General features: G+C 38.2%; 106 protein-coding genes, 2 tRNA genes and 1 other RNA gene (2 of these 109 running past the window's edge). 60 read left to right on the top strand and 49 right to left on the bottom strand.

Features of this window, described 5'->3' with window-relative positions; translation table 11 throughout:
• A protein-coding gene (locus KIP84_RS13585) for a TonB-dependent siderophore receptor (RefSeq protein ID WP_039757119.1) crosses the window boundary here: on the top strand, nucleotides 1–1849 show its 3' portion. The gene continues 416 nt to the left of window position 1, outside the view; 1849 of the gene's 2265 nt are visible here — the last part of the coding sequence; its start codon lies off the left edge, out of view; the stop codon is at nucleotides 1847–1849.
• Between the two features lie 23 nt (nucleotides 1850–1872).
• Here KIP84_RS13585 and KIP84_RS13580 read toward each other — a convergent pair whose 3' ends face one another.
• Nucleotides 1873–2880: a hypothetical protein gene (locus KIP84_RS13580; RefSeq protein ID WP_213688728.1), complete on the bottom strand. Its 1008-nt coding sequence runs from the start codon at nucleotides 2878–2880 to the stop codon at nucleotides 1873–1875.
• A 26-nt stretch (nucleotides 2881–2906) separates the two neighbouring features.
• On the bottom strand, nucleotides 2907–3932 hold the full coding sequence (locus KIP84_RS13575; protein WP_199984708.1) for an alpha/beta hydrolase: 1026 nt from the start codon (nucleotides 3930–3932) through the stop codon (nucleotides 2907–2909).
• A gap of 284 nt (nucleotides 3933–4216) precedes the next feature.
• Between KIP84_RS13575 and KIP84_RS13570 the strand changes: the two genes are divergently transcribed.
• Entirely contained in the window at nucleotides 4217–4831 is a 615-nt protein-coding gene (locus KIP84_RS13570) for a carbonic anhydrase (protein ID WP_002117769.1), read from the top strand.
• 35 nt (nucleotides 4832–4866) lie between these two features.
• Here the strand turns inward: KIP84_RS13570 and KIP84_RS13565 are convergent, their stop codons facing one another.
• Complete coding sequence (locus KIP84_RS13565; protein ID WP_213688727.1) at nucleotides 4867–5490, bottom strand: arylesterase; 624 nt, start codon at nucleotides 5488–5490, stop codon at nucleotides 4867–4869.
• A 44-nt stretch (nucleotides 5491–5534) separates the two neighbouring features.
• Here KIP84_RS13565 and KIP84_RS13560 point away from each other — a divergent pair, with 44 nt between their 5' ends.
• Together KIP84_RS13560 and KIP84_RS13555 are read left to right on the top strand one after the other, a co-directional pair.
• On the top strand, nucleotides 5535–6227 hold the full coding sequence (locus tag KIP84_RS13560; protein ID WP_005070633.1) for an ABC transporter ATP-binding protein: 693 nt from the start codon (nucleotides 5535–5537) through the stop codon (nucleotides 6225–6227).
• Between the two features lie 3 nt (nucleotides 6228–6230).
• Nucleotides 6231–8690 carry an FtsX-like permease family protein gene (locus KIP84_RS13555; RefSeq protein ID WP_213688726.1) on the top strand — a complete coding sequence of 820 codons (2460 nt, stop codon included), beginning with the start codon at nucleotides 6231–6233 and terminating at the stop codon, nucleotides 8688–8690.
• A gap of 1 nt (nucleotide 8691) precedes the next feature.
• On the opposite strand, the gene KIP84_RS13550 is transcribed toward KIP84_RS13555, so the two are convergent.
• The gene (locus tag KIP84_RS13550; RefSeq protein ID WP_213688725.1) at nucleotides 8692–9501 is read right to left on the bottom strand and encodes a rhomboid family intramembrane serine protease; all 810 of its coding nucleotides are present in this window, start codon (nucleotides 9499–9501) and stop codon (nucleotides 8692–8694) included.
• A 76-nt stretch (nucleotides 9502–9577) separates the two neighbouring features.
• Between KIP84_RS13550 and mtgA the strand changes: the two genes are divergently transcribed.
• Together mtgA and ppk1 are read left to right on the top strand one after the other, a co-directional pair.
• Entirely contained in the window at nucleotides 9578–10255 is a 678-nt protein-coding gene (gene mtgA / locus KIP84_RS13545) for a monofunctional biosynthetic peptidoglycan transglycosylase (protein WP_002117784.1), read from the top strand.
• A 105-nt stretch (nucleotides 10256–10360) separates the two neighbouring features.
• Entirely contained in the window at nucleotides 10361–12439 is a 2079-nt protein-coding gene (gene ppk1, locus KIP84_RS13540) for a polyphosphate kinase 1 (RefSeq protein WP_014206067.1), read from the top strand.
• Between the two features lie 55 nt (nucleotides 12440–12494).
• On the opposite strand, the gene KIP84_RS13535 is transcribed toward ppk1, so the two are convergent.
• Nucleotides 12495–12623 carry a hypothetical protein gene (locus KIP84_RS13535; RefSeq protein WP_213688724.1) on the bottom strand — a complete coding sequence of 43 codons (129 nt, stop codon included), beginning with the start codon at nucleotides 12621–12623 and terminating at the stop codon, nucleotides 12495–12497.
• A 57-nt stretch (nucleotides 12624–12680) separates the two neighbouring features.
• Between KIP84_RS13535 and KIP84_RS13530 the strand changes: the two genes are divergently transcribed.
• Entirely contained in the window at nucleotides 12681–13271 is a 591-nt protein-coding gene (locus tag KIP84_RS13530) for an SPOR domain-containing protein (protein WP_213689844.1), read from the top strand.
• A 29-nt stretch (nucleotides 13272–13300) separates the two neighbouring features.
• On the opposite strand, the gene oxyR is transcribed toward KIP84_RS13530, so the two are convergent.
• The 4 genes from oxyR to rubA form a co-directional block, all read right to left on the bottom strand.
• Complete coding sequence (gene oxyR, locus KIP84_RS13525) at nucleotides 13301–14209, bottom strand: LysR family transcriptional regulator OxyR (protein WP_213688723.1); 909 nt, start codon at nucleotides 14207–14209, stop codon at nucleotides 13301–13303.
• Between the two features lie 6 nt (nucleotides 14210–14215).
• Nucleotides 14216–15160 carry an esterase EstB gene (gene estB, locus KIP84_RS13520; RefSeq protein WP_213688722.1) on the bottom strand — a complete coding sequence of 315 codons (945 nt, stop codon included), beginning with the start codon at nucleotides 15158–15160 and terminating at the stop codon, nucleotides 14216–14218.
• 52 nt (nucleotides 15161–15212) lie between these two features.
• Nucleotides 15213–16394, bottom strand: coding sequence for a rubredoxin reductase RubB (gene rubB / locus KIP84_RS13515; RefSeq protein ID WP_199978078.1), 1182 nt, complete (start codon nucleotides 16392–16394; stop codon nucleotides 15213–15215).
• A 94-nt stretch (nucleotides 16395–16488) separates the two neighbouring features.
• On the bottom strand, nucleotides 16489–16653 hold the full coding sequence (rubA, locus tag KIP84_RS13510; RefSeq protein WP_000760495.1) for a rubredoxin RubA: 165 nt from the start codon (nucleotides 16651–16653) through the stop codon (nucleotides 16489–16491).
• 446 nt (nucleotides 16654–17099) lie between these two features.
• Between rubA and KIP84_RS13505 the strand changes: the two genes are divergently transcribed.
• Entirely contained in the window at nucleotides 17100–17540 is a 441-nt protein-coding gene (locus KIP84_RS13505) for an SRPBCC domain-containing protein (RefSeq protein ID WP_213688721.1), read from the top strand.
• 15 nt (nucleotides 17541–17555) lie between these two features.
• On the opposite strand, the gene KIP84_RS13500 is transcribed toward KIP84_RS13505, so the two are convergent.
• Nucleotides 17556–18044: a YqiA/YcfP family alpha/beta fold hydrolase gene (locus KIP84_RS13500; protein ID WP_032004148.1), complete on the bottom strand. Its 489-nt coding sequence runs from the start codon at nucleotides 18042–18044 to the stop codon at nucleotides 17556–17558.
• A 256-nt stretch (nucleotides 18045–18300) separates the two neighbouring features.
• On the opposite strand from KIP84_RS13500, the gene lysS reads away from it, so the two are divergent.
• From lysS to cysN, 5 genes are all read left to right on the top strand, one after another.
• A complete protein-coding gene (lysS, locus tag KIP84_RS13495; RefSeq protein ID WP_005070604.1) occupies nucleotides 18301–19830 on the top strand; it encodes a lysine--tRNA ligase in 1530 nt (509 codons plus the stop codon).
• A gap of 185 nt (nucleotides 19831–20015) precedes the next feature.
• The gene (locus KIP84_RS13490) at nucleotides 20016–21461 is read left to right on the top strand and encodes a capsule assembly Wzi family protein (protein WP_213688720.1); all 1446 of its coding nucleotides are present in this window, start codon (nucleotides 20016–20018) and stop codon (nucleotides 21459–21461) included.
• Between the two features lie 253 nt (nucleotides 21462–21714).
• Nucleotides 21715–21846: a hypothetical protein gene (locus KIP84_RS13485; protein ID WP_002117520.1), complete on the top strand. Its 132-nt coding sequence runs from the start codon at nucleotides 21715–21717 to the stop codon at nucleotides 21844–21846.
• A complete protein-coding gene (gene cysD, locus KIP84_RS13480) occupies nucleotides 21839–22747 on the top strand; it encodes a sulfate adenylyltransferase subunit CysD (RefSeq protein WP_000140408.1) in 909 nt (302 codons plus the stop codon). Before KIP84_RS13485 ends, cysD begins: the two co-directional genes overlap by 8 nt.
• A gap of 30 nt (nucleotides 22748–22777) precedes the next feature.
• Nucleotides 22778–24391, top strand: coding sequence for a sulfate adenylyltransferase subunit CysN (gene cysN / locus KIP84_RS13475; RefSeq protein ID WP_069141031.1), 1614 nt, complete (start codon nucleotides 22778–22780; stop codon nucleotides 24389–24391).
• A gap of 53 nt (nucleotides 24392–24444) precedes the next feature.
• Here cysN and KIP84_RS13470 read toward each other — a convergent pair whose 3' ends face one another.
• A complete protein-coding gene (locus KIP84_RS13470; protein WP_069141032.1) occupies nucleotides 24445–24993 on the bottom strand; it encodes a DUF2239 family protein in 549 nt (182 codons plus the stop codon).
• Between the two features lie 222 nt (nucleotides 24994–25215).
• On the opposite strand from KIP84_RS13470, the gene KIP84_RS13465 reads away from it, so the two are divergent.
• Nucleotides 25216–25728: a hypothetical protein gene (locus KIP84_RS13465; RefSeq protein ID WP_002117749.1), complete on the top strand. Its 513-nt coding sequence runs from the start codon at nucleotides 25216–25218 to the stop codon at nucleotides 25726–25728.
• A 42-nt stretch (nucleotides 25729–25770) separates the two neighbouring features.
• Here KIP84_RS13465 and KIP84_RS13460 read toward each other — a convergent pair whose 3' ends face one another.
• From KIP84_RS13460 to KIP84_RS13450, 3 genes are all read right to left on the bottom strand, one after another.
• Nucleotides 25771–27108: a CitMHS family transporter gene (locus KIP84_RS13460; RefSeq protein ID WP_002117607.1), complete on the bottom strand. Its 1338-nt coding sequence runs from the start codon at nucleotides 27106–27108 to the stop codon at nucleotides 25771–25773.
• A gap of 569 nt (nucleotides 27109–27677) precedes the next feature.
• Nucleotides 27678–29003, bottom strand: a complete 1326-nt coding sequence (locus KIP84_RS13455) for a hemolysin family protein (protein ID WP_213688719.1) — start codon at nucleotides 29001–29003, stop codon at nucleotides 27678–27680.
• A gap of 123 nt (nucleotides 29004–29126) precedes the next feature.
• Complete coding sequence (locus tag KIP84_RS13450; protein WP_004703082.1) at nucleotides 29127–30116, bottom strand: LysR family transcriptional regulator; 990 nt, start codon at nucleotides 30114–30116, stop codon at nucleotides 29127–29129.
• Nucleotides 30117–30703: 587 nt separating this feature from the next.
• Here KIP84_RS13450 and KIP84_RS13445 point away from each other — a divergent pair.
• Nucleotides 30704–32308: an isocitrate lyase gene (locus KIP84_RS13445; RefSeq protein ID WP_002117581.1), complete on the top strand. Its 1605-nt coding sequence runs from the start codon at nucleotides 30704–30706 to the stop codon at nucleotides 32306–32308.
• Nucleotides 32309–32363: 55 nt separating this feature from the next.
• Here KIP84_RS13445 and KIP84_RS13440 read toward each other — a convergent pair whose 3' ends face one another.
• Nucleotides 32364–32834, bottom strand: a complete 471-nt coding sequence (locus tag KIP84_RS13440) for a copper resistance protein NlpE N-terminal domain-containing protein (protein WP_005075493.1) — start codon at nucleotides 32832–32834, stop codon at nucleotides 32364–32366.
• Nucleotides 32835–33022: 188 nt separating this feature from the next.
• Nucleotides 33023–33346: a hypothetical protein gene (locus KIP84_RS13435; RefSeq protein ID WP_005070594.1), complete on the bottom strand. Its 324-nt coding sequence runs from the start codon at nucleotides 33344–33346 to the stop codon at nucleotides 33023–33025.
• A 201-nt stretch (nucleotides 33347–33547) separates the two neighbouring features.
• On the opposite strand from KIP84_RS13435, the gene KIP84_RS13430 reads away from it, so the two are divergent.
• From KIP84_RS13430 to KIP84_RS13390, 9 genes are all read left to right on the top strand, one after another.
• Complete coding sequence (locus KIP84_RS13430) at nucleotides 33548–34423, top strand: urease accessory protein UreD (protein WP_213688718.1); 876 nt, start codon at nucleotides 33548–33550, stop codon at nucleotides 34421–34423.
• Nucleotides 34424–34524: 101 nt separating this feature from the next.
• Entirely contained in the window at nucleotides 34525–34827 is a 303-nt protein-coding gene (gene ureA / locus KIP84_RS13425) for an urease subunit gamma (RefSeq protein WP_002117495.1), read from the top strand.
• Nucleotides 34828–34838: 11 nt separating this feature from the next.
• Nucleotides 34839–35147, top strand: coding sequence for an urease subunit beta (locus tag KIP84_RS13420; protein ID WP_213688717.1), 309 nt, complete (start codon nucleotides 34839–34841; stop codon nucleotides 35145–35147).
• 37 nt (nucleotides 35148–35184) lie between these two features.
• The gene (gene ureC / locus KIP84_RS13415; RefSeq protein ID WP_213688716.1) at nucleotides 35185–36885 is read left to right on the top strand and encodes an urease subunit alpha; all 1701 of its coding nucleotides are present in this window, start codon (nucleotides 35185–35187) and stop codon (nucleotides 36883–36885) included.
• A 70-nt stretch (nucleotides 36886–36955) separates the two neighbouring features.
• A complete protein-coding gene (ureE, locus tag KIP84_RS13410) occupies nucleotides 36956–37438 on the top strand; it encodes an urease accessory protein UreE (protein ID WP_213688715.1) in 483 nt (160 codons plus the stop codon).
• Nucleotides 37425–38090, top strand: coding sequence for an urease accessory UreF family protein (locus KIP84_RS13405; protein ID WP_063098329.1), 666 nt, complete (start codon nucleotides 37425–37427; stop codon nucleotides 38088–38090). Before ureE ends, KIP84_RS13405 begins: the two co-directional genes overlap by 14 nt.
• 23 nt (nucleotides 38091–38113) lie before the next feature.
• Nucleotides 38114–38728 carry an urease accessory protein UreG gene (ureG, locus tag KIP84_RS13400; RefSeq protein WP_002117800.1) on the top strand — a complete coding sequence of 205 codons (615 nt, stop codon included), beginning with the start codon at nucleotides 38114–38116 and terminating at the stop codon, nucleotides 38726–38728.
• Nucleotides 38729–38737: 9 nt separating this feature from the next.
• Nucleotides 38738–39307: a HupE/UreJ family protein gene (locus KIP84_RS13395; RefSeq protein WP_174723835.1), complete on the top strand. Its 570-nt coding sequence runs from the start codon at nucleotides 38738–38740 to the stop codon at nucleotides 39305–39307.
• A gap of 57 nt (nucleotides 39308–39364) precedes the next feature.
• Entirely contained in the window at nucleotides 39365–39820 is a 456-nt protein-coding gene (locus KIP84_RS13390; protein ID WP_063098331.1) for a hypothetical protein, read from the top strand.
• 72 nt (nucleotides 39821–39892) lie between these two features.
• On the opposite strand, the gene rsmD is transcribed toward KIP84_RS13390, so the two are convergent.
• Both rsmD and mrdA read right to left on the bottom strand, forming a co-directional pair.
• Nucleotides 39893–40438 (bottom strand): 16S rRNA (guanine(966)-N(2))-methyltransferase RsmD, encoded by a 546-nt coding sequence (gene rsmD, locus KIP84_RS13385; protein ID WP_063098332.1) that lies wholly within the window; start codon nucleotides 40436–40438, stop codon nucleotides 39893–39895.
• Entirely contained in the window at nucleotides 40438–42456 is a 2019-nt protein-coding gene (gene mrdA / locus KIP84_RS13380) for a penicillin-binding protein 2 (protein WP_002117576.1), read from the bottom strand. The genes rsmD and mrdA overlap by 1 nt, the downstream gene beginning before the upstream one ends.
• A 235-nt stretch (nucleotides 42457–42691) precedes the next feature.
• Between mrdA and KIP84_RS13375 the strand changes: the two genes are divergently transcribed.
• The 9 genes from KIP84_RS13375 to KIP84_RS13335 all read left to right on the top strand — a co-directional run bounded on the left by KIP84_RS13375 (nucleotide 42692) and on the right by KIP84_RS13335 (nucleotide 53455).
• A complete protein-coding gene (locus KIP84_RS13375) occupies nucleotides 42692–43210 on the top strand; it encodes a hypothetical protein (RefSeq protein WP_032054884.1) in 519 nt (172 codons plus the stop codon).
• A gap of 61 nt (nucleotides 43211–43271) precedes the next feature.
• The gene (locus KIP84_RS13370; RefSeq protein ID WP_005070566.1) at nucleotides 43272–44585 is read left to right on the top strand and encodes a membrane protein; all 1314 of its coding nucleotides are present in this window, start codon (nucleotides 43272–43274) and stop codon (nucleotides 44583–44585) included.
• Nucleotides 44586–44671: 86 nt separating this feature from the next.
• A complete protein-coding gene (gene adk / locus KIP84_RS13365; RefSeq protein WP_002117671.1) occupies nucleotides 44672–45325 on the top strand; it encodes an adenylate kinase in 654 nt (217 codons plus the stop codon).
• A gap of 186 nt (nucleotides 45326–45511) precedes the next feature.
• Complete coding sequence (locus KIP84_RS13360; protein WP_068564187.1) at nucleotides 45512–46843, top strand: SWIM zinc finger family protein; 1332 nt, start codon at nucleotides 45512–45514, stop codon at nucleotides 46841–46843.
• Nucleotides 46834–48471, top strand: coding sequence for a hypothetical protein (locus KIP84_RS13355; protein ID WP_213688714.1), 1638 nt, complete (start codon nucleotides 46834–46836; stop codon nucleotides 48469–48471). Before KIP84_RS13360 ends, KIP84_RS13355 begins: the two co-directional genes overlap by 10 nt.
• Before the next feature lie 32 nt (nucleotides 48472–48503).
• Nucleotides 48504–49586, top strand: a complete 1083-nt coding sequence (locus tag KIP84_RS13350) for an AAA family ATPase (protein WP_069122515.1) — start codon at nucleotides 48504–48506, stop codon at nucleotides 49584–49586.
• Between the two features lie 76 nt (nucleotides 49587–49662).
• Complete coding sequence (locus KIP84_RS13345; RefSeq protein WP_213688713.1) at nucleotides 49663–52020, top strand: DUF5682 family protein; 2358 nt, start codon at nucleotides 49663–49665, stop codon at nucleotides 52018–52020.
• Between the two features lie 3 nt (nucleotides 52021–52023).
• A complete protein-coding gene (locus KIP84_RS13340; protein WP_213688712.1) occupies nucleotides 52024–53208 on the top strand; it encodes a VWA domain-containing protein in 1185 nt (394 codons plus the stop codon).
• Nucleotides 53209–53272: 64 nt separating this feature from the next.
• Nucleotides 53273–53455, top strand: a complete 183-nt coding sequence (locus KIP84_RS13335; protein ID WP_068564205.1) for a hypothetical protein — start codon at nucleotides 53273–53275, stop codon at nucleotides 53453–53455.
• Here the strand turns inward: KIP84_RS13335 and nth are convergent.
• Nucleotides 53452–54138, bottom strand: a complete 687-nt coding sequence (gene nth / locus KIP84_RS13330) for an endonuclease III (RefSeq protein WP_068564179.1) — start codon at nucleotides 54136–54138, stop codon at nucleotides 53452–53454. The genes KIP84_RS13335 and nth overlap by 4 nt on opposite strands.
• Nucleotides 54139–54930 carry an RnfABCDGE type electron transport complex subunit B gene (locus tag KIP84_RS13325; protein WP_213688711.1) on the bottom strand — a complete coding sequence of 264 codons (792 nt, stop codon included), beginning with the start codon at nucleotides 54928–54930 and terminating at the stop codon, nucleotides 54139–54141.
• A gap of 272 nt (nucleotides 54931–55202) precedes the next feature.
• Between KIP84_RS13325 and gdhA the strand changes: the two genes are divergently transcribed.
• Nucleotides 55203–56606, top strand: a complete 1404-nt coding sequence (gdhA, locus tag KIP84_RS13320) for an NADP-specific glutamate dehydrogenase (protein ID WP_213688710.1) — start codon at nucleotides 55203–55205, stop codon at nucleotides 56604–56606.
• A 53-nt stretch (nucleotides 56607–56659) separates the two neighbouring features.
• Here gdhA and KIP84_RS13315 read toward each other — a convergent pair whose 3' ends face one another.
• The 5 genes from KIP84_RS13315 to KIP84_RS13295 all read right to left on the bottom strand — a co-directional run bounded on the left by KIP84_RS13315 (nucleotide 56660) and on the right by KIP84_RS13295 (nucleotide 63070).
• The gene (locus tag KIP84_RS13315; RefSeq protein ID WP_213688709.1) at nucleotides 56660–57769 is read right to left on the bottom strand and encodes an META and DUF4377 domain-containing protein; all 1110 of its coding nucleotides are present in this window, start codon (nucleotides 57767–57769) and stop codon (nucleotides 56660–56662) included.
• A gap of 168 nt (nucleotides 57770–57937) precedes the next feature.
• Complete coding sequence (locus KIP84_RS13310) at nucleotides 57938–58714, bottom strand: class III extradiol ring-cleavage dioxygenase (protein WP_213688708.1); 777 nt, start codon at nucleotides 58712–58714, stop codon at nucleotides 57938–57940.
• 112 nt (nucleotides 58715–58826) lie between these two features.
• On the bottom strand, nucleotides 58827–59306 hold the full coding sequence (rlmH, locus tag KIP84_RS13305; protein ID WP_002117775.1) for a 23S rRNA (pseudouridine(1915)-N(3))-methyltransferase RlmH: 480 nt from the start codon (nucleotides 59304–59306) through the stop codon (nucleotides 58827–58829).
• A 306-nt stretch (nucleotides 59307–59612) separates the two neighbouring features.
• A complete protein-coding gene (lon, locus tag KIP84_RS13300; RefSeq protein WP_002117591.1) occupies nucleotides 59613–62042 on the bottom strand; it encodes an endopeptidase La in 2430 nt (809 codons plus the stop codon).
• A 443-nt stretch (nucleotides 62043–62485) separates the two neighbouring features.
• Nucleotides 62486–63070 carry a 5-formyltetrahydrofolate cyclo-ligase gene (locus KIP84_RS13295; protein WP_205668716.1) on the bottom strand — a complete coding sequence of 195 codons (585 nt, stop codon included), beginning with the start codon at nucleotides 63068–63070 and terminating at the stop codon, nucleotides 62486–62488.
• A gap of 239 nt (nucleotides 63071–63309) precedes the next feature.
• On the opposite strand from KIP84_RS13295, the gene KIP84_RS13290 reads away from it, so the two are divergent.
• From KIP84_RS13290 to KIP84_RS13280, 3 genes are all read left to right on the top strand, one after another.
• Nucleotides 63310–63651 carry a hypothetical protein gene (locus KIP84_RS13290; RefSeq protein ID WP_213688707.1) on the top strand — a complete coding sequence of 114 codons (342 nt, stop codon included), beginning with the start codon at nucleotides 63310–63312 and terminating at the stop codon, nucleotides 63649–63651.
• A gap of 118 nt (nucleotides 63652–63769) precedes the next feature.
• Nucleotides 63770–63883 carry a hypothetical protein gene (locus tag KIP84_RS13285; RefSeq protein WP_002117788.1) on the top strand — a complete coding sequence of 38 codons (114 nt, stop codon included), beginning with the start codon at nucleotides 63770–63772 and terminating at the stop codon, nucleotides 63881–63883.
• 93 nt (nucleotides 63884–63976) lie between these two features.
• On the top strand, nucleotides 63977–64297 hold the full coding sequence (locus KIP84_RS13280; RefSeq protein ID WP_104075169.1) for a hypothetical protein: 321 nt from the start codon (nucleotides 63977–63979) through the stop codon (nucleotides 64295–64297).
• Nucleotides 64298–64438: 141 nt separating this feature from the next.
• Here KIP84_RS13280 and ssrS read toward each other — a convergent pair.
• The 3 genes from ssrS to KIP84_RS13265 form a co-directional block, all read right to left on the bottom strand.
• Nucleotides 64439–64623, bottom strand: a non-coding RNA gene (gene ssrS, locus KIP84_RS13275) — 6S RNA.
• A 192-nt stretch (nucleotides 64624–64815) separates the two neighbouring features.
• On the bottom strand, nucleotides 64816–65100 hold the full coding sequence (locus KIP84_RS13270; RefSeq protein ID WP_005070547.1) for a cell division protein ZapA: 285 nt from the start codon (nucleotides 65098–65100) through the stop codon (nucleotides 64816–64818).
• Entirely contained in the window at nucleotides 65097–65657 is a 561-nt protein-coding gene (locus tag KIP84_RS13265) for a hypothetical protein (RefSeq protein WP_002117619.1), read from the bottom strand. The genes KIP84_RS13270 and KIP84_RS13265 overlap by 4 nt, the downstream gene beginning before the upstream one ends.
• A gap of 64 nt (nucleotides 65658–65721) precedes the next feature.
• Between KIP84_RS13265 and KIP84_RS13260 the strand changes: the two genes are divergently transcribed.
• From KIP84_RS13260 to KIP84_RS13240, 5 genes are all read left to right on the top strand, one after another.
• A complete protein-coding gene (locus KIP84_RS13260; RefSeq protein WP_104075170.1) occupies nucleotides 65722–66351 on the top strand; it encodes a UPF0149 family protein in 630 nt (209 codons plus the stop codon).
• A 67-nt stretch (nucleotides 66352–66418) separates the two neighbouring features.
• Entirely contained in the window at nucleotides 66419–67741 is a 1323-nt protein-coding gene (gene pepP, locus KIP84_RS13255; protein ID WP_213688706.1) for a Xaa-Pro aminopeptidase, read from the top strand.
• A 31-nt stretch (nucleotides 67742–67772) separates the two neighbouring features.
• Complete coding sequence (gene ubiH, locus KIP84_RS13250; protein ID WP_213688705.1) at nucleotides 67773–68981, top strand: 2-octaprenyl-6-methoxyphenyl hydroxylase; 1209 nt, start codon at nucleotides 67773–67775, stop codon at nucleotides 68979–68981.
• Nucleotides 68978–70210 carry an FAD-dependent monooxygenase gene (locus tag KIP84_RS13245; RefSeq protein ID WP_213688704.1) on the top strand — a complete coding sequence of 411 codons (1233 nt, stop codon included), beginning with the start codon at nucleotides 68978–68980 and terminating at the stop codon, nucleotides 70208–70210. Before ubiH ends, KIP84_RS13245 begins: the two co-directional genes overlap by 4 nt.
• A 207-nt stretch (nucleotides 70211–70417) precedes the next feature.
• Nucleotides 70418–70669 (top strand): hypothetical protein, encoded by a 252-nt coding sequence (locus tag KIP84_RS13240; RefSeq protein WP_002117665.1) that lies wholly within the window; start codon nucleotides 70418–70420, stop codon nucleotides 70667–70669.
• 38 nt (nucleotides 70670–70707) lie between these two features.
• Here KIP84_RS13240 and KIP84_RS13235 read toward each other — a convergent pair whose 3' ends face one another.
• Nucleotides 70708–71109, bottom strand: coding sequence for a Cd(II)/Pb(II)-responsive transcriptional regulator (locus tag KIP84_RS13235; protein ID WP_017398653.1), 402 nt, complete (start codon nucleotides 71107–71109; stop codon nucleotides 70708–70710).
• Nucleotides 71110–71174: 65 nt separating this feature from the next.
• Between KIP84_RS13235 and KIP84_RS13230 the strand changes: the two genes are divergently transcribed.
• On the top strand, nucleotides 71175–71816 hold the full coding sequence (locus tag KIP84_RS13230; RefSeq protein ID WP_213688703.1) for a cation diffusion facilitator family transporter: 642 nt from the start codon (nucleotides 71175–71177) through the stop codon (nucleotides 71814–71816).
• Nucleotides 71817–71872: 56 nt separating this feature from the next.
• On the opposite strand, the gene KIP84_RS13225 is transcribed toward KIP84_RS13230, so the two are convergent.
• Nucleotides 71873–72475, bottom strand: coding sequence for a LysE/ArgO family amino acid transporter (locus KIP84_RS13225; RefSeq protein WP_199111953.1), 603 nt, complete (start codon nucleotides 72473–72475; stop codon nucleotides 71873–71875).
• A gap of 105 nt (nucleotides 72476–72580) precedes the next feature.
• On the opposite strand from KIP84_RS13225, the gene KIP84_RS13220 reads away from it, so the two are divergent.
• Nucleotides 72581–73471: a LysR family transcriptional regulator ArgP gene (locus tag KIP84_RS13220; RefSeq protein ID WP_213688702.1), complete on the top strand. Its 891-nt coding sequence runs from the start codon at nucleotides 72581–72583 to the stop codon at nucleotides 73469–73471.
• 17 nt (nucleotides 73472–73488) lie between these two features.
• Here KIP84_RS13220 and KIP84_RS13215 read toward each other — a convergent pair whose 3' ends face one another.
• Nucleotides 73489–73860 (bottom strand): hypothetical protein, encoded by a 372-nt coding sequence (locus KIP84_RS13215; protein WP_033848665.1) that lies wholly within the window; start codon nucleotides 73858–73860, stop codon nucleotides 73489–73491.
• A 90-nt stretch (nucleotides 73861–73950) separates the two neighbouring features.
• Nucleotides 73951–74787, bottom strand: a complete 837-nt coding sequence (gene rsmI, locus KIP84_RS13210; protein WP_213688701.1) for a 16S rRNA (cytidine(1402)-2'-O)-methyltransferase — start codon at nucleotides 74785–74787, stop codon at nucleotides 73951–73953.
• A gap of 209 nt (nucleotides 74788–74996) precedes the next feature.
• On the opposite strand from rsmI, the gene KIP84_RS13205 reads away from it, so the two are divergent.
• The 3 genes from KIP84_RS13205 (at nucleotide 74997) to KIP84_RS13195 (ending at nucleotide 77052) form a co-directional block, all read left to right on the top strand.
• Nucleotides 74997–75398, top strand: a complete 402-nt coding sequence (locus KIP84_RS13205; RefSeq protein ID WP_005070523.1) for a YraN family protein — start codon at nucleotides 74997–74999, stop codon at nucleotides 75396–75398.
• Between the two features lie 79 nt (nucleotides 75399–75477).
• A complete protein-coding gene (locus tag KIP84_RS13200; RefSeq protein WP_063098350.1) occupies nucleotides 75478–76185 on the top strand; it encodes a BON domain-containing protein in 708 nt (235 codons plus the stop codon).
• Nucleotides 76186–76188: 3 nt separating this feature from the next.
• Nucleotides 76189–77052: an alpha/beta hydrolase gene (locus tag KIP84_RS13195; protein WP_014206106.1), complete on the top strand. Its 864-nt coding sequence runs from the start codon at nucleotides 76189–76191 to the stop codon at nucleotides 77050–77052.
• Between the two features lie 28 nt (nucleotides 77053–77080).
• On the opposite strand, the gene nudC is transcribed toward KIP84_RS13195, so the two are convergent.
• From nudC to dnaQ, 3 genes are all read right to left on the bottom strand, one after another.
• Entirely contained in the window at nucleotides 77081–77824 is a 744-nt protein-coding gene (gene nudC, locus KIP84_RS13190) for an NAD(+) diphosphatase (RefSeq protein WP_213688700.1), read from the bottom strand.
• Nucleotides 77824–79467 carry a chemotaxis protein gene (locus KIP84_RS13185; protein ID WP_213688699.1) on the bottom strand — a complete coding sequence of 548 codons (1644 nt, stop codon included), beginning with the start codon at nucleotides 79465–79467 and terminating at the stop codon, nucleotides 77824–77826. Before KIP84_RS13185 ends, nudC begins: the two co-directional genes overlap by 1 nt.
• A gap of 130 nt (nucleotides 79468–79597) precedes the next feature.
• Entirely contained in the window at nucleotides 79598–80977 is a 1380-nt protein-coding gene (dnaQ, locus tag KIP84_RS13180; RefSeq protein ID WP_213688698.1) for a DNA polymerase III subunit epsilon, read from the bottom strand.
• Nucleotides 80978–81210: 233 nt separating this feature from the next.
• Between dnaQ and KIP84_RS13175 the strand changes: the two genes are divergently transcribed.
• The 6 genes from KIP84_RS13175 to KIP84_RS13150 all read left to right on the top strand — a co-directional run bounded on the left by KIP84_RS13175 (nucleotide 81211) and on the right by KIP84_RS13150 (nucleotide 91374).
• A complete protein-coding gene (locus KIP84_RS13175) occupies nucleotides 81211–84426 on the top strand; it encodes a LysM peptidoglycan-binding domain-containing protein (protein WP_213688697.1) in 3216 nt (1071 codons plus the stop codon).
• A 15-nt stretch (nucleotides 84427–84441) separates the two neighbouring features.
• Nucleotides 84442–86277, top strand: coding sequence for an extracellular solute-binding protein (locus KIP84_RS13170; protein ID WP_213688696.1), 1836 nt, complete (start codon nucleotides 84442–84444; stop codon nucleotides 86275–86277).
• Between the two features lie 31 nt (nucleotides 86278–86308).
• Complete coding sequence (locus KIP84_RS13165; protein ID WP_213688695.1) at nucleotides 86309–87361, top strand: ABC transporter permease subunit; 1053 nt, start codon at nucleotides 86309–86311, stop codon at nucleotides 87359–87361.
• Nucleotides 87361–88371: an ABC transporter permease gene (locus tag KIP84_RS13160; protein WP_032063861.1), complete on the top strand. Its 1011-nt coding sequence runs from the start codon at nucleotides 87361–87363 to the stop codon at nucleotides 88369–88371. The genes KIP84_RS13165 and KIP84_RS13160 overlap by 1 nt, the downstream gene beginning before the upstream one ends.
• Entirely contained in the window at nucleotides 88346–89941 is a 1596-nt protein-coding gene (locus KIP84_RS13155; protein WP_151283354.1) for a dipeptide ABC transporter ATP-binding protein, read from the top strand. The genes KIP84_RS13160 and KIP84_RS13155 overlap by 26 nt, the downstream gene beginning before the upstream one ends.
• A gap of 188 nt (nucleotides 89942–90129) precedes the next feature.
• Nucleotides 90130–91374, top strand: a complete 1245-nt coding sequence (locus tag KIP84_RS13150; protein ID WP_151283353.1) for an NADH:flavin oxidoreductase/NADH oxidase family protein — start codon at nucleotides 90130–90132, stop codon at nucleotides 91372–91374.
• 5 nt (nucleotides 91375–91379) lie between these two features.
• Here KIP84_RS13150 and KIP84_RS13145 read toward each other — a convergent pair whose 3' ends face one another.
• From KIP84_RS13145 to pyrC, 5 genes are all read right to left on the bottom strand, one after another.
• Nucleotides 91380–92063 carry a glutathione binding-like protein gene (locus KIP84_RS13145; protein WP_151283352.1) on the bottom strand — a complete coding sequence of 228 codons (684 nt, stop codon included), beginning with the start codon at nucleotides 92061–92063 and terminating at the stop codon, nucleotides 91380–91382.
• A gap of 228 nt (nucleotides 92064–92291) precedes the next feature.
• Complete coding sequence (locus KIP84_RS13140; RefSeq protein WP_213688694.1) at nucleotides 92292–94415, bottom strand: TonB-dependent receptor; 2124 nt, start codon at nucleotides 94413–94415, stop codon at nucleotides 92292–92294.
• 174 nt (nucleotides 94416–94589) lie between these two features.
• Nucleotides 94590–94665: transfer RNA gene (locus tag KIP84_RS13135), tRNA-Glu, on the bottom strand.
• An 18-nt stretch (nucleotides 94666–94683) separates the two neighbouring features.
• Nucleotides 94684–95346, bottom strand: coding sequence for a ribonuclease T (gene rnt / locus KIP84_RS13130; RefSeq protein WP_002117536.1), 663 nt, complete (start codon nucleotides 95344–95346; stop codon nucleotides 94684–94686).
• The gene (gene pyrC, locus KIP84_RS13125; protein WP_005070491.1) at nucleotides 95331–96365 is read right to left on the bottom strand and encodes a dihydroorotase; all 1035 of its coding nucleotides are present in this window, start codon (nucleotides 96363–96365) and stop codon (nucleotides 95331–95333) included. The genes rnt and pyrC overlap by 16 nt, the downstream gene beginning before the upstream one ends.
• Nucleotides 96366–96514: 149 nt before the next feature.
• Here pyrC and KIP84_RS13120 point away from each other — a divergent pair, with 149 nt between their 5' ends.
• Complete coding sequence (locus KIP84_RS13120; protein ID WP_213688693.1) at nucleotides 96515–97777, top strand: diguanylate cyclase; 1263 nt, start codon at nucleotides 96515–96517, stop codon at nucleotides 97775–97777.
• Nucleotides 97778–97838: 61 nt separating this feature from the next.
• Here KIP84_RS13120 and argG read toward each other — a convergent pair whose 3' ends face one another.
• Nucleotides 97839–99197, bottom strand: a complete 1359-nt coding sequence (gene argG, locus KIP84_RS13115) for an argininosuccinate synthase (protein WP_213688692.1) — start codon at nucleotides 99195–99197, stop codon at nucleotides 97839–97841.
• A gap of 297 nt (nucleotides 99198–99494) precedes the next feature.
• Here argG and KIP84_RS13110 point away from each other — a divergent pair, with 297 nt between their 5' ends.
• Nucleotides 99495–101525, top strand: a complete 2031-nt coding sequence (locus KIP84_RS13110) for an NADPH-dependent 2,4-dienoyl-CoA reductase (protein ID WP_213688691.1) — start codon at nucleotides 99495–99497, stop codon at nucleotides 101523–101525.
• Nucleotides 101526–101610: 85 nt separating this feature from the next.
• A tRNA-Ser gene (locus tag KIP84_RS13105) sits at nucleotides 101611–101700 on the top strand.
• Between the two features lie 335 nt (nucleotides 101701–102035).
• Here KIP84_RS13105 and KIP84_RS13100 read toward each other — a convergent pair.
• From KIP84_RS13100 to KIP84_RS13080, 5 genes are all read right to left on the bottom strand, one after another.
• Complete coding sequence (locus KIP84_RS13100) at nucleotides 102036–102635, bottom strand: TetR/AcrR family transcriptional regulator (protein WP_060465459.1); 600 nt, start codon at nucleotides 102633–102635, stop codon at nucleotides 102036–102038.
• Nucleotides 102636–102639: 4 nt separating this feature from the next.
• Nucleotides 102640–102957 carry a cupin domain-containing protein gene (locus tag KIP84_RS13095; protein WP_213688690.1) on the bottom strand — a complete coding sequence of 106 codons (318 nt, stop codon included), beginning with the start codon at nucleotides 102955–102957 and terminating at the stop codon, nucleotides 102640–102642.
• Between the two features lie 804 nt (nucleotides 102958–103761).
• Entirely contained in the window at nucleotides 103762–104121 is a 360-nt protein-coding gene (locus tag KIP84_RS13090) for a RidA family protein (protein ID WP_068562850.1), read from the bottom strand.
• Nucleotide 104122: 1 nt separating this feature from the next.
• On the bottom strand, nucleotides 104123–105364 hold the full coding sequence (locus tag KIP84_RS13085; RefSeq protein ID WP_213688689.1) for a D-amino acid dehydrogenase: 1242 nt from the start codon (nucleotides 105362–105364) through the stop codon (nucleotides 104123–104125).
• An 80-nt stretch (nucleotides 105365–105444) separates the two neighbouring features.
• The gene (locus tag KIP84_RS13080; protein ID WP_213688688.1) at nucleotides 105445–106323 is read right to left on the bottom strand and encodes a LysR family transcriptional regulator; all 879 of its coding nucleotides are present in this window, start codon (nucleotides 106321–106323) and stop codon (nucleotides 105445–105447) included.
• A 115-nt stretch (nucleotides 106324–106438) separates the two neighbouring features.
• Here KIP84_RS13080 and KIP84_RS13075 point away from each other — a divergent pair, with 115 nt between their 5' ends.
• Nucleotides 106439–107866, top strand: coding sequence for a Na+/H+ antiporter NhaC family protein (locus KIP84_RS13075; protein ID WP_213688687.1), 1428 nt, complete (start codon nucleotides 106439–106441; stop codon nucleotides 107864–107866).
• A 189-nt stretch (nucleotides 107867–108055) separates the two neighbouring features.
• On the opposite strand, the gene KIP84_RS13070 is transcribed toward KIP84_RS13075, so the two are convergent.
• Entirely contained in the window at nucleotides 108056–108868 is an 813-nt protein-coding gene (locus KIP84_RS13070; RefSeq protein WP_213688686.1) for a YqiA/YcfP family alpha/beta fold hydrolase, read from the bottom strand.
• Between the two features lie 478 nt (nucleotides 108869–109346).
• Between KIP84_RS13070 and KIP84_RS13065 the strand changes: the two genes are divergently transcribed.
• Nucleotides 109347–111095 carry an FAD-dependent monooxygenase gene (locus tag KIP84_RS13065; RefSeq protein WP_213688685.1) on the top strand — a complete coding sequence of 583 codons (1749 nt, stop codon included), beginning with the start codon at nucleotides 109347–109349 and terminating at the stop codon, nucleotides 111093–111095.
• A gap of 386 nt (nucleotides 111096–111481) precedes the next feature.
• Complete coding sequence (locus tag KIP84_RS13060; RefSeq protein ID WP_081410586.1) at nucleotides 111482–111805, top strand: hypothetical protein; 324 nt, start codon at nucleotides 111482–111484, stop codon at nucleotides 111803–111805.
• Nucleotides 111806–111816: 11 nt separating this feature from the next.
• Here KIP84_RS13060 and KIP84_RS13055 read toward each other — a convergent pair whose 3' ends face one another.
• On the bottom strand, nucleotides 111817–112917 hold the full coding sequence (locus KIP84_RS13055; protein ID WP_213688684.1) for a M48 family metallopeptidase: 1101 nt from the start codon (nucleotides 112915–112917) through the stop codon (nucleotides 111817–111819).
• Between the two features lie 20 nt (nucleotides 112918–112937).
• Nucleotides 112938–114026 (bottom strand): YjgN family protein, encoded by a 1089-nt coding sequence (locus KIP84_RS13050; RefSeq protein WP_213688683.1) that lies wholly within the window; start codon nucleotides 114024–114026, stop codon nucleotides 112938–112940.
• A 917-nt stretch (nucleotides 114027–114943) separates the two neighbouring features.
• On the opposite strand from KIP84_RS13050, the gene KIP84_RS13045 reads away from it, so the two are divergent.
• Nucleotides 114944–115343 carry the 5' portion of a TetR/AcrR family transcriptional regulator gene (locus KIP84_RS13045; protein WP_213688682.1) on the top strand. Its footprint extends 155 nt past the window's final position, so the window shows 400 of its 555 coding nt (coding positions 1–400); its start codon is at nucleotides 114944–114946; the stop codon falls past the right edge of the window.

Here is a 115343-nt window from a genome sequence, read left to right as displayed (position 1 = left end):
TGATACACGAGGTGACTCAAACTGGGTACCAGCAGAAGCAATCGAATCGATTGAGGTTTTACGTGGTCCAGCAGCGGCTCGTTATGGTTCTGGTGCGGCAGGTGGTGTGGTTAACATTATTACTAAAAAAGTGACTAATGAAACCCATGGCTCAGTAGAGTTTTATACATCGCAACCTGAAGACTCTAAAGAAGGTGCATCAAATCGTGTTGGTTTTAACGTAAGCGGGCCACTGATTAAAGACGTTTTGTCTTATCGTTTATATGGTAATTACAATAAAACAGAAGCTGACGATGTTGATATTAATAAATCAATTGGTAGTACCGCAGCTGGGCGTGAAGGCGTTAAAAATAAAGATATTTCAGGCCGTTTAGCTTGGCAGGCAACAGACCAGCAAACTGTTTTGCTTGATGTTTCTTCTAGCAAACAAGGTAATATTTATTCTGGTGACTCTCAGTTAAATGCAAATGCGGAAGCTGATGCGATTCTTTCGGAACTTATTGGTAAAGAAACCAATACTATGTACCGTGATAGCTACGCATTAACCCATGAGGGTGATTGGTCTTGGGGTAAGAGTAAACTCGTTGCTCAATATGATAAAACGCATAATAAACGCCTTCCAGAAGGCCTGGGCGGTAGCACAGAAGGAAAAATTAATAACCTTGATGATAAAGCCACTTCACGTTTAGAAACTCTTCGATTTAATGGTGAAGCCAATATTCCTTTTGAATATTATGTACCGCATGTATTAACACTTGGTACCGAATGGGTTGAAGACAGATTTAAAGATAATGTGTCGACAAATCAAGGAAAAGACAGTAGTGGTTCAGGTTATGGCGATCAATTAGCTAAAGGCGATCGCAGTAAAATGGAGTCACGTATTGCTTCTGCATATATTGAAGATAACTTGAAACTCACAGAGAGCACAGATGTCGTGTTAGGTCTGCGTTTTGATGACCATAGTAAATCTGGTTCTAACTGGAGTCCAAGCTTAAATATTACCCAAAGACTTAACGATTATTTCACTTTAAAAGGTGGGGTAGCAAAAGCTTATAAAGCACCGAATATGTATCAAAATGCCGAAGGGTATTTATTAAGTACAAATGGCAATGGTTGTCCGGCCAATATTGAGTCACGTTGCTTGTTACAAGGTAATGGTGATTTAAAACCAGAAACTTCGGTTAACAAAGAGCTCGGTATCCAGTTCCAAAAAGACATCGTGAATGCGAGCTTAACTTGGTTCCGCAATGACTATAAAGATAAAATTGTGGCTGGTACAAACGTTGTTGGAACAGTTGATGGTTCAAGTACCAATGCAAATACAGGAGCTGTGACCAATACTAAGTGGAATATCTTACGTTGGGAAAATACACCTAAAGCATTAATTCAAGGTTTTGAAGGAAGCTTAGGATTAGATTTCGGTGATATCCGCTGGACTAACAACTTTACGTATATGATGGATTCAAAAGATAAACAAACAGGTAATCCATTATCTTTAGTTCCAATCTATACAATTAACTCAATTTTTGATTATGACATCACAGATCAGTTAGATGTGAATTTTGTATTTACTCAATATGGTCGTCAAAAATCACGTCAGTTTGCAGAAAGTAGAATCGAATCTGGTATTGGTTCAGGTGGAGCAAATTCTGCGCTTAAGCCAAGTACTGTAAAAAGCTATAGTACTGCTGGAATAAATGTCGGTTATAAATTTTCAGACAATATAAGTACGCGTGTTGGTGTGAGCAACTTGTTTGATAAACAAATTTTAAGAGACAGTAATTCAATCAGCCAAACTTATAATGAACCAGGTCGAGCCTATTACGCTTCTTTAAAATATTCTTTCTAATCAACATACATAACAAAGGCGCTCTAAGCGCCTTTGTTATTTAAAATATCTAATACTTTTTCAGAATAATAAAACTTTTCTAAGTAAACACGGGCACGACGTCTTAAATGTCCTGTTGTAATTAACTGCTGTAATACAGGCACAAGTAACGTGGTCAGTTCGTGTTGCACTAAGCTTTCATCAATATTGAGGTCACGAAGTAACAAGTCAAAATTACGCTCTTGATTACGTACATACCAAGTATAGATACCATCATGTACTTGTTGTTTTAAATAATCAGTTTGGCGAGTGTGGTCCCAGATTTCATGCCCTAAACCAACCGTTTTTGATAAGTCTTGAGTTTCTACATAATTTTTTAAAACAGAAAGTGGCATAGTTTTAACTTTATGCCAAACATTTGCCTGAAAATGGTAGAGCTTATCATTGTCAAAATGTTGGTTTAAAACACGCTCACTCATTTGGCTGAGTTTTAAAATATTCTTTTGCAAATAATGATTAATCGTATCGTCCAGATTTGAATCGGTTACTGTTTCTAAAACAGATTTCCCCATTTTCATAAAACGACCTACACCTGGTACACGCTTTGACATTGATTCATCTAAATAATCATGCATTGTTTGCTGAATCAGTTGCGTGAGCAGGGCCGAAAAAGCAGGATTATTCACAATCGTTTTAATCAGTTTTTTACGGTGCTCTTCTTTACTTGCAACGTATTGTGCAATTCGGTCAATCGTTAAAACAGGAATAACATCTTCAACAGTTGCGGTTTCATTTGCAGGATGAATCAATGCAAACCGAATATGCTCAGCAATTTGTTCAATCAGAAAATCAGAAGCAGGCGTATCTAAAATCTGCTTTTGAATGAGCTGTTGAATTTGTTCAAAAGTCCACAGATGTTGTAATTGCCGACTCCCCAACCAATGATAAAATTGCTCAAACTCTTGCTGGATCACCTGAGTCTGAGCAAATTGCTCATCTAAAAAATCTAGATGAGCTTCAATAAGTTTTTCAATAAGTGGTTGGGTAGACATAAGGTCTCACAAGTCCGAAGTTTTATTTAGGGTGTGGTCGTTTTTGACGATTGATTTGTTTCTACTTTAAGTAAAAACGGTAGATATTGTTGCATAACCAACTGTTCAGCTTCCAATATTGGCATATGGCCTACATTTTCTAAAATAACTGGAGGCTGAGCATTCTTTAAAAGTCGTTTTAGTTCACTTGCTACTTCGACATTAATAATCTTATCTTGTTTACCCCATAAAATGAGCGTCGGTGCATCGATCGTTTTGGTAAGTACCGCAAATGAGTCTGGTGTATAGACTTTATTAAGTGCAATCAATTGATCAACCAGTTTTTGTGTTTGAGGTGCCTGATCAATCATCAACTTTTCTTGAGCTTGAAGAAACTCTTTAGGAATAAATGGAGGATTAAACATGGTTTGTTTTAATAAATAATTAAAGTCACCTTTTTTAGACACTAACAGTTGTTTGAGGTAAGCAGGATCTTTTAAATAAATTGTATTGGCTGAGCGAAAAATACCGCCGCTATCCACTAAGAATAGACTTTTGGTTTCAAATGGATATTGTCCGGCATAGAGTAGGGCAATAGAGCCGCCGAGTGAGTGCCCAGCAATATGAATTGGACCTTTTAAATTTGCAGCCTCAACAAAGCGACGTAACTTTTCAGCAAGATTTGGTACTGAATAATCGAAATCTTGTGGAACGATAGTTTCGCCACTACCCGGCAAATCGGGAATAATGACATGATAATTTGTGGTGAGATAACGAGTCACTCGGTTCCAGTTATCACGGCTTCCTGCTAGGCCATGAATAAGCAGTAAAGTCGGTTTTGTTGTGGAGCCGCCTTCGCTATATGACCAAGTCACATCACCGACTTTTAAGCTTTTACTTTGTAAACCTGCCCAGCTACGTTCTTGCTGTAAAACATTCTGGAACGTCACATCAATATTATCGGCTGCCTGTGTTTGAGAAATACTCATCACTGACAATAAGCTACAAGCCAATGTCAGGGCGGTAGCAGTTTTTTTCATAGAGGCCTTAATTGATGTGGACACCCTTGTCATAGATTTCATCCTTGAAGCTTAAGCGAGTTTGAAAAATTATTGAAAAACTTTGCCAATGAGTCATTTGCCAAATGTTTGGAATGAAGAAAATTATAGTCAATCCGAGAACCAAAGTATGTCTATTTTTTCACTAAACAGTAGCGAATGTGCAGTGAGCTCTTCATTAAAACAAGTTAAGTATTTTTAAATTTTTTCATAGAAAAGGATTTATTTTTTGTCAGTGACATTCAAATTTTGACACATTAAAATGATTTCCAACCTTGAAAAAACAATGGAAATATAAAATGCCTACTGCGCAAGAAGTTTTAGATCGTCTGAAAGCCGGTAATCAACGATTTGTAAATGGAAATACTTCCCTTGCAAAAACCTTATCTCATCAAGAACGCGCTGAAATGGCAAAGGATCAAAATCCATTTGCAATTGTACTTGGCTGCTCAGATTCTCGTGTTCCAGCAGAGATGGTATTTGACCAAGGTCTTGGTGATTTATTTGTAATCCGTGTTGCTGGTAATGTGGTTGCACCTTCACAAGTCGGTAGTGTCGAGTTCGCAGCAGAGCGTTATGACTGCCCGGTTGTAGTTGTATTGGGACACAGTCATTGTGGTGCAATTCAGGCGACAATTGATACGTTAATGAATCCTGATCATCCGCCATCATCTAACCTAATGTCGATTGTGAACCGCGTTCGTCCATCAGTTGAAATTTTAATGCAGACTGATTTAAAAAATGATTTGAAAAAATTATCATGTCATGCGGTGCGTTCAAACGTTTTTGCTTCGGTAAATCAATTACGCCATGGTTCAGCGGTGTTAGAGAGCCTGATTGCAAAAGGTGAGTTGATTGTTGTCGGTGCAGAATATTCACTCGAAACTGGTGAAGTTACTTTTTTTGATTTCTGATCATATTAAAAAGAATATTTAAAGATAAAAGGTGCCTATAGGGCACCTTTTATATATGGGTAAGCTAAATTAAGTAGTTTTGACTGCGCTTGAGCATTGGGATGAATCAAATCATTTTGCATAAGCTGTTTTTGACCAGCAACACCATCTAGAAAAAACGGTAGTAGTTTCACCTGATGTTTTTGGCTTACGACTTTATAATTATTTTCAAAAGCTTTGCTATACGCAGCACCATAATTTGGCGGAATCTTCATGCCAAAAAGAATAACTTTGGCTTTTTGTTTTTGGCTTAATTGAATGAGCTGATCCAGATTTTTTTGAATCATTTGAGGTGGTTGCCCACGCAATCCGTCATTTCCACCTAATTCAATCACGACCACATTCGGCTCATAGGTCTGCAATAATTTAGGTAATCGGGCTAAAGCGCCGCTTGTTGTTTCTCCACTAACACTTGCATTGACCACTTTGTGTTGTTTGGGATACTGTTGGTCTAAGCGTTTTTGCAGTAATTGTACCCAACCTTGTTTGGGATCAATTCCGTAACCGGCACTAATACTATCTCCTAAAATTAAAATAGTTTTCGCCGATACAAGCATAGGCAGCATACTTAATGAGATGAGCATGATGCTTTTAGAACCAATCAAAAAAGATTTAGACATTTGTACTTCGACCCTGATTCTGAATACATAGGACTTTTCACATCATGCCACAACCCATCATTGCTGCCCATCAAGTTACACAAACTATTCAGATTAACCAAAATCAGTTTACGATTTTAAAAGATATTGATTTAGAGATTTTTGAAGGGGAACAGGTAGCAATTACGGGACGTTCCGGCTCAGGTAAATCAACCTTACTAGGAATTTTGGCGACTTTAGATCAACCATCTGAAGGAGAAGTCTGGTTGTGTGGTCAAGCTGTTCATCAGTTAACAGAGGAACAACGTGCCCAAATCAGAATGCAGCATATTGGTTTTGTATTTCAGTCTTTTCAACTTCTACCTCAGTTGAGTGCGCTTGAAAATGTGATGTTACCTTTACGATTACGTAAAGACTTTGATTATAAAACAGCTGAGAAAAAAGCTTTAGATTGGTTGCATCGAGTAGGGCTCAGTCGTCAAGTTGAACAAACGCCTAAAGTCTTATCTGGTGGCGAGCAGCAGCGTGTAGCCATTGCACGCGCTCTTATTGCAGAACCACAAATTATTTTTGCGGATGAACCGACTGGAAACCTAGATGGTCAGACAGCACAAGAAATTGAAAGCTTGCTCTTTGATTTAAACCGAGAGTTAGGTACGACTCTGATTTTAGTCACCCATGATCGTAATTTAGCATCCCTTTGTCAGCGTCATGTTGAGTTAGATGATGGCCGACTAAAGACAGTACAGGGTGGTTAAACTATGCGTAATCTTCTCAAACCACTTTTGCTACAAAGTTTTTGTACGGGTGGATTATATCTACTCATTATTGCTCTATCGCTTGCGATCAGTGCAACAACTGCCCTGAAATTTAGTAACGACCAAGTTAAAAATGCAGTCAGTCTGCAAGCTTCACAAATGCTGGGTGCGGATTTGGTTCTGTCGAATAACGAGCCTATCGAACAGCAGTGGAAAAAGAAAGCCGAGCAGCTTAGTTTAAAGCAAACTAATGTCACTATATTTAGCTCGATGGCTCATACCCAAGATCAGTTTGTCATGGTGAATGTAAAGGCAATTGAGCCTTTATTTCCACTCAGAGGACAGTTGGAAATTGAACCAAGTGCTAAAGCGATTCAATCTGGTGAAGTTTGGCTAAGTCAAAGAGCAGCCGATTTACTTAAAGTAAAGTTAGGAGATACTGTTTCTATTGCTGATGGTACCTTCCGTTTTAGTGGCGTGATTGTGCGTGATTCAAATCAGGAGCTCGGTTTTTCGGGCTTTTCGCCAACCGTTATTATTCATCAAGCCGATATTGCTAAGACGCATGCGATTCAGACAGGGAGTAGAATTGACTATCGTTTATTAATGGCAGGTAGCCCTGAACAGGTTCAGACATTTTCAAAGCAATTTAAGCAACAGCATCAACCTTCTAAAGATGTAGATGAAACGGCTGGCTTGCGTTTACGTGATGCAAGTGAATCAAACAGTAGGTTATTACGTCCGCTTGAAAATTTAGATACCTTTTTGCAATTGGCCAATATTTTAACGATTTTATTGTGTGGTATTGCCATCGCTTTAACGAGTCAACGTTATGTTCAACAAAACCAAGATCACATTGCACTTATTAGATGCTTAGGCGCCAGTAAGTTCCAAATCTTGTGGGCATATATTGGATTGCTTTGTATTGTCAGTGCGATTTCAATTGTGCTGGGAAGCCTATTAGGTTTAATTATGGGGTTTGGCCTGCTGCAACTTATGCTGCAATTGATCCCCCAATTAGAGTTAAGTTTTTCAGTTGTACCTCTTTTAATCGGTCCTTTACCAATTGCTATTTTTACGAGTGTGATCGTACTGCTTGGATTTATTTTGCCAAGCATTTGGGAACTTTTAAATACACCTCCAATTCGCGTTATTCGCGAGCAAGCCAAATCTCGAAAATCTTTATTCTTTATGTTTTTTGCAGGAATCACTAGCCTAGTCGTTTTTAGTTTGGTATTGAGTGAAAACTTAATGCTCAGCATTCTGGTTTTAGCAGCAATTATTGTTCTTTGTATTTTGCTTTACACTGTTGTTTGGCTATTGCTTCGCAGTTTAAAAAAGCTGAAAAATCGTTTGTCTTTTTATATTCGTTCGCCATCGCAAAGCGCCTTACAAATTACTGCATTGGCTTTAGGCTTAAGCCTCATTACAGTACTCAGTGTATTAAGAACAGATTTATTAGAGCGTTGGCAACAACAACTTCCAGAAGGAACACCGAATCAATTTGTTTATGGATTGCCTCCATTTGATTTAAAAGCCTTTGAGCAACAGTTAAAGCAACATGGTTGGCAAAGCACCCCGTTATACCCAAATATTCGTGGCCGATTACTGGCTAAAAATGATGTACCTTTTTCAGAAGTGGCTATAAAGCAAAATAATTCTTTACGCCGTGAACTGAATTTGACTCAATCAGATTTACTACCAAATGACAATGTCATTACAAATGGTCAAGCCCAGTTTAATGGCATAGGACAAGTTTCAGTCGAAAGTAAAACTGCCGAAAGTTTGGGAATCCAAATTGGAGACAAGCTTACCTTTAGCCTGCCTGAAGGTACACTAGAAGCCAAAGTTGTGAATTTCCGGAGTGTCGAGTGGGAAAGTTTTAGCCCTAACTTTTTCTTTATTTTTTCACCTAAAACCTTAGACGAAAATGCTGGAAGTTATTTAGGTAGTTTCTATGTGCCTAAGCAAGATCAACCTAAAATGATCACTATTATTCAGCAGTTCTCAAATACAGTATTTATTGATGTTGACCGGATTTTAGATGAAGTAAAACGCTTAATGAATGTTTTGGTCAAAATAGTAACTGTACTGGCAGCGTTAGTCGGTTTTTCTGGAGTATTAGTACTGATTGCATGTTTAAACCTGTTAATGGACGAGCGACGCCGTGAGGTTGCTTTACTACGCTCATTTGGTTTATCTAAAAATAAAATGAAGCAAATGCTCAGTTTTGAGATTGGTTTCTTAGGTCTGCTAGCAGGCATAGTTGCCTGCTGTTTTGCAGAAGTGATTAGTGCGATCGCAAGCTATAAAATGAATATGGCAATACAGTGGCATATTGAAATATGGCTGATTTTACCAATTGGCATGATGCTGGTTTGTGCTTTGATTGGTCGTTATCGACTAGGCTATCTCTGTAATTTGCCACCTTTACAAAGTTTAAGAGAATTAAACCAATTGTAGTTTAAGGAATAATGTTAGGGTTCTGGATGATGATTTCATGCCATAGGGGAAGCAACGGTGAGTTGAGCTGTAGACAGTACATATAAAAACCACCTGTAATTACAACTGCTCCTAATAAGCCTAAAAGTTTGAGCACATTTTTTAACTTGCTGACATAGCTTAAGTACCACATCAGTGCAAGAAACGCTCCAATAATCATGCCGCCAATATGCGCGGCATTATTAATACCGGTTGCGACAAAACCAAAAACAAGGTTGATGGCCATAATCATTAATAATGCTTTTTTATCGAGTATGTAGGCTTGATGCGGAAGCGGTGGAAATAAAGAAAGAACGGTTAGCGCAGCACCTAGGCCCATCACGGCACCCGAAGCACCTGCACTGACATGTGGAAGCAAGCTCTGATCGAAATGTTGCAGTAATTCATGCCCATTTTGAATAGTCATATAGCTACTGAGAAGGCTACCAAATAAGCCAGCAAGTAAATACATACCTATAAAATAGAAGCGACCAAATAGTGACTCAGCTACATTACCGAAAATATAGAGGGCCCACATGTTAAGCATGAGGTGAACAAGACCAAAATGAAAAAACATGCTGGTAAATAAGCGTTCGGGCTGCCCAGTAAAAGTAAGTGGTGTAAAATCAGCCCCCCAATGAATAGCATCTTTCATGGCTGGGTCGCTAATATCGACACCAGTCGCAATTTGCCAGACAAACAAACTTACATTAATCAAGATCAGTAAGGCGGTCAGCCACCAAGTTTGTACATTGAGTTTACGATTAATGTGCGGAGGCTGATATTGAGTCATGCTATGCTTTTGTTATATATGAACATGCTTAACAGCTTAACATGAAAAAAGTTGAATACAGGAGATCAGGACGAACATGAAAGCTTTTATTGTTCGCGTGTTGTTAATTTTTATTGGGGCAATTCTCCTTATTCAACTTTGGATTTTCTCAAGTTTGGTTTGGTGGCGTACACATGAAGTTGATACAACCATGTTTATGCGAATTGATTATTGGTCAGATACATCTGAGCCGATCATTCATGAATGGCTTGACTATGATGATATTAGCGACAATTTCAAACATGCGATTTTAGCTGGGGAAGATGCAAAATTCATCCATCATCATGGTTTTGACTGGGATGGCATCCGTTTTGCTCTAGAGCGTAATAATGAAGAAGGAGAGGTTGTTGCTGGTGGATCTACAGTGTCTCAGCAACTTGCAAAGAATTTGTTTTTATATAATAAGCGTTCGTTTATTCGTAAAGGCCAAGAAACTATCGCAACTTGGATGATGGAGCGAATGTGGTCAAAACGCCGAATTCTTGAGGTGTATATGAACTCTGTTGAATTTGGCAAAAATCGATATGGTGTTGAAGCAGCCGCGCAATATTATTATGGTAAAAGTGCGAGAAGCTTAACGCGCGAACAAGCTGCTTTTTTGGCCGCATTATTGCCTGATCCGAAATATTATCAAGATCACCGCAACGATCGTAAACTACAGTATAGAAAACGCGTTATTCTACGTTATATGAATAGCACCCAGATTCCTGAATAATGATGTTTTAAAGATGTGTAAATTTTTTAGTTTTTACCAAATTGTCATATTTTTGCAGCATACTGTTTTATAGAGATTTTGGCTGGATAGAGAATTGAGTTAGACATGAATACAGCGATTACACCAACGACCCCAACAGAATATAGTTATAATGACCGTTATATAAATCGTGAATTGTCTATTCTTGACTTCCATTTGCGTGTATTGGAGCAAGCGGTAGACCCTTTACATCCATTACTTGAGCGAATGAATTTCTTGCTCATTTTTTCACGTAATCTAGACGAGTTTTTCGAAATTCGTGTTGCAGGGGTGATGGAGCAATTTTCTCTGGGCAATGAGAGTCGTAGCCCTGATGGTTTGACGCCAAGACAAGTCTTACAAAAAATCTCTGAAACTGCTCACGCTGCGATTGAACGTCAATATCGTATTTTAAATGAAGAAATCTTACCTAAATTACGTGAAGAAGATATTTGCTTCCTCCGTCGTGGTGAACTAACGCCAGCACAGTCAGCTTGGATTAAGAAGTATTTTCAAGAACAAGTTGCACCTGTATTAACCCCAATTAGCTTAGATCCAGCGCATCCGTTCCCACGTCTCGTAAACAAGAGCTTAAACTTTATTATTACCTTAGAAGGTAAAGATGCTTTTGGCCGTCAAATTGATTTAGCCGTGGTTCCAGCCCCACGTTCATTACCTCGCGTTGTACGACTGCCAGATGAGTTAACAGGTGGTAAAGAACATCACGTCATGCTATCTGCAATTATTCATGAACATGTGTCCGATTTGTTCCCTGGCATGACAGCAACAGGATGCTATCAATTCCGTGTTACACGTAATGCTGACTTGGCATTAAATGAAGATGTTGAAGATTTAGCAAAAGCTTTAAAAGGTGAATTAAGTTCTCGACGTTTTGGTCGTGCTGTTCGCTTAGAAGTAACTCATAACTGTCCGCAGCATATTTACGAGTACTTATTAGAAGAATTTGATTTAACTGATGAGCAATTATATAAAGTTGATGGTCCTGTAAACTTGGCTCGTCTGGTTTCAAATTTTAAACGCCCTCATTTGCGTTATGACTCACATACGCCGGTTGTGCCTAAAGTGTTTAAAAAGACCGAGAGCATTTTCTCTGCAATGCAGAAGCAAGATATTTTGCTTCATCATCCGTTTGAATCTTTCGCTCCCGTGATTCAGCTACTTCGTGAAGCTGCTCGCGATCCACAAGTATTGGCAATCAAGCAGACACTTTACCGTAGTGGTGCTGACTCTGAAATTGTACAGATTTTGGCGGAAGCTGCGCGTAATGGAAAAGAAGTGACCGCGGTTATTGAATTACGTGCCCGCTTTGATGAAGAATCAAATATTGAAGTGGCTAACGTTTTACAAGAAGCAGGGGCTGTGGTTGTTTACGGTATTGTTGGTTATAAAACTCACGCCAAAATGATTATGGTGGTACGCCGTGAAAATAACAAACTTGTGCGTTACGTTCATTTAGGCACTGGTAACTACCATGCAATGAATGCTCGAATTTATACCGATTATGGTCTCATGACGACTGATAAAGATCTGTGTGAAGATGTGCACCGTATCTTCCAAGAGTTGACGGGTATGGGCAAAATGGCGAAATTGAAAAAGCTATTACATGCGCCATTTACCTTACATGCTCAGCTCATCAACTTTATTGATGAAGAAATTGCCAATGCTAAGGCAGGACGTAAAGCTCAAATTATTGTGAAAGTGAATGCCTTAACGGAAGTTCAATTGATCAATAAATTATATGAAGCATCTCAAGCAGGTGTTCAGATTGATCTGATTATTCGTTCTATTTGCTGTTTACGTCCAGGTTTGCCTAACTTATCAGAAAATATTCGTGTACGTTCAATTGTAGGGCGCTTCCTTGAACATACCCGTGTTTATTACTTCAGTAATAATGGCGATGCGCGTATTTACTGCTCAAGCGCAGACTGGATGGATCGTAATTTATTTAACCGTGTTGAAGCATGTTTCCCTGTGGAAGATCCTGCATTGAAAAAGCGTATTTATCAACAAGGACTAGTGAACTATTTGCAAGATAACCAGCAAGCTTGGTTGTTACAGTCAGATGGTACTTGGGTGCGTGCTGAACCAGCGGAGGGTGAAAAATTACATAATGCTCAAAGGGCACTCTTAGAAATTATTAAATAATAAATTTTAAATTAAAAAAGCCGACAAGATGTCGGCTTTTTTAATTCGCTGAAATTCAAAATAATTTAATTAGTTTTTCTAAATGGTTGTTGGGTAAACGATAATAATTTGAAGCACCGCAAGATGTTTTTAAAATATGTGATTTTCCCCATAAAACATTGAATTTTAAAAATATACAAATCATGTGAAATCTACTTTAATACGCCGCATTAAATATACTTAACTTCGGTAAATGAATAAGATGCAATGCTTTATTAGAAATTTACTTATTAGAATACTTTTGGGGATAATGCCAGTGGCGGCCTACGCAGATCAGAAGTGTTATGGGGATATCATCGTATTTCAAAGGTTTGATGATCAAGCGATATATCCTTATTTTGCGCCCGTTTCCAATGATAAAACTAAAAAGAGTGAGGTAAGGAATAAAACAATAATCATCCAAAAAAGAAAACAAAAGCAGGATGAATTTTTAGCGCAAAAGAAAAATGAGGAAGTTCACACAAAAAAAGTAGAAGAAAAGAAAAATTCTGAAAATAAAAAACAACTTGATGCTGCGATCGCTAAAGAAATTTTAGAAAATGGTGAAAAAAAATGGATGGTACAAGTTGCGCTAGCTTCTAATCAAAATAAAGCAAATAGGATTCAGTCACAGCTTGAAGCAAAGGGCTATAAGGTTGTAACCAGCTCAACGACTAAAGGAATACGAGTCATGATAGATCCAGCCAACGACTATGCTATAGCACAGATTATTAGAGAAAAAATTATTTCTGATAATAGTTTGAATATGCAATCTGCTTGGGTGTTTAAGTGGGCATCCCTTACACCTCAATAAAATAAAAAGGAGTCCGAAGACTCCTTTTTTTATTCATGTAGGTTTGTCGTGATTTTCTGCATAATTTGCAGTAATACGTCAAATTCACTTTGTAGCGGCGTACTTTTACGAGTGACTAGCGCTAAAGTGCGGCTTGGGGCATCTTCAATTGGTTTTGCAGTAATTTGATCATTAAACTTGATCATACTATTTTCAATTGCAATTTCTGGTAAAAGCGTAAAACCTAAATTAGAAGAAACCATTTCAACTAAAGTTGGTAAAGAGCTTGCTTTTAAACGGTTGTCGTTTTTACGTTCACCGATAGGGCATGCACTTAAAACGTGGTCACGTAAACAGTGGCCTTCTTCAAGCAAAATTAATCTCGATAAATCAAGATCATCTAGTGAGTTTGCTTGCAAAGCATTTGCATCTTGCTTACTACACACAAGGTACAAATTTTCTTTCGAAATTTCAGCGACTTTTAGGCCTCTGGTATCAAATGGTAGAGCAAGAACAATCATGTCTAGATTACCGTGTTCTAGACGCTCTACAATTTTTTCACTTTGAGCTTCATGCAGATGCAATTGAATTTTAGGTAACTGCTGATGCACTTCATCAAGTAACCGTGTCAGGATAAAAGGTGCAATGGTTGGGATAACTCCCAAATGCAAATCACCTGTTAACGGTTCACTCATTTCACGGCTCAAACGCATTAAATCTTGAGCATCTGCTAGTAGTACACGGGCACGAGCAACGACTTGTTCACCTAAGGGTGTTAAACGCACATTCTGACGGTCACGCTCTACCAGAACGCCACCTAATAACCGTTCAAGCTCCATGATGCCGCCTGATAACGTCGATTGCGTGACAAAAGAGCGGCGTGCTGCTTCAGTAAAATGCAAAGTTTCCGACAACGTAACTAAATATGATAGCTGTCTTAGTGAGGGTAATGCAGCCATAGTGTCCTAGTATGATGATTTAAAATGATGCGCAAATAAACCGCTAAGCTGTGGAATAAAATGTGCAGGGATATCATGCCCCATTCCATCAATTAATTCAAACTTAGCACCGGAAATTGCTTTTGCTACGGCCTTACCGTGACTAGGTGGAAGTAAGCGATCACGAGAGCCATGTAAGACTAACGCAGGTTGCTTAATTTCACGGTCCAGTTGAAGTAAGGAGCCTGTACATAATATTGCTAAAAACTGTTGAAGTACACCAGCAGGATAATAGCTACGTTGATAAAGTTTGCGTGCAGTTTGCATTGCTTCAATCTGGTTGAAGTAACCAGGTGAACCAATCAATTGAAATAGTTTTAAACTGTGATTAACAATACCTTCTTCGTCACGCGATTCAGGTTTGCCAATTAAACTCAAAAGCTGTTTCGGAAAAGGAGGGGGTAAAAAAGGCTGATTATTACTTGTAAACATGAGACCCAATTTCTCAACCTTTTCAGGATATTTTGCTGCAAGAATTTGAGCAATCATCCCACCCATTGATGCGCCAATGACATGTGTTTTAGCCACGCCTAAACGTTCAATGAGCATTGATACATCATCTGCCATATCATGCAGTGTATACGGTGCGCCTTGATTACTTAGACCGAGTGCAAAGCGACCCATCAATTTAACAGTATTTAAACGCTTACCTTCATGACGTACTTTTGAAGAAAGGCCAATATCACGGTTATCAAAACGAATAACACGAAAACCTTGATCAATGAGTGATTTACAGAAGAAATCTGGCCAGAAAAGCATTTGAGCCCCAAGACCCATAATCAGCAAAATGGTTGGATGTTCCGGTTTTCCACCTACTTCTACATGTAGCTCAATACCATTGCCTAAGTTGACTTTGGTTTCTTGCATGAAAGATGTGTAGGGCGAAATGTTAAACTGTAAGGCACTATTCATGTTATTCATTCCTTAAAGGAATACTCACAAAAGAGTATTCCTGATTCAAACCTTATGCTTGGGCTGGAATAAGATCTGGAACAAGCTTTGTTAAAGTTAAGCGTTGCTTACCTGCTGTTGCACCTAACAATACGAAACCACGCAATGTTCCTTCATTGTCAATTGCTTTAGCAAGCATACCATCGTCGAACTCTTCTGTTTCCCAGTTCACTTCTACATCTACTGGTGCCGGTAATACTGTAAGTGGAGCTGCAGGAGTTTTTACTGCAACGGGCATAGCAGGGTAGTGTACGGCAGTTTGTTGTCCGCTGAGGGTTTTTGCAAGAGCACGAGCTTGCTGCATAATCGGCATTACATATGGAAGTAGCGTGCCATTTACTTCTGCACAATCGCCAATTGCATAAATGTCGGCTTGATTCGTTTCAAGTAAACTATTGGTAATAATTCCACGGCTTGTTTGAATATCTGCACTTTTAGCAAGTGAAATATTTGGCTGTAAACCAATGGCTGAAAGAACAATGTCTGCTACCAAAGTTTGGCCATTTGCGAGTGTAATCGCATAATCTTCGCCATCATTAATTTTGCTGACTTTCTCAACGGTTGTGCCTAATGCAAATTTAACACCAGCCTCTTCGAGATTTTGCTGGAATGCAGAAGCAATATGACCTGGCAATAAGCGGCCTAATGGTTGAGGTGCCAAATCAATGACAGTAATGTCATATTCACTGTGAAGTAAGTCATTGGCAAATTCACAACCAATCAAACCAGCCCCTAAAATAACAACACGCTTGTCTTTACGTTGAGCTAGATTTTCACGGAAAGCACGGTAATCAATTAGCGAGTTCACTACATGAATGTCATCGCTACCATCGCCTGCAATTGCAAGACGAATTGGGTTAGCACCAACAGCTAAAATCAGTTTTGAATAGGGTTGATTCGAAGTTACCCCGTCTTTCTCAAGAATAAGCTCATGGCGTTCAGTCAAAATTTCTTTTACGAAAGTAAAAGGCTCAATACGCATATTGAGTTGGGTACCCATTTTTGCAGCATCACCTAATGGAATTTGTTCAGGTGCTTTTTTACCTGCAAATGCATTTGATAATGTTGGTTTTGCATAATTCACTGCATCATCCGCACAAATCATCACAAGTTCTTGCTCTGGACTAAGCTTACGAAATTCACGCGCTAAGGTATAACCCGCCATGCCTGATCCGATAATGACGATAGGATGCATTTTTCTCTCCAGAGTTAGAATTATTTATTTAATACGGTGATTGGTAATATTCGTAAAAAAGACCATGTCAATCATGGCCTTTTACTTGAAGTCATTAGATTTCGATCATTTCGAAGTCAGCTTTTGAAACGCCGCAATCAGGGCAAGTCCAGTCATCAGGGATATCTTCCCATTTTGTTCCAGCTGCAATGCCGTCTTGTGGCCAACCTTCTGCTTCATCGTAAATCCATCCACAAACGATACATTGATATTTTTTCATGAGACTCTCCGCACTGATAAGTTTGCTCAAAGCTGCCTTTCAGTAAAACTATTCCATCTATTAATAATGTAACCACGATCCGGTCAATAATAACCAATGTGCCTTTGATCGGATATCAAATTTTTACGCAGTTCTACATTTAATGTAAAGCAAATAACGGAGTTTAATCATTCTTAAGCAAAGATGAATGGCAGGTTAGGACAAATAAGTGGTTTTTTAGGCAAAACTTGAGCATAAGCTAATAATAACTAATACATTCTTAACGTTAATTTTAAACTTAATGTTGTTTGTGAAATTATTGAGAAATAAACAGTGTCTGCTCATTTAAAAGATTTATATAATAAGGAAGCTAAATAACAACAAATGAAAATGTAATAGATGTCATCATTAAATCCGAAAATTAAAATTCGGCAGTATAAGAACGGAATAAATCAGGGAAGTGAAGTATGGAAAATTTAGTATACGAAGTAGAAATTGAGGCACCTATAGAAAAAGTATGGGAATTACTTTGGAATAACGAGACATATAATGCTTGGACAAAATTTTTTGCTCCAGATTCCTCTATGCGTACCGACTGGCAAATCGGTGGCAAAACTTATTTCCTAGATGGTGAAGGCAATGGCATGGTTTCCACAATCGAAGAATTGAAAAAGCCAGAAATCTTGATTTTTAAACATTTAGGAATGATTAAGCATGGTAAGGAGGATTTAGAAAGTGAAGAAGTTAAAGGCTGGAGTGGTTCTCTAGAAAAATATTTTTTAAGCCAACACGATAATGTAACTACTTTAAAAGTTGAATTAGCCACCTTACCTGAATATATGGGCATGTTGAAAAGTGGCTTCGTTCAAGGTTTTGAGGTGATCAAGAAATTGGCAGAAGGAAAATAGGTAATCGGCATCAAGTTAAGCCAAATATTTTTTATAAATTTTCATAATCAAATCATTCAGGCGAGAAGGATAGGCCAAACGATGATGTCCGCCTTCAAACGTTTCAATATTCATGTAGGGAGCAAGTTTTTCTTGAACCTGATACATATCAAGTTGCTCATCTCCTAATTCTAAATAAGCCATTTTAGGATTAGAGAGGGTAAGTTCCTCTTCGGAAAGCTGAGGATAATCAGGTCGAAAACTAGGCGTAAGACTTGGATTCGCCACAATCACAGCTAATTTATGTTGAGCGGCAGTTTTTAAGGCCCAATATCCTCCAAGGCTGTGACCAACCAGTAAATCTGGTTTAATCGTCTGAATAGCCTGATGATAAAAGTACTCAACAGATGCATAACTTAGGTTACGATAATCAACGTCAATACAAAATTTTTCAGGATGTAAAATGGCATGGAACTTTGTTGATTCACGAGAAGAATCCAAGCCATGTAAAAATAGAATTTTCATTATTTACGACACAATCTCATTGATAAAATACAAGGCAAATAAGGCCTTTGAATATCGAGGTTATTTGGATTTTTTTATATTTTACTAAAAGCTTTAAAAAATGATCTTAGCGATTGGTCTAAGTCATTTTGCCTTTAAAAAGTACTGCTCTTTTCTATAAATTGTCTTTTTTCATTTTTGTTTGATTGAAATCATTCGAAAAACTCCTGCAATCTGTTAAGCTATGCCACTTCATTTTTACTTAATCGAGGCAGAGATGACGCAACAAAACGCTCAATCGACTTCTGAACCAACTATTTCCGAAAACGATTTAATTGCACAGCGTCATGCCAAATTAAAGCAAATCCAAGATGTTGCGAAGGAAACTGGAAAGAGTCCTTGGCCAAATACTTTTAAGCGTGAACATTACGCAGCTGATCTACAAGAACAATTTAAAGATCAGTCGAAAGAACAAATTGAAAGCGCTGAGCATGTTTATGTAAAAGTGGCTGGCCGTGTCATGTTAAACCGTGGTTCTTTCATGGTGATTCAAGACATGACAGGTCGTATTCAGTTATATGTTGACCGTAAAGGCTTACCAAAAGATATTCTTGAAACTATTAAAGGTTTAGATCTTGGTGACATTATTGCTGCCGAAGGTTATATCGGACGTTCAGGCAAAGGTGACTTATATGTTCATCTTGAAGGTTTTGAGCTTCTTACAAAATCTCTTCGTCCGTTACCAGATAAATTTCATGGCTTAAATGACACAGAAGTTAAGTACCGTAAACGTTACCTTGACTTAATTGTGAATGAAGAGACACGTAAAACTTTTGAAATCCGCGCCAAAGTTGTTGCAGGTATTCGAGCATTTTTAAACAATGAACGTTTCATGGAAGTTGAAACACCAATGATGCATGTGATTCCGGGTGGTGCTTCTGCGCGTCCATTCGAAACACATCACAATGCTTTGGATATGCCTTTATTCTTACGTATTGCGCCTGAACTTTATTTGAAGCGTTTAGTGGTTGGTGGTTTTGAGCGTGTGTTCGAAATCAACCGTAACTTCCGTAATGAAGGGGTGTCAACACGCCACAACCCTGAATTCACGATGATCGAGTTTTATCAGGCATATGCTGATTATAAAGACTTAATGGCATTGACTGAAAATATGCTTGAAAAGTTGGCTTTGGATATTCTAGGTACAACTGATGTTCCTTACCAAGGTGAAGTGTTTAGCTTCAAAGGACCATTCAAAAAAATCTCTATGTTCGATGCGATCTTAGAGAATAATCCGCAGTTCACACCTGAAAATGTAAGTGATCGCGAATTTCTTGCAAAATTTATTCGTGAAGAGTTGAAAGAAGAGGTTAAGCCTGGTTTTGGTTTAGGTAAGCTTCAAACGATCGTATTTGAAGAAACTGTTGAAACTAAACTTCGTCAGCCAACATTTATTACCGATTACCCAGCTGAAACTTCTCCACTCGCTCGCCGTAATGATGACAATCCACATGTTACAGATCGTTTTGAGTTTTTTATTGGTGGTCGTGAATTGGCAAATGGTTTCAGTGAATTAAATGATCCAATCGATCAGGCTGAGCGTTTCCAAGCGCAAGTTGCAGAGAAAGATGCTGGTGATGATGAAGCAATGCATTACGATGCAGAGTTTGTTGAAGCACTTGAATATGGTTTACCTCCAACAGCAGGTGAAGGTATTGGTATCGACCGTTTGGTTATGTTATTTGCTGACGCACCAAGTATTCGTGATGTAATTTTATTCCCGCATATGCGCCGTAAAGAAGGTTAATCCTCTACGATGCAAAAAGGCAGTATTTATACTGCCTTTTTTATTACTTTTTATATCTAGAAACTTACCTAATTATACCAATCTTAAGGTAGCGTTAAAAAATGTAATTGCACAGTTTAACAATTGCAAAGTTGTGATAAAAAATTTAAGGTGTTGCTCATAAATAACTTTGAGAATTGGCTGGCATGTTTCTAAGAAAAACACTTTCGATTGCAATATTGGCAACTGCTTCATCCGCTATTTTTGCACAAGGTTTAGTGCTAAATAATGAAGACTTACGTACCGACTTAAACTGGTTAAATCAACAAGGCGTTATCAGTATTAGCACCTCAACTTGGCCCTTAAGTGGTGATGAAATTCAAAGAGCACTTTCTCAAGCAAAAGTGACGCATCCAGTTCAACAAAAAGTTATTAATTCAGTACTTAATGCATTAAAAGCAGATAACAATACAGTTAAAGTGGGTGCTTTTGCTGAAACTGATATCAAAAATATTCCTCAAGCATTCGGTGATAATCAAAAAGCTCAATATCAAGGTTCGTTAGAGTTTAATGCTGGCGGTGAAAACTGGGACGCTAAAATCCGAGTAAATGCAGAAAAAGACCCGCAAATCGATAATGGGCAAGATGTGAATGTTGAAGGCTCATATGTCGCTGGTAAACTTTGGAATCAATGGGTAGTTGCAGGTCAAATTCCAACATGGTGGGGACCTGGACACGATGGTAGCTTAATTCGTGGTGATGCTAGTCGACCAGTTTATGGGGTAACTGCACAACGTGCTGTGCAAAATGCTTTTGAGACAAAATGGTTGTCTTGGATTGGACCTTGGCAATACCAAGCATTTGCTGGTCAATTAGATGATTATAAAGCAGTGCCTGATGCTAAATTAATTGGATTACGTTTAACTGCACAACCATTACCATATATCGAGTTAGGTGCATCGCGTGCTATTCAGTGGGGTGGAGATGGCCGTCCTGAAAGTCTTAGTTCGTTATGGGATGCATTTGTTGGTAATAAAGATAATGGCGGAACTGGCGAACCAGATCCATCAAACCAAATTGCTGGCTTTGATGGCCGTTTATTGCTGCAACCGCTATTCCAAGTTCCAGTCAGTTTATATGGACAATATGTAGGTGAAGATGAAGCAGGTGGTTTACCTTCTAAGAAAATGTACTTAGCTGGTGTGGACTATTCATCTAGCTACAATAACATGCCGTACCAACTTTATGCAGAGTGGGCAGACACGCGTACTAATGGTGATGTAAGAGGTATCTCTTATGCTCATTCAACTTATAAAGATGGCTATTACCAACATGGTTTCCCGTTAGGTCACGCGATGGGCGGTGATGGGCAAATGTATTCGGTGGGTGGCGATATCCGCTTTGATGTCATGAACCGTTTAAGTGGTCGCGCTATGGTGGTTAAAGTTAACCAATCTAACTTAGCAATCAATAAAGCATTCCCTAAAGATGATGAAATTAAAGCACTTGATTTAACTTGGACGCATTTCATCAAACCTGATCTTCCATTAAAAATTAATGGCTGGGTAAGTGATTCTGATCTTGAGGGTAATGATGCAGGTGCATCTATTGGTATTGAAATTCCATTAGAACGTAAAATGTTTGGTTTCTAAGAATAGATCATGTTTTAGAAAAGAGAAGCCATCAAAGCTTCTCTTTTTTATGGTTTTTAAAGAAAACTAAAGACTAGAACATGATTTGCTTAAGTTGACTACACAAGCTAGGATTGTGAAGTTATGCAAGTGAATCAGCATATTACATGTATATGATTAAATCGAATATCAATATGAAAAAACAAGCAAAAGGAATCGGTTTTAAATCACTATAATGCATAACTAATGCTATAAGCCATATAAAGGCTTGTGGTTGGATTATCTATCACGAAAAATTGGAGTTGTTATGGCACTCGTTCCTCCACATGGTCTTCTAGGTGGTGGTTTAATACTACTTCTAGATTTTATGGGCAAAATGGATAGAGAAGGACGTGTTCATGACTGAATCAAGACTCACACATCTCAAACAGCTTGAAGCGGAAAGCATTCATATCATCCGTGAAGTTGCTGCAGAATTCGAAAACCCAGTCATGCTTTACTCAATTGGTAAAGACTCGGCTGTTATGCTTCATCTTGCGTTAAAAGCATTTTATCCAGCTAAACTTCCATTCCCATTATTACATGTAGATACGGGTTGGAAGTTTAAAGACATGATCGCGTTTCGCGATAACATGGCAAAAACTCATGGTTTTGACTTAATTGTTCATCAAAACAAAGAAGGCCGTGAAGCTGGGATCAACCCATTTGATCATGGTAGTTCAAAATATACAGATATTATGAAAACCCAAGCTTTAAAACAGGCTTTGGATAAATATCAATTTGATGCTGCTTTTGGTGGTGCACGTCGTGATGAAGAAAAATCACGTGCGAAAGAGCGTGTATATTCATTCCGTGATAGTAAACACCGTTGGGACCCTAAAAACCAACGTCCTGAACTTTGGAACCTTTACAATGGTAAAGTGAACAAAGGCGAAAGTATTCGTGTATTCCCATTATCGAACTGGACAGAGTTGGATATCTGGCAATATATCTATTTAGAAAATATTCAAATTGTTCCTCTTTATTTCTCTGCTGTTCGTCCAGTGGTAGAGCGTAGTGGTACGTTAATCATGGTTGATGACGAACGTATGCGCTTAAAAGAGGGTGAAGTTCCACAGATGAAGTCTGTACGTTTCCGTACGCTTGGCTGTTACCCGTTAACTGGTGCAGTTGAGTCTGAAGCAGATACGTTACCTGAAATTATCCAAGAGATGCTTTTAGCCACGAGTTCTGAGCGTCAAGGTCGTATGATTGACCATGATGAAGCGGGCTCAATGGAAAAGAAAAAGCAAGAAGGCTATTTCTAAGACAATTTCTAAATTTGTGGAGTTTGAGCAATGTCTCATCAATCAGAATTAATCAGTCAAGATATCTTGGCCTATTTAAAGCAACATGAACAAAAAGACCTTCTACGCTTTTTGACTTGCGGTAACGTAGACGATGGTAAAAGTACGCTTATCGGGCGTTTACTCTACGATTCAAAATTGATTTATGAAGATCAATTGCAAGCAGTAACGCGTGACAGTAAAAAAGTAGGAACTACTGGTGATGCACCAGACTTGGCATTACTGGTAGATGGTCTGCAAGCAGAACGTGAACAGGGTATTACAATTGACGTAGCTTACCGTTATTTCTCAACAGAAAAGCGTAAGTTTATTATTGCGGATACCCCAGGGCATGAGCAATATACACGTAACATGGCAACAGGTGCGTCAACTGCGGACTTGGCAATCATCTTGATTGATGCGCGCTATGGTGTACAAACTCAAACTCGTCGTCATACGTTTATTGCGAGTTTGCTTGGTATTAAAAATATTGTTGTTGCAATCAATAAGATGGACTTGGTTGAATATTCACCTGAGCGTTTCACTGAAATTCAGATTGAATATGATGCTTTCGTAAGCCAATTAGGTGATCGTCGTCCAGCCAATATTCAGTTTGTACCAATCTCTGCCTTAAATGGCGATAATGTTGTGAATCCGTCAGCTCATACGCCGTGGTACAAGGGTCAAACCTTGATGAGCATTCTTGAGTCGGTGGAAATTAGTCGTGAAACAAACAAACACGAATTCCGTTTCCCTGTTCAGTATGTAAATCGTCCAAACCTTGATTTCCGTGGTTTTGCGGGTACCGTTGCTTTAGGTGAAATCAATGTTGGTGATGAGATTGTTGCACTGCCATCAGGTAAACGTTCGACAGTTAAAGAAATCGTTACTTTTGATGGAAACCTTGAGCAGGCTGTAGCGGGTCAAGCGGTTACATTGACCCTGAATGATGAAATTGATATTAGCCGTGGTAACGTTTTGGTACGTGCTGGCGAGCAACCATTAATTTCACGTAGTGTTCGTGCTTCAGTGGTGTGGATGAATGAACATCCGCTCGTGAAAGGTAAGTTATACAACGTTAAGATTGGTACCCAGACTGTTCCTGCTAAAGTCACTAATATTCACTATCGAGTGAATGTGAATACCCTTGAACATACTCATGTGGAAGAGCTTGAGTTAAATGCAATTGCAGATGTTGTAGTTGAGTTCGATGCGCCAGTTGTGTTTGATCAATATCAAGATTCTCGTTATACAGGTTCATTCATCTTCATTGACCGCTTAAGCAACGTAACTGTTGGTGCAGGTATGGTTGAGGCTGCTGTTGAATGGACTGCACATAGCAATCCTGTAACAGCTGAAGATCGTGCTGCACGTTTGGGCCAAAAGCCAGCGGTGATTGGGATTTCTGCACAGTTAATCGAGAAAGCTCAAGTTTTAGAAAGTTTATTGATCCAACAAGGTGTAGTTGCGATTGCAAAAGCCAACTTAACTGCTGAACAAATTACTTTATTGCGTGAGACAGGTGTTGTGGTTATCACAACTTCTGTAGATGGTGCGGATACAGAAGTTACTGCTGAAACCGTTGAAGAGGCAGCTGAAAAAGTTGTGGAATTAGTTCGTCTTTAATAGACTGAATTAATTTTGAAAAAACCCGCGTAAGCGGGTTTTTTTTATTGGGTTTAGAAAATACTTTGAGTTTTTAAAGTTAAATATTCTCTTACATCTTTGGGGTAGCTCTGAATCATTTTTAAAAATATATCTCGATCGCCTTGATATAAGGCACGTGTTGCTTCTTCGTAATTTGGCATATTGCCCAACATGGCAGACATAAAACGGTCGATGGCTTGTTTAGCGAGCATAATATTACCTTCAGAATTTGGGTTATTTAACTCTTTATCAATTAACTTGCGAATCACTGCTGAGGCACTCGCGCTTTGTTGATCTAACCAATCCCAATGTTTTTTTTGTAAAGTGATTTCACGCGAAATTACTCCAAGCTTAGGTCGTCCAACTTTTTTAATTTCTTCCGGTTCAGCATAACGTTGTTGAATTTCTTGTTCCGAATCAGAAAGATCAAGATCAATTTGTTGACCTGTTTGATCATTAAAAATCAGAATATTTTCTGTTGTTTTAGGAAGGGTTTTTAGTTTTTTTGCAAGTTCAACCAGAGAGTCACTCGCAATAAGTGTGCTTCCAATGAAAGCAGTATAGGTGATTTTAGTATTCATTTTAGCCGCATATTTTTATCAGGGTAAAATAATATTACCAGGGTAAAATAAATTTGGCAAATAATTAAAATTATAACCAAAGAATTATTTGATTTTATGAGTGTAGTCTATGAAGTTAGGACTATAAAAATAGTCAAGATAATGAGCTATTTAAAATTTTACTCTGCTTTAGTATCGCTTTTATGAGAGAATACGCCTTTAGTTGTATGTATAGAGACTCCTATGTTTGAGCAATCTCCTGAATCTTTAAGCGATATCGAAATTTTAGACATTTTACAGTCGATGAAAAAAGATAAGCTAGATACGGAAGCAAATGAGATCATCCGTAACGGGGGAAAAGCAGGACGTCAGGAAGCACATAAACAGGCTTTAGTGGCACTGAATACAAATTTTGAAGAAAAGTTTGTAGAGGCAGTTACTCTTGCACTAGGTTTAAATGCAGCTCAAGCTAAAAAAATTCGCTATAAAAAAGATCGAATTCGTATTTTAAAAGCGCGTGGTATTGATTATTTAGCTATTGATGGTGCAGAAACAGCGCAAGTTTTGGCACAAATTTCACAAGCGATTGTTCGAGAAGATGCAATAGTTACTCATGACTTACATGACATCTTCCCATTTTGGAAAGAAGGTTGGCCAATGGTGCAATTTGATAATGCCTATAAAATTTTAGAAGAAGATATTAGCTTGCACTTTCATGCGTTCTTAGACGCCATGATTGAGTATATAAATAAATAAAAATAAAAGCCCCGTTTGGGGCTTTTATTTTTAGGGGAATAATTAAAGTGTACTAAAGAGCGGGAAAACGCCAATCACTAATGCAGTGCCCATCAAAACCATACATGTTATAAATGCCCACTTAAATGTGAACTTTTGATGATCTGCAAAGTCAACTTTAGCAAGACCGCATAACAAGTAAGTTGATGGAACAAGAGGCGATAGCAAGTGCACTGGCTGGCCTACAATTGATGCACGAGCAATAGCTTCTGGGCTAATACCGTAATGTGAAGCCGCTTCAGCAAGAATTGGTAAAACACCATAGAAGAATGCATCATTTGACATAAAGAATGTCAAAGGCATACTGACTAAAGCGGTAATCGGTGCAAGATATGGACCCATGCTTGGAGGAATCATTGCGACGAATTCTTTAGACATCGCCTCAACCATACCTGTACCAGATAAAATCCCTGTGAAAATACCTGCAGCGAAAATTAAACCTACAACAGCTAAAATACTATCTGCATGCATTGCGATACGCTTTTTCTGCATATCAACATCAGGATAGTTAATCAGCATTGCAATACAGAACGCTAGCATGAATAACACTGACATTGGCAAAATGCCTTTGATTAATGCAATCATGAGAATAATAGTAAGTACCATATTTACTTTGCGTAAATGTGGACGCGTCGCTTCAGGGTCTTTCGACACGGTAATATTGTCACCATGATGACTTTCAAGCTCAATCACGCCTAAACGTTTTTGCTCATAACGGCCATATAAATATGCCAAGAAGAATAACCAACCAATACTAATGATCATTGGAAGGATCATCGGTACGAAAATATGGCTTGGATCAACTTGTAACGCACTTGCAGCACGAGCAGTAGGACCACCCCATGGCGTTAGGTTCATTACACCACTACATAACAGCATAAGTGCAGTCATGATGAGTGTGTTCATTCCTAGACGTTGATAAAGTGGCAACATTGCAGCCACACAGATCATATAGGTGGTTGAGCCATCACCATCTAAAGAAACGAGAGTGGTTAAAAAGACAGTTCCTAGAGTAATTTTTAAAGGATCGCCTTTAACTTTTTTCAAAATCCATTTAACCGGGGGGTCGAAAAGACCTGCATCGATCATTAAGGCAAAATACAAAATTGCGAATAAAAGCATTACGCCAGTTGGCGCTAATTTTTTGATGCCATCCAGCATCATCTCACTGAGACCTTTAAGTTCAATGTGACTTAAACTTTCAAAGTAATGACCTAGGCCCCAAGCAATAAGAGAAAAAATAAACGGGATGAGAATTAAAGCAATAATAGGGCTTAAACGTTTGGACATGATTAAGTACATGAAGCACAAAATCATGCCAACACCAAGTAATGTCAGCATACAATCAATCCTTTGCCTATAGTTTTACTGAACAAGTTTATTCAAAACTCTGACCTTGGTTATTCTTATTAATTTTTATTAAAAAGACAAATAATATATTTAGTTTATTTGGTTAATATATATTCATTTGGATGGGTATATTTAGATGAAATACTGAACATATATATTAAGGTTATAATGGTTTTATAATAAATGAATGCTATTATAAAATAATATAAAGGTATTATAAAAATAAAAATTATATGGCATTTTTTTTAATTATATATATTTTGATGATTGAAATGAGAAGAAGAAGCATTTAGGGGCTTACTTTGAGCTAAGTTATATAAAATTATTTGCAATGTAAATGGGACTTAATTACTTTATAGGCAGTTAAGAGATATAGATTATTTTATTAATTTTCAGTATTTAAGCTTTAATAGAGTTGTTAAATAAAATAATAATACTTTTAGATTAAAAGAGCAAATTGAATAAATGAATCTAAAATAATTATTACATATATTTAAAAAAGTTATTTAGTTTTAAAAAAATACCCCAGCTAAATTGTGGGGCATTTAAATTAATAACGATTAGCTTTCATCAATTGATGAGTGTGTTTCGGTTTGTTCTAAAATTCGAGTTACAAGAAGTTGGTCAATTTTAAAATGGTCGACATCGACAACTTCAAATTTATATCCACCAAATTCCACAAAATCTGCTGGACGTGGAATTTTGCGTAAACGGTACATCATGAAACCTGCGAGCGTCTCATAGTTTTCTTCATCAGGCATTTCATCAATTTCAAGAGCATGTCTTAGGTCATCAATTGGTGTGCTGCCATCAATTAACCAGGAGTTATTATCACGTTTAATGATTTGCTGTTCTTCTTCAATAGGAGTAACCCAATCACCCATAACTGTAATCATGATATCACTTAACGTAATCACTCCTACAACAAGTGCATACTCATTGATCACGACAGCAAATTTCTCTTTTGTAGAACGAAAACGATCAAGTAGTTCAGAGAGTGTGAGGGTGTCGGGAATCATGAGTACAGTACGAATGGTAGACTCATTTAATTGAGTTGGTGATTGATTATTTAAAATGCGTACTAAGAAATCTTTAGCATCAACATAACCAATAACCTGATCAATATTTTCATTACACACTAAAAATTTTGAGTAAGGATATTCTGCTAATTTTTGACGAATACTATCTTCATGTTCGTTTAAGGTGAAATAAACGACGTTCTCGCGTGTCGTCATGCTTGAAGGTACGGTACGTTCTTCTAGTTCAAAAACATTCTCAATAAAGTGGTGTTCTTGTTTTTGAAGTACGCCAGCTTGAGCGCCCGCATCCATGACCGCTGAGATATCATCAAAAGTAATGTTATCTTCGCGTGTTGTATTGACTTTAAACAAGCGAAATAACAGATTCGCAATAGCATTAATTCCCCAAGCTAAGGGTTTACACACCTTAATAAAAACTTGAATCGGGTTAATAACGCTAATTGCAATTTTTTCAGGTGCAATCATTGCCAAGCGTTTTGGCATGAGATCGGCAAATAAAATAAATAGAGAAGTTACTAAAGTGAAGGAGAGGGCAAAACCGATAGTTTGTGTCCAAGGACCTGCATAAAAGCGGTCAACTAAAGTGACAAAAAAGGGACGAAAAGCAGCTTCACCCAAAATACCGCCTAAAATTGCAACTGCATTTAGGCCAATTTGAGAAGCTGCAAAAAAATCGGCAGATTGTTCTTGTAGATCAAGTACTTGTTGGGCACGTTCTTCGCCAGCTTCGGCTAAAATTTTTAACTTTACTTTTCTGGCTCCAGCCAATGCAATTTCAGTTAAAGATAAAAAGCCTGCTGCGATGATGAGCAGTACGATGATAATGATATTTTGAAAGAGACTCACAAATCACCCGAGGTTCATCATTATTATGACTATGTTTTAACACAAAAAAGCGCTGAGGTAATCAGATTGATTGCTCAGCGCTTGAAGATAATGTCTAAAATCGACAATTAAATCAAAATTTACTTAATAGTGAGAAAATTGCGAATTGTTGGTTAGAAATTCACGATTTTCTTCTTCAATCATTTGACGAGCAACAAATAAAATAAGTTGGCGCAACCAGCGATGAGCTGGATGATGATGTAATAACGGGCACCAAGCCATTTTAAGTTCAAATTCTGGAATATAAAAAGGAGGATCCTTTATAACCAGTTTTGGATTTTGAGTTTGTAGGCGTGCCATTCGAGTTGGAAGGGTGGCAATCAAGTCAACATTTTGAGCAAGTAATGCTGGCATTTGGTAGTGGCGGGTAAATACAGAAATTTTACGACGTTGACCAATACGTTCTAATGCCTGATCGATCCAGCCTAAACCGCCTTGTTTATCTGGATTTACACCAAAGCCTACACCCATACCTGTTTTAGAAACCCAGATATGCTGTGCATCTAGATAACTTTTGAGATTCAAATGGGTTACAGCAGGGTGTTTGTCATTAAGAATACAGCTAAAACTATCACGCCAAACTAAAACTTGGTGGAAACTTTGCGGTATTTCATTAAATCTATTAATCGCAAGATCAACTTTACCTTGTTCCATGTCTCTATAAGACACATCACTTGGTGTAAGAAAGTCGAGTACAACATTTGGAGCTTCAGAGCGTAGAGCTTTGACAAGACGAGGGACTAAAGTTGCCTCGGCATAGTCAGATGTCATAATGCGGAAAACGCGATTACTTGTATAAGGGCGGAATTCGGTACGGGGTTCCAAAATCATGGAAAGATCAGAAAGGGCATCACGAATACGAGGTTGTAATTCAAGTGCACGTTCTGTTGGGGTCATCCCTTCGGAAGAACGGATAAGAAGCGGATCATTAAATAAATTACGTAAGCGACGTAAAATATTACTCATTGCAGGCTGAGTTACCCCAAGCTGTTCGGCTGCGCGCGTAACATTTTTTTCACGAAGAAGTACATCAAGATATATTAATAGATTAAGATCTACTCGCTCCAGATTCATAAAAAAAATACCGAAAATAAAACCCTGAAATTGTTTCAAATTATGCCATATTTAATGATCATTGTGTGAAAAAATGATGAGAAAAGCGACATTTTTTGTAGGAATTAAGTAGGGTGAAAAGACGTTTCAAAGGCACGTTTTTACTGTCTTTGCTCAGTTTTGAATGAAAGAAATCTAAATAGAATATATTTATGAATAACTTCTAAATTTCTAGCATATCAATTGACTTTTTGCATTGGCAAAAATAGCCTAATTTACAATTGACTTTTAGATTTAAAAATGAGTGGAAAATCTCCAAAAATTGTATAAAAATAAGACTTAGGGAGTTTTTAGAATAAAACCCTATACTCCTTTAGGATAATTTTATTTTTATAAACAAAGTGTTAAGATTTTTGGTTTTATCTATAATATCGATTTATTGGTATATTTTTTAAATAAATACTGAAGATTAACAAAGGATATTGGATTAATTGATTGGCTAAGTCTAAGCTGTGTTCATGAGGAAGCAGCTGGTGTCATAAGAAATTTAAGTAACGTGACTCTAGGCTTCAATCGATGAAATCCTAAAATGAATACAGGACAATATCATGACTACATATCAAACAGCGATTGATGCAGTACGTCAATTAAAAGCAAAATTCGGCAATACTTGGGCAGACATTAGCCCAGAAGATGCTGCTCGTATGCAACTTCAAAACCGTTTCAAAACTGGTTTAGATATTGCTAAGTATACAGCTGCGATTATGCGTCGTGATATGGCTGAATACGATGCTGACTCAAGCAAATACACTCAATCATTAGGTTGCTGGCATGGTTTCATCGCACAACAAAAAATGATTGCGAACAAAAAATATTTCGGTACTACAAGCAAACGTTATATCTACCTTTCTGGTTGGATGGTTGCTGCTCTTCGTTCTGAATTTGGTCCACTTCCTGACCAATCTATGCACGAAAAAACTTCTGTTCCTGCATTGATCGAAGAAATCTATACTTTCTTACGTCAAGCTGACGCAAAAGAATTAAACGATTTATTCCGTGCGCTTAAAAAAGCACAAGAAGCTGGTGATACTGCTAAAGCAGCTGAAATCACAGCTCAAATCGACAACTTTGAAACTCACGTTGTGCCAATTATTGCGGACATCGATGCTGGTTTCGGTAATGAAGAAGCAACTTACTTACTTGCTAAGAAAATGATCGAAGCTGGTGCTTGTGCGCTTCAAATCGAAAACCAAGTATCTGATGCTAAACAATGTGGTCACCAAGCTGGTAAAGTAACTGTTCCACACGAAGACTTCATCGCTAAGATCCATGCATTACGTTATGCGTTCTTAGAAATGGGTCTTGAAGAAGGTATCATTGTTGCGCGTACTGACTCTGAAGGCGCTGACTTGACTCAAAAAATCCCAGTGGTTAAAGAGCCAGGTGACATCGCTTCTCAATACATCAGCTACTTAGATACTCAAGAAATTGACATTGCTGATGCTCAAGAAGATGAAATCTTAATCAAGCGTGATGGTAAATTACACCGTCCTAAGCGTTTACCTTCTGGCTTATATCAGTTCCGTGCTGACACGCAAATTGACCGTGTTGTACTTGACTGTGTGTCTAGCTTACAAAATGGTGCTGACCTTCTTTGGATCGAAACTGCGACTCCAAACGTAGAAGAAATCGCACACATGGTTAACCGTGTTAAAGAAGTTGTTCCAAATGCTAAGCTTGTTTATAACAACAGCCCATCATTCAACTGGACTTTAAACTTCCGTCAACAAGCTTACGATCGTTGGGTTGCTGAAGGTAAAGACGTTTCTGCATATGACCGCGCTAAATTAATGAGTGCTGAATATGACAACACTGAATTAGCTGCTGATGCTGATGACAAGATCCGTACTTTCCAAGCAGATGCTTCTCGTGAAGCGGGTGTGTTCCATCACTTGATCACACTTCCGACTTACCACACTGCTGCTCTTTCTACTCATGAGCTTGCACAAGGTTACTTCGGTTCTGAAGGTATGTTGGCTTATGTTGCTGGCGTACAACGTAAAGAAATCCGTGGCGGTATCGCTTGTGTTAAACACCAAGCAATGGCGGGTTCTGACATCGGTGATGATCACAAAGAAATCTTCTCTGGTGACAACGCTCTTAAAGCACATGACGATGCTAAAAACACAATGAACCAATTCGCAGCTCACTAAAAATTGATTCATAAAAAAACCCGCTCAAATGAGCGGGTTTTTTAATTATTAAAAATTATTTTTTCAAAACATAGTGTTCAGCTAAAGAGCCTTCAACTTTTTTACCTTCCATATCTAAAGCAGTTGCAGTATTTTCACCAATAAAGAATTTACGGTTTTGGCCTTTATCATCTAACGTAATAACTGAAGTATTATCTTTGTCGAAAGTAAAGGTACCATGGGTTTCAAATGGGTTGGTGTCACCTTTACCAAGATAAGTTTCGGTTAGCTCGTAGGTTTTATCATCTTTAAGTTCTAATTCGGTTTTAATACCTTCACAGTCTGCGCATGGGAGAGTGCCTTTATATGTGCCGTCCCAATCGAGTGAGTTTTCAGCTGTGTGCGCGGTATCTACAGCATTATTATTCGCTTCAGTAGTTTGCGCTGGAGCAGATGCTTGAGTTGTCGTGTCGGCTTTATTTTCATTTTTGCTACAAGCGGCAAGAAGGATACTTAAGAGTGCTACTGATAATAATGTTTTTTTCATGATGATCTAAACCTCGGAAAATAAATAAAAAACAAGTAAACAGGCTATGAAATATAAGAGCCTAATAAAAGTTTAAGTATGTAATTTAATTTTAACCAAAGGTAAAGTGAGTAAAAATTAATCAAAAAAGAAAGATATAAAATTAAAAAAAGGTATCCACTAAAAAATTAAGTGAATACCTTTATATATTAAGGTTGAGAAGAAACCCCACCTAAAGAATCACAAGCTGATTTATAAAGTTGATATTGTTGCTTTAAAACTTCATCGAGCGGCATGTCGAATAATTCTTCACCATTCTTGTAACTTTCTACATATGAAGTCGCCTTTTCTTTGCTTACCGCTAAAGACTGCTGGTAGTAAGAATTGATTGAGCTTGTTGCTATCTGACTTGTCTCAACATTTTTACATTCAAAATTATGGAGAATTTTTTCTGCACGTTTGACCTCACTAGATTGGCCAAAAATACACCCAGTTAAAAAGACAAGTGGCGTTAACACGAAAAAAAGTTTCATGGAGAGCAAGTATGGAAGCAACGGTGGGCGCTATTGTATAAATAATTCCATGAGTTACTGTGGTTTTATGTTAGACATTGATTGTTTTTTAACTCATTAAAATCAAAAAATTGTATCTAATTTTATCATTTTGCTTATTTTTATATTTGGTGCGTATTTTGCTTATAACTTTAAGCACTTATTTTGAACATATGAACCAGAATGAATCAGGTACAAACGTTTTCAAAAAACTCTTTAGCACCATTTTGGTATGCGCAATTAGAACTCGGATTCTGTTTTGAAAATTCGCGCACCATAATGAGTCATAGAAAGCACCATGGCCCTGTAAGGGTGCAAAAAATGCTCTGGCCTGAAAAAACAGGTGTATGTCATGCCATTATTGTACATCCTCCAGCAGGAATCGCAGGAGGAGACCATCTTACTTTTCAAATCGAAACCAAAGATCAAGCTCATGCGGTTGTAACGACTCCTGGTGCGGGAAAATGGTACAAAACCAATGGAAAGCAAGCCTTTCAGCATATTCATCTTCATGTGCGAGATCGGTCTATTTTGGAGTGGGTTCCACAAGAAACGATGCTGTTTGATGGAGCTCTGGCACACTCAGAAACTCATATTCATCTTGACCATGCTGCCAGTTTTATTGGCTGGGATATGTTGGTACTCGGGCGGCAGGCACGTGCTGAACGTTTTGTGCGGGGAAGCTACCACAACCAGTTTAAGTTGTGGCGAGAACAAAAATTATTGGTTGCAGATACATTGTTTTTTGAAGGTGAAGATCGTTGGCTTAGTTCGTGTTTAGGTATGAATAATCAAGCAGTAATGGGAAGCTTTTGGGCGGTTGCTCCTGAGAAATATCGGTCTTCATTTTATTTAGAACAACAGCTCGAACTCATTCGCGAATTGATGATGCGTATGCAAGCATCTGTAACTTTAACGTTATTAGATGATGTAGTTTGTGCGCGTTTCTTGGGAAATGATGTCCGACATTGCCATGATGCTTTTGCGGCAATCAGAGCAAGATTAAGGTGTTATTGGTTTGATTTAGATGAGGAATTCCCAAGAATCTGGAGAACCTAAGTTACGTTAAATTGCGTATTTAAAAAACGATTAAAACAAGTATGCTGCTTTTGAGCACGTATTTTGCTTAAAGAAAATTAGATGCTATTTAGGAAAGAGATATGGAACTCAATCCAACAGAAAAAGATAAATTACTTATTTTTACCGCAGGGCTAGTCGCTGAGCGCCGTAAAGCTCGCGGCTTAAAGCTAAATTATCCGGAAGCTATCGCTTTTATTTCTGCTGCTTTGCTTGAAGGAGCACGGGATGGTATGACGGTGAGTGACTTGATGCATTACGGAACAACTTTATTAAAGCGCGAAGATGTGATGGATGGTGTGCCAGAAATGATTGCTGAGGTTCAGGTCGAAGCAACTTTTCCTGATGGCTCGAAATTAGTCACTGTTCATCAGCCAATTGTATAAAAGGAACGCTTATGATCCCCGGTGAAATCATTACTCCAGATGCAGATATTGAGCTGAATGTTGGGCGACAAACTTTAAAAATTGTAGTTGCTAATATTGGCGATCGACCTATTCAGGTGGGTTCTCATTTTCATTTTTATGAAGCAAATGATGCACTACAGTTTGACCGTGAAACAGCGAAAGGCTTTCGATTAAATATCGCGGCGGGCACAGCGATACGTTTTGAACCGGGACAAAATCGGGAAGTAGAGCTTGTTGCTTTAGCGGGTAAGCGAGAAGTATATGGTTTTGCAGGCCGAGTCATGGGCAGGCTGGACTAGACATAACAACGATAATGAAAGAGATGAGTAATAAGTTATGAAAATGTCACGTCGTGCATATGCTGAAATGTTTGGTCCAACGGTTGGTGATCGTATTCGCTTGGCTGATACAGAGCTTTTTATTGAGGTTGAGCAAGACTTAACGACCTATGGTGAAGAAGTTAAGTTTGGCGGTGGCAAAGTCATTCGTGATGGAATGGGGCAATCTCAACTTTTAGCCGATGAAGTTGCCGACACTGTGATTACCAATGCTTTGATTGTAGATTGGTGGGGGATTGTAAAGGCGGATGTTGGCTTAAAAAATGGTCGAATCTGGAAAATAGGGAAAGCAGGAAATCCTGATATTCAACCTGACATTACCATTCCTTTAGGTGCTGCAACAGAAGTGATTGCGGGTGAAGGGCAAATTTTAACGGCAGGTGGTATTGATACTCACATTCACTGGATTTGCCCACAGCAAGTTGAAACTGCACTTATGTCGGGTACAACAACAATGGTGGGTGGCGGAACAGGACCTGCGGCAGGTACTTCGGCAACGACAGTGACTCCGGGGCCTTGGCATATTGCAACCATGTTGCAAGCCATTGATGATTTACCTATGAATATTGGCCTGTTAGGCAAAGGTAATTTGAGTTTGCCAGACCCAATTCGTGAGCAAATTAAAGCTGGAGTAATTGGGTTAAAACTACATGAAGACTGGGGCTCAACACCAGCAGCCATTGATAACTGTTTGAGTGTGGCAGATGAGTTTGATGTGCAGGTCGCTATTCATACAGATACCTTAAATGAAGGTGGGTTTTTAGAAGAAACTTTAGCTGCATTTAAAGATCGCACGATTCATACGTACCATACCGAAGGTGCAGGTGGTGGACATGCTCCCGATATTTTAAAAGCAATTGGGCAAAGTAATGTCTTGCCATCTTCGACCAACCCAACACGACCTTATACCATTAATACCATTGACGAGCATTTAGATATGCTCATGGTTTGCCATCATTTAGACCCTGCAATTGCTGAAGATATTGCTTTTGCAGAAAGTCGTATTCGTCGTGAAACCATTGCCGCTGAAGATATTCTTCAAGACTTAGGCGCAATTGCCATGATGTCATCTGACTCTCAGGCGATGGGACGTGTGGGTGAAGTGATTTTACGAACTTGGCAAACTGCCCATAAAATGAAAGTACAACGTGGCCCATTAGAGGGTGACAATGAGTTTCATGATAACAACCGCGTTAAACGATACATTGCCAAATATACAATTAACCCAGCAATTACCCATGGTTTAAGTCATGAAATTGGTTCGATTGAGGTCGGAAAACTTGCTGATCTGGTGTTATGGAAGCCGGCCTTTTTTGGTGTGAAACCTTCCATGATTATTAAAGGTGGCATGATTGCAGCGGCACCGATGGGTGACATTAATGCTTCAATTCCGACACCTCAACCCGTGCATTATCGCCCAATGTTTGGTGCCTATCCGCGTGGTGTACATAACACCTGTATTACCTTTTTATCTCAAATAGCAATTGATAAAAAAGTTGCTGAGAAACTAAATCTTAAAAAGTTAATTAGTCCATGTAAAAACACGCGTGCAATTACTAAAGCCGATATGAAGCACAACACATATTGTCCAGTCATGCATGTTCATCCTGAAACTTACGAGGTGAGGGCTGATGGTGAATTATTAACGTGTGAACCTGCTGACTTGTTACCGATGGCACAGCGTTATTTCTTATTTTGATAAGTTTTATAGAGATGATTTGCCTCATTACTCTAGATATGAAAGAAATAAATAAGGAGAGAAAAGCTAAATGAAAATCTATACCCAACGACTTGAAGATATTTCTCCTGATCAGGCATTTGAAACGGTTGAACTGACTTTTGATACCCGCCAAAAATCCCGCTTTCGAGCAGCTTTAACGAGTGGCATCGATATTGGTGCTGATTTACCGCGTACTGGTATTTTGCGTAGTGGTTCATATATTGCAACTCAAGAGGGTGATGTATTACGTGTTGACGCGAAACCTGAGCGATTAATGCAAGTCACTGCTCAAACCGATTTTGATTTGCTTAAAGCTGCCTATCACTTAGGTAATAGACATGTACCGTTAATGTTGACCCCTACAGCTTTGTATTTTGAGCCTGATCATGTGCTTGCAGAAATGGTAGAAGGTTTAGGACTTACGGTGACTGAAACCGATCATCCGTTTGAACCTGAAAGTGGTGCTTATGCGCAGCATAGTCATGATCATCGTTTAAGCCCAATCAAAGCTTTACATCATGTCCATTCATAGTGCCGCGCAATTACTGCAACTGCTGACACTGTCTTCTACAGCATTGCCAGTTGGGGCGTATTGTTATTCACAAGGTGTGGAAACGGCGATTGATATTGGTCTAATACATGACGAAACCTCGGCAATTGCTTACTTTGAAGAAGTGCTTGAGATGTTGTTGGTGAGGTTTGAGTTGCCCGTATTAAAGCGTCTCATGCAGCATCATGATGACTCAGAACAGTTTCTGGTATGGGCAAATTTGTATAAGGCCAGCAGAGAAAGTAAAGAACTGCTCGCTGAATCTCAGCAGCTGGCATTTTCATTAAATGCGTGGATTAAAGATGTTTTAAAAAAAACAGTTGAGGTTAAAAAGCAGTTTGGTTTCGTACCAGTCTATGCACAGCTTTGTGGCCGACTCGAACTCAACGACATGGATGTACTTACGGCTTATACCTTCACTGTTTTAGAAAATCAGGTTTTAGCAGCAGTAAAAACTGTTCCTTTAGGACAAATGGCTGGGCAAAGAATTTTATGGCACTTGCATGGTTTAGTACCACAAGCGGTAGAGAAAGCTTTGAAACTTAATGACGAGCAATTGAGCAGCGCTTTACCTCGTTATGCCATGCTGAGCATGAAACACGAAACACAATATTCACGGTTATTCAGATCTTAAGTTTAGGAAAAAGGATAAAAATCATGACAGAACGTAGTCCATTACGAGTTGGAATTGGCGGACCAGTGGGTTCGGGTAAAACAGCACTTACACTTAATTTATGTTTAGCCTTGCGTAATAAATACAATATGGCTGTGGTGACAAATGATATTTACACCAAAGAAGATTCGAACTTCTTAACGCGTAATGAAGCGATGTCGCCAGATCGTATTGTGGGTGTAGAAACTGGTGGTTGCCCGCATACAGCTATTCGTGAAGATGCTTCAATTAACTTGGCTGCAATTGATGATTTGTGTGAAAAATTCGAAGGCTTAGAACTTATTATCATTGAAAGTGGTGGTGATAATTTAGCTGCAACTTTTAGCCCTGAACTTTCTGATTTAACTTTATATGTGATCGATGTAGCTGGTGGTGAAAAAATTCCTCGTAAAGGTGGGCCAGGTATTACCAAGTCAGATTTACTCATTATTAATAAAACTGACCTTGCGCCAATGGTAGGTGCAAACCTTGATGTCATGGACCAAGATGCGAAACGCATGCGCGGAGAAAAACCCTTCTTATTTTCAAATATGAAAACACAAGATGGGCTTGAAGAAATTATCCAATTTATTGAGAAACAAGGGCTGTTTAAAGCTTAAGGAGAGATTATGGACTTCATGAAAAAATGGAGTGTAGCGCTCCTTTCATTATTGCCAGCACTTGCAATGGCTCATCCGGGACATGACCATGCACATTCTGGTTTTATGGCAGGCTTTATTCATCCGTTTACCGGTCTAGATCATTTAGTCATGGCTTTAGGTTTTGGTGTTTTGTTGTGGTCAGCGGCTAAACAGTGGAAAATTGCTGGGATTATTGCCTTGAGCATTACCTTAATTATAGGCTTTTTAATAGGTGCTCAAGGTTTGGTGCCGGTTAATATGGCTGAATACGGCATTGTTGCTTCTTTAGTTATTACGGCAATTGCCCTATGGACAAAGTCAAATAAGGTTTTACCAATTGCCGCGGCATTACTTGCAAGCTTCCATGGTATGGCTCATGGTGTTGAGTTAGCACATGCAGGGCATATTGCTACATTAGTAACTGGTATGGTTGCTAGTATGGCGCTCATCTATTTGGGTGGATTGATCTTGGGTGCCGTGCTTACCCGCTATGTGCCATATGGCAAAAAAATTGTTGGCACCTGTGTAGCAGTTGTAGCAGTGATTGGTTTAAGTTAATTAAAACCTTGCAAAAAAAGGTAGCATTAAGCTACCTTTTGGGATTTGCAAAATAAAATGTGTGTGCATAAAAATATTGATACTGTTTTTATAGCGCTGATTATCTTTTACAGTGGATATGTTCAGGCTTATGATTTTTTTCAACCAGAAAGTGATTCTACTTTACTAGATACAGACCAGTTGTTAGATCAATCAGATTTAAACTTGGAACAAAGGCGGTTAGCCATTGAGCATGATGATGAAGTTAATAACTATAATGTGCTCAAAAACGAGTTTTATTCAAATGAGCGTTGGGTAATTTATAATTATACAGCCTATGATACTGGGCAACTTCAGAATAAAAACAGTAATGGTTTTACGAATCATATTAATATTCAAGATTTATCCATTTCAGTTGGATATGGGGTTAATTATAGTGTTAATCCAAGACTGAAAATTGGTTATGAATATATTTCGAGTTTTCCTTATGATCGAGGTCAACTCATACGATTTTTTACGATCTATTTATTCTGAAATACGAAATAAAAATAATCTAATTCAAATAAATAGATCAGGTAAATTAATTTGCCATAAAATCCTACATGTTTAAATTTTCTGATAAAGCCCAGCGTGGACTGTGCCAGCTTTAGTGGTTTTAACTTGTTGCCATGTTGCGGGAAGTTGAAGCTGAGCTAAATCTCGGTCAGCTTCAACATAAATGTATCCATTCTTTTTAATATGAGGCTCGGCCAAGTTCGAGAGTTCATGCCATAGATCAAGACTATAAGGCGGATCTAAAAAGACTACATCAAACTGTTCTTTTAAGCGGGGTAGAGCTTCTTGAGCAGTGGCATTAATTAGGTGACAATTTTGGGCTTTTAATAGTTCAATATTATCTTTTAAAAATCGTGCCTGAGCTTTGTCAGGCTCAATCATATAAACAGATGCAGCACCACGTGACAGAGCCTCAAAACCTAATGCACCAGAGCCTGTACAGATGTCGAGAACTTGAGCATTTTGAATATCCCACATGAGCCAGTTAAATAGAGTTTCGCGTACTCTATCTGGGGTTGGGCGTAAGCCATCAATGCTAGCGAAAGGCAGTACTCGTCTTTTCCATTCGCCGCCAATTATACGTAATTGATTTTTCATTATTCATCGGCCTCATTGGTAGCAGGACGAGCAGGAGCAGCTTGCGGTGTTGATGCTGCTGGTTTGTTGGTGGTAGCTGTAGCTGATGCTGGACCAGAACTTTCACCGCCGCTTGGAAGTTCACCTGGTTTAATACCTGCTGTCATTAACCCACCATTGACTTGGTGATTTGCTGGACGAATCGGGTTTTTCTTACGAGTTAATAGCCAGTAATCAAAGACAGGTCTTGCAAGTTGAGCAGCTGAACCACCATGACGACCATTTTCCCAAATGACTGCAATCGCAATTTCAGGTTTTTCAGCAGGGGCAAATCCTACGAATAAACCATGATCAAGTTGACGTTCACTCAAGGCTGCTTCGTTATAGCGTTTACCCTGTGCAATACTCTTAACCTGTGCCGTACCTGTTTTCCCTGCAATTTGGTAGAGGGGAGTACGAATACCACGGCCAGTACCTGACTGAATTACATCAATCATGGCATCACGCATTTGAATCCAGTCTTCATCAGTGCCGTTGAATTTGATTTTGCCATCAGGCGCATTACGTACTGTAAATGGTTTTGCACCATGCGTTGCGCGTAAAACATGAGGCGTTACATGAGAACCATGATTTGCCGTAATTGCTGTTGCCATCGCAAGCTGTAATGGAGTGGCTGTAAACGCGCCTTGACCAATACTGACAGAAATAGTTTCACCCTTCATCCATTTCGCTTTACGTGTACGCATTTTCCATTCAGGACTTGGATAAAGGCCTTCACTTTCACTTGGTAAATCGACACCTGTTTTTTGACCAAATCCAAATTGGCGCATCCATTGGTTCATTTGATCAATACCCATTTGATGGGCAAGAATATAAAAATAGGTATCACAGGATTGCACAATCGCTTTATGCATATTCACGATGCCATGACCAGATTTCTTCCAGTCACGGAACTTATGTGAATCACCAGGTAGATGGAAATAACCAGGATCAGAAATTGCTGTTGACCAGTCTACAATACTGTAGTGTAGGCCACCCATTGCTTCCATTGGTTTAATGGTAGAACCAGGTGGATATACACCCTGCACAGCACGGTTATAAAGAGGTTGGTCTAAATTATCGCGTAGTGAGCTGTAGTCAGTATGACTAATTCCAGTCACAAACAAATTAGGGTTAAAACTTGGACTAGACACTAAAGCTAGAATTTCACCTGTACGAGGATCAATAGCGACAATAGCTCCACGACGACCTGCGAGCTGCTGAGAAGCGACAACTTGTAAACCGTAATCTAAAGATAAATAGAGGTCATTACCGCGAGTAGGGTCTTTACGACCTAAATGACGTAATACATTACTATGTGCATCTGCTTCAACAGATTCATAACCTGGTGTTCCATGCAATAGGTCTTCATAGCTTTTCTCAACGCCAATTTTTCCAATTAGGTTGGTCCCAGCATACAAGTCTTTATCAATACTTTTTAATTCTTTATCGTTGATACGCCCGACATAGCCAATCACATGAGCAAATAACTCACCGTGTGGATAATAGCGAGTCATTTGTGTCTCGATTCTTACACCTGGAAACTTATATTTGGCTTCACTAAATTTAGCAATATTAGCTTCAGTTAGATTAAGTTTAATCGCGACGCGTTCAGTTTTACGGGCAGTTTTTATACGGCTTTTAAAACGGTCAATATCTTCTTGTGTTAAATCTAAAATAGGTTGTAATTGCTCAATGACACTATCAACATCTTCTACATCTGTTTTACTTAAAGTTGCTGTAAAAACAGGATAGTTATCTGCTAGTAATACACCGTTTCTATCATAGATATAACCACGAGCAGGGGGAAGTGGTTGCAAGCGGATACGGTTTTTGTCAGATGCAGTCGAGAATTCGTCGTAGTGAAAAATTTGTAGATAAGCGTATCGGCTAATTAAGACTAATAAGCAGATGGTCACGATCCCTACGGCAAAAAAGATACGACCTCGATAAATGCGCTTTTCTTGCTGGATATCTTTTAAAGGAAAGTGCTGTTTCATAAGGATCGACTTAATGACATAGGGTAGAAAAATAGCTGCTTATTCTAACGCAAGAGCACTTAAAATATTGCATAATTTTCAAAGTTTCATTGCATTTTAATAAGATACTTTTTGACTTTGCAGACAACAAAATTGTAGATACTTGTATATAAGAAGCAAAATAATTCTGTTAAAGTCTCTCATTCAATAGAATAGGGTTGTTCTCACCATACGATTAGGGAAAATGGAGAAAATAATGAGAAAAATTTATCCCTTACTTGCAGTTTTGACGGTAAGTAATTGGGCCCATGCTCAAGACTACTCGTTTCTTCCAGAAGCAAAATTAGCAGATCATAAAGCATCTACTTGGAATGTGGGTGCCGGAGTTACTCAAAAATTATTACATCTTAACGGTGAATGGGTAAACCCGTATGGGATTGCTTATGCGAAAGCCGGCGCATTTTTGAATGGTGACAAAACCGCTGGTGGTCAAGTTGGCTTCCGATACCCTTATTATCTTACTGGCACAGACAAAAATGGTTACTATATCGGTTTCTATGCTGGTCATCTTGATAGTAAAGAGGTCGATGGTGATTTTAAATCCCGTTTAGGTGCGGGTGTTGATTTGGCCTATGTGTGGTTAAATTCAGAAAGAATTAGCACTTTTAGTGTGGGTATCGGTGCGGCTGAAAAATTAACTGACCAGAACGGAAATGTTGCTGCAGATACTAAACCACAAATTCAATTTTCTTATTCTCTAAGTTTTGGTTTATAAAACAAAGCAGTTTATCGTTAACTCGCCATAAGCAGAGCACAAATAAATACGAGAGTCTTACATGTTAGAGTACGTCAGTGGATTGTGGCAGACCTTTTTACACAGACCTGATTTTTGGGCCGTTTTGAGTATTATTCCCGTAACGGCTTTTGTCACATGGGCACATGTGTGGATGGCTTTAAAAATGGTATTTTACCCAATTAAATTTTGGGGATTCCATTTAGGACCATTGCCAGTAGGTTGGCAAGGTATCGTGCCACGTAAGGCAGGACGTATCTCTGGAATTATTACTGATAACACTTTATCTAAATTAGGCTCATTGCGTGAATTTTTAGAAGCAATGGATCCTGAAGATATGGCCCGTATTATTGGTGAACAAGTCGGTTTTGAACTTGAACATCTTATTGATGAAGTCATGATCGATCGTAATGCGGTGCTTTGGGAAAATCTACCTTACTCAATTAAACGCCGTATTTATGCTCAAGCACATAAGCAATTGCCGGGTGTGCTAAAAGAGTTAGTGACTGAGCTGACCATGAATGTAGAGTCACTGGTTAACATGCGTGAAATGGTCGTAAGCCAGATGGAAGGTGATCGCCGTTTAATGGTACGTATGTTCTTAAAGGTGGGTCAAAAAGAAATTAATTTTATTTGGCATATTAGTGCACTGATTGGCATGTTCTTTGGTATTTTCCAAATGGTGGTTTGGTTTGTAGTACCATGGCACTGGACAGTACCATTTTGGGCTGCAATTTGGGGCTTTTTAACTAACTGGATCGCAATCTGGATGGTGTTTAACCCAATTGAGCCGCATTATATTCGTTATCCACAGATTTTTAGATTAACAAAAGATCGTAAGTTTCCATGGATTGTACCAGTTCTTCGAATTGGGACTTATAATGTCCAAGGCGCTTTCATGAAGCGTCAAGAGGAAGTCTCTGATGTGTTTTCGAGCGTAGTCACAGAAGATTTAATTACGTTAAAATCGATTATGACCGAAATGATGTACGGGCCGCGTAAAGATAAAACGCGCCGCATTGTTAAGCGTCATATTAACGAAATCATGGAAACCCCGTTGGTTCGCACCTCTTTACAGCTTTCTTTAGGGCCAAGAGAGTACGCAAGATTAAAGACGGACTTGATTGATCGTTCAATTGAAATTACGATGGGACCCGTATGTGACCCAGCACTGAACGCAAGCCGGGCACAGAAGATTTTTCAAATGTTTAAAGAGCGTATTCGCGAACTGACACCAAAAGAATTTCAGAATTTATTACGTCCTGCATTTCAGGAGGATGAGTGGATTCTTATTGTACTAGGTGGGGTAACCGGATTTATTGCTGGTACAATACATTTGTTTGTGGCTTTCTTATAATTCGATGTCAGGCAGGATCTATTGAAGATTAACGAGACTTTTTCTGCCGGACTTCATATTCATTGTTTTAAATGAGGATGTTTTTTATGCGCATTATTTTACTCGGACCACCTGGAGCAGGCAAAGGGACTCAGGCTCAGTTGATCTGTAAGCGCTACAATGTCCCACAAATTTCAACCGGTGATATGCTCCGTGCTGCGATTCGTGAAGGTACTGAATTAGGTCTAAAAGCTAAAAGTGTAATGGAATCTGGTGGTTTGGTTTCAGATGAACTTATTATCGGTTTAGTAAAAGAACGTATTGCTCAACCTGACTGTGCAAATGGCTGCATTTTCGATGGTTTCCCACGTACTATTCCACAAGCTGAAGCTTTGGAAAAAGAAGGGATTAGCATCGATCACGTGATTGAAATTGATGTTCCTGATGAAGAAATCGTAAAACGTCTTTCTGGTCGTCGTCAGCATCCAGCTTCTGGCCGTGTTTATCACACTGTATACAATCCACCTAAAGTGGAAGGTAAAGATGATGAAACTGGTGAAGATCTTGTTCAACGTCCAGATGACCAAGAAGAAACAATCCGTAAGCGTTTAGCGTCTTATCACACTGAAACAGAGCAATTGGTTGGTTTCTACCAAGGCCGTGCTGCTTCTGGTGAAAATGCTCCAACTTATGACAAGCTTGATGGCTTGCGTACAATTGAAGATGTACAAAAAGATTTGTTCAACATCTTAGACAAATAATTTTTTTCTATAAAAAACTGCCCAGTGGTTCCACTGGGCAGTTTTTTTTATATTAATAATAATTGGCGACATAATGTGTCGCACTATGTAATAATAGTATGTGAAATTAAATTTAAAACATTTATAGTGTGTTTGATTGTATAAACCAAGACATTGAAATTAAAAAATTATTTTAAAGGGTTAATTATGTTGCTGATGATTCAATCTGATCAGGTGGAACAGATTATTCCAGATGCAAGTTCAGCGAAATCAGCTAAAAAACTAGCGAAATTTGAAGCGTGGAATAATATCTCAGGTTCAGTTGATCAATGGATTTGGGGGGAAATTCAAGGTAGCTCAATTTATCAAAGTGCAATTTTTTTACCCGAACTAAAGTGTGAATGTAGTTGCCCGAGTTTTAAGCGGCCTTGTAAACACGCTTTGGCATTATTATTTGTCTATACCGAGTATCAAGATAAATTTATTGTGCAATCGGATGAACAAAACATACCTGAGCGAGTACAGAAATGGCGTGATAAAAAAAACAAATCACTTGAAAAGAAAGAAAATAAAGTCAATAAGCCTATTGATGAAGAAGCTCGACTCAAACGCCAATTAGCGCGTGAGAAAAAAATTGATGCCGGGATTGATGCATTGCAAACATGGCTGAATGATGTTGTAAATCTAGGACTAGGACGATTACGTCAACAACAACACGAGAAATTCCGAGATATCCAAAGCCGTTTAGTAGATGCTCAAGTTGCAGGTTTGGTGAGTTATTTAGATGAATTTTCTAGTGCCTTGTATCAAGCCAACTGGCAAGTAGAAAGTTCATTCTGGTTGGCTAAATTACAAACTGCTATTCATCTATGGCAGAATCGTCATCGTCTTAAACCTGAGCTTTATGAAGAGTTAAAACAGTTATTTGGCGTTAATTTGCCAGCTGATATGTGGGATAACATACCAGTTCATAAACTTGATCTTTACGCTTTAGGACAAGTGACGCATGAGTTGGTCAATACTCGGGGACGTTATCGTCGTCAATGGTTATGGGATAGTCAGAACCTGTGTGATTATTTGCTACTAGATTTTGAAATACCCCCTCATTCAAGCTTTGGAGTGACCTTACCTTATCAAAAACAATTGCCTATAAATGTCAAACTCTATCCTGTAATAAGCCAACAACGCTTACGTCTGGAAGATAATCTAATAACATTTAATGATTTAAACGAAGTGCTCATTTCACCTAGGGGATTTAAAAATTTTGACCAGGCATTTACTCAATATGCGAATGGCTTAAAACAACATCCTTTGCAATTAGTACGCTTTTTCTGGCTAGAGCAATTACGTTTAGTAAAGCTTGATAAAATAATTTATTTGGTCGATCAGGATCAAAAGATGTGTGAAATTGAAATTAAACAGTTTGTTGAGTTGTGGTTTTTAGTGGGGGCAGAGCCATTCAGTGCTGGTGTAGAGTGGGATGGGTTGAAACTTAAACTTATAAGTATTTGGCAAGGAGGGCATTTTGAATGTCTTTAACCACATCATACAGTGAGTTTAATCAACAGTTACTTCTCAAACTGACTTTAGGACAGCAATTTAAGCAAGTTATAAAAATTCCTAAAGAATTGCAGGATTATATTCCTAAAGAAATTGATTCAGCACAAGATTTATTGGTCTTAAATCAATATTGGGGACTGATGCAACTAGCAGGTTATCAAACACGAGCTGTGCCTGAAAAGGTTCAAAAGAGTTTTGGTGAAATTGATCAGATACAAAATGAAAAGCAGCTAGATGATGAGCTTGTGCAAATTTTGAAATGGATTGTTGCGCAAGAGTCGCCATTTTTATATCAGGATTGGGTTAATCAAATTTTTAAACTTGCTCAACAGCAGCAGCAAGTGATTCCTCGTTATTTGGTGTTGAAGCTTCTACCACAGTGTCAGAACCCAGTGTTATTGGCCACTATTCTACCTGAGTTCGCATTTCAAGGTGATGTTACAACACGTGTGGATGATGCGAAAAGGGTATGGAAATATTTGAAACAACAAGATTCATCGTCATTAATCCGTCAATTGTTGAAATCAAAAAATAGTGATTGGCCCTTACTGATGAGCCAATTGTGCAGTCAATTACCAGACTTTATTAACCAGCATATTGCGGAATTCTGGTCACAATCTATTCAGAAAAATCATTTGCAAAGTCATGCTGAAAGTCTAGTGATATATAACATGCCAGTAACCCAATTTGAAGCTTTATACCAGCATGTGAAAACACTAGAACCCCAGAATGCAGCGACAGTACGTAATAATGCAGCATTAAGCTTTTATTTATATTATCAAGATAATACCCTTTATAACGAGGTTATGGCGTTACTGCGTGCATGTTTAAGCTACGATGTTCAAGCCAGAAAAGTTAAATTCAACATTAACTTAGATCAAGATGATGCATTGAATGATTATGGTTTCTTTGATCGAGAAGCAAATTTGGTTGAAAGCCGTAAAAGTTTAAAAACGGCTTACCAAAGTTCTCAAGTCGAACAGGCTTATCAGGAGTTTTGTGAAAGTTCAAAGGGCGTACTTTATCTCAAAAGAATTTTAATCCAATTACCACTTGCCTATTGGTTAGAATTATTTGGTACTTTGGATCATTTATTTTCATTACATTCGCGACAAAAAGATTCACTGTGGAGCGCATTTATTTTGTGCTGTTACCGAGAGCAGCGCCGTGATCTAGCTTTATGGTTTTATCAACATCAGACCAAATGGTGTGAAGCTGTGACAATATCAACTGGAAGCAGGATCGAGCGTGAGACAATCTTTGGTTTGCTAGATCAGGAGCCAGCAAGCAAATTATTATTAGAACAACTTGAGTCCTATTATCGAAATCAAGATTTAGAACATTTTTGGTATGTATTTCAAAGAGCAAAAGTTTTACATCAAGATCAGAAAATTTCAGAAATGGCAGCTGTTTTAATACAACACGCATATGAGACTTTGGACTTGCAGCAGGATCAAAATAAATTTGCATTATTAAAAGAGCATGCACAATGGCTGATTTTGGAAGCTTATCCAATAGACTTCAGTTGTCTACAACCTCTTTTTCCTATTTCTGAATGGAAACAACTTATTCAGTTTATTCAGTATAAACAAAAACTTATTGCTTAATGATCAATAAATCATAAATTAGGATAATCAACATGTCTCAACAAGTTTTACGTGCACGTGCAGAACAACAGTTTTCTCATGAATTAGATGCATTAAAGGCACATGACTATTTAGCAAAACCACCACAATGGCAACTTTCACCGAAAGCTGTTGTAGATTATTTATTGGGGACCACTTTAGCTGATGGAACTGTGATTTCACCTAAATATATTGGTAATCGCCGTTTAATGGAAATTGCAGTGGCAACTTTGGCAACTGACCGAGCATTGTTATTATTAGGGGTGCCGGGTACGGCAAAATCATGGGTATCTGAGCATTTAGCAGCTGCTATTTCTGGAAATAGTGCATTACTGATTCAAGGTACGGCTGGCACTAGTGAAGATACTTTACGTTATAGCTGGAACTATGCACAACTTTTATCTAAAGGTCCTAGTGAAGATGCATTAGTCAAAAGCCCGATGTTGCGCGCGATGCAAGAAGGTAAGATCGCTCGTGTAGAAGAATTAACCCGTATTCCTGCAGATGTTCAAGATACTTTAATCACGTTGCTTTCTGAAAAAAATCTGCCTGTGCCTGAGCTCGGTATTGAGTATCAAGCGATACAAGGTTTTAGTGTGATTGCAACAGCCAATAACCGTGATAAAGGGGTGAATGAACTCTCCTCTGCGTTAAAGCGTCGTTTTAATACGGTAATTTTACCGCCGCCTGCCACAATCTCAGAAGAAGTCGAGATCGTACAAAAGCGTGTTCAGTCATTAGGTAAAAGCTTGCAACTTCCTGAGATTCAGCCTTTGGATGCTCAAATTCAAAAACTGGTGACGATTTTTCGAGAGTTGCGTCATGGACAAACTTTAGATGGTAAGCAAAAGTTAAAAACCACTACGGGTACCTTATCAACAGCTGAAGCTATTTCTGTGATGAGTCATGGTTGGGTAATGGCTGGGCATTTTGGTTCAGGTAATTTAACTGACCATGAATTAGCAGCAGGTTTACAGGGTGCTGTATTAAAAGATCCTCTTCAAGATCTTGTGCCTTGGAAAGAGTATGTTGAAACTGTGATTAAACAACGCGAGGGTTGGCAAGACCTGTATCGTGCTTGTCGTGACTTAGAATAAAACTCAATAATAAATGACCTCATCCCAATCTTCTCCTTGCAAAAGAGAAGATGTGATCGGAATAAAGGATAGAAAAATGCTGCATATTCTCGGTATTCGTCATCATGGGCCTGGTTCGGCACGTAGTGTATGTAATGCTTTGGCTTCAATTCAACCCGATTGTATTTTGATTGAAGGGCCACCGGATGCCAATCCAATTATTGCCCAATTACAACATGCCGATTTTAAGCCGCCTGTAGCATTGTTGTTGAATACTCCTGTACAAAAAGAAGTACGATCCCAGGCGGTCTTCTATCCTTTTGCTGAGTTTTCACCTGAGTGGCAAGCTTTACAATATGCGCTGCGTCAGCAAGTTGCAGTAGAGTTTATGGATCTACCTTTGCAACATCGTTTTGCATTAGAAAAACAATGGGCAGAACAACGTCTACAGAAAGCTTCGGTGGATGAACAGGCATTAACAGATGAGCAAGAGGTTGAGCTGAATCAGCAAGATGATATTGAGTCAGAATACAATCTGGAACAACATTATCTTTCGATTCGTCGAGATCCAATTCAATTATTGGCTGAACAGTCTGGCTATCAAGATAGTGAACGGTTTTGGGAACATCTAGTCGAACAGCAACCACATGCTGGACAAATGTTTACTGCTATTAGCGATGCGATGGCAGCTTTACGTGATCATTTGCTAAGCCAGCAACCTGAAAATTACAGTAGCGAAGATCAATTGCTGGAGCAGTATCGTGAAGCCTATATGCGCAAAGTGATTAAGCAGGCAGAAAAACAAGGCTATCAAAATATTGTGGTGATTTGTGGTGCATGGCATGCACCTGTGTTGGCAGATTTAAAAGCTCAAACTAAAGCGGATACTGCTTTACTGAAAGGTTTGCCTAAAATCAAAGTTGATGCTGCATGGATTGCATGGACACATGGACGATTGAGTCGAGATAATGGTTATGGCGCAGGTGTACAAGCGGTTGGGTGGTATACCCATCTTTGGAAGCATTACCAACAAGCTTTAGACGGAAATGTTGATGGCGAAAAAATTACCATTGATTGGTTAAGTCAATTTGCCCAAGCCTTACGCCAAGCAGGTCATGACGCCTCTAGTGCCCAAATTATTGATGCGGTACACCTGATCCAATCTTTATTGCAATTACGTGGACGCCGTATCCCTGATTTGGAAGATTTGTTTGAGGTAATTCGCTCGGTCTTGAATCATGGTTTGGATATTCCACAACCGATTTTAGCTAAATTGCTTGAAGATGAGCAATTGGGACAAGTACCTGCTGAATTGATTGAGTTGCCAATTCAAAAAGACTTTTTACAGCAAGTGAAGCATTTTCGCTTAAAACTCGAAGCACCACATCGTGATATTACGCTAGATTTACGTGAAGCATTCGACTTGGCAAAAAGTCAATTTCTACATTGTATTAAATTACTTGGCGTTGCTTGGGCAGAGTTAGCAGGTACAGGTGCGAAGCACGGGAATTTTAAAGAAATTTGGCAGTTGTCTTGGCAGCCTGAAAGTAGTTTATATCTGAATGAAATGTCATTGTGGGGCAATAGCGTGCAACTTGCTACGCAAAGTTATGTAGAACATCAGATCAAACAATGTGAAGATGTGGGACAAATTGCTCAACTGATTGAAAGCATTTTATTGTCTGGTTTGGACCAAAGCTTAAATTTTGCGTTGGATAAACTGAATGAACTTACCACCAAGCATCAAGACCCAAGTATTATTTTGGCAACTTTAAAGCCATTAATTACCGCAATTCGTTATGGCAGCGTACGTCAGTTTTCGATGCAACATTTGCATCAACTGGTAGAAAATTTAGCGATTCGTTTGATGTTGAGTTTGCCAAGTTATTGCGTACAACTAAATGCTGAAATGGCCCAGCAGTTTGCTCAACAACTACAAGCCTTATATGAACTTTTAGAACAATTACAACAAGATGAATTATTACAGCTTTGGCAGGAGACCTTGCAACAGTTATTGCAGTTGGAATATATGCAAGGTTATTTGCATGGTTGTTGTGTACGTTTAGCACGAGAACAGCAGTTGATTGATGTGAAACAGACACAGGGATTTCTCTCACGAGCTTTATCGATTGGGCAGACGGCAGACTACAGTGCCGCTTGGTTTGAAGGTTTTCTCACTCATCAAGCTTTGTTATTGATTCATGAGCAAAGCCTTTGGGAAACCGTGAGCCAATGGGTCAATCAATTACAAGAGCAGCAATTTATTGAGTTATTGCCAATTTTGGCGAGAACAGCCTCCAGTTTTAGTCCTGCTGAAGCACAGCAATTAATTCAGAAAGTGACACAAAAAACGACCAAAATCAAACAAGAGCTCGGTACTTTAGACATCGAACGTGCTCAAACGGTATTAGATGAAATATACGCATATTTACAGCCTGTTTCTGTCGAGGTTTAAGTGATGAACATGAATGAAGAACTGATCACTTTAGAACAATCAGACCTTGCGGAACAAGAACGACGTTGGCGTTTGATTTTAGGACAAGTCCCAAATTCGACTTCGCATTTACCGAATTGGTCGATGCAAGATAGTAAGATGCAAGAGTGTTTGAATGAACTTTATCAGACGCAGCAGCCTAATCGCCGAGGTGGTCTTGGGCATTCGAGTCCTCGAGTTGCGCAATGGTTAGGTGATATTCGTCAGTATTTTCCATCCTCGGTAGTGAAAGTCATCCAAAAAGATGCTTTAGAGCGTTTGAATTTACAGCAAATGTTGTTAGAGCCTGAATTGTTGGCGAGTGTTGAGGTTGATATTCATTTGGTTTCAACTTTGATTTCACTCAATCATTTGATGCCTGAAAAAACCAAAGAAACTGCACGTATTGTGGTACGTCAGTTGGTAGAGCAGCTTGAAAACAGACTAAAACAACCATTGCAGCAAGCGATTAGAGGCAGTATTAACCGTTCAGCCCATACACGACGTCCTAAACGCATGCAAGACATTAACTGGAAGCGCACTATTCAGGCCAATTTGAAACACTGGCAAGAAGATTTTAAAACCATTATTCCACATGAGTTACATGGGCATCCACGTCAACAAACGGCTTTAAAAGACATTATACTCTGTGTTGATCAGAGTGGTTCGATGGCTCCTTCACTGATTTATTCCAGTGTTTTTGCGGCGGTGATGGCAAGTATTCGTGCAGTCAGTACGCAAATGATTGTGTTTGATACCGAGTTAGCTGATTTAACACCTTTACTAGAAGACCCAGTGGATGTGTTATTTGGTACACAGTTGGGTGGGGGAACCGATATTGCTAAAGCGATAAAATACTGCCGTAGTAAAATCACTCGACCAGAAGATACTATTTTTATCCTGATTAGCGATTTGTGTGAAGGTGGTGATGCTAAGCAAATGCTCAAGCAAGTGGCTGAAATGCTAGATAGTGGGGTGCAAGTAATTACGCTACTGGCATTATCTGATGATGGTGCACCTTGGTACGACACTCAACATGCACAGATCTTTGCTGATATGGGGATTCCAACGTTTGCTTGTACACCTGATCAATTTCCCGAACTAATGGCAACTGCAATTGAAAAACAGGATATTCATGCATGGTATGCAAGCCAACAAAATCTGACATAATAGTAGTTAAAGATTATGTTAGGGCATATAACACTCAATGTTTGAGTGGATTGAGGATACTTCTTTGCTGAAAATTATTTTGATTGTAGTGGTAATTTTAAGTTTAGCTCTACTGTTGTTTTTATTGTATCAAAGTCAAAAAATGCTGCGTCATGTGCAGAAACAACAGGCTTTGGAAAATAAACTGAATGGTAAAGCACGACAATTACATCCCAAATTGCAGCAGTTTAAAAAACCTCAGGATTAACTGAGGTTTTTTGTTGGAATCGTTTTTATTGCGCCAAATTCAAAACGATCAGGCCAGTTACAGACATCTGCAACAACACATTCTGCACATTTAGGTTTACGGGCGATACAACAATAACGACCGTGCAATATGAGCCAGTGATGCGAATCTAAAATAAATTCTTTAGGAATAACCTTAATTAAGCGGTGCTCAACTTCAAGTACATTTTTACCTACGGCTAAACCAGTTCGATTTCCCACTCGGAAAATATGGGTATCAACAGCCATAGTCGGTTGTCCAAAAGCTGTATTTAAAACAACATTTGCGGTTTTACGTCCGACCCCTGGTAAAGCTTCCAAGTCTTTTCTGTTGCTTGGCACTTCGCCGTTAAATTGTTCTATTAAAATCTTACAGGTCTTAATGACATTTTCGGCTTTTGCGTTATAGAGGCCAATTGTCTTGATATATTCCTTTAACCCATCTACGCCTAAGTTATAGATTTTTTCGGCTGTATTCGCCACAGGGTAAAGTTTATCAGTTGCTTTATTAACACTTACGTCGGTCGCTTGAGCTGACAACATAACTGCAATAAGTAGCTCAAATGGAGATGAATATTTTAACTCGGTTTGAGGTGAAGGTCGTTGTTCGCGAAGGCGTTCAAAGAAAATTTGAATCTGCTTTTTCGTCATATTCTTGACGGCCATTCAGACCTCCTGTAATTGCATGAGTTGCTGTTGAAGTTCTTCAAGTTGAAGACGTTTTTTAGCATCTTCACGTACACTGAGTTGTTTTTCCAGTTTCTTAATTTGCGTACGAATTTTCGCTAACTCAATTGTAGTTTTTGCATCAGTTGACACAACTTCTTTGGGTTTCTCGATGAGCTCAATTGAAGGTACTTCATCAAGTGCCTGAGAGAACTGGGCAAACAGTTGGGTATCAATTTCAGCACGTACTACAGGCCCTTTACGATGAGTACGACGCTTTTCTTCGCGCTGAATGTGAGCGTAATAACGTTGTCTTAAATCATTTTGTTCAGCGATACGCTGTTGTTCATTTGGTAATGCTTGCGTGTCTTCGACCAAATCAATGCAATCTACCGGACAAGGTGGAATACATAGCTCACAACCCGTACATAAGTCAGTCAAGATGGTATGCATGAGCTTACCACTTCCAATAATAGCATCTACAGGGCAAGCACTAATACATTTGGTGCAACCAATACATTCATCTTCTCGAATAATCGCTTTCATTCGCTGGGGACGACCATCGGTCTGCACAGGCCATACGCTAGTCTCAGCGGTTAATACAGGACGATTTAATAGATTCGCGAGTGCATCGGCTACAGGCTGACCACCTGGAACACATTTATTTGCTTCTTCACCTTCAGCAATCGACTTTGCGTAGGGTAGACATCCATCACGATGTCCACATAAACCACACTGAGTCTGTGGTAATAACGCATCAATCTCGCGTATGAGAGAAATAGATGAATTCATAGTGGGCAAATAGCTTGGTTAAAACGATGCGATAATGAAGAAAAACCTAAGTAAGGTCAATGGATTTTAACGAATTTATTGGCTTTTTGGTTGACCTAAAATGTAGCTAATATTGCACAATAATAGATCAATAAAAATAAAAAGATAAATGACTATTTCTTATTTTTAAGTAGTTTTTCTAAAAATAAGTTTTTGATAATTAAGATAAATAAAATAATTTAAAATAAGTATTGTTAAAATTGATGGAAAGGGATTTAATATTTTGCTGCTAAATGATGCATTTAAAAATGTATTGCACCAATTTAATTCATTACTATGCTGAGGACCGTGCATTGAAATACAACAACCTGAATGAATTCCTGAATTACGTGCAAGCGCGTGATCCGCATCAACCTGAGTTCTTGCAAGCTGTAGAAGAAGTCATGACAAGTTTGTGGCCATTTATTGAAAAAAATCCAGAATATGCAGAGCAGGGATTGCTAGAACGTTTGGTTGAACCTGAGCGTGTGATTCAATTCCGTGTTTCATGGATGGATGATCAAGGCCAGACTCAAGTTAACCGAGCTTTCCGCGTTCAATACAATTCAGCAATTGGTCCATTCAAAGGTGGAATGCGTTTCCATCCATCGGTCAATCTATCAATTTTAAAATTTTTAGGTTTTGAACAAACTTTTAAAAACTCACTTACTACCTTACCAATGGGTGGGGGGAAAGGTGGTTCAGATTTTGATCCTAAAGGTAAATCTGATGCTGAAATTATGCGCTTCTGTCAAGCATTAATCATTGAGCTTTATCGCCATTTAGGACCAAATACGGATATTCCTGCGGGTGACATTGGTGTGGGGGCACGTGAAGTTGGTTATATGGCAGGCATGATGAAAAAGCTGAGTAACGACACCGCTTGTGTCTTTACCGGTAAGGGAATTTCATTTGGGGGTAGCTTAATGCGCCCTGAAGCAACTGGTTATGGTACGGTTTATTTTGCAGAAGAAATGCTAAAAGCCCGTGGACAATCTTTTGCTGGTAAAACTGTTTCTGTTTCAGGCTCTGGTAACGTCGCACAATATGCGGCGGAAAAAGCGATGTTCTTAGGAGCAAAAGTTGTTACCTTGTCGGACTCAAACGGCACAGTTTATTTAAAAAATGGTTTTACAGATGAGTTACTTGCTGAAGTAATGGAACTGAAAAACGTTAAACGTGGTCGTATTTCCGAGTTTGCTTCTAAACATGGTTTTGAATATTTTGAAGGAAAAACGCCTTGGCATATTCCTGTTGATATTGCTTTGCCATGTGCTACACAAAATGAATTAACGGGTGAAGACGCTAAAACACTTATTTCTAACGGTGTCATTTGTGTAGCTGAAGGCGCTAATATGCCATCTACGCTTGAAGCAGTTGAACACTTTATCGAAGCTAAAATTTTGTATGCGCCAGGTAAAGCATCTAATGCAGGTGGTGTGGCAACTTCTGGTTTAGAAATGTCTCAAAATGCAATTCGTTTAAGCTGGACCCATGCTGAGGTCGATGAGCGCTTACATGCAATTATGAAAGACATTCATGCCAACTGTGTTAGATACGGTACTAAAGAAGACGGTACTGTGAACTATGTGGATGGTGCCAATATTGCAGGTTTTGTAAAAGTTGCTGATGCAATGCTTGCTCAAGGTATTTTCTAATATAGAAATAAAAAAATCCGATGCATAAGCATCGGATTTTTTAGTCTAAAAACTTATTTTTTAGGTTTTTTAACTAACTCTTGTTCTACAACCATATCTAATACATCTGCTTGACTAGATTGGTCTGCAGCTGGGTTTTTCACTTCAAAACGTTTTACACGTAAAATTACGCGTTGGTCTGGTTTATGTTCAAAACCTTCGATTTGACCGTAATATAATGACCAGTTTTTATCAGCATAAGTTTTAACGCCTTTGTCATCATATTTAATTTCACGAACTTGCATACAAATTTGTGGCGCAACACCAGTACAAGATTTAGTTTCTGGAGCTACTTCAAGGAAAACTGTTTTTCCTTCAGATTGATATTTTGCTTCAGGTGTCATTTTACCAGTGAAAGTATATTTCTGGCCTTGAGCATCAGATACCGTTAGTGTTGGTTGATCAACGTTTGTGGTATTGAGTTCAAATGGAATCGCACGTTTTTGGAAAAGGCTGCTAGAAAATTGTTCCTGTTTCATTAAAGCAGGTTCACACGCCATCATTGTTGACATTACATCAGCAGTTACGATGGTATTGTTTTCAACTTTCCAAGTTGTTCCTTGGCGGTTACAACCCGTTGCGATTGATAAACGGTCGTTGGTAAAGTTAAGAACGATAGGTTTTTTTGTATTTTCAGGCTGATAAGACCAAGAGTAGTCTGTTAAAGCTTGAGTATTCACTGCTTTTTGACCTTGGAAAATATGCTTTTGACCAATTTTGTCTGTCACGCTTAAAATCACCTGACCATTATTGTTGCTAATTTCGATTGGTAATTTTGCGTCACTAAAGATGCTATTCGACAATTGTTCTTGTTTCATTAAATCATCTTGGCAAGCCATCATTGTTGAAACAAGGTTAGATGTAATAAGTTGATTTTCTTCAACTTTCCAAGTGCCGCCTTGGCCGTTACAGCCCGTATTAATGGCTAATTTACCATTTGCATTAAAGTTAAGAATAAGTGGTTTAGAAGCTTTTATATTTTGGTAAGTCCATGCATATTCACCTAAAGTGGTTGCAAGGTTTTGTTGTTGCTCAGAAACAATTGGAGCAGGAGTATTAGTAACTGTTTGACATGCCATCAAAGAAAAAGGTAATAACGCAAGAATTAAATATTTAATTTTCATTTAAAAACTTCAAGTAAAAAAACAACAGTAATAAGCTTAAAACATTCTTAAAAAAAGAAAATGTAAACATTTGATTGTTTCGGTTTTTAAAATGTATAAGTTTGTAAATTATTCTAATTTTCAACAAAAATAATGGTATACCCCGCAAAACGGGGTATTTCTTAATAATTAATCAAAACGATAGATGTCCATTCCTAATGAACCCATTGTGAAGCTACTATGAACAATCGTAAAGCGATTGCCTGTACCCATAGCAAAAAATAAAGGTGTAAAATGTTCAAGCGTAGGGTGGTTACGTTTCACAAACGGCAGTGATTGCCAGTCTAAAACTCCATCATAATCTTGATGGGAAAGCTTATTAACGACAGTATTTCTAAAAGTCGAGGCCCATTCAGGAACTTTAGAGTTGTCTCCTTGCCAAGATAACTCTGCAAGATTATGTGTAATACTTCCCGAACCAATGAGTAAAATTTGTTTGTCACGTAAAGGGGCGAGTGTTTGCCCTATACGATAAATTTCTTGTGCACTTAAATTTGATGGCAATGAAATTTCGACCACAGGAATGTCTGCATCTGGATACATATGCAATAAAGGCATCCATACACCATGATCACGAGGACGTGTACTATTGGCATGTGCAACAAAGTGAGCATCGGCCAATAATTTTAAGATTTCTTCTGCTAATGCTGGTTCACCAGGCGCACTGTAGCGAATTTCATATAACTCTTTAGGAAAGCCGCGGAAGTCATGCCATGTTTCAGGACGAGTCGAAATGCTCACTTCAAGTGCTTTACTTTCCCAGTGCGCAGACATCACAATGATTGCCTTAGGTATAGGAAGATTGGTGCCTAAACGGTGTAGAGCAGGTCCAACTTGTTCCGGGTCAAGTGCAAGCATGGGCGAGCCATGGGAAATAAACAGTCCGGGAAGCGTTTGTAGATCCATTTCATTACACCTGAGTTGAAAAGCAGAATAATAGGTATTATGCCAAAATCAGGACATGATAAAAGTATCCAGATTTCAACGGATTGTTCTTAAAATGAAACGTTTGTTCCTTTTATGCACGGTGATAGGGATGATTGTGATTAATACTCATCGCCCGATATAGCTGCTCGATTAATAAAACACGTACTAAAGGATGGGGCATGGTAAGTTTTGAGAGTGACCAATGCCAAGCAGCTGCTTTACGTACTTGATCTGACAAACCATCTGGACCGCCAATCGCAAGTGCTACATCATTACCCTCAAGCATCCATTGTTTCATTGTGTCAGCTAATTTCTCTGTACTCAGTTCCCGACCACCAACTTCTAGAGCAATTAACGTTTCATTCGGTTTTAAAGCATTTAAAATGCTTTCGCCTTCAATTTGGCAATATTTTAAAATATCCGCTTCTGAATCATTCTTACTACGTTTGGCCATAGGTAGTTCAATAACTTGGGTTTGAACAAAAGGTTGGATGCGTTTGAAATAATCTTCAAAACCAGTAAGAACCCAAGCAGGCATTTTTTGACCAATGGTCAGAATACGAATTTTCATGTTATCTATTCATTCAAATACAGCTGGCGCATTATACCTGATGAATGAAAGTATCTGACGATCTAAAAAGCTGGCATAAAAAACGCAGTCCAAAAAACAGTGTTGGACTGCGATCAAATGATCATCTGTCTGGAGTTCAGATGATCATAGAGAATAAAAACAAGGTTATCTATAAAAGAAGAGATAACGAAGAATATTTAAAGTAATTAAATACTCTTATTACCTATTATGAGGATGGTTGGATATTTTTCAATCAAATTGTGTAACAAAAAAAAGAGAGCCGAAGCTCTCTTTTTTTATTTTTAATTAGTGACGTGCTGCTTTTGAGCCTTCCACCGGTTTTACAATCGGTGTTTTAGGTAAAGGCTTTGGCATCGAAACTAATGCTAAAGGTAAGATGTCATCAATACTTTTCACAGCTTTGATTTCCAAACCTTCTTTAACATTCGCAGGAATTTCTGCTAAGTCACGAACGTTATCTTGAGGAATAAAGACAAGCTTGATTCCACCGCGGTGTGCTGCAAGAAGTTTTTCTTTTAAGCCACCAATACGCATTGCACGACCACCTAAGCTTGTTTCACCAGTCATTGCAATATCAGGACGAATTGCAATACCTGTAAATGCTGATACAAGCGCAGTTGTTAATGCTAAACCAGCAGATGGACCATCTTTTGGTGTTGCACCTTCGGGTAAGTGAACGTGTACATCAGTTTCTTCAAAACGAGAAGCTTCAATACCTAATTCATCGGCACGTGTACGCACTAAAGTCATTGCTGTAGTAATAGATTCTTTCATTACGTCACCCAGTGAACCGGTTGTAATGAATTTACCTTTACCTTTAACAGCTGCAACTTCAATAGTAAGTAACTCACCACCTACAGATGTCCAAGCTAGACCATTTACACGTCCTACTTGTGCTTCATCTTCTGCGATACCAAAGTCAAACTTATGTGGACCTAAGTATTCTGGAAGATTGGCAGAAGTCACATCAAGTTGTAAGTTTTTAGACTTTTTACTTACTGCTTCTTTTACCACTTTACGCGCAATTTTAGACACTTCACGTTCTAAACTACGTACACCAGCTTCACGTGTGTAGCGTTGAACAATGTCACGGATCGCTTCTTCATGAATTGTTAACTCTTTTGGACGTAGACCATTGTTCTTAATTGCTTTTGGAACAAGGTAACGTTCAGCAATGTTAACTTTTTCATCTTCGGTATAACCCGGTAGACGAATAACTTCCATACGGTCAAGCAAGGCTTCTGGAATATTCATACTGTTTGCAGTACAGATGAACATCACTTCAGATAGGTCAAGATCAAGATCTAAATAGTGATCGTTGAACTTGCTGTTTTGTGATGGATCTAATACTTCAAGCAAAGCAGAAGCAGGATCGCCACGGTAGTCTTGCGCCATCTTGTCAATTTCGTCGAGTAAGAACAATGGATTCTTCACGCCAACTTTTGTTAAAGATTGCACAATTTTACCTGGCATCGCACCAATATAAGTACGACGGTGACCACGAATTTCAGCTTCGTCACGTACACCACCAAGTGCCATACGAACAAATTCACGACCTGTTGCTTTCGCGACAGACTCACCAAGTGAAGTTTTACCTACACCAGGAGGGCCTACTAAACATAGAATCGGACCTTTGAGCTTTTTAACACGCGACTGAACAGCTAGGTATTCAACAATACGGTCTTTTACGTCATCTAAGCCGTAGTGATCTGTATCGAGAATTTCCTGTGCTTTCGCAAGGTTGATACTCACTTTGCTCGCTTTATTCCACGGCGTATCTAAAATTACTTCTAGATAGTTACGTACAACAGCTGCTTCACTAGACGCTGGTTGCATTGCTTTAAGCTTACGGAACTCAGCTTCAGCTTTTTTACGTACGTGTTCAGGTAAATCAGCTTCAGCAAGACGTTTCTCTATTTCAGCAACGTCATCTTCAGCACCGCCATTCATGTCAGAAAGTTCACGTTGAATGACTTTCATTTTTTCATTTAGAAAGTATTCACGTTGATTTTTTTCCATTTGGCGTTTTACGCTGTCATGCAAAGTTTGTTCAATTTGCTGTTCAGCAGATTGATTTACCAAGTAGCTCATAAGCTCTTGCAAATGTGCTTCAAACTCATCGTGCTCTAAAAACTTCTGTTTAATTTCAATATTTAGAGGCACACGTGTTGCTACAAAGAACATGAGTTGTAGCAAGTCTTCAATTTTATTAGCCGCAGCAACGAGTTCGCGTGCATTACGTAATTTTGCTTCAGCATATTGAGCAAATAAAGTACGCAACTCTTGCAAACGAGTTTCTTGAGTAGCTTTATCTACGTTAATTGTCATTGGACTTAAGCTGTGTTCAGCAGTCAAATGGCTATCTTCATCGATAATCTTTTCAAGTTTAGAGCGATGTAAACCTTCAATAAGTACTTTAATGCAGTTTTCATCATTCTCATGATTTACGACTTGAACAATCTTAGCGACAGTTCCGTACTGATAAAGGTTATCGTGATCAATTTCTTCTGTAAGCGAATCTTTTTGCGCAACTACAAATACTAAATTGTCACTGTTACGAGCCACATCAACTGCATTGATCGATTTTTCACGACCCACGAATAACGCAATTTGCATGTGTGGGTAAACCACAACATCACGTAACGCTAAAAGTGGTAATACACTTGGAACCTGAGGCTCTAAGTCAGTTTTTTCATTCATAATAAGTTCAGACATGGGCACTCCTAATGAGTGACAACGATGTTGCCATGTTTTTTATAGTGATGTGTATTTCAAAAATTACAAGGGCCTCTCTATAGAAAATGTGGAAAAAATGACTAATTTAGTCAACTTTTTTATTAAAATATTATGAATCAACGGATTAATTCTTAAGAAGAATAAAATTTTGTAGAAAGGATAGGTAATTTAGCTTAATAATTATGAAATATTCATATAGTAAAAAAGACGTTTGGATGGAAAACAACCATTTTCTTATGTCATTTGTCGGCATTGTATAATTAACAATAATGCAAAACTTATTTAATATTGAACATTAAATAGCCGTGTTACTATAAGTTGGTAAATCGGTCTGTCACGTAGAAGTAACCATCCTTAGGGTGGTTACTTTTATGATTTTAGGGGCATTAAAAACTTAAGACTAATTTTATTTTCTATAAATATTATCTTTTAAAATAATAAACACGTTGAGGTGTGAGCAAAGCATCTAATGGCTGATCCCAGCTCTGACGTTTTAAAGTATGTTCGATAAATTGAAATGGGTGAGCTAACCCTAAACGATAAGGTTTGTGTTTTGCACTTGCCAGGGTACGATCATAATAACCACCTCCCATGCCAATACGCGTACCATATCGATCACATGCCAGAAGTGGCATGATCAATAAATCAAGTGATGAAACATGTTTTGCTCTAGTGGCCATCGGTTCTTTCATTCCCAATGGGTGATGTGAAAAACGTCGGTTTATATATTGGTTTTTAGATATTTTTACCCAGACTAAACGCTGGTTCATAGAACAAATCATCGGCAAATAAACTTGTTTATTCTTTTTAAAACATAATTCTATGAGAAGCTCTGTGTGAACTTCTCCAAAGGCATGCAAATATAAACCAATTTTTTTGGAAGAATGAAAAATAGGCAGGGTATTTAAATGATGAAGAACATTAAGCTGAGCTTGTTTTTGCTCAAATGAACTTAAAGAACGTCTTTTAGATCTTAAGTTTTTTCTAATAAAGCTGAGTTCATTCATGTATAAATCTAACTAAGATTAAAGATCAGTCGTGCAAAATTATACCTATTTTTCGACAGCTTTATGGAAATAGAAGGGTAATTCGAAAATAACTTAAATTGGTTGGACCAATAGTCATAAATTGATCTGATCTATATGTTTAACTATTAAAAATTCTATTTCTTTACGTATTGTCAGTATTTCTTTACATTTAATAAGGTTAAGTATTTTTAAAAGATTAATGCAGAATTGTTAAGCCTATGAAGTTGAAAGTTTTAACCATTACAATAAGTGTTGGTCTGCTACTTGCTGGATGTACGAAACAAGCCGAACCTGAAGCGGCGGAAGTAGATTATAAAGCTCAATTTGAAGAATCAGATCGTAAAATAGGAGAGTTTTTAGATCAACTAGATAACCCGAATACACCTCAAGAAGTTAAAGTCAAAATCTTATGTCATGACTATCCAGAAGTTTATAAGACCCAATATATGCCTGCCTTAATAAAAATTTCGCCTAAACCTTATACCGAAGAGAAATTATTATCGGATTTGAAAAGTGCGACTGATTACTACAAAGATGCCTTTGCTATTAGGTGTAATTAATAAATTCATTGATGTTTTAATTCTCAAAAAATGCAACAAATGTGAATTGTTTGGCGATATTGAGTTGTGGTAAGTTTAATTTTGTTTTGTTTATAACTGCTAATTGGGGGTTCTCGATATGGAAATCTTGAAATTCTTACAGAGTTTTAATACGGTCGGTACATATTTAACGATCGCTTCAACCGTTTTAGTAGGTCTAATTATTTATTTTTATGTGATTAATCCAGCATAAAAACCTTTAAAGGAAATAGGGATCAATTTCCTATTTCTTTGTTAAAAATAAAAGTCTGTAATTAATTTAAAGCTATAAAAATAAGGTAGGTATATGAAATTTAAATTATTTTTTCTTAGTTTTTTAGCTTTTGGCTGTTATGCCGATGAAAGTGTAAATGAACCCGAAATTTGTAATGTGGTGAAGAAAGTTTCTTATACTGTCATGGAAGCGCGTCAACAAAAAGTCCCATCTGAAGACTTGCAGCATATAGCGAATAGTCTTGAAGATCCAAAGGCAAAACAACTTTATCAAGATTTAATTACTTCTGCTTACTCAACCAAAGTATTCAAGACCAGCTTCTTTAAAAGAAAAGCGATAGAAGATTTTCAAACAGCTTGGTATCAAGAATGCCTGAGTAGAAAAGAAAAGTAATTTTGAATGCAGAGACTCATTCATCTCTAAAATAATAACGTTATGCATTATTGAATGCTTGAGAAAAATATCGTACCGACAGGTCTGTATTAAAAGGCAAATTGAAATAAATTTTTGGAATTTTATTATTTAATTAAAAATAAATGCTCCGAAGATGCCGCTGCATGTGTCGTTACCCTGAACCCGATGAGTTCAAGGTGGACGCGACGTATACTTGCTGGGTTTCCTACTCGAAGGTAGGCATACACTCTAAATATACAGAACGCAATCCATAAGTTTAAGTATCGGCAGGGGAATAGACCCGCTGGCGAACATCCCAGAGATAGCTTAAGTATAACCGATCTGACTATGTTGGCAATCACTTGAGTCTATGGAACTGTAAACTTAGTTTGCGTTTGATGAAGCTTTGTACATTGAACGTGGATAAAACGATATTCAACCGTAATGGGTAGTCAAAAATAAAAAAGCCTTGCATCTATGATTTATAGAGCAAGGCATTTTGTGGTAATCAAAGCTTGTTAAATAACCTGTTCCACATCTTCTAAAATCGTTTGCAGTAGGCGTTCACAGTGAGTGTATTCCTGTAAAGATTTATTAAGACTCAGCACTTCTTGAGTTAACTGTAGAGCGACCATAATGACTAGTTTGTTGTGCTCAACACGTGGGGCACTACGGCGCATGTCATTAAATTTCTCATTGAGAAGTTGTGCAGCGCGTTCAAGTTCATCTTTTTTATCTGAGGTAGTCGCGAGTCTAAAAGTCTGCTCAATTAGCCTAAGCTCTACCATGACTTGTTCACTCATGATTGGATCTCCTCACCAGTTTCAGCATTAGGATGGGCAAGTTGCTGGATTTCTTGAGCGTGTTGATCTTGAGCAGTGCCTAAAATTCCTAAACGCTGAATAATGGCTTCAACTTTTGATTTGGCAAGCTCATTTTTTTGTAACAAACGGTCACGATCTTGTTGTAAATCATGCAACTCTTGTTGGGTTTGACGCTGGTGGGCTTGTAACTTCTCTTTTGCAACACGTAATTCATTTCGTTCTGCAAGAATTTCTTGAAAACGATTTTTTAAATCAGTCGTACTTTTTTCTAATCGGCTATAACGTTCGGCAAGTGTGTTAGCATCTTGATTCAACTGTTGAAATTGGCCTTTTAACTGAGAAAGTTGCTCAGTTACCGACTCAATTTCCTCTTGTTTTTTAGTGATAATACTATTTTTTTGCACAACTTGTGCGTGATGCTCTGTTTCAGCCAGTTCTTTAGCTTCCGAGAGTGCCGCATGTTCACTCTCTAAATGATGTAAGCGTGTTTTTAAAACGCTAATATGCGCTTGTAGCCGCTGTAATTGTTCTAACATAACGAGGTCGCACAGAATTGCAATCAAAGGTAATATATACAAAGTATAGAGATTGGATAAACGAATGCAAGACGATATTTCAGGCTGGACAGATTGGAACGCTCATTTTGAAGGAATTGAAGAAATTTCAAGCCCTAGTGAGTTACATGGTCTGTTAACAGGTATTGTTTGTGTGACAGAAGCGCCTACGCGTGAAGAATGGTCACAAATTTTAACAACCCTTAATGTGCCAGAGTTAAGTCAAGATGCTTTAGCGCTTTTGACTGACGAAGCAGAAGATGTGGTTCATGCTTTATCTGAAGATGAATTAGATTATCTACCAATGCTTCCAGATGATGAACATCTACTTCAAGAGCGTGTGCAAGCATTATCTGATTGGTGTGCGGGTGTTGTGTTAGGTTTTGGTTTGGCATCGGGTCATGTTCGTAGTGATGAGCGTGAATTGATTGAACACCTTCAAGATGTTGCAGCAGTTGAATTTGAAGATTCTGACAATGATGAGGAAGGTGAAAGCAGTTACGAAGAATTGTATGAATTTGTACGCTTGATCCCTGTAAGCTTGTCGATTGGTAGAAAAAAAATCACTGTAGCTGAAAGTTCTTTATTGAAAAACTTTCATGCAAAAAGTAAAAATGCTGCTCTAGGTACAGATCAGAATATTGTAGAAATGTTCACACCACATCGTCCAAGCTAATTGAGGCGATGTGTTATTGGTTGTATTTTATTTTTTGACTTTAAAATTCTAAATCAAGTAGATCATTATGAAATTGCCTCAAGCTGATTTTCAACATCGTAGAGACCGTTTAGCAGAAAAAATGGGTCCTAACAGTATTGCAATTATTGCAACGCGTGAGGAGATGTACCGTAATCGTGATGCGGATTATAAATTCCGTGCCGATAGTAGTTTTTTCTATTTGACAGGCTTTGCTGAGCCTGAGGCAGTTGCAGTTATTGAAACTTTTGAGGATGTAACTGATTATAGCTATAGTCTTTTTTGCCGTGAACGTAACCGCGAGATGGAAATCTGGAATGGTTACCGTGCCGGAATTGACGGTGCAATCGAAGACTATGATGCAGATGAAGCCTATGCAATTGATCTGCTTGATGAAGAAATTATTGAAAAGTTATTAAATAAAGAACGTCTTTATTATCGGATTGGGCAAAATGCTGCGTTTGATGCACGAGTGAGTCAGTGGATTAAAAAAGCAGATGCTGAGCATCGACATCAGGGTGCTCCGGCTCAACTGATTCAGCTCGACCGTATTGTTGATGAAATGCGTTTAATCAAGTCACCACAAGAACTTGAGCTGATGCAAGTTGCTTCAAAAATTAGTGCTAAGGCACATACCCGCGCGATGCAAATGGTGCGTCCAGGTATGATGGAATACGCGCTAGAAGCCGAACTCAATTATATTTTCGGGCAAAATGGCTGTGTCCCATCTTATAACAGTATTGTTGGTGGTGGGGCTAATGCCTGTATTTTGCACTATGTTGAAAATAACCAACCTCTTAAAGACGGTGATTTAGTCTTAATTGATGCGGCATGTGAATATGAGTTCTATGCCTCAGATATTACCCGTACTTTTCCGGTCAATGGTAAGTTTAGTGCTGAACAAAAAGCATTATATGAAGTTGTATTGGCTTCTCAATATGCGGCGATTGATGCAGTACGCATTGGTAATTCGTACCGTGAGCCTCATGAAGTAGCCGTTAAAATTTTAAGCGAAGGCCTAATTGAGTTAGGTTTGCTCAAAGGTGATATTAACGAACTTATCGAAACCGAAGCATACCGTCAGTTTTATATGCATGGTACAGGCCATTGGTTAGGAATGGATGTACATGATGTCGGGTCTTACAAAAAAGGTGAAGACTGGCGTCAATATGAAGAAGGTATGGTCGTTACCGTTGAACCAGGGCTATACATTGCACCAGACGATGAAACTGTAGATAAAAAATGGCGTGGTATTGGTATTCGTATTGAAGATGATGTGGTCGCAACATCAAAAGGTCCGCGAGTTTTAACTGCTGATGTAGTTAAAAATATTGCAGATATTGAACATTTAATGGCGCAAGCTAAATCATAATTAAACGTATTCGCCAAAGGAGCACAACTCGATGCAACAACAAGTGATTATTGTAGGTGGGGGAATGGTTGGACTTAGCCTTTCACTCATGCTGGCGAAGGCTAATATTGCAGTAAAGCTGTTAGAAGCTGTGAAATACCCAAACTATGATGATCAAAATGTTGCCCCTTATCATTCCAGTTTCGATGCGCGTAATACGGCTTTATCGCGTCGTAGCGTCCAGATTTATCAGAAGCTGGGGTTATGGGATGCATTACAGCAGCACGCGACTCCAATTCTACAAGTTCACATTACTGAACAAGGCAGTTTTGGTAAGGCACGATTAATTGCAGAACAAGAAAAAGTCGAAAGCTTTGGGCAGGTGATTGAAAATGCTTGGTTGGGTCGTGTTTTATTGACTCAAGTACGTCAGCAGCCTTTGATTGAGCTGATTGATGGCGTTCAAGTGACTGCTTTAACTCAAGATGCTGAGCAAGTACATATTGAGGCCAAGCGTGGTGATGAAGTTTTAAAGCTTGAGTCAAAATTATTAATTGCGGCTGATGGACGTGATTCTTTTTGTCGTCAGGCAATTGGTGTCGGTGTTGATGTTCATGATTATGATCAGGTTGCAATTGTCACCACGGTTCAGACATCAAAACAGCATGAGCATGTTGGTTTTGAGCGTTTTAGTGCATTAGGTCCTTTAGCGTTGTTGCCTTTACCGGGTGAATATCGCCGTTCGGTTGTATGGCCTGTTAAAAAAGGCACTGAAAGTGAGTGGTTAGGCGATGAAAATGATCAGCATTTCTTAAGTGCTTTACAACAAACTTACGGTGACCGAGCTGGTAAATTTGAAAAAACCGGCAAACGCTTTAGTTATCCGCTTTCACAAGTGCTCGCACATAAACAAGCTGTAGGTCGTGTTATTTTGATGGGTAATGCAGCGCATACAATCCATCCTGTTGCAGGACAAGGTTTTAACCTATGTCTACGTGATGCGGATGTTTTAGTACGGTATTTAGTGAACCAGCTAACCGCTTCTGACGATATCGGTAACCCAGATAATTTACTGGCTTATGAACAAGCTCGTTTGTCAGATCAACAACGAGTGATTAAGTTCTGTGACACCGTGGTTCGTGGTTTTAGTAACCAAAATCCATTATTAAAATTAATTCGTAATACGGGATTAATTGCATTTGATTTCATTCCAGGTGTTAAACCACTGGTAGCGAACTATGCAATGGGGCTAAAAGCATGAGTGAAGTGTTAGATGTTGTCATTGTTGGTGGTGGACTGGTTGGTGGTTTAACAGCTTTATTACTTGCGCAAGGTGGTGTACAGCCTACTGTGCTTGATGCTGCTCCTATACTGGATGTTGAAAAAACACTAAGTGTGATGAACCCGCGTGTTTTAGCACTGAGCCAAGCGACCATTCATTTACTTAAAACTGTCAATGTTTGGGATGATCTAGCACGTCAAATGCCATATACAGGCATGCAAGTGTGGAATCTGAATGGCTATGGTGAAATTAATTTCGGCCATGAGTCTGTACAAAGACCAATGCCAGAACGGTCCTTAGGTTCTATGGTTGAGCCAAGTGTATTGAATGTTGCTATTCAACAAAAAATGCTTGAGCAGTTAACAGATTATCGCACTCAAGTTCGCGTGACTCGCATTGAGCAGGGCGTTGGGTGTTGGCATATTGAATTGGCAGATGGCACGACACTTAAAACAAAACTGCTGATTGGGGCAGATGGTGCCAATTCATTTGTACGTGAACAAGCCTTTATTGACCTAGATGTCTTAGATTACAAGCAAGCAGCGATTAGTTGTGCCATTAAAACATCTAAACCCCACAATCATGTTGCTCGTCAAATTTTCTTACCTACAGGGCCTTTAGCCTATTTACCGATGGCTAGTCTTGAAGAAAGTGAAAATGGCTACTGGCAGTCAATTGTCTGGACACTACCTGATGATTATGCCGATGAATATTCTGCTTTAACTGATCATGAGTTTATGCAGCTTTTAACCCGAGAAAGCCAACATATGTTGGGTGAAGTATTAGATGTACGTTCAAGAGCCCAATTCCCGCTCAAAGCGCGCGCTGCAAAACAGTATGTGAAAGCTGGTTTAGCTTTAATTGGGGATGCAGCACATGTTATCCATCCACTTGCTGGACAAGGCGTAAATATTGGTTGTTTAGATGCAGCTGTACTCTGTGATGCATTACTACATGACTTGGCGCGTGGCGTATGGGCAAATGAACAGACATTGTTGCGTTATGAGCATCGTCGTAAAGGCGAAAATGACGCAATGATGCATAGCATGTCAGCAATTGGCTGGTTGGAAAGTAGTGAGCTATTTCCATTTATCTGGGCTCGGAATGTGGGACTCAAGCAAGTTGAACAAATTTCCTTCTTAAAAGAGCGTTTTATGCAACAAGCAAACGGTTTAGGGGCTTTACAAAACACCCAGTATAGTCGTTAAAATAATTACGAAGTTTATGCTCTACTGGTCTAAATAAATATCAGTAGATATTTTTTAAACAATCATTTATATATCATTACCAATTGGGTTGAAAAAGATACACATTTGACCAATTTGGCTCTTTGCTAAATGCAAAGAGATTGCTAAATTTCTGAGGTCTTAGGACCATAGCGATGATGCAATAGAAATCATTCTGGGGAGTGAAAAATGTCAGATATCAATGATTATGAAGATGCAGAAGATTCTGCTGTAGATGAAGATGAAGCGAAGGCAGCTGAAAGCGGTGCAGCTGATGAAGAAGCAAGCAGTATTAATGATACTGATATTGCTGAGGCAGAAACACTGACTGTGACTGCTAAGCAAAAACAGCGCCAAGCGCTGGAAGATGAAGTTGCCGCATTTTTAGCTCGCGGGGGGAGAATTACTGAAGTTCCTCCAGATGAACATAGCGACCATTAATCCTAAAAAGCATCACATGAGTGATGCTTTTTTTATTTTTAAGGTGCGTTTTGAAGTTCTTTCAAAATCCCGCATTCATCTACTGTTCGGTTGGTAGAGCAGTGCTGTTTTAAATCAATCAAAGATTCTTTTAAAAGTAATAATCGTTCGATTTTTTCTGATACTTCTTTTAAGTATTTATCGACTAAATTATCAATTTCTGTGCAGGCCTGTTTAGGCTGAGTTTTCATTTCTTTTAATGTTTTAATATCACTTAGTGAAATATCTAATTCACGGCAATGCTTAATAAATAAAAGGTCTGCAAGTGTTTGTTCGGTGTAAACACGATAATTATTTTCTGAACGTTGGATGCGATCAAGTACACCTACTTTTTCGTAATAACGGATCGTATCAATTGGAATATCCGCTTTTTTTGATAATTGACCAATAGAAAGACTCATAAGACTTGACTCTGGAGCTACTCAAGGGTTTCTAATCACTATAAAAGAGTTTTTGAGGAAATAAAATGGCTGGATGTGGTTGTGCTTCAACATGTTCTCCTTCAAAGAAAGTGAGTCCACGTTTTAGAAAAGCGTTATGGATTGCACTTGTGATCAATGCCTTAATGTTTGTGGTGGAAATATTGGGAGGTTATAAGGCCCAATCTGTTTCACTTTGGGCAGATGCATTGGACTTCGCCGGAGATGCAGCAAACTATGCATTATCTTTAGTCGTTCTTTCGATGAGTTTATATTGGCGTGCGACAGCGGCACTACTTAAAGGAATAACGATGGCGGCTTTCGGCGTTTTTGTCATTGCGAAAGTGATCTGGTCGTATTTTTATGGTGTTTCACCCGAACCAATGGTGATGGGGACAATTGGTGTAATGGCTCTAATTGCTAACGTTTCTGTGGCACTTATGCTTTATGCATTTCGTGATGGAGATGCCAATATGCGCTCTGTTTGGTTGTGCAGTAGAAATGACTCAATTGCCAATATTGCTGTAATTTTAGCGGCGGTTGGGGTATTTGGAACAGGCAGTATATTTCCTGATTTGATTGTTGCCTTTGTGATTGCATACTTGGGTATATCTTCTGGCTATGCTGTTATAAAACAGTCACAACAAGAAAGAAAACAGGCAAGAGTTATAGTTGCCAGTGAAGCGTAATACTCAAGAGTAATAAAAAAAGGATCTTTTATATGATCCTTTTTTATTTTAAGCCGTTAAAACAAGAGGGTTATAGCGATACTCCACATAACGCAACCAATAATGAAATCTAAAATTTTCCAAGCTTTGGGATTGGTAAATAGTGGCTTTAATAATCTTGCACCATAGCCCAGACTAAAAAAGAAAACCCAAGAGGCAAGAATGCTGCCCAAAGCAAAACTCACTTTATCTTCAAGCTGAGTTGCAACTGAACCAATCAGAACAATAGTGTCTAAATAGACATGAGGATTAAGCCAAGTAAAGGCAAGACAGGTCACTAATGCTTGAGTTAATGTTTGTTTTTGACTGCTATCAAGGTCCATATTTTGGGTAGTCTTAAATGCAGCATAAAATGCTTTGGCACCGTAAACTAATAAAAACGTTGCCCCTAAATATTTAGCTACGGTAATTAAGATAGGTGATGCAGTCATGATTTCTGCAAAACCTAATACACCACAGGCAATTAAAATTGAGTCGGACAGGGCGCAGATTAAACACAACCAAAATACATATTGCTGTTTAAGTCCTTGTTTTAGGACAAAAGCATTTTGAGCTCCAATTGCTACGATAAGCCCACTGCCAATACCGAAACCTTTAAAAAATATACTAAGAGAGAACATAACAATAAGGTGAAAAAATCAGATGTGGGAATTATCTGACTTTTTATTAAGAAATAAGTAAAATTAAGAATATTTAGGTTTAGCTAAAAAAAATTTAGGCTTGATATGTTAGATAGCAAACAATGTGAAGCCTTTCTTGCAGTTGCAGAATTGGGAAGTTTTGATGCTGCAGGGGAGCATTTATATATTACACCCTCGGCAGTGTCCTTACGCGTACAGGCTTTAGAAAAGTATTTAGGACAAATTCTAATTATACGGGGGCGCCCGTGTGTGCTCACTCAAGCAGGGCAAACTTTATTACAACATTTACGTCATACGAGGTTAATGGAGCAAAATTTATTACAAGGTTTGATGGGAAAATCATCAGAATCTGAATTTTATAAAATTGCTCTAGCTTCAAATGCAGATTCATTAGCTACTTGGCTTTTACCAAATATTCAGCAAACGCTTTTTAAAGAAAAAATAGTATTAGAACTAAAAATTGATGATCAATCGCATACGCATACTTTATTAGAAACAGGACAAGTCAACGCATGTATCTCAGCAGAAGAACAGGTCATGTCAGGTTGTTTAGCTCAACCACTAGGAAAAATGCGTTATAAAATGTTGGCCTCTGCTGAATTTGTAAATAAATGGTTCAGTGCTGGAGTGAATAGAGACGCATTAAGAAAAGCACCAGCAGTTATTTTTAATCATAAAGACTTAATGCATTCAGAGGTTCTATTAAAAGGATACGGTTTACCGATGCAAAGTTATCCTTATAGTTTTATTCCAGCAACAGATGCTTTCGTCAAAGCAATTCAATTAGGTTTAGGCTATGGCATGGTGCCCGAGTTGCAGGTTCAGCCACTACTCGAAAATGGAACACTTGTTGATATTATGCCTGAAGCCGAACTTGATGTTCCTTTATATTGGCACCATTGGAAAAGGCAGTCTAAACAGTTAGATGCCCTGACAGAGACTATTGTCGAGTCAGCAAAACGCATATTGAGATAGTTTCAGAGGTTTCTTTTTTAATGAAGATTTGAAATATGCTGAATATAAAACTCTATATCTTGTGCTGAGTAACCTAAAAGTTGTCCAATTCTTCGTTCAAGCTCTATGCATTTTTCAAAATTAGTTTCTTTAAATAAAGTTTCAATACACATCATGAGTTCATTTAAATCTGCTAAAGCTGCATCTTTATAGATCAGCATAATTGAAAAGGGTAAAGGTAGAGAAGTTTCAATATCTTTACTCAGCATTGATAAAGTACCTTGTTCGAGATGCTTTAAAAAACTGATAGGTAGGATTTCATAGAAATAAGCGATAGATTTCTCGCCTGAAAGTAATAATTCTAGCTCTTGTCCTTCATGAGGGCCAAGTTTGCCCATTTGTTCAGTCATATTAGTACTCTTATTCTTATATCTTATTATGCAAAATTAACAGATGGTGATGACAAATAGTCTGTGTCATCACCATATCTAATTAAAAAATTAAGATTGAGTTAACTCAAGCGCACGTTGATAAGCGACTTTCTTCTTAATTCCTGTTAAATCAGCAGCCAGTTGAGATGCCGCTTTAACAGATAAATCTTGAAGTAAGCGCTTTAAAAGCTCATCTAGTTTTTCTTGTTCCAGATCTGTCTTTTCTGGTGCACCACCAACCACAAGAACAATTTCGCCTTTTTCTTGATTGTGATCATTTTCTATAAAACTGACCAAATCTTTTAAAGTCATTTTTTTGATGGTTTCAAAAGTTTTGGTAATTTCACGTGCGAAACCTACAGGACGGTTTTCACCAAATACCTCAGCCATATTTTTTACACATTCTAAAATACGGTGTGGTGCTTCATAGAAAATTAAGGTCTGAGTTTCATTTTTGAGTTTTTCTAATTGAGAAATACGTTGAGAAGCTTTTGATGGCAAAAATCCTTCAAAACTAAAACGATCGCTCGGTAGACCTACTGCACTTAGAGCGGCAATTGCAGCACATGCGCCAGGCACAGGAACAACTTTAATGCCATGTTCTTGAGCAGCTCGAACTAACTTAAAACCAGGGTCACTAATAAGCGGCGTACCTGCATCACTAATTAAAGCAACATTGTCGCCCGCAAGTAATCTTTGAACTAACTGCTCAATTTTATTGCTTTCATTGTGATCATGACATGCAGTAAGTTGAGTCGATATATTATAGTGCTTAAATAATTGTGCTGATTGACGTGTATCTTCGGCAGCTACAAGAGAAACTGATTTTAAAATATCAATTGCACGGAAAGTCATATCATCTAAGTGCCCGATTGGGGTGGCTACAACGAATAACTGAGCACTCATTTGGTTTTACTCCGTACAGATAAACAATTTTAATGGGGTAGTTTACCCGAAATTATGATTTGGGCGTGAACAATGTCTGCCAACCTTTGCTTTTCCAAAATGATCTGATTTTCATTTGTTCAATTTAAATCAGAAAGTACGGGTAGATTTAACGAAATAATTTAAGCATCAAAATATGTGGTGCTACTTTTAATTTGTGGAAGATAAGAATGCTATTAGCGCAGCAGTTGGGGAAATGGGCAGAGCAAACGGCTTTAAACCTGTTACAAAAGCAGAACTATGTATGGGTAACCAGTAATTACCATTCACGCCGTGGTGAAGTGGATTTAATTGTTAAAAGAGGGCAAGAGCTTGTTTTTGTTGAGGTAAAGGCGCGTACTATAGGAAATTATGGACAGGCTTGCGAAATGGTGACAAGAACAAAGCAGAAGAAAATTATTAAAACCGCGATGCGTTTTTTACAGCGCTACCCATCTTATCAGGATTTTTATTGTCGTTTTGATGTGATTTGTTTTGATTTTCCACAGAAAATTGCAAAAACAGTACAGCAAGACTTTTCAAATTTCCATTATGATCTGCAATGGATCGAAAATGCATTTACTTTGGATTAAGAGTTCATTACTCTTTTGAGCAAATTAAAACCGATGTTTTATGATCAAGCCAAGAAGAGATTGATAGGAGTCTGGTGGAGTGTTGAAACGTATTGCTGTAACAGCGCTTTGTGTCGCAAGTTTGTCAGGTTGCGCAAGTTTTATTTCTGGTGGAACAGGTACAGCTCCAGTCGGAACAGATAGTGGTGTACGTAGCTTAGGTCAGGTATTCATTGATTCTTCAATTAAACGTACAGCGAATATTAACCTCTATAAGCTTGATCAGCGTTTTAAACAATCTCGTATTAATATCGAAAGTTTCCATAGCACAGTATTGTTAACTGGTCAGGTGCCAGACCCTTACTTGAAACAGCTAGCAGAAGACAATGTTAAAGCCATGAGTGATGTCAAAGCTGTACATAACTACATTACCGTGGGTAATAAGGTCAGCTATAACACGATCATGCAAGATGCTGGTGTAACTGCAAATACACGTGCTCTATTAATGAAAGCGCCAGTTGTATCGGACAGTAAAGTACTTGTCCATACTGAAGATGGTGTTTTATATGTGATGGGCCGTTTAAATACAGCTGAAATTAATGATTTAAATAATGTGCTTCAAAATGTTGGTAACGTGACCAAAATTGTGACACTCATTGATAACGTTGATTTAGCACCTGCGCCAGCAGCGAGCACTACTAGTGCAACGACTACACCAATTATTAATAACGTCATTGCTCAACCAACAGTTCAAACTCCTGTTGCAATTGATCCTGACCAAACAGATCCAGCTTCGAATGCACAGTAATATATGAATCTGATTGAACAACTACAAAGTAAAATTGAACAGGCGCGAACTCTTTATAAAGAGTTCCGCCTTTATGATTTGGGGAGTTTTGCTTTAAACCGGTTTACGCCAAAAGATGGTTTTGAACAGGTCGCAAATGTACGTTATGGTCTAAAGCCGCGTCACCGTTTGGATATTTACCGATCTGTTAAAAAACTAGCACATCAGCCCCTTATTGTTTTTGTACATGGTGGTGCTTGGCAACATGGTAATAAGCGAGATTATCTTTTTATTGGTGAAACGTTTGCTAAAGAAGGCTATGACGTTGCAGTTATCAACTATCAATTAGCTCCTAAAAATATTTTTCCGAGTTTTGTTGATGACTTGACACAGGCACTGAATTATTTACATCAAAACCAAGACAAACTAGAAATTTCTACAGAGAATGTTGTGCTTATGGGACATTCGGCAGGGGCATTTAATGTAATGTCTGCTGTTTATCACCCAACGCCAAATCCTATTCAATGTTTAGGAAATATTAAGGCGATTTTCGGTTTAGCTGGACCTTATCATTTTGATTATAAGGGTGACCCACTAGCTGAAGATGCTTTTGATCAAAGTATTTCTTATCAAGAGGTGATGCCATACTATTTCGTCAATCAAAATAGTATTAAACATTACTTGCTCATGGCTGAAAATGATCAGCTTGTCGGCAAAGAGAATACATTGGATTTGGATCGGGCTTTAAGACAGAGTGGAAATCACAGCCATATCGCTGTGATTCCTAAAACTGGACATATTACAATTTTGGCCAGTCTTTCTAGCTTTATCAGCCACTATTTCAGAACGAAAAGAACGATCTTACATTTTCTTGAAGAAGTGTTTTAAACGAGGGTCTCGTTTAAAACACGGTAGATTACCCAGCGTGGGTAATCTGCATAATCATTGAATGAGCAATACTTCCTTTAAACGGAATCTCAGGTAATTGATCAATTTTGAAGAACTGTGCATCTGCAATTTCTTCTTCTTGAAGCTTAATTTCACCCGACTCATATTCTGCCCGAAATGCAACCATAAGGTTACTCGGGAATGGCCAAGGCTGACTTGACATATACTGAATATTTTTGAGTTTTAAACCGATTTCTTCAAAGGCTTCACGTTGTACTGCTTCTTCAAGTGTTTCGCCCACCTCAACAAAACCTGCAATCAAACCATACATATTGGTTTTGTTATGAACTGACTTAGCCAGCAAGATTTCATCATCACCACGAGTAATGACGGTAATAATGCAAGGGTTTACACGAGGATATTGGTGGTAGCCACAAGAAGGGCATACCATTGCATATTCGGTTGGATGAACTTCTGTCGGATGTCCACAGTGGCTACAAAACTTATGGTTACGTCGCCATTCAAGTAATTGAACAGCACGGCTCGCTTGCAAAAACTGTTCTTTCGACCAGCTGGTAATAAGCTGACGAATTGGGACAAGTTGTAAGCCTTCGGGGATAGGTTCCTCAGCAAGCAAGTCACGTGCAATGACCTGCTCATCATGAGTGAAAAGTAAATCACTTGCTAACTTTTCGACTTTGGGTAGTTGGAGATTCTGGTCAACCAATAATTGTTGATGATGGAAAATATAAGCAAGTGATAATTCAGACATTAAGCTGCCTTTTTTTGAAGTTGTTGACTACTCGACAATGCTACATTAAACATGGATTGTAGAACAGGTTGTTTATTTTTTAAATTGTCAACTAACATGTCAATGCCTGCTAATACGTTAAAAATACAGTGAATTTGGTCTGTATTAAAAGGTTGGCTTTGTTCAAGTTGCTCTTGAACAAATTGGGCAGTTTGGAGTAAAGCATGTTGTTGAGTCGTACTTCCTAAAAATTCGGCTGCACCCGCTAACTCTTTTAATGAACCTGCAATCGCTTCAATATTTTGTGTCTGGTCATTGGCATACAAAGTAAGACTTTGGCAGATAAAATCAATTAAATTTTTTGTCTCAGTAAGCAAAGCTTGGTGAGCTTCATCAAGACGATCTAAAGAAATAGCCGTATTATTCACGCTAAGTTGTAGACGATTTGACGTGTAATTGCGTACCAAAATACCAATTGAGTTCATGGCAGATAAAATACTGTTCATTAGCTGCTGAGCATAGTTTTCGTCACTTAAAATGTTAAGTTGACTTAAACTGCTGGCTTGTTGAGAAAGCGCAGATGCGGCTTCATCAAGGTTTAGGAGTTTAAAGGTATGAGCCAGTTGTAAAAGGCTCGCTTGTAGTTGCTGTGCTTTTTCAGGCGACATATTTTGGTAGTTGTATTCAATATCGTTTCGTACCTTATTCATTTCATCCAATATCAATTGGCTGACAGTGTGCATCGTGTCGAAGTCAGGACCAAAAAGATGGCGACTTAAAACAAGTAATTGAGTGTCAGTTGGAGTTTCATCACCAATATGAAGTTGATTACGAATATGGTGAGAAATCTCATCTTCTTGAGCAATAACAATACTTAAAATATCTGCGAATGCCGCTAAATTAGGTTCAAAACTTTCGGGTACTGCCAAAAATAGAGCAATATGACTTTCAATATTAATCAGTACACGTAGGCGTGAATCATTTAAAAGTAGGTCATCAATATGGTTAAAAGTGTAATTGACGAGCTGCCAATATTTTTGGCTTGGCTGAGTGTTCGCCATGCTGACCAAATAGGTTGCAATAAGTTTAAAGGCTTGAAAATTCTGAGCTGAGGCTGTCTTTTTTAAAAATTGGTGTAAAGATAGTTTGTATAGTTGATGGATGAACTGAGTTTTTTCACTAATTAATATTTCAGGCAAGGGTAGTTCAAGCGAAGTATTTGCAAGTAAAGGAACAATAGCTTGTCCCGATGTAGTTAGAGGCTTATTTAAAGCCAATTCTAAATTATTTAAAGTCGTAAGAAGAAATTGTGGAACTTGTATTTCACGCAAACAGATAAATTCAATATAGCGCTTTACCATGGTCGTGCCTTCGCTTAGGGCAACGACATCATCTGTATTAATTTGGGCTGGATTCGCAATAATTTTTTGCATCAACTCAGTCGAATATTGAGTGATTTTTGCAAGATAAGGAACATCAATTAAACGTAGAACTTGAGTGCATTGTTTAAACTGTTCTAATGCATCATCAATACCAAAAGGGAGAGTTTGTTCTTCAATTAAGGTACTTACCGCACCTTCTACCAGTTTTATTGAACGATCAATTTCATGTTTAATGATGAGTAAAGCTGTTGGATCGAAATGAATCGACGTATGCTCAGACATAAACGTTCCCCTTTGCAAAAAAATCAAGTGTTATATTCGTAGTGCTCAATAATTTGAGCTAAAAATCTATGCGACTAATATAACTTAACTTACAAAGGGGAAACGCTAAAAACACTAAAGAATCAAAAATTTATTTTGCAAAAAGGCAAGGTTCTCCGTGTTTTTCCTCATATTCTTTGACCCAAGTCTCATGTGTGTTTAACTCTTCATCTGAAGGGTAAATTACAGGGAGGTCAACTTGAACTCTGCTTCTATTGGTTGTTTGCTGGCTATTTTCACTCTGAGATAAGGCATCTATATCAAAAGAAACCTGACCACCAGTCATTGCCAAGTAAACATCAGCAAGAATTTCAGCATCGAGTAATGCGCCGTGGAAAGTACGGTCACGTGCTGGAATTTCATAACGTCTTACAAGCGCATCAAGGGAGTTTTTTTGCCCCGGATGTTTGTTTTTCGCTAAAGCTAAAGTATCCGTTACCTCACATACTTCAGAAAGTGCAGGAAGCCCTACGCGTTTAAACTCCATATCAAGGAAGTTCATATCGAAGGTCGCGTTATGGGCAATAATCTCTGCACCTTTGAGATAGTCAAATAAGGTGTCAGCAATGTCCGCATAGAGCGGTTTATCTTTTAAGAAATCATCACTGATACCGTGGATGTTTTCTGAGTCTCCCACTGGTTTTTGTGGGTTAATATAAATATGAATCGAGCTACCCGTAAGTTTACGGTTAATCATCTCAATCGCGCCCACCTCAATAATGCGGTCGCCATCTTGGAAATAAAAACCAGTAGTTTCCGTATCGAGAATGAGTTGTCGAGGACCTTGTAATTTTAATTTGGCTTCGGTCACAACGATTTGAGGATGAATGTTATTGGTTGGCTGCTTACTTTCTTGTTCGGCAGTTTCAACTTCAATAATTTCTTCTTCCACAATAATCATCTCAACTTCTTCAGATGCTTCAAGATGAATATTTTCTTCTTCTGTTGCGTCAGCCAGATCAAACCCGAAAGGGTCGTCTAGTAACCAGTCCTGTTCAGGCTTTTTTATATCTTGCGATACAGTGGCAGACTGTAGTTGCTTGAGTTCTTTCGCAGTTTTGTCTGCACCTAAATTAGCAAGCTGGTCTGCCATTTCATTGCCAGGGTGTCCTGCGTGGCCTTTAATCCAGTTCCACTCAATATTTCTACCTGCACAGACAGCATCTAATTTCTGCCAAAGGTCAGGATTTTTTACATCTTTCCAGTTTTTCTTTTTCCAGCCATGAATCCACTCAGTAATACCTTGCTTCACATAATTTGAATCTGTCCAGATAATCAAATGTGCATCGGCTGGGCAAAATGAAACACCTTCAATGGCAGCAGTAAGTTCCATACGGTTATTGGTCGTATCAGGTTCACCGCCAAATAATTTATGTTCACCCTGCTCGGTAATGACATATGCGCCCCAACCACCTAAACCCGGATTGCCACGACATGCACCATCAACATACAGTGTGATTGTTTGAGACATAAATCGAAACCTAAACTAAAAGAAAAAGAACTGAATATGGTGTATTGTATACGCAAAAAGTTCGGTTCCATCGTATCAAAGCAAGGTTTTTTTAATTTCTTGTAACATTTCCATGCAAATGACATTAAATTATTGCCTTGTCTATCTTGCATGCTTTACTACAATGGCATCGAAGACCTAGGGTTTGTGGGCAGACCCCAAAAAAATATTACGCGAGTTGTTTGGAAGTTTTTATGTATAAACCAACCACATTTGTGTGGCAGCCATCTGCAGCATCATTGTTTAAAATTACCGTACTTAGCTCTGCGTTAGCTGCGTTGGGTATTACAACAGGCTGTTCATCGACTCCGCAATCTGCAAAAACCTCAAAATCGAAACAGGTCAGTGGTGCAGGTTATTTAGATGCGAGTAGTCTTGATTCATTGGAAGACTTACTTTCAGCAACTGATATGCGTGCTGTAGAGGGTGACCGTCTGCTTATTTTAAAGCATGGTGATGTCTGGAAACGTATGTCTGTTGGTTTCAAAATGGATTTGAACCATTGGGATTCACGTATTGAAGCTCAGCGTAGTTGGTTTATTTCTCGTCAGCCTTATCTTGATCGTTTAAGTGCCCGTGCAAGTCGTTATTTGTACCATACAGTTAAAGAAGCTGAACGCCGTGGTTTGCCGACAGAACTTGCACTCTTACCTGTAATTGAAAGTTCATATGACCCAGCTGCAACAAGTAGTGCTGCAGCAGCAGGTTTATGGCAGTTTATTCCGAGTACTGGCCGTATTTATGGCTTAAAGCAAACTGGTATGTATGATGGCCGTCGAGATGTTGTTGAGTCGACTCGTGCTGCCTATGAGTTTTTAGGAAGCTTATATAACCAATTCGGTTCTTGGGAGCTTGCTTTAGCAGCCTATAACGCTGGACCGGGACGTATTCAACAAGCGATTAACCGAAATCAGGCAGCAGGTTTACCAACTGATTATTGGTCTTTAAAATTACCTCAAGAAACCATGAACTATGTTCCGCGTTTCTTGGCTGTTGCTCAAATTATTAAAAATCCAAAAGCTTACGGTATTTCTTTACCACCAATTGCAAATAGACCCCATTTCCGTGAAGTGACTTTATCTGCACCTTTATCTTTAAATGAAATTGCTTCTGTAGCTGGATTAAGTCGTTCGGAACTCTATGCATTAAACCCGGGATATCGTGGTGAAATGGTAGACCCTGCAAGTCCTATGCGTATCTTGATTCCGGCCGATTTAAGTCCTTCAATTGATAATAAATTAAAAGGTATGAAGTCAGGCGGTGGTTCAGGTTGGTGGGCAAATGTGACTTCACCATCTAAGCCAGATGTAAGTGCTTCAACATCTGTGACAATTAAAACCACGCCTGCAAATCAGGTGCAACCAGTTAAACCGTCAACACCTACTAAAACAACCAGTAGCTCTACCACGTTAAAAACTTCAACTCCTCGTGGGTCTGATGCTTTAGCCGCGTTTGCAGCTTCGGCTGATGTACCAAGTGCTCCACGTATTCCTGTTGCTGTGACACCTGCGGCAAATATTAAGCAAGTGAAGACAGAACCACCAATCTCGGCTGCAGAACGTGAAAAGATTTTAGCGGCAGTTCGAGCTGAAGGTGAGAAAGAAACAGTTCAACAAGCTTTAGAGCCACAACCAACGCAGGCTGAAAAAGATCAAGTAGTTGCCGAGTTGAAGGCTATTGCACCACAAGGAACAGAAATTGTTGATCCTTATGATGGCAAAATTAAGTTAACTGCGATTCAAACAAGCCAATCAGTTGCAGAGCAACAAGGTAAAGAAGTAAGTAAAGGTTTTGCATATCCAAAAACTTTAGCTGAAGACGTGACTGTAGCTAACTCTGAAGATGGGCAGCGCAATAAAGACAAGCCTTACATTAAAACTGATACAGATGTAGTGGTTGTACAGCCAAAAGGCAAACGTAGTACCTATACAGTTTTACCGGGTGATACTTTAGCCGTTATTGCGATGAAAAACGGCGTAAACTGGCGCGATGTTGCTAAGTGGAACCAGATTGATCCAGAAAAGACGTTATATGTTGGTTCAACGCTTTACCTTTATGATGCTAAGCCACAAGAAACTCAAACGACTTCAAAAAGCACAGCTAAACCAGATGTATATGTCGTTCAGGCTAACGATAGCTTAAGCGGTGTGGCAAACCAGTTTAATTTGTCAGTAAGACAATTGGCTGAATATAACGATTTATCAGTGACTGATGGCTTATTTGTTGGGCAAAAACTACAGTTAAAAGAACCAAAGAATAGTCGCGCAAGTACTAAAGCCGAGCCAAAAGCAGTTCAGGCAAGTGCAAAACGTATAGCAACTAAAAGCTATACTGTGAAGCGCGGTGAATATCTTAAATTGATTGCAGATCGTTATGCGCTCTCTAATCAGGAACTTGCTGAATTAACTCCGGGATTAACTGCGGGCAGTAACTTAATGGTAGGCCAAAAAATTAATGTGCCTACACAAGATATTTCTGTAGATGAAGTTGCTGAAACTAAGGCTTCTAGTAAATCTGAGAAAGCATCAGCAAGTGTTTCTTATAAAACAGAAGGCTATAAAGTACAACGTGGTGATACTTTATCGAGTATTGCAACTAAATCAAAAATTAGCCTAGCTGAGTTAGCCGAATTAAATAACTTAAAAGCAAATAGCCATGTACAGCTTGGTCAAACTTTAAAAGTACCGGCAGGCTTAAGTGTTCCAGAGCAATACGTTGTACAGTCTGGCGATAGCTTAAATGCGATTGCGAGTAAATATAATTTGCAAACAAGCTATTTGGCTGACCTAAACGGTTTGTCTCGTACTGCTGGTTTGCGTGCTGGTCAACGCTTAAAACTAACAGGTACGGTTGAAGAAGTGCCAACTAAATCTTCTAAAAACGCCAAAGAAGAAACACCAGAAACTTATACAGTTAAATCTGGTGATAGCTTAGGTAATATCGCTAATCGCTACCACTTACAGCTGGACTACCTTGCTTCACTAAATGGTCTTTCACGCAACAGTAGCGTTCGTGTGGGGCAGCGTTTAAAGCTAACGGGTGATGTGCCTACAGTTGAAACAGCTAAAGCAGATACTAAGTCTTCAACTAAAACGGTTGCCGCTGGTAAAAATACTGAAAGATATACGGTTAAATCTGGTGAGTCTTTAAATAGTATCGCGAGCCGTGCTGGTATTTCAGTGCGTGAACTGGCTGAAATGAATGCATTAAAAGCAAATGCTAACTTACAGCGCGGTCAGAATATTGTGATTCCAAAAACTGTCGTGGAATACAAAGTGAAGCGTGGTGATACCTTAATCGGTCTTGCGAGTAAATATGGTTTAGAAACCAATTTATTGGCTGAGCTGAATAATTTAACGCCTTCTACTCAGCTTCGCATTGGTGATGTGATTAAAGTGCCTAATTTGTAAAATAATTAGCCACTTATGCATAAATTAAATTTTCAACTGAGCCTGCTAGTCGGGCTCAGTGTCATTTCCCATAGTGTTTTTTCTGCACAGCAAACCACTTCATATATAGCGATTCATTCTAAGCCTAAGTATTTAGAAATGATGGCTATGCCATATGCAAACCCTAATGCACCTAAAGGTGGCCTATTAAGTCAGGCAGCTCAAGGAACTTTTGATAACCTCAATAGTATGAATGGGAAAGGGAATGCTACAGAAGGCGTTAATTATCTTTTTGATACCTTAATGACTCAATCACTTGATGAGGTTGGAGTTTTATATCCGCTTTTGGCTCAAAAAGTGAGTTATGACCCAGAAAAAACGCAATTAGTGACTTTCTATTTAAACCCTAAAGCGCGTTTTAGTAATGGGCAGCCAGTCACTGCGGCAGATGTTAAATTTAGTTTTGATGCCTATCAGACTAAGTCCAATTTAGGTTTGCAAATGTACCTTGCTGATTTAGCAAAAACAGAAGTAATAAACGCCCATCAAGTAAAGTTTAGTTTTACCTCTACACATAACCCTAAAATGCCATTCATTTTGGCAACCTTACCCATTTATTCAAAAGCAGATTGGCAAAAAAAAGATTTTAGCCGCATTACTTTACAACCAATTCTTGGCTCGGGACCGTATGTAGTTGAACGAGTTGATCCGGGCAGAAGCATTAGTTATAAACGGAACCCAAATTATTGGGCAAAAGATTTGCCTATTAATAAGGGGCGTTATAACTTTGACCGTTTGAGATATGTTTATTATCGAAATTGGGATATTGCTTTTGAAGGATTTAAATCTGGGCAATACACTTTGCATGAAGAAACTAATCCTAAAAAATGGGTAACTGATTACCGGTTTCCAGCTGTAAAAGCAGGGTTGGTTACTCAATATAAGTTTCGTCACCATAATCCTATTGCCACTGAAAGCTATGTTTTTAATACACGACGAAAACCTTTAAATGATATTCGTTTTAGACAAGCTTTAACCTATGCTTATGACTTTGAATGGCAAAATAAAGCTTTGTTTTATGGACAATATCAGCGCCTACAAAGTTATTTTGAAAATAGTGAATTAGCAGCAACAGGCCGACCTTCAAAAACTGAATTAGACTTGTTAAAACCGTTATTGCCTAAGTTATCTCCACTCATGCAACAAGGTGTTTTAGCAAACTGGAAATATCCAGCGTCGGATGCAAGTGGGTTCAATCGTCAGAACTTGTTAACTGCACGGCAATTACTCATACAGGCTGGCTATAAAGTTAAAGAAGGGCAGCTATTTACACCAGAAGGAAAAAAAGTTCAGCTTGAGTTTTTAATTCAGCAAGATGGTAAACAACGAACACTTCTACCTTTTATTCGTAACTTAAAAAAATTAGGCATTGCTGTTAATTTACGTCAGGTTGATGCTCCGCAATATTTAGAACGAACTCGCCGTTACGATTTTGATATGACCACAATGAATTTGCCGCAATCTCTCAATCCGGGAAATGAACAAACTCAGTTCTGGGGGAGTGTAGCTGCAGCTCAGGATGGAAATTACAATTATGCGGGAATTCGTAATCCAGTAATTGATCAAGTGATTGCAAAACTCGTTGCAAGCAAAAGCCGTGAACAACAGATTATTTATACTCGCATTCTCGATCGGTTGCTTAGAGCTGGTTATTATCAAATCCCGACCTATGGTAAAGGTGAAAACTGGTATGCTTATTGGAATATGTATCAACAACCTAAAATTAAACCAGCACTTTCTTCTGGGATAGAATATTGGTGGAGTGATGCAAACAAAGCCAAAAAAGTTACCAAATATCTACATCAACAATAAAAAGCACCTGCCATAAAGGAAATCCTGTTATATGGGTTCATATATTCTCAAGCGACTTCTTTTAATGATTCCCACATTGTTTGTCATTCTATTGATTAACTTTGTGGTTGTGCAAATTGCACCGGGTGGGCCAGTTGAGCAAGCAATACATCAGGCACAAAGCGATTTGGGAATTGGTCGTGCATTGAGTGCAGAAACTTATTATCAAGGTGCTCAAGGTTTAAGCCCTGAAATGGTTGAACAAATTAAGGCTCAGTACGGCTTTGATCGTTCTGCCCCTGAACGATTTTTTCTAATGTTAAAAGGCTATTTAACTTTAGATTTTGGACAAAGTTTCTTTAAAGATAAACCGGTTGTGCAATTGGTGTGGGAAAAAATGCCTGTTTCCATTTCACTTGGGCTGGTGAGTACTTTGCTCATTTACCTCATTTCTATTCCGCTGGGAATTAAAAAGGCAAAGCAGCAGGGCTCTTGGTTTGATCGATCCACTTCTTTAGTGCTTGTGGTGGGGTACGCTGTACCAAGTTTTGTATTTGCGATTTTGTTAGTTGTTTTTTTTGCAGGTGGATCTTATTTTCAATGGTTTCCACTACAAAACTTAGTATCAGATAACTTCCATCAACTTAGTCTCTGGGGCAAAGTTACCGATTATTTATGGCATATGACTTTGCCACTAATTACCATGGTATTAGGCGGTTTTGCCAGTTTAACCTATTTAACTAAATACTCATTTCTTGAAGAACTCAATAAACCCTACGTTTTGGCAGCCTATGCAAAAGGGTTGAATAGCCAACAGGTCTTATATAAGCATGTGTTTCGTAATGCAATTTTAGTTGTGCTCGCAGGATTGCCAGAAGCGTTAGCAGGTATTTTCTTTGTGGGTAACCTGTTTGTAGAAATTATCTTTCACCTAGATGGGGTGGGGTTGTTGGGTTTTGAAGCGATTGTTCAGCGCGACTATCCTGTTATTTTTGGTGTTTTATTTTTCTTTACTCTATTTAGCCTGATTTTACGTCTCATTTGTGATGTGTTGTACCAATGGATTGATCCACGAATTCACTTTGATGCGCAAGGAGGCAAATAATGTCCTTGATTGTGCGGACACGATTACAGCGTTTTAGACAGCATAAATTGGGCTGGGCCAGCTTTATTTTATTTAGTCTGATTTTGGTTTTGTCATTAGCCGCGGAGTTAATTGCTAACGATAAACCGTTGTTAGTGAAGTATGAAGATTCGTACTATTTGCCTGTGTTGAAAACTTATCCTGAAACGGCGTTTGGTGGAGTGTTTGAAACAGAAGCGGATTATAAAGACCCCGCTGTACAAGCGCTTATTAATACTAAAGGATGGGCAGTTTGGCCCCTCATTCAATTTTCATATCAAACGCCCAATTTAGACTTGGCAGTTCCTGTGCCATCACCACCTTCCAAGCAAAACTGGTTGGGAACAGATGATCAAGGAAGGGATGTTCTTGCACGTATTCTTTATGGCTTAAGAGTATCGTTGCTTTTCGGTTTAGCTTTAACCTTTTGTTCTGCTTTATTTGGAATTACCGTAGGTGCCATTCAAGGTTATTATGGCGGTTGGGTAGATTTATTGGGACAACGTTTGGTTGAGGTCTGGAATGGCTTACCCATGCTTTTTATGGTCATGATTTTAGTCAGTATGTTTGTTCCAAATGTATATTGGCTATTTTTCATTATGCTATTTTTTGGCTGGACCGTTTTGGTGGGAATTGTCAGAGCAGAATTTTTGAAAGCTCGCCAGTTAGATTATGTGCGTGCAGCCCAAGTTTTGGGAGTGACCGATCACGCGATTATTTTTAGGCATATTTTGCCCAATGCGATCAGTTCGAGTTTATCTCAGTTACCTTTTATTTTAACAACTAACATTAGCGCTTTAACTGCTCTTGATTTTTTAGGATATGGTCTACCGCCAGATGCTGCCTCTTTAGGTGAATTATTGCTTCAAGGTAAAAATAATTTAGATGCGCCATGGCTAGCAATTTCAGGCTTTTTTAGTCTGGCGATTGTTCTTTCACTTTTAATCTATATTGGGGAGGCGGCCCGTGAAGCGTTTGACCCAAGAAAATAACTTAAATCCCGTTTTAGCATTATTAAAAGTAGAGCAACTTTCGGTTCAGACCAAAGACCGAAAGGTTTTATTAGAAGATCTAAGTTTTTACTTAAGTGAAGGTGAAACATTGGCTATTGTGGGCGAAAGTGGTTCAGGTAAATCGATGAGCTGCTTAGCAATAATGGGCTTGCTACAAGAAAAATTAGAAATAACGGGACAGGTCTGGATTGGTCCACAAAATATGCTTGAGCTAGATGAAAGAGCTCAATCAAATTTACGTGGTCGACAAATCGCTATGATTTTTCAAGAGCCTGCTACTGCGTTAAATCCGCTCCATCGGGTTGAAAAAATTATAGGTGAAAAACTTCTTTTAACAGGTTTTTCAAAACAAGAAGTTCGACAGCAAGTATTTGAATTACTAAAAGATGTTGGAATTGTTGAACCAGAACAAATTTTAAAACGTTATCCGCATGAGCTTTCTGGTGGGCAAAGGCAACGTGTCATGATCGCGATGACATTGGCACTTCGGCCTAAAATTTTGATTGCTGATGAACCTACTACTGCGTTGGATGTGGTTTTACAGATACAGATTTTAGAGCTATTAAAATCTTTGCAAAGCAAATATGGGATGGCACTTATTTTAATTAGCCATGACCTCAATTTAGTGCATCGCTATGCTGAGAAACTTATTGTATTGCAAAGAGGGCGTGTAGTAGAGCAAGGTGAACTGAGCCAAATCTTTGCAAATCCTAAAACAAGTTATACGGCACAGTTGTTAGATCATGATTTTGGAAGTGTAGAGTCTAGACCTGCTCAACAGAATATTTTATCAGTTCGACAACTCAGCGTGCAGTTTCATATAAGAAAAGGAATTTTAAATCGCATTCAAGGGTATTTCACCGCAATAGAAGATTTGAGTTTTGACCTTGCTCAAGGTGAAGCAGTTGGGGTAGTTGGTGAAAGTGGTGCGGGTAAGTCATCTTTAGCCCTCGCTTTGGTTCAGCTTATTCAGAGCAAAGGACAGATTGTTTTCTTAGGTCAAGATTTAAATCAGTTACAGCCAAAAGCCTTGCGTTTGATGAGATCAGATTTTCAACTTGTATTCCAAGACCCATTTGGAAGTTTAAACCCGCGTATGACAGTAGGGCAGATTATTGCTGAAGGATTGAAAGTGAAAGCAGTAGCTGATAACGAGATCAAACAGCAAGTTGAATCTGTATTGGTAAAAGTTGAATTGGCTGAAGATTTTCAACACCGTTATCCTCATGAACTTTCAGGTGGACAGCGTCAACGTGTCGCCTTAGCCAGAGCTTTGGTAGTGCAACCGAAACTTTTAATTTTGGATGAACCTACCTCTGCCTTAGATCGGACCACGCAAAAAGCCATGATCAAGTTGTTGAGACAATTACAGCAAACTGAGCAGTTAAGTTATATTTTCATTAGTCATGATCTCAATATAGTAAAAGCACTTTGCCACAAAGTGATGGTATTACGTCATGCAAAAGTTGTTGAATATCAGGAAACTGAACTCTTATTTTCTAAGCCTAACAGTGAATATACGAAACAGTTAATTAAAGCATCCTTTTAAAGATATTTTTTAATTGATTGTTTTATATAAATAAATTTTTGTTAAACTTCTAATGCAAAAAGTTGCATATTTTTATATTTTTTAAAATTGACATGTGCTATTGTCAGTTATCGATTACCACTTGACATGCCCAATAACTCAATTAAATTAGAGTAATTGCTCTAAAATTCAAAGAACAGAGGTTAACCATGAACCAGATTACTCAACCCATCACAATTCGCAATACCACCTTTAAAAACCGAATTATTAAAGGTGCAATGAGTGAAGCGCTTGCAAATTATGAAGGCCAACCAAATGACTTACATTTGGGTCTATATGGTGCATGGGCAAAAGGTGAGCTTGGCTGTGCGATTACTGGTAATGTCATGGTAAATGCCAGCGCAAAAAATGAACCAGGTGTTGTAGTTATTGAAACTGAACGTGACCTAGAGCGCTTAAAAGAGTGGGCGGCATTAGGTAAAAAACATGGCATGGTTCAGTTGATTCAATTATCGCACCCAGGTCGTCAGTGTCCAAAAGGTTTAAATAAAGAAACCGTAGCGCCTTCAGCGGTACCTTTTAGTCCAGCTTTAGCCACCATGTTTGGAACGCCACGTGAACTTACTCATGAAGAAATTCTAGATATTATTAAACGCTTTGCCACATCAGCTCACATTTGTGAAAAAGCAGGTTTTGAAGGGGTGCAATTACACGGCGCACATGGTTATTTAATTAGCCAGTTTTTATCGCCTTTAACTAATAAGCGTACAGATCAATGGGGCGGTTCAGTTGAGAATCGTACTCGTTTTTTACTAGAGGTTTATAAAGCGGTACGTGAAGCAACTTCAGATAATTTTATCATTTCAGTGAAGCTTAACTCGGCTGATTTCCAGCGTGGCGGTATTAGCGAAGAAGATGTAATTTCAGTGTTTAAAGCAGTGGATGAAGCTGGTATCGATTTAATTGAAATTTCAGGTGGAACTTATGAGGCACCAGCAATGGCTGGAGCTAAGGCTGACAAACGTAAAGCAAGTACGATTGCACGTGAAGCATACTTTTTAGATTTTGCTGAAAAAATTCGCCAGCATGTTAAGTGTAAACTCATGGTGACAGGCGGGTTCCGTACTGTAGAGGGCATGAATGCTGCACTCGCAAGTGGTGCATGTGACTTTATTGGTATTGCTCGTCCATTTGCAGTAGAAACCGATTTAACAGAACGTTTAATTGCAGGGCAAGATGTTCGCTATGCTGTAAAACCGATTAAAACAGGTTTACCTTTTGTCGATAAAATGGCAATTATGGAAATTATTTGGTATGCCGCTCAATTTAAAACCATTGGTAAGGGTAAAAAGCCAAATCCAAAACTTTCACCACTGGTGGTGTTTTTAAATTATGCCAAAGGCAATATTAAAGCTGTTGTACAAGGCCGCGTGAACTCACGTAAATCTGCGTAGATAAATTACCAAGCCGTAGTCCAGTAAGCTTTAAATGTAGAAGCAGACCATTGGCCTTTAATTAAAGCATTGTTAAAGGCGGGTCTGTTTTCTATTTCGGCAAGATAACGGTGTATATGTTTAAACTGACTGTAATTTTGTGAGCAAGCCAGTAATGGAAACCACATCAAAATATCAGCAATAGTAAACTGATCTCCGGCAAACCATGCATGTTGCTCTAAATGTTCATCAATCATTCTCATTTGTTGTTGTAATGATTGGTTGAGATAGCCTTGATCGAATCCATATTTTAAAAGTTTAGGGACGAAACGGATTGGAAAAGGTGTACGTTGTGCAATTTGGTGAAAGATTTGTTTGAGTACTAAATCGGGAATAAATGTTGCCTCGCAATAATTTTTCCAATAATAAAAATTTTGGAGTTGTTGGCGTGATAGGCTGTTCGGTCCCAATTGTGGGTGTAAATGAGATAGGTAATCTAAAATTGCTGAGGTTTCAGCTAAGACTGAAGTGTTTCCTTGTTCAATAATTTCGAGAGTTGGAAATTTTGATAATTGATGAGGTGAGTTTTTATCTTCGTCTATAACTGAATGATCTTTAATAATGAGTTCATAGTTGAGTCCTAATTCTTCTAAAGACCAAATGATGCGTTGAGAGCGCGAATTTTTTAGGTGAAATAATCGAATTTGCATGTCATGTTCAAATTATAGTTTTGATCTATGTTGAGTATAGAACATAATTTAATTATAAAAATATTTATAAATCAGTAGATTATATTTTTTTATAAAAGTAGCTTAATAAAAAGCCACTGCCTTAAAAATGCAGTGGCTTTTTAGTGTTTGATATCCCTAACGAGATCTGACCTACAAGTTTGTCGCCTTGAAGAGACTACCGTATATCAGATCTTTTTATAGTTCAGTTTAGAACGTATAGCTCATACCCACTTGAACGGTACGTGATTCACCAGGATACGCATATAGACTGAAAGCACTTTCATCATAAACTTTGTCAAAAAGATTTTTCAGATCTAAGTTAATACGAAGTTTTGGTGTTGCCTGATAATAAGAAACCAAATCTGTAACTGCATAACCTTTCATGGTGTAGGTACTATTGGCTGTTTGACCTGCACGTTTATCAATATATTTTTGATTAATGCCCAGACCTAAACCTTGTAAAGGGCCATCCTGAAATTCATAGATATTTAACAGATTAAAACTATTCTTGGGAATATTGGCTAAAGCCGTTCCTTTTTGCAGAGTGTTGTCTTTAGTCACTTCTGCATCTGTATAAGCATATCCACCAATAATTTTCCAAGCTGGAGTAATTTGCCCTGCAATATTTAGCTCAATACCTTGGCTACGAACTTCGCCAGCAGTGACTTTTTTATTTTGATTAGGGTATAAAGGGTCATCTGTTAAGACATTTTCTTTATTAGCATAGAAAATTGCAGAGTCAACCGACAACATATTGTCGAGTGCTTGCCATTTAAAGCCCAACTCGTAAGCCATGCCTTCCTCTGGGTCAAATCCCTCTCCATTATGGCTAGCACCAGTGTTAGGTTTAAAAGATTTCGCAGCATTGCTATAGATTGAAAGGTCATCACGCGCTTTAAAAACTAAACCTAAACGCGGAATAAATGCATCATGACTGGTATTCCAATTTGCTGTATTCGGTAGTAGGTTTTTGTAATCATGTTCGTAGTGCTCAAAACGCAAACCCAGCAGTGCACTTAAACGCTCATTTAATTCGATTTGGTCTTGTACAAAAAGAGCCGTTGTTTTTAAATTTTCGCGGTCATGTGTAGCCACGCTATTAAGCTCAGGTAGAGGTTGACCTAAAACTGGATCATAGATGTTAATAGGGTAGTTATTTGACTTAGGGTCTGAACGAATAATATATGACTTATAATCATAGTTTTCGTATTCAAGCCCAGTCACTAAAGTGTGAGCTAGACCTAAAAGTTGAAAATTACCTGTTAGATTGATCTGTGCATCAGTATCTTGCCACTTTAATTCCCGATAGCTGTAATTTCTGTTAATTTTTTCTATATCATCTTTATTAACACCGCTTCCTTCTACCGCATAGCCATGCAATTTGCCATGTAGATATTGCACACCCGCATTAAGTTTCCATTCATTTCCCAAGTCATGCTCAACTCGTAATTGAGTCATGTCATTATCATTGTAAAGCCGGTTGTTGTATTTACCTGTTTCCCATAAATAGGTTTTGGGTGAACTATTAAAAGACTTTTGTGTAGGGTAGCGTGTGTGCCCGCGATCAAGTGGATGTTGATTTCGTAAAATATCGGCTTCAAAGATAACTTTTGTTGCATCAGAAGCTTGCCATTGGATGACTGGTGCAATTCCATATCGTTTGGACTCGACATGATCACGATAACTATCACCACCTTCTGCAATCACATTTAGGCGATAACCGATATTTTCTGCATTCGGGATAGTACCTGTTGTGTCTACCGTGGTGCGATATAAACCTTCACTGTTAAGCTGAGCACCTAAAGTGGTTCGTTGTTCAGACTTTGGTGTTTTAGAAATTAAGTTAAACGTACCACCCGGGTCACCACGACCATATAAGCTAGAAGAGGGTCCACGTAAAACGTCTACACGTTCAATAGTGTTGCTATCTGGAGCATTTGGATAACCACGGTTAATTGGGAATCCATTACGGTAAAACTCACCACTGGTGAAACCACGTAGGTTAAACCCAGTTAAGCCTTGACCGCCAAAGTTATTAGCACGAGTAACACCGCCAGCTAAATCAAGCGCTTCAATCAAACGTGTTGCGCCAATATCTTCAATTACTTTTTGAGTCACTACACTGATAGATTGTGGCGTATCTTTTAATGCGATTTCACTACGTGTTGCGCTACCTGAACTATCGACTTTATAAGTTTGGTCAGCTGACTGTTGAGCTTTAATCTTAATCGTAGCGAGTGTGGTTGAAGGCTGATCTGTTTCTGCGAAAGTACTTGAGATACAACAGAGTTGAGCGATGCTCAGGGAGAGGAGGCGAAGTTTAAGATCCATTTAAAACCTTGTTGATAATAAATATCAGTATAAAAATAAGAATTATTATATTGTAAATCTATGTAAAGGAAATACTAGATCGGTGATATATATGTACAAGTGTATTTTATTTGGAAATACAGAAAATTAGAAATATAAAAATAAAATAGAAAGGAATTTTATAAGAAGAGAATATGGCGTCCCTACGGGGATTCGAACCCCGGTTACCGCCGTGAAAGGGCGATGTCCTAGGCCTCTAGACGATAGGGACGTTGAGGATGGCGGTATCTTAAGAAGCCGCCACCAAACTGTCAAGGAGGTAAGGTGACAGTTTGTTCAAAATATAGCAAAACAGTTCAGCAGTCTTCTGAGTATCGTACAAAGCAGAGTGTGCTTCTTTGCCATCGAACTCAATTCCAGCTTGAATACATGCTTTCGCAAGCACAGTTTGTCCAAACATAACAGCACTTAAAGTAACCGTATCCATCACTGAAAAGCTATGAAATGGGTTTTGGTTTTTTGTGCTTGTACGCGCAATTGCTGCTTGTACAAAACCAAGGTCAAAATGCGCATTGTGGCCCACTAAGACAGCATGTGTACAGTGTTGCTGTTTACGGACTTCATTCACCGATTTAAAAATACGGCGTAATGCAGTGCGCTCATCTTCAGCCATTGCAATACGCATTGGATTGAATGGATCAATACCAATAAAGTCTAGCGAACGACGATCGAGATTAGCCCCTTCAAACGGGTTAATATGTGCATGAAATGCTGGACCAGGGACAAATTGTCCCTGAGCATCATACACAATTGGAATGCACGCAATTTCTAGCAATGCATCTGTCTGGGCATTAAAACCTGCCGTTTCAACGTCAACAACAACAGGTAAGAAGCCACGAAAACGTTGGCCAATGACCGGGACAGAGGTTTCTTGTGTCACACTTTTCTCCATTGCAGCGTTTTCCCGGCATGCAGCGGGATAATTTTTTGATCATCTAAATAATCAAAAGATTCTGGAACGAGGTTATCTTCTTTTACCAAAGTAATGGTAGAAGTATTACGTGGTAGGCCGTAGAAGTCTGCGCCAAAGTGGCTAGCAAAACCTTCTAAACGTTCTAGTTTACCTACTTGATCAAATGCTTGAGCATAAAGTTCAATTGCATTAGGCGCACTATAACAGCCCGCACAGCCACACGCATTTTCTTTTGCATTTTGCGAGTGAGGAGCACTATCTGTACCCAAGAAAAATTTAGGGTTACCGCTCGTTGCAACTTCAAGCAAAGTGGTCTGGTGAGTTTGACGCTTTAAAATTGGTAAGCAATAGAAATGCGGTTTAATACCACCAACCAACATATCATTACGATTAAATAATAAATGCTGAGGTGTAATCGTTGCAGCCACATTGCGGTCTTGTTCTAAAACAAAGTGTGCAGCATCGCTTGTTGTGATGTGCTCAAGTACCACTTTAAGTTTTGGAAACTGTTTTAATAACGGTGATAGAACTTCATCTAAGAAGCGTTTTTCACGGTCAAAAATATCAACGTGGTTATGAGTCACTTCACCATGAAGTAATAACGGAACTTGATGCTCTTCTAGTTGCTCAATGACTGCATAAACTTTACGGATGTCACTTACACCGTTATCAGAATTGGTGGTCGCACCTGCTGGGTAAAGTTTAATAGCATTTACATGTCCAGATTCTTTAATTTTACGAACTTCATCTGGTGAGGTGAAATCAGTAAAATAAAGCACCATACGCGGGTCAAAGTTAAGACCCTCTGGAACATGAGCAAGAATACGTTCACGGTAAGCCAATGCTTCTTCCACAGTTTTTACAGGTGGAACAAGGTTTGGCATACAGATCGCACGAGCAAATTGTTTGGCCAAATCAGGTACAGTACGTTTTAATGCTAAACCATCACGTAAATGTGCATGCCAGTCATCTGGCTGGAGCAGGGTAATAGAGTCCAAGGCAGTTCAAACTTCGAAATAAAACAAATGATAATCGATAAAGTGTGAAAATGGTAACGAGAATTACGGACAAATGGCAAAATAAAGCGCCAGAGGCCTTAAAAAATAATGTTATATTTTGTTAATGTGTGAGAGGCAGGAATCAAGTAGTGGCAAATAGGGGAAATGTACATGAATTACTCAAAGCAAAAGAAGAAATAGAATATTTAGTAACTCTACATACCCATCGTTATGCCAATATACCTCTGCCACATCAATTAGAAAAAAAATTCTGGTGTCTAAATCTTGAGCGAACTAAACAGAATATCTCAAAGTTTTTAGCAAGTGGCGTTTTAACCTATCTCATTTTCATATTGCTGGCTCTACCTACAGACTATTTGGTCATAGGCGTACCTTATATTACTTGGGATTTTATTTACTGTTTACTTAGCGCAATTAATATTGCTTGTGCACTGCTGTTATTTTGGGTTTTTGCAAAGTTTAAAAAACTCACTGAATATTTTTATATCGCTGCATGTGGCATTGTATTTTTGACCATTATTATCAATGCAATGTTGCTCCTTAGCGTAGGAAATGTCGCTCTTAAAAACCAGTCAATGTTACTACTTTCCTTCTTATATATGCTGGGATTTATTTTAAGCGGAATAAAGCCTCTACATATGCTTTATGTAGGTTTAACAGCAGCCTTTTGTGTTTTTTCCCTACTGATTTTATGGCAAGCGAATTGTGATTTTATTGCTTTGGGAAGAGCGCTGTTTGGAAGTTGTATTTTAGGTTTTTCAATTAGTACGATGCTTACCTCTAGAGAAAGAAGTCTCTTTTTAAATAATCAGCTTGCTGAGCTTAACGAACAGATTTTACGTATTGAGGCATCTGAATTGCTTCATTTAAGCCAGCAAGACGCACTGACTAATATCTCAAATCGACGTACTTTTGATGAGATGTTCGACTTTTTTTACTATCGTGCAAAACAAGAAAAGCGACCATTGGCCGTTTTGTTTATTGATATCGATTTTTTTAAAAATTATAACGATTTTTATGGACACCAAATGGGGGATAAAGTCATCTCATCTATTGCCGCTGCAATTAAAAATTCGATTCGGCATGTTGATTTTGTTGCTCGCTATGGAGGAGAAGAGTTTGTCGTGCTGTTACCGAAAACACCTGCTCAAGGTGCCTATGCCGTCGCTGCAAATATTTATAAAGCGATTGAGCGACAAGCGATTCCTCATGCAGCATCTTTAGTCTCTAAGCATGTCACGATTAGTTTAGGTTTTACTGTTTATACAGAAGGTTTTAAAGTAAATCAGGAAAAATTAATTCACGCTGCGGATCAAGCTTTGTACCGAGCTAAGCAGCTTGGACGTAACCAGATTTATTATCAACCTTTGGAAGTGGCTGAACTTGCGTGAGCACAAATATTTGAAATAAAAAAGCCACCTTTGTCGGTGGCTTTTTTATTAAGTAAGAAAATTATTTTTTCTTGTTATCAAGTTGTGGTACAGCAGAACCTTGGCCGATTGAAAGCAAACCAGCATCTGTATAGATACCAAGTTTTGCACGTGTATCGGTAATGTCGAGGTTACGCATAGTCAACTGACCAATACGGTCCATTGGCGTAAACATTGAATCGCCTTTTTCCATTGTTAAACGTTCAGCTTCGTACGTTAAGTTTGGAGATTCAGTGTTCATGATGGTGTAGTCATTACCACGACGAAGTTCAAGAGTTACTTCACCAGTAATCGCTTTAGCAACCCAACGCTGTGCAGTTTCACGCAACATAAGTGCTTGAGAGTCGAACCAGCGGCCTTGGTAAAGTAAACGGCCTAAACGTAAACCGTTAATGCGGTATTGTTCGATCGTATCTTCGTTATGAATACCAGTAACCAAACGCTCGTAAGCAATATGAAGAAGGGCCATACCCGGTGCTTCATAAATACCACGTGATTTTGCTTCGATAATACGGTTTTCGATTTGGTCAGACATACCTAAACCATGACGGCCACCAATACGGTTTGCTTCAAGAATAAGCTCAACCGGATTGTCAAAAGTTTGACCGTTTAATGCAACAGGTACACCTTCTTCAAAACGTACAGTCACTTCTTCTGGGGTAATTTCAACTTCATCTTTCCAGAAAGCAACGCCCATAATTGGGTCAACGATTTTGATACCAGCATTTAGGTATTCAAGATCTTTTGCTTCGTGAGTCGCGCCCAACATGTTTGAGTCAGTTGAGTACGCTTTTTCTTTTGACATTTTGTAGTCAAAACCGTTGTCGATCAGGAACTGTGACATTTCTGCACGGCCACCGAGCTCATCGATGAAGTTTTGATCTAACCAAGGCTTATAAATTTTAAGATTCGGGTTAGTCAACAAACCATAACGATAAAAACGTTCAATATCGTTACCTTTATAAGTTGAACCGTCACCCCAGATGTTTACGTCATCTTCTTTCATTGCAGTAACTAACATTGTACCTGTTACTGCACGACCGAGTGGAGTCGTATTGAAATAAGGAACACCACCTGTACTGATATGGAATGCACCACACTGAATCGCAGCAATACCTTCAAGCGCAAGTTGTAAGCGGCAGTCAATTAAGCGAGCTTTTACAGCGCCGTATTGTTCTGCTTTCTTTGGAATTGCATCGTAGTCATCTTCATCAGGCTGACCTAAGTTTGCAGTATATGCATAAGGTTCTGCGCCTTTTTGTTTCATCCACAATAAGGCAGCTGAAGTGTCTAGGCCTCCGGAGAAGGCAATCCCAACTTTTTTGCCTACTGGTACATGCTGCAAGATAGTTGCATTATCAGTCATTGCTAATCCTAACATTTATGAAAAAGACCCCATATAGGCGGTCTTGAGAATTCTGAATGGCGGCTATTGTAGCACTATTCATGGTGCTTTTTTTCGCAAAAAAAGCATTAATTCACTTGTTCTGATTTGAAGTTTTAATTTGATAAAAAATATAAGGCTATTTATAGAATAAGAAGAAGTGAATGAAGTATTGTTCTTAAATAAATGGATTGACCATAAGCTCCGATAAATTTCTTTGCTTGGTCATCCAAAATTATCAAAAAAGTATTAAAGTACTATGCAACAAGTTGCAAAAAATTATTGGGACGCAGCATGACAAGTTACGCCAATTTATTAAAACCATTACATCTAGGCTTTACCACCATTAAAAACCGTGTGGTGATGGGTTCCATGCATACGGGGCTTGAAGATCGTTTTTACAATTACCCAAAGCTGGCAGCTTATTTTGAAGAGCGTGCAAAAGGTGGGGTGGGCCTGATTGTGACAGGTGGTATTTCACCGAACCGTCAAGGATGGTTAGCACCTGCTGGCGGAACCATGAATAGCTTATTTGATATTCCACAGCATCGTCTGGTTACACATGCTGTGCATAAACATGGTTCAAAAATCTTAATGCAAATTTTGCATGCAGGTCGTTATGGTTACCAGCCGTTTGTTGTATCTTCAACTGCAATTAAATCTCCAATTTCCCCATTTAAACCACGCCAGCTTTCTGAAAAAAATATTCTGAGCACAATAGAAGATTACGCACACTGTGCTGACATTGCCAAAAAAGCAGGTTATGACGGTGTCGAAATTATGGGCTCGGAAGGGTATTTAATTAACCAGTTTTTAAGTCGCCACGTGAACCAGCGTACTGACCGTTGGGGTGGTGAAATTGAAAACCGTATGCGCTTTCCAGTCGAGATTGTTAAAGCGATCCGTGCCAAAGTCGGTGAGAAGTTTATTATCTGTTTCCGCTTGTCTTTACTCGATTTAGTCCATGACGGTAACACCATGCAAGAGGTGGTGACTGTAGCCAAAGCTTTAGAAAAAGCAGGGGTGACTTTATTAAATACCGGCATTGGCTGGCATGAAGCTCGTGTGCCGACCATTGTAACATCTGTGCCTCGTGCAGCTTTTGTTGACTACACTGCTCATGTAAAACAACATATTTCTATTCCGATTATTGCGTCAAACCGTATTAACATGCCTGAAACTGCCGAAGAAATTTTGGCAACTGGCAAAGCAGATATGGTTCAAATGGCGCGTCCTTTATTGGCCGATGCATTTTGGGTAAATAAAACTGCGACTAACCGTGTTGATGAAATTAATACCTGTATTGCATGTAACCAAGCCTGTTTAGACCATGCTTTTAAAAATAAGCGTGTATCTTGTTTGGTTAACCCTCGTGCAGGCCATGAAACTGAACTGGTCTATTTAAAAACTAAACAGCCTAAGCGAATTGCAGTTGTTGGCGGTGGAGTAGCGGGTATGTCGGCGGCAACTGTTGCGGCAAGCCGTGGCCATGCAGTGACGCTGTTTGAGGCAACTTCTGATGTGGGTGGTCAATTTAACTTTGCCAAAGTTGTACCGGGCAAAGAAGAATTTCACGAGACAATCCGCTACTTTAAAGTCCAACTGGAAAAAACTGGAGTAGACGTACGTTTAAATACTCGCGTAAATCGTGAGCAGCTTGAACGTGAAGGTTTTGATGAAGTGATTGTTGCAACAGGTGTAATCCCTCGCGCATTAAAAATTGAAGGAAGTGACGCACCACAAGTCCTTTCTTATGCTCAAGTTTTAAAAGGAGCAGAAGTCGGACAAAAGGTTGCAGTGATTGGCGCGGGTGGTATTGGTTTTGACGTGTCAGAGTTTTTACTTAAACCGCCACATCAGCCACAACCGCAACCTTTGGCTGATTGGCAACGTGAATGGGGGGTGGACCCAGATCCGAATTATGTTTCTGAAGGGGGGATGCAGCCGCCAGTCGTTGAACCAGCAATACGTGAAATTTATTTATTGCAACGTAAAACCACACCACTTGGTATTGGTCTTGGCAAAACTTCGGGTTGGGTACACCGTGCACAGCTTAAAAAGCATGGCGTATGTATGCTGCGTGGTGTGCAATATAAAGCAGTCACTGATGAAGGGCTTTGGATTGAGCACAATGGGCAAGATCAACTTTTACGTGTAGATACGGTTGTGGTGTGTGCAGGTCAAGAGTCGGTAAAAGACTTGATGCCAAAAGAAGGTGAGTCGACTATAGCGAACTATCATATTATTGGTGGTGCAAAGCTTGCAGCAGAGCTAGATGCGAAGCGTGCGATCAAAGAAGGAGCAGAATTGGCTGCTCAACTGTAAAATTGATGAAACAATATGCACTTGAACACAAAGCGATGATATTTTTCTTGAATAAAATGAATAAGCTTTGTATTCTTACGCACATGGAAGCGTGGCAGAGCGGTTTAATGCACCGGTCTTGAAAACCGACGAGGGTGTGAGTCCTCCGTGAGTTCGAATCTCACCGCTTCCGCCAAATTCGAAAAGCCCCTGTTAAAAGCAGGGGCTTTTTTTTGTATGTGTATTTCATACTTAATTTTAATTAGTATCATCAATATGTTGGTTGAAGCTAAATAGCATGATCAATAGATACTATATTATTATTTACGTGCCATGATGTGCAGTACCCAAAGCGGAAAATAAACTTTCCAGCCTGCATGTCGGCTGTGACTATAAGAATGGCTATAAGCAAGAAATCGATAACCATCTGCTGTGTATGAGATTTTAATTACAGGCTCTTATCCTTTAAATCCGAGCATTTAACCAATAACAATTAAAGCGCAGATTCTAGAGCTGTTAGAGCCTGTTTTTTTATTTAACGGTTGTGAGCAACATAATGTTGAGGAAAGATTTAGCTTTTGAGCGAAAGTGTGTAGATGGGTTCCCATCAACTAGAGAGGTCGCCATGATACCTTCGAGAGAAGCAAATATGATTTCAGCCATGTCTCGCTCTGTTTCAATAGTTTGAGGTGATTCTTTTTTTGCTTGGCATAAAGTATCTTCTAACCAATCGATATTCTGTTTGGCGAACAACCTCAATTCACTTACACATGGCTCTTGCTGGAAAGAGGCTTCTCTCACCATTACCATATATAAGCATAGACGTTTTTCGTCGTTCAGCATCTCGGCGAAAAGTTCAGAATACGCATGCAGTTTTTGGGTTAAGCCAGCCAGTTTTTCAATTTCCTGTAATCGGTAGAATTGCTCTTCTCTATAGTGTTGAAGTGCAGATCGTGCCAGATCATCTTTAGACTCAAAATGGTAGTAGAGACTAGGCGCCTTTATTTGTAAGCAGTCAGCGATTTGTCGCATGCCTAGTCCGCTGAATCCATGCTGTTGAAACAGATGAATTGCGGCTCCTAGTATTTTTTCTCGCGTCAAAGGTGTATGGTTTTTTGTAGAGGATGTCATAATATTATTCCGTCAGTTCAATACCGCCATGATGAGTAATGAACAAGAGAGTGTTCTCTACGGCAAATGCCTTATGTTCGTCAGTACCTTGAACTTGTAACACATCTCCAGCCTGCATTTCGATATCATTGAAGCGAATTACACCTTCTAAAACAATGATCTGTTCCCATCCAATATGAGTGTGTTTGGGAAAACTTGTTCCAGCCTGAAATTTTGCTAAATAGCTTTCAATACCATCTTCACTAATCCAAGTTCGACAGGTTTGAACTCCTGGGATATTACTATCAGTCCAAGTGCGATCTTTTTGACTAACTAAAATCATTTATAACTTCTTAGATAATTGAATTTCAAATAATCTAACTAACGTTTGTTAGAAAGTCAATGTGAACTAAATTTTTAGTGAAGAATAGTAGATATTTATGAGTGTTTTTATGGAGTGATCTCAGAGATATTTGAACAAATTGCTAGATTCTATGACTTAAGTTCGTAAAGTTTTTCTTAAATAATAGATTGAAGACTTCCAGAACTTTATACTAACAAAATTAGGGGGAGAGCGTTCTCTGGTTAATCTTAAAAAGTATTGAGATATAGTATTTTAAAATGTTGATATAAATGGCATTCAAGTTCTACTTAAGTGTAATAGGGTATTTTTTTAAGATTGTTTTGGTTCGGGAAAAGTTATATTTAGGTCTACCTAAAATAATAAGAGAACAATTTTTCATCATTGAATTTTAATTGGTATTAATTAGTTTATATTTATAATATACTTTTTAGTAAATTTTATCTAAAAAATTATTTGAATATATATTGTATTTTCTCATCAAATCATTACAGTAGATATTGTTAAGCTCTAATTTTTACTATTTCAGGCTCAGTGGTTTTCACTAAACCCATTTCAAATTTTTGGAATGGGTTTTTTATTATAAAAATTTTAAAAATGTCTTTTGAAAATTTATTTTGTCTCAGCCTAACTAACTGGTCAGATTAAAATCAATTCGTAAAGTATTTAGTAAGGATGAGGTGATCGGCGTTACCTATAAAGATGTGCAACATCGAGTTGATGAGTAGTTATATTTGACAGTGAGTTAATCAAGCTAGCAAATTTACTAGCTTGACTTGAAAAATATTATTTAACACTCGCCGTAACCATTACTTCTACTAATACTTGCGGACGTGCCAAATCTGCTTGAATAGCAGCGCGTGCTGGTGCTGCACCATCTGGTAACCATGCTTCCCAACATTCATTGAACACTGCAAAATCTTCGGCAATATTTTTAATCCAAATTTGTGCAGTTAAAATACGGCCTTTATCACTACCAGCTTGTTCCAGTAAAGCATCAATTTTTGCCAGAACTTCTAAAGTTTGCTGCTTGGCATCAGCATCTAAATTCGTTGGAACTTGACCGGAAACATACACTAAACCGTTATGAAGCACGCAACCTGATAAACGTGCATTTGTGGCAATACGTTGAATATCATGACTCATTTTATTTCTCCAGAGATAAACCATCTAATGTAATTGGCGAAGTTGCTTGGCTAATTAATTGACTAATGACCATGGCACAACCAGCAGCCAATGTGAAACCTAAACTACCTTGGCCAATATTTGCCCATAAATTCAAATATTTCGTACAACCCAAAATGGGTAAACCTGTAGGGGTGGATGGACGTAAACCACTCCATTCTTGTGCTGTATTTATACCCAATAAATCGGGAAATGTTGTTTGTACTGTATCTTTCAATGCATTTATTCGCTCTTTTCGAATGTAGATATCTTGATAGCCAATATCGACCATTGCGGCAATTCGAAGCTGATTTCCCAATTTTGCATATACAATTTTATTTGCATAATCGGTTACACTCATATTGGGTACAACATTGGCTTTTTCTGGGAATGGTAAAGTAAGGCTATATCCTTTTAATGGATAAACTGGGACTGAAATACCCACCATATTAAAGATTGCAGTACTACCATTGCCCGCAGCAACCACAAATTCATCTGCTTCTATACGTCCTTGATTTGTTTCGATCGCAGTAATTTTATTATTTTCCACAAAAAAATCTGTCACTTCATGTGTATATAAACATGTGAAGTTACTACTCTTTTCTAGTGCTTTATACAACGCTAAACAAAATTTGTAGCAATCTGCTGTTTCATCATCAGGTGTGTAAATTGAACCCATTAATGTAGATTCAATACCTTTCAATGCTGGTTCAAGTTGAACAGTTTCTTCAGGTGACAGTACTTTTTGAACATTTGGATCTATCCCTGTTGCTGCTTTTCTAAAAGTTTTTTCATCACGATGAATAATCATTTTTCCCGATTTTACCCAGTCAAAATCATCAATTTCATCACGCCATTTAGACATAACATTTTGACTATATAGGGATAACCGTAAAATATGATTGCCGTTCACAATATTGTTTTTACGATTACATGCCATGAGGAATTGGAATAACCAAGACCATTGAAGAGGTGAAAAGTTCAATTTAAAGTTTAAAGGCGAGTGGGCTTTTCCTAACCATTGCAGTGCCTGAAATGGGACGCCTGCATCCGCTAAAGGTGAAACATAGCGATAACTGAGTTGACCACCATTTGCAAAACTTGTCTGGCAGCCAATCTGGTCTTTTTCTTCCACTATTGTAACTTTATGGCCTGCTTGAATAAGAGCATAGGCTGTACTTAAACCAATGACTCCACCACCAATGACAACGACATGTTTTTTCATTCTTCCATGCTATATCTGCAACACACATTTGCATTAAAGAAGAAGATAAAACGTTAAACAAATGAGTTTTTAGATACTACTCATAACTTTTGGTTAATCGATGGCGTCATCGAAGCAATTTCTCTTTTAATTAATTCAATAAAATCTTCAGTCGCTTTGTTCGTGCTCACATTGGCATTTTCTAAAATATAAATTGTGGTAGATAAACTTGGTTTTATTTCGTGAATCATATGATTTGGTAAGGAGTGTGCAGCAGTATAAATATCGGTAATGCTACACCCTAAACCTTCGCGTACCAGTTCACTCGCCATATAGTAAGTTTGTACATTCACAATACTTTTATTAAATGTTCTGTACTTTTTTACTACTTGCATGAGGGAATCTGAATAGGGTTGAATCCACCTGTTCTCATCAATTGAATAAATATCTTGATTTGAATCAATAGGCTGAGAATCAATATAAACCAGAGGAATTTCTAGAACAGGTGTGGCAATAATGCCATGCTGGGTATGGGGCTGGAACGTCACCGCAATATCAATTTCACGTCTTAATAATTTTTGCTCTAATGCTTGAGTATGATCGGTACCAATATTGACAAAAACATCAGTGTATTTTTTTAGAAATTTTGCAGTTAATTTGGGAAGGAGGCTCAAACCTAAACTGGGTAAACATCCGAGTGTGATTTGACCTTGAGTATTTCTTGCCAAATTATCCGTCAACTTATTTAATTCATTTATTTTTTCATAAATTGGCTTAATTTCATCATATAAAATATAGGCTTCTTTCGTGGGTTGTAATTTCCCTTTGACCCGTTTAAATAGAGCAAAACCAAGGCGTTGCTCTGCATGTTTTAGTAATTTACTGGCTGCTGGCTGTGAAATGCATAACGATGAAGCTGCTTCTGTGAGTGAACCAAAAAGCATGACTAAATAGAATATTTCTAGGTGTCGAAGATTCATAAATGAGCACATAACTAATAGTTATAGGTAATCTATTAGAATTCATTATTTAATGTCAATGAACCCTTGTAAATTGGTGTGAAATTCAATGCCCAATGATCAAGGAGTGATACATATGTCAGTTGAGCAATCTTCTATAGCAATACCTAATATAAGGACACCTAAAAATATTGCCCTTATCACCATTATTATTCTTAGCTTTGCTTTAGCATTTTACGCAAAAGGCCTACCAATAGAGGAGGTCGGTTTAATTGGGTTATTGCCTATTTTTGCCTTGGCGCTCTTAACTGTTATTGGTCTCGATATTGTTCTGGCAGTTATTATTGCTATTGTCATTAGTGTGATAATGACATCCACCAGCGTATTTGAATTGGGTGGAATTCTTGCAAAGTCTACGGGCTCATTTATTGCGACTGTAGGTCTTATTATTATGTTAGGTGCTGGGGTTGGTGAAGTTGCTAACCGAACAGGTGCAGCGAAAGAATTGGTCAAATTTATTGTCAATAAAGTTGGGCTTTCAAGTATTCCTCGCGTCAAACTTGGCATCATGATTTCATCAGTTGTTATTTGTGGTTCATTGGGAACTATGGCAGGTGGTAATGCCATTATTGTTGCTGTCATTATTCCCATTGCTGCAGCAGTTGGTTTAACACCGCCTACAGTTGCATTACTTTTGATGACAGCAGGTTCGGTCGGTCTCTTTATAGGACCTTTTACACCAAGTACAGTGACTATTTTAGAGTTGGGAGGCTTGACCTACCCGCAATATTTGAGCACTTGTGCCATACCTATGAGTGTTGTCACACTTCTGACGGGGTGGTTCATGTCTGGCTATATCCAAAAGTGGACTTTTGGAAGATATACCTATAATGAAAATTTCTTAGAACCTTCTGAAAAAATAGAAAGTGCCTCTGAAGTGAAAAGAAGTAAACGTGCAGCGATTGTATTTATTGGCACAATTATCGTGATGGCAATTCTTGGAATTATTTTTAAAGCAGGCTTTAGTTTTGCAATTATTGTGATGCTTACTGTTGCCACATTAACTGGGTTAGTGGCGGGGTTTAGTCCTAAACAAATTTTGGAAGCACTCTATGAGGGATGCGGTAAATTAGTATGGATGTTTATTCTTTACTGGTTATACAATCCAATTTTAGTTCTTGTTGAAAAACTTAATGCTTATCAAACACTGTTAGATAATGCGACACCGTATTTGGTCGACTTAAGTCCTGCGATGCTGTGTTTTGGTATTTTTTTATTTAATATTGTGGGGCATATTCCAGGAGCAGCTGTTGCACAAATGACTTTTACCAATAAAATTTTTGGACCAATTTTACTGGCAAATGGTGTTCCACCTGTTGCGGTTACAGCAGTTTTATTATCAAGCTCCCAAGTAGACTGGTTTGGTCCTTTCCCATCTTCTGATATGTTTGGTCAAATGGGTTTAGCACGTTCAAGTCAACTGAAATATATGCTATATGGTGGTTGGGCCATAGTGATCGCAAATATTCTACTCTTTGCAGTATTGTTTCAGATTTTGAATTAGCCCCTACAAATTAAAGCTATTTCTTATTTAAATGAATTTTAAAAGTCTTTTAAACTAGAAAGTTTAAGGGGCTTTATTTTTTCGACGATAACAAATGCACCTAACATTGTAGGAGTTGAAAATTCAATCTATTCGCTTTTAATAAGAAGAGAACTCTTTACAGTCCAATCTAATCAATATTTTTAAAAATTATAATTTCTGATATTTTTTTAAAAGATAATGATCTTTATTTTTCTCAATTATGAAATTAAAGTTAGCTTTTCGCATGGAAATTTTTTTTAAGGTTTGGACTATTTCATAGGGAATAGGGGAGTATTTCTTAATACCATTAATTTCATAAAACCCTTTCGACTTTCCATTATCTGTTTTTATACCATCTAACTCTCCATAAACTATTGTGATTTCTCTTTTATATTTCATTAAAAAAAGCCAAATGGATGATGAGTAAAAGCTATAGGGTTTGGAAATTTCATCCTTAAATTCACTTCCATACATTTTTTTGATTGCTTGATCTGAATATATTGCTGGGCATAACAGAATCAATTGATCAATTTGAAATTTTTTAGCTAAATTAATTGCAATATAACCACCTAAGCTATATCCAATAACGATATCCACTTTTTTTAGAAGGCTATAAAAAACCATACTTTCATGGATGTTTTGATATACGGATGATTTCGTTTCACTCGTGTTATTTAAGCCACTTAAATTGAATGAAAGCGTTCCAATATTTTTACTTCTAAGCAGACTTTCTAAAGGACTTAAAGAGCTCAAATCAGAGTTGCCTCCATGTATCAGTAAAGCTATTTTTTGTGGAAAACCATCACAATAATTAAATTTAGCTTCTAACTCATAAGTACCAAAGTCATGTAGAAAGAAGAAAGAATTTTCATTTTCAGTAGGGGCATTATTTTTTAGCTTATGTGTTGGAAAAATCGTTAGATTAGAAATCGTATTAGAAAAATATCTATCTACAATCGATATCACATCTTGCTTTTCCATAATTCATAATTCCTATTGATGGAGTTAATAATATTCGTTTGTATAAAGTACAATTGAAATAATGATTACTTCATAATTTTTTTTAAAGTATAGCTCATAGAATTTTAATAAATAAAAAATCTGCTTAAAAAATTAGAAATTGAACCAGAGGCCTAGGCCTATCTAAAAGATATATTCTGTATAGATTTGCCAATGCTACCAATAAAATCTAAATGTTATATTTATTTTAAACTCTAGATCATTTGGTTTTTAAATTTTCCTTTATTTATTAGAATCTTGAACTGTGAAGATATATCAATTTTATTAAAAATCTGATTTATAACTTTTATAGACTTATTTAATACTTAATGTTGTGAAGTTTTTACCTCCATGATCTAAAAGAGTTTTTCGAAGCAATATTATATTCAAAATGGTTATTTGATTTAAATGTATGTAGTAACTATTTAGCTGTCAAAAATATGTAAGTAATAGGATAAAAATGTTAGAAACTGATGTTTTAATTGTTGGGAGTGGTCCGGCTGGTTCTTCTGCTGCACTTATGTTAAGTAGTTATGGAATCAGGAATATCATAATAACTAAATATAGATGGCTGGCAAACAGTCCTCGTGCTCATTATATCAGTCAAAGAACTATGGAAATTGTTCGAGACTTGGGGATCTCTGATGAAGTAATCGCAAAAGCAGCACCAAAAGAAGTTATGGGAGATGTTGTGTATTGCACATCTTTAACGGGTGATGAAATTGGACGCTTTCCTTATGGAATGAATCATCCTGAAAGAATGTCAGAGTATGCTAAAGCGAGTCCCTGTGAACAGTGCGATCTTCCTCAACATCTATTTGAACCTATTTTGCTTTCAAATGCTGCATCACGAGGTAGCCATCCAAGATTTGATACAGAATATTTATCTCATGTACAAGATGAGAATGGTGTAACAGTTACTGTTTTAGATAGATTAACTAAACAAACATACTTAATACGTTGTAAGTATTTGATTGGAGCTGATGGGGCGAGTAGCAAAGTTATAAAAGATTTAGATTTACCTATGGCAGGTAAAATGGGGAAAAGTGGCAGTATCAGTATTATTTTTAAAGCCGATTTAACAAAATACGTTTCGCATCGACCTGGTTACCTATGGTGGATTATACAACCTGGAGCAAACATTGGTGGAATTGGCCTAGGGTTGTTGCGTATGGTCAGACCTTGGAATGAATGGCAGATTGTTTGGGGGTATGACATTGAAAAAGAAGAGCCATCTCTTACTGATGATGAGGCGGTTGCAATTTGCAAGCAGCTTATTGGCGATAACGATATTGAAATAAACATAAGTAGTAAGTCGTTATGGACAGTAAATGAAATGTATGCAGAACAATATTCGAAAGGTCGAGTTTTCTGCATTGGTGATGCTGTCCATCGCCATCCACCTTCGAATGGACTAGGTTCAAACTCATCTATACAAGACGCTTATAACTTATGTTGGAAATTAGCATTTGTATTAAATGGCAAAGCGGGTAGTTGTTTATTAGACAGTTTTAATGAGGAAAGAGCACCTGTTGGTGAGCGAATTGTTAAACGAGCAAATCAAAGTGTTAGAGAGTTCTCTACAATATTTTCTGCTTTAGAGTTAGATGGAAAGTACAGTACAGAGACGATGCAAGGAAGTATAAATACCTTAAGCGAAGGTAATGAAAAAGGTGCTGTTAAACGCCGTGATTTAAGATCTGCAATTGAATATAAAGCTTATGAATTTGCTGCCTTAGGCGTAGAAACTAACGTACGTTATCATTCATCAGCAATTGTTGGAGCAGAATATAATATTGAAAATAAAATAGATTCTAGTAGAGATGAAGATCTTTATTATTATCCCTCATTTGCCCCTGGCCATAAACTCCCTCATATATGGTTGGTCAAAAATCATAGAAAAATCTCAAGTTTAGACTTAATCGGAAATGGAAAGTTTACGCTGTTCTGTTGGCTACAAGGTGACAAATGGAAACTTGCTGTAGACAAACTTAATAACCAGCTTAACTTGGATATTAAAGTTATACAGGTAGGTCCCAAAAGAAACGTTGAAGATTCTTATGGAGAACTTTCTCGCTCTTGGGGTAATGATGAAAATGCTTGCATAATGATCAGGCCAGACGGCTATATTGCTTGGCAAAGCAACAAAATTGAATCGGCGGACAATGAATTACACAAAGCCATGTCATCAATACTTAGTTTGAATTAGGATTTCACCGCTTCCGCCAAATTCGAAAAGCCCCTGTTAAAAGCAGGGGCTTTTTTTTATATCTATTATTTTACCCCTCATTCTACCCCACATAAAAATTTGGATTGAGTTAGACAGATTTTGATTTCAGTTTAATTTTATATTGTGTAGTTAATGCACCATCATAATGGTCAATATCTTGTAATTGTTTGATGAATTCTTTCGAGTCAACTATTGCTGCTATATGTATAATTATAGGCGGAATAGCTCCTTATAATACTAATCCCTTTGCATCACTAACTTGCAAAGTAAAATCGCCTGATATGTACCAAATTTAAATTAAGAGATATGGATAATTCATGAATTTAATAAATCACAGTAGTAAGTTCTTTTTTGCAATTTTTCTTATGATGAATCTTTCAAATACATATGCCGCACAAATACAGGCTGTAGGTGTTGAAGTACAGGAGAGTGCTGGAGACGCAATGGAAGCTGCTGGAGCAGAAGCTGTAGAGGTTGGTGGGCAAGAGGCTATATGTCGTGCTGATGAGGCATGTGATGTTGCATCTGCTGTTTCTGAGGATGAAATGTACGGTGGTATTCAACAGGAATATGTCGTAAAAGGCTGCAAGGTAACAATCTACAATGATGGGCCTGTGAAAATGGTCAATATAAAGACGGATCAACCATGTGATGCTCCACTTCCTAAAGACCATAAATTTTCTAGATAGACTCTGTGAGCCTATAAATTATTTTGTGCGCCTTTCTGTTTTTTCTCAAAATCATGAACCATTCGAATACGCTCTTCGGTTGCAGGATGAGAGGATAAAGTATCAAGAACAGCTGTAGATAGTTTATTAGCTGAAGATTCTTCTTGAGAAGTTGCTGGGTTGGCCTGATTCTTTTTATCGATACCTTCTTCTGTTGTATCGCTTAAACGTTGTAAGAAATTTGCAAAGTGCGAGACTTCGATATGCTTCCTATCCATCAACTGTAAAGCATATAGATCGGCTTCGGATTCAAATTTACGTGAGTAATTTGCACTAATCATAGCAGCAGGTAAGGACGTAAATAAGTCTGAATTATCTCCTGTCATTGCAATATATAATATACTTAGGCCTAAACTCGTTAACCCTTGTTGCAAACTATGGCGATAAACCAAATGGCCTTGTTCATGGGCTAATACGCCTAAGATTTCCTGATTCGTATGTGCCAATTTGATCAGTTCATCTGTGATAATAATCGTATTATTGGGTAGCGCTACAGCATTAGCCCCTAATTGATCGCCTTTACGGAAGACTAATTTGGCTGGTTTGTTTTCAGCAACAGTATTCAAATATTGTTTAGTAATTTGATCTTTTTGAGTTTGTGCTAATTGGCTGGGTGCAGTCCAATTATTTAATACATAATTCTCTGCTTCATCACCTAGTTTCTTTAAAGTATTCTCAGGCAATTGAAAAGCAAGATAATGGGATGTGGCTGGAACACCCCATTTGACTAGACTGATCGCAAAAGTAATCACAAAAATTACACTAAAAAGAATAAGACCCGGAGAGCGTTCAAATTTCCAGATCGAATGTTGAACCTTTTTAGTTGTGTAATTAAACCATTCAGGTAATGCACTATGAAATTCAATTCGTGCATCATCAGATAATTCAATTACTGGGTGTAACTGTCCCAGCGCACCAATCAATTTCATATCAGTATATTGATAATGACGCTGAAGTTCTAATTGCTCACCATACCGAATTAGAACTTCAGATTCAGATTGAGCTGAAATCTGAGCAGGGTATGGTTTAGACACTAGGCCATCATAGAAAGTGATATCTACTGCGTGGGACATAAATTATTAAACTCAGATTATTATAAAGAGATGTCGATATCAAAAATATCACTGATTTCTTCAGCTAAAGCACTTTGCTCTTGTTGGGCTAGATTCATCATTTGATCTGGATCATCTAATAAAATTAAACTCATCGATTCAATCTGGTATTTATGAATACGAACTGCAGCCCAAGCAGACATTAAACCTATGGATAAGATTTTTACAATCCAGTTTGATGCTACAATCCATGCAAAACGCCATTGATTACAGTCTGTTTTAAATTGACTGTTTCCAACTGTAGTATTGTTCCATGTCGTAATAAAAATACGTGCAGCGATTAATGGATAAATAAATAATCCAATAAATGCATATACCGTAAATATTCCGAAGAATATAGCGTTTGGTGAGAACCCAGAAATTGTTCCTGCCATAGCAAAGTAAATGATTGAAAAAATAGCAATTATACCAATTGCAATAAAAACTGGTATATAAACTGCAGCCATATATGCAGACCATTTCGCGTTTAATTTAAAATTTAATTGTCCAGCATATAAGTTGTTAAGATAATATTTTTTATATAGCCAAATAGCTACAGGTGTAAAGATTCCTAAAGTGAAAATATATACCAATATACTCAAAAGAAAGACTTTATAAGATTCTTTTATCGTTCCACCAAAATAAAAACGTGCGTTGCCGAACTTACTATTTCTTGCAGTAAAACGCAAAGTAGCGCGAATTAGCCAAGGTACTGCTGCATATAATGCAATTAGTCCAACCACAGTCGCAATCATTGAATACTGTGATGAAATTGCAAATACGACGTAAATTCCTAATGCAATTAAACGTCCAATCAAAATCTTGGTTGGAATCCCTGTAAAATCAAAGCGGCGTTCAAAAAATTCTGTATTACCATAGAAATAGCGTAAGCGACGAACTTTAGCCCAAGGCGCATATAAGCTTAAGGTAATAATAGTCAAAAGAATATTAACGATCCAGATTCCAAAATATTCTGAGGCATTCCCATGAAACTTAAAATGATGAATTCCTGAGTGTGAAATTGGTGGAGTTGTAATATTTTGATCCTCATTTAAATCTTGAGGAAGAGAGGTTAAAGCTTGGTCTTGCATTTTATTCTCTTTATTGAAAATATATGATCTTGATTGAATGTAATAGATAATTAGAAAACTATTGAGAATATTATATATTTTTTATAAATTGAAATAAATAGAATGAAAAGCAAACAACTATTTTTACCATTATATTCTTATTGAGTTGTTTCGAGCAGAAAGCTTATCTCGAGAAGTATAAATAATAGGTTTAAAGGCATCGGTGACTTATTGTGATTGTAAATTTAGTAGTAATTCTAAGAAAAACTTTCTACATCATTAATTTCATCATTTACCATTTTTTTATATTCTAATCTTACCTGTTGAAACTAATATATCTATATAAATTTCAATCCCGTTATAAACCCCACTTTAACAATAACTCATTCATTATTTATCCTTACTTTTTAATGGTCTAATTTAAAACAAATGTCATTTTGTGTGCTTGACTGTAAGAGAGTTGAATACTATTCTTCGCATGCTGGCCACATTGCCAGTCGGTTGTCGCAGACCGTCTCATAGAAGCATTAAAGGTTTTATACCTTTAGTGTCTAGCCCCTCGTGCCCCCTCTACGGTGGAACGGGAGGGGGACACCCACGGGTGTGCTGGATCTATGACCAGTCTGCGAACCCCCTTTCGTTCTGCCACCATAATTTTAATGATTTGGCAGAACTCCCAATAAAAAGGAGTTGGCTTTGCACATTCATTATTTCTTGGCAGCGGCTGCCAAAGTCTATATCGACACAACTTAAAAATTTAAAGCAGCTTGAACGCCATAAGGTTTTCAGGCTTTAGTCATTTTTACTTAAAACTTAGCAAAACAAAACTTGAGATGTGCCAAGCACCGTCTTACGGCTTTGCTGTGCCTTTTTCTCCCAAAAAGGGCACAGGCTTTTTATCTCATTTAGAAACAACAAGAATTTATAACGGTAAAACTATGCCAACTTTAGAAATATCTTCCAAAAAATTACAGGTGGTTCAAACCGCTATCCAACTTTTTACCACGCATGGATTTCATAATGCAGGCGTAGACCTGATTATTAAAAAATCCAAAATTCAAAAAACGACGTTTTATAACTACTTTCACTCGAAAGAACGGCTTGTTGAAATGTGCCTAATCTTTCAAAAAAGCCGACTCAAAGAAGAAGTACTGGCAATTGTCTATTCACATCGCTATCCAAACGCAGCCGATAAACTCAAAGAAATTGTCCGCTTACATGTCGATATAAGTAGCCTTTACCATCTTTTGTTTAAAGCCATTTTTGAATTAAAACTGCTTTATCCTCAAGCTTACCGCATGGCGATTGAATATAGAAAATGGCTACTTAAAGAACTTT

Origin of the sequence: Acinetobacter sp. BHS4 (assembly GCF_018454425.1) — a bacterium.
GTDB lineage: Bacteria > Pseudomonadota > Gammaproteobacteria > Pseudomonadales > Moraxellaceae > Acinetobacter > Acinetobacter pittii.
Note: the sequence above shows the minus strand (reverse complement) of the source record. Positions and strands in the feature narration are given on the sequence as shown.

What these genes read in the sequence shown, in the direction of transcription:
- KIP84_RS13580 (WP_213688728.1), bottom strand. Translation starts at nt 2,880, where the DNA reads ATGTCTACCCAACCACTTATTGAAAAACTTATTGAAGCTCATCTAGAT.
- KIP84_RS13575 (WP_199984708.1), bottom strand. Translation starts at nt 3,932, where the DNA reads ATGACAAGGGTGTCCACATCAATTAAGGCCTCTATGAAAAAAACTGCT.
- KIP84_RS13570 (WP_002117769.1), top strand. Translation starts at nt 4,217, where the DNA reads ATGCCTACTGCGCAAGAAGTTTTAGATCGTCTGAAAGCCGGTAATCAA.
- KIP84_RS13565 (WP_213688727.1), bottom strand. Translation starts at nt 5,490, where the DNA reads ATGTCTAAATCTTTTTTGATTGGTTCTAAAAGCATCATGCTCATCTCA.
- KIP84_RS13560 (WP_005070633.1), top strand. Translation starts at nt 5,535, where the DNA reads ATGCCACAACCCATCATTGCTGCCCATCAAGTTACACAAACTATTCAG.
- KIP84_RS13555 (WP_213688726.1), top strand. Translation starts at nt 6,231, where the DNA reads ATGCGTAATCTTCTCAAACCACTTTTGCTACAAAGTTTTTGTACGGGT.
- KIP84_RS13550 (WP_213688725.1), bottom strand. Translation starts at nt 9,501, where the DNA reads ATGACTCAATATCAGCCTCCGCACATTAATCGTAAACTCAATGTACAA.
- mtgA (WP_002117784.1), top strand. Translation starts at nt 9,578, where the DNA reads ATGAAAGCTTTTATTGTTCGCGTGTTGTTAATTTTTATTGGGGCAATT.
- ppk1 (WP_014206067.1), top strand. Translation starts at nt 10,361, where the DNA reads ATGAATACAGCGATTACACCAACGACCCCAACAGAATATAGTTATAAT.
- KIP84_RS13535 (WP_213688724.1), bottom strand. Translation starts at nt 12,623, where the DNA reads ATGATTTGTATATTTTTAAAATTCAATGTTTTATGGGGAAAATCACAT.
- KIP84_RS13530 (WP_213689844.1), top strand. Translation starts at nt 12,681, where the DNA reads ATGCAATGCTTTATTAGAAATTTACTTATTAGAATACTTTTGGGGATA.
- oxyR (WP_213688723.1), bottom strand. Translation starts at nt 14,209, where the DNA reads ATGGCTGCATTACCCTCACTAAGACAGCTATCATATTTAGTTACGTTG.
- estB (WP_213688722.1), bottom strand. Translation starts at nt 15,160, where the DNA reads ATGAATAGTGCCTTACAGTTTAACATTTCGCCCTACACATCTTTCATG.
- rubB (WP_199978078.1), bottom strand. Translation starts at nt 16,394, where the DNA reads ATGCATCCTATCGTCATTATCGGATCAGGCATGGCGGGTTATACCTTA.
- rubA (WP_000760495.1), bottom strand. Translation starts at nt 16,653, where the DNA reads ATGAAAAAATATCAATGTATCGTTTGTGGATGGATTTACGATGAAGCA.
- KIP84_RS13505 (WP_213688721.1), top strand. Translation starts at nt 17,100, where the DNA reads ATGGAAAATTTAGTATACGAAGTAGAAATTGAGGCACCTATAGAAAAA.
- KIP84_RS13500 (WP_032004148.1), bottom strand. Translation starts at nt 18,044, where the DNA reads ATGAAAATTCTATTTTTACATGGCTTGGATTCTTCTCGTGAATCAACA.
- lysS (WP_005070604.1), top strand. Translation starts at nt 18,301, where the DNA reads ATGACGCAACAAAACGCTCAATCGACTTCTGAACCAACTATTTCCGAA.
- KIP84_RS13490 (WP_213688720.1), top strand. Translation starts at nt 20,016, where the DNA reads ATGTTTCTAAGAAAAACACTTTCGATTGCAATATTGGCAACTGCTTCA.
- cysD (WP_000140408.1), top strand. Translation starts at nt 21,839, where the DNA reads ATGACTGAATCAAGACTCACACATCTCAAACAGCTTGAAGCGGAAAGC.
- cysN (WP_069141031.1), top strand. Translation starts at nt 22,778, where the DNA reads ATGTCTCATCAATCAGAATTAATCAGTCAAGATATCTTGGCCTATTTA.
- KIP84_RS13470 (WP_069141032.1), bottom strand. Translation starts at nt 24,993, where the DNA reads ATGAATACTAAAATCACCTATACTGCTTTCATTGGAAGCACACTTATT.
- KIP84_RS13465 (WP_002117749.1), top strand. Translation starts at nt 25,216, where the DNA reads ATGTTTGAGCAATCTCCTGAATCTTTAAGCGATATCGAAATTTTAGAC.
- KIP84_RS13460 (WP_002117607.1), bottom strand. Translation starts at nt 27,108, where the DNA reads ATGCTGACATTACTTGGTGTTGGCATGATTTTGTGCTTCATGTACTTA.
- KIP84_RS13450 (WP_004703082.1), bottom strand. Translation starts at nt 30,116, where the DNA reads ATGAATCTGGAGCGAGTAGATCTTAATCTATTAATATATCTTGATGTA.
- KIP84_RS13445 (WP_002117581.1), top strand. Translation starts at nt 30,704, where the DNA reads ATGACTACATATCAAACAGCGATTGATGCAGTACGTCAATTAAAAGCA.
- KIP84_RS13440 (WP_005075493.1), bottom strand. Translation starts at nt 32,834, where the DNA reads ATGAAAAAAACATTATTATCAGTAGCACTCTTAAGTATCCTTCTTGCC.
- KIP84_RS13435 (WP_005070594.1), bottom strand. Translation starts at nt 33,346, where the DNA reads ATGAAACTTTTTTTCGTGTTAACGCCACTTGTCTTTTTAACTGGGTGT.
- KIP84_RS13430 (WP_213688718.1), top strand. Translation starts at nt 33,548, where the DNA reads ATGAATCAGGTACAAACGTTTTCAAAAAACTCTTTAGCACCATTTTGG.
- ureA (WP_002117495.1), top strand. Translation starts at nt 34,525, where the DNA reads ATGGAACTCAATCCAACAGAAAAAGATAAATTACTTATTTTTACCGCA.
- KIP84_RS13420 (WP_213688717.1), top strand. Translation starts at nt 34,839, where the DNA reads ATGATCCCCGGTGAAATCATTACTCCAGATGCAGATATTGAGCTGAAT.
- ureC (WP_213688716.1), top strand. Translation starts at nt 35,185, where the DNA reads ATGAAAATGTCACGTCGTGCATATGCTGAAATGTTTGGTCCAACGGTT.
- ureE (WP_213688715.1), top strand. Translation starts at nt 36,956, where the DNA reads ATGAAAATCTATACCCAACGACTTGAAGATATTTCTCCTGATCAGGCA.
- KIP84_RS13405 (WP_063098329.1), top strand. Translation starts at nt 37,425, where the DNA reads ATGTCCATTCATAGTGCCGCGCAATTACTGCAACTGCTGACACTGTCT.
- ureG (WP_002117800.1), top strand. Translation starts at nt 38,114, where the DNA reads ATGACAGAACGTAGTCCATTACGAGTTGGAATTGGCGGACCAGTGGGT.
- KIP84_RS13395 (WP_174723835.1), top strand. Translation starts at nt 38,738, where the DNA reads ATGGACTTCATGAAAAAATGGAGTGTAGCGCTCCTTTCATTATTGCCA.
- KIP84_RS13390 (WP_063098331.1), top strand. Translation starts at nt 39,365, where the DNA reads ATGTGTGTGCATAAAAATATTGATACTGTTTTTATAGCGCTGATTATC.
- rsmD (WP_063098332.1), bottom strand. Translation starts at nt 40,438, where the DNA reads ATGAAAAATCAATTACGTATAATTGGCGGCGAATGGAAAAGACGAGTA.
- mrdA (WP_002117576.1), bottom strand. Translation starts at nt 42,456, where the DNA reads ATGAAACAGCACTTTCCTTTAAAAGATATCCAGCAAGAAAAGCGCATT.
- KIP84_RS13375 (WP_032054884.1), top strand. Translation starts at nt 42,692, where the DNA reads ATGAGAAAAATTTATCCCTTACTTGCAGTTTTGACGGTAAGTAATTGG.
- KIP84_RS13370 (WP_005070566.1), top strand. Translation starts at nt 43,272, where the DNA reads ATGTTAGAGTACGTCAGTGGATTGTGGCAGACCTTTTTACACAGACCT.
- adk (WP_002117671.1), top strand. Translation starts at nt 44,672, where the DNA reads ATGCGCATTATTTTACTCGGACCACCTGGAGCAGGCAAAGGGACTCAG.
- KIP84_RS13360 (WP_068564187.1), top strand. Translation starts at nt 45,512, where the DNA reads ATGTTGCTGATGATTCAATCTGATCAGGTGGAACAGATTATTCCAGAT.
- KIP84_RS13355 (WP_213688714.1), top strand. Translation starts at nt 46,834, where the DNA reads ATGTCTTTAACCACATCATACAGTGAGTTTAATCAACAGTTACTTCTC.
- KIP84_RS13350 (WP_069122515.1), top strand. Translation starts at nt 48,504, where the DNA reads ATGTCTCAACAAGTTTTACGTGCACGTGCAGAACAACAGTTTTCTCAT.
- KIP84_RS13345 (WP_213688713.1), top strand. Translation starts at nt 49,663, where the DNA reads ATGCTGCATATTCTCGGTATTCGTCATCATGGGCCTGGTTCGGCACGT.
- KIP84_RS13340 (WP_213688712.1), top strand. Translation starts at nt 52,024, where the DNA reads ATGAACATGAATGAAGAACTGATCACTTTAGAACAATCAGACCTTGCG.
- nth (WP_068564179.1), bottom strand. Translation starts at nt 54,138, where the DNA reads ATGGCCGTCAAGAATATGACGAAAAAGCAGATTCAAATTTTCTTTGAA.
- KIP84_RS13325 (WP_213688711.1), bottom strand. Translation starts at nt 54,930, where the DNA reads ATGAATTCATCTATTTCTCTCATACGCGAGATTGATGCGTTATTACCA.
- gdhA (WP_213688710.1), top strand. Translation starts at nt 55,203, where the DNA reads ATGATGCATTTAAAAATGTATTGCACCAATTTAATTCATTACTATGCT.
- KIP84_RS13315 (WP_213688709.1), bottom strand. Translation starts at nt 57,769, where the DNA reads ATGAAAATTAAATATTTAATTCTTGCGTTATTACCTTTTTCTTTGATG.
- KIP84_RS13310 (WP_213688708.1), bottom strand. Translation starts at nt 58,714, where the DNA reads ATGGATCTACAAACGCTTCCCGGACTGTTTATTTCCCATGGCTCGCCC.
- rlmH (WP_002117775.1), bottom strand. Translation starts at nt 59,306, where the DNA reads ATGAAAATTCGTATTCTGACCATTGGTCAAAAAATGCCTGCTTGGGTT.
- lon (WP_002117591.1), bottom strand. Translation starts at nt 62,042, where the DNA reads ATGTCTGAACTTATTATGAATGAAAAAACTGACTTAGAGCCTCAGGTT.
- KIP84_RS13295 (WP_205668716.1), bottom strand. Translation starts at nt 63,070, where the DNA reads ATGAATGAACTCAGCTTTATTAGAAAAAACTTAAGATCTAAAAGACGT.
- KIP84_RS13290 (WP_213688707.1), top strand. Translation starts at nt 63,310, where the DNA reads ATGAAGTTGAAAGTTTTAACCATTACAATAAGTGTTGGTCTGCTACTT.
- KIP84_RS13285 (WP_002117788.1), top strand. Translation starts at nt 63,770, where the DNA reads ATGGAAATCTTGAAATTCTTACAGAGTTTTAATACGGTCGGTACATAT.
- KIP84_RS13280 (WP_104075169.1), top strand. Translation starts at nt 63,977, where the DNA reads ATGAAATTTAAATTATTTTTTCTTAGTTTTTTAGCTTTTGGCTGTTAT.
- KIP84_RS13270 (WP_005070547.1), bottom strand. Translation starts at nt 65,100, where the DNA reads ATGAGTGAACAAGTCATGGTAGAGCTTAGGCTAATTGAGCAGACTTTT.
- KIP84_RS13265 (WP_002117619.1), bottom strand. Translation starts at nt 65,657, where the DNA reads ATGTTAGAACAATTACAGCGGCTACAAGCGCATATTAGCGTTTTAAAA.
- KIP84_RS13260 (WP_104075170.1), top strand. Translation starts at nt 65,722, where the DNA reads ATGCAAGACGATATTTCAGGCTGGACAGATTGGAACGCTCATTTTGAA.
- pepP (WP_213688706.1), top strand. Translation starts at nt 66,419, where the DNA reads ATGAAATTGCCTCAAGCTGATTTTCAACATCGTAGAGACCGTTTAGCA.
- ubiH (WP_213688705.1), top strand. Translation starts at nt 67,773, where the DNA reads ATGCAACAACAAGTGATTATTGTAGGTGGGGGAATGGTTGGACTTAGC.
- KIP84_RS13245 (WP_213688704.1), top strand. Translation starts at nt 68,978, where the DNA reads ATGAGTGAAGTGTTAGATGTTGTCATTGTTGGTGGTGGACTGGTTGGT.
- KIP84_RS13240 (WP_002117665.1), top strand. Translation starts at nt 70,418, where the DNA reads ATGTCAGATATCAATGATTATGAAGATGCAGAAGATTCTGCTGTAGAT.
- KIP84_RS13235 (WP_017398653.1), bottom strand. Translation starts at nt 71,109, where the DNA reads ATGAGTCTTTCTATTGGTCAATTATCAAAAAAAGCGGATATTCCAATT.
- KIP84_RS13230 (WP_213688703.1), top strand. Translation starts at nt 71,175, where the DNA reads ATGGCTGGATGTGGTTGTGCTTCAACATGTTCTCCTTCAAAGAAAGTG.
- KIP84_RS13225 (WP_199111953.1), bottom strand. Translation starts at nt 72,475, where the DNA reads ATGTTCTCTCTTAGTATATTTTTTAAAGGTTTCGGTATTGGCAGTGGG.
- KIP84_RS13220 (WP_213688702.1), top strand. Translation starts at nt 72,581, where the DNA reads ATGTTAGATAGCAAACAATGTGAAGCCTTTCTTGCAGTTGCAGAATTG.
- KIP84_RS13215 (WP_033848665.1), bottom strand. Translation starts at nt 73,860, where the DNA reads ATGACTGAACAAATGGGCAAACTTGGCCCTCATGAAGGACAAGAGCTA.
- rsmI (WP_213688701.1), bottom strand. Translation starts at nt 74,787, where the DNA reads ATGAGTGCTCAGTTATTCGTTGTAGCCACCCCAATCGGGCACTTAGAT.
- KIP84_RS13205 (WP_005070523.1), top strand. Translation starts at nt 74,997, where the DNA reads ATGCTATTAGCGCAGCAGTTGGGGAAATGGGCAGAGCAAACGGCTTTA.
- KIP84_RS13195 (WP_014206106.1), top strand. Translation starts at nt 76,189, where the DNA reads ATGAATCTGATTGAACAACTACAAAGTAAAATTGAACAGGCGCGAACT.
- nudC (WP_213688700.1), bottom strand. Translation starts at nt 77,824, where the DNA reads ATGTCTGAATTATCACTTGCTTATATTTTCCATCATCAACAATTATTG.
- KIP84_RS13185 (WP_213688699.1), bottom strand. Translation starts at nt 79,467, where the DNA reads ATGTCTGAGCATACGTCGATTCATTTCGATCCAACAGCTTTACTCATC.
- dnaQ (WP_213688698.1), bottom strand. Translation starts at nt 80,977, where the DNA reads ATGTCTCAAACAATCACACTGTATGTTGATGGTGCATGTCGTGGCAAT.
- KIP84_RS13175 (WP_213688697.1), top strand. Translation starts at nt 81,211, where the DNA reads ATGTATAAACCAACCACATTTGTGTGGCAGCCATCTGCAGCATCATTG.
- KIP84_RS13170 (WP_213688696.1), top strand. Translation starts at nt 84,442, where the DNA reads ATGCATAAATTAAATTTTCAACTGAGCCTGCTAGTCGGGCTCAGTGTC.
- KIP84_RS13165 (WP_213688695.1), top strand. Translation starts at nt 86,309, where the DNA reads ATGGGTTCATATATTCTCAAGCGACTTCTTTTAATGATTCCCACATTG.
- KIP84_RS13160 (WP_032063861.1), top strand. Translation starts at nt 87,361, where the DNA reads ATGTCCTTGATTGTGCGGACACGATTACAGCGTTTTAGACAGCATAAA.
- KIP84_RS13150 (WP_151283353.1), top strand. Translation starts at nt 90,130, where the DNA reads ATGAACCAGATTACTCAACCCATCACAATTCGCAATACCACCTTTAAA.
- KIP84_RS13145 (WP_151283352.1), bottom strand. Translation starts at nt 92,063, where the DNA reads ATGCAAATTCGATTATTTCACCTAAAAAATTCGCGCTCTCAACGCATC.
- KIP84_RS13140 (WP_213688694.1), bottom strand. Translation starts at nt 94,415, where the DNA reads ATGGATCTTAAACTTCGCCTCCTCTCCCTGAGCATCGCTCAACTCTGT.
- rnt (WP_002117536.1), bottom strand. Translation starts at nt 95,346, where the DNA reads ATGGAGAAAAGTGTGACACAAGAAACCTCTGTCCCGGTCATTGGCCAA.
- argG (WP_213688692.1), bottom strand. Translation starts at nt 99,197, where the DNA reads ATGTTAGGATTAGCAATGACTGATAATGCAACTATCTTGCAGCATGTA.
- KIP84_RS13110 (WP_213688691.1), top strand. Translation starts at nt 99,495, where the DNA reads ATGACAAGTTACGCCAATTTATTAAAACCATTACATCTAGGCTTTACC.
- KIP84_RS13100 (WP_060465459.1), bottom strand. Translation starts at nt 102,635, where the DNA reads ATGACATCCTCTACAAAAAACCATACACCTTTGACGCGAGAAAAAATA.
- KIP84_RS13095 (WP_213688690.1), bottom strand. Translation starts at nt 102,957, where the DNA reads ATGATTTTAGTTAGTCAAAAAGATCGCACTTGGACTGATAGTAATATC.
- KIP84_RS13090 (WP_068562850.1), bottom strand. Translation starts at nt 104,121, where the DNA reads ATGAGTCATGATATTCAACGTATTGCCACAAATGCACGTTTATCAGGT.
- KIP84_RS13085 (WP_213688689.1), bottom strand. Translation starts at nt 105,364, where the DNA reads ATGAAAAAACATGTCGTTGTCATTGGTGGTGGAGTCATTGGTTTAAGT.
- KIP84_RS13080 (WP_213688688.1), bottom strand. Translation starts at nt 106,323, where the DNA reads ATGAATCTTCGACACCTAGAAATATTCTATTTAGTCATGCTTTTTGGT.
- KIP84_RS13075 (WP_213688687.1), top strand. Translation starts at nt 106,439, where the DNA reads ATGTCAGTTGAGCAATCTTCTATAGCAATACCTAATATAAGGACACCT.
- KIP84_RS13070 (WP_213688686.1), bottom strand. Translation starts at nt 108,868, where the DNA reads ATGGAAAAGCAAGATGTGATATCGATTGTAGATAGATATTTTTCTAAT.
- KIP84_RS13065 (WP_213688685.1), top strand. Translation starts at nt 109,347, where the DNA reads ATGTTAGAAACTGATGTTTTAATTGTTGGGAGTGGTCCGGCTGGTTCT.
- KIP84_RS13060 (WP_081410586.1), top strand. Translation starts at nt 111,482, where the DNA reads ATGATGAATCTTTCAAATACATATGCCGCACAAATACAGGCTGTAGGT.
- KIP84_RS13055 (WP_213688684.1), bottom strand. Translation starts at nt 112,917, where the DNA reads ATGTCCCACGCAGTAGATATCACTTTCTATGATGGCCTAGTGTCTAAA.
- KIP84_RS13050 (WP_213688683.1), bottom strand. Translation starts at nt 114,026, where the DNA reads ATGCAAGACCAAGCTTTAACCTCTCTTCCTCAAGATTTAAATGAGGAT.